A 115,343-nucleotide genomic window follows, 5' to 3' on the forward strand; every position below is an offset into this window, starting at 1 on the left:
CAGGATCAGCACCGTATTTTTCAGCCAACTTCACTGCCGATTCCATCACACCCAGTGTATGCTTCCAGCGTTTCTCCGGCATTTGTCCGGATACGGCTTGAATCAGTTCCTCACGGCTTAGTCCCATATAAACCGCTCCTTACAATATATTGGTGCACTTCATCAGGAATCATGAAGCGTACCGAATGTCCTTTGGCAAGACGTCTGCGTACGGCTGTCGATGAAATATCGACCAAGGGCATCTCGGCCAGCAGGACCCGATCCTGTAACTCGTCTGGTAAATCATCCAGATGTAACTGGAAGCCCGGCCGACCAACTCCGATAAAGGTTAAGCGTTCTGCAAGCTCTTCAATCTGCTCCCATTTGGGAAGATAGTTCACCATATCCGCCCCGATAATGAAATAGAATTCATGTTCTGGATGGCGACGCCACAGTTCCCTCATCGTATCGATGGTATAAGACACTCCGCCAAGTTCCATCTCGATGCCGAGCACCTCATATTGCTGCACACCCTTCACAGCCGCTTCCGTCATGTCGAGACGTTGCTGTCCCGAAGCTCCGGCACCCCGCTTGTGAGGTGGAACATGGGAGGGCATGAACCAGATCTCATCCAGTGCATGCGAATCCCTTGCCGCTTCAGCTGCCAGGAGGTGTCCCATGTGGATCGGATCAAACGTACCACCCATGATGCCGATCTTCACCCGCGTCACGCTCCCTTATCTAGGTAGTTCGATTTGTTTGTTATCGCGTGATTCTTTGTACAGGATGATTGTGTTACCGATGACTTGTACAAGCTCGCTTCCCGTTTCACGGGCAACTTCTTCTGCCATCTCTTTTCTGTCCTCGTCATTGTTGTTCAACACTTGCACTTTCATCAATTCGCGCTTCTCAATCGCATCTTCGATGTGACGGAACAGGTGCTCGTTTGTGCCACCTTTACCAATCTGAAATACAGGGGTCAGGTGATGTGCCTGTGACCGCAAAAAGCGCTTTTGTTTACCGTTTAACATGAATACTCCATACTCCTTATATTGAGCAGGCCCTAATTGACAGTTCAAAGACTGTCCGGACCTGACCGTTCATTTATATTTTCACACTTCAAAACTTTTTAACACTGCACGTCTCATCGTCTCCACAGGAGCCGGGATGCCGAGCCAATGTTCAAAGGCTACAGCGCCCTGATATACAAACATACCCAGACCACCGTGCACTGTGCATCCACGTAACCGTGACTCCCGAAGCAGGCGAGTTTCCAGCGGATTATAGATCAGATCACTCACAGCTGCGCCTTCACGAATTAGTGCAGGATCAACCGGCACGTCATCAACATGAGGATGCATTCCGGCAGCCGTTGTGTTAATCACAATATCAGCCGTAGCCAAGACCGTCGCAGCGTCTTCCATGCCACCGCCCGAGATTTCTCCCAAGCCATGGCCCCGTAAATCCGAAGCAAGTGCAATAGCCCTGTCCGCTGTACGATTCAGAATGTGAATCTGCTCAGGCTTCTCCAATGCAAGTGCGTATATAACGCCTCTCGCCGCTCCACCTGCTCCCAGGACAGCAATACGTTTGCCCGCAAGCTCCGGCACAGCCTCTTCCTTCAGGGATCGGACATAGCCAATACCATCCGTATTGTACCCTGTCAGTGTTCCACTTTCATTGACGATGGTATTCACCGCACCAATCAGGCGAGCACTTTCATCGATCCCATCCAGGTACTGCATCACCTGCTCTTTGTGCGGGATGGTGACATTGACACCACGATAGCCCAATGCCACAATTCCCCGAACTGCCGCTTCCAATTGATCCGGATGAACATGCAGTGGCATATACATTCCATTCACTCCTGCAGCCTGGAGGGCCGCATTGTGCATTGCCGGTGATTTGGAATGAGCAATAGGATCACCCATAACGCCAAGCAACACGGGAAGTGAAGGGTCGCATTTTTTCTCCTCAGACATAGGTCCGCCTCCGATCCGCTCTGATGTACAGGTTCTGAGATTACATTAGATTAAGGATGGACGGATCTGTACACGAATGCCTTTTGGAGCATGCACAGCAACAAGTGCTCCAATATCGCCATTCACCTTAATCCAGCCCAGACCAGAGATAAATACATCCGATTGACTGCCGCGTTTGATACGGAATTCATGTCTGGTCCATTCAGCCATCTCTGCTGCATCCTCACGGGTTGGCGGAGATAACAATTCTCCCAGGTGGTCACGGTACAGGTCATCTGCACGCTCCAGCTTCGTCCGGTGAATATCAAGCGCAGTGCTGATAAAACAAGTGAACGACTGGCGATCACCTTCAACAAAGTCGAATCGAGCCATGCCGCCGAAGAACAGCGTCTGACCAGAATTCAACTGATAAACAGCCGGTTTAAGCGGTTTTTCGGGCATGATGGCAGCGAGATCCTTACGGGAAACAATCTCGCTGAAACGCCATGGATACACGATTCCAGGCGTATCAATAATATATTTCCCATCATCCAGCGGAATGTTCACCATATCCAGCGTTGTGCCCGGATAACGGGATGTGGTCAGTTCCTGCTCCAGATCGCTGTAATCCCGGATCAGACGGTTAATCAGTGTGGATTTGCCCACATTGGTTCCGCCAACCACGTACACATCACGATCTTCGCGATAGGTTCCAACTAGCTCAAGCAGTCGGTCGAAGCCCTGATTTTGCTTTGCACTGCACAAGACTACATCCACTGTACGCAAACCTTGTTCTTTGGCTTGCTTTTGTACCCAATTGCGAACCTTGTTCCAGTTGGTTACTTTTGGAAGCAAGTCCGTTTTGTTCACAGCAAGCAATACCGGATTGTTGCCTACAAAACGTTGCAGACCTGAGATAATACTGCCATCAAAGTCAAACAAATCAACGATATGGATGACAAGTGCATCCTTATCCCCGATTTTGCTAAGCAGCGCCAGGAATTCGTCCTGATCCACCGTAACGGATGATGACTCATTGTAGTTTTTGATGCGGAAACAGCGCTGGCATATAACCGGTTCACGATCCAGTGCCTTCTCGGGGATAAACCCTGGTAATTCCGGATTTTCTGTTTGCAGATGCACGCCGCATCCGCTGCACCTTACGGCAAGGTTGCCGTTATGCGGTTCTGTCATTTCTTCTTTTCCTCCTCAAGCCATAAGCCTTTCCTGCGTAAACTCGTTAGAGCAATCCGTTCCACGCGTCGATTGAAGCGGGTCATGAAGCCTTCGTCCCCAATGGAGATTGGCAGTACCAGAACGGTATATAGACCCATTCGGTTCCCTCCATAGACGTCCGTAAGCATCTGATCGCCTACTACAATCGTTTTTTCAGGAGTTAACTCCATCATTTTCATTGCTCTACGAAACGGTACATTCGATGGTTTGCGTGCACTATGCACAAACTGGATATCCAGCGGGGTCGCAAACAGGGATACACGATTCAAATTGTTATTGGACACAATCATCAGCTTGAAACCTGCCTCTTTCACACGTGCAAACCATTCAATCAGTTCGGGCGTAGCGTCAGGGGCTTTGGCTCCAACGAGTGTGTTATCCAGATCAGTTATAATTCCACGGTAGCCTTGAGCGTACAGCTCTTCCAGATTAATGTCAAAAACCGTGTCTACACGCAGCTTGGGCATTAACATTTTAAACAAAGAAGTCACCTCAGTTTCATACGACACACTATATCACAAATCCGTCTTTCCTGAAAATGCATACAGCGCCTGATGGCATAGGAAAAAGGAAAAACGGGACGGGCAACAACTATGCCCGTTCCGCTTTCAGTTCCTTCCGCAGCTTCAAGGCTGTCTGATAGACACCCTTCCAGTCGTCGGCAGTTACGGACGCCGGACTGTAGCGAGTCTGTTCAAACTTCATGAGAAGCTCATGCAATGTAGCTTCTGCAGCTGGCTTGGCCTGGCTCCAGCGGGTTACCGATTCACGAAGTGTCTCGTCTCCGCTCCGGGTCAGACCTTTGCGTTTCACATATTGAATCCAACGCTCGGTCTCTGCCACCACCTTCTGTTCAGGGGTGAGCGGTCCACCTGTCCGCAGACGAAGCAGGAGGAATCGCAAGGAGAAGCGATTACGCCAGAACATATATGCTATCCACAATGCGATGATGGCTCCTGCAGCCCAGATGACAAAAGTCGGGATGGTGGACGAGGCCTGCTCTGGTGCAGGAGTCTGCTCTTCCTCTTGTACCGGCTCTTCTTCTGGCTGTTCTTCAGGCTCATCTACAGGCTGTACATCAGGTTGTTCCGTGAGCAAAGGCATATCAAATCCTGGGGTTGCTTCAACAGGAATCCAGCCATACTCACCAAAATAGACCTCTGCCCAGGAGTGTGCATCTGCATTCGTAACAGTGTAGGTTGTCTCAATCTCCGCGCCAGGTTGACGCGGAGCCTGCATGTCCGAATTCAGAGACAGTTGTCCAGGCGCATAACCTTTAACCCACCTTGCAGGAATGCCCTCCGAGCGCGCCATCATTACCAGCGCAGTGGAGAAATAGTCACAGTAGCCTTCCATAATGTCAAACAGGAAGCCTTCCACAAAGTCGCTGCTTACTTTTCGAGATAAATCCGGATTGTTCGTGTATTCAAAATTGGTTTGTAAATAGTTTTGCAGTAATGCTACTTTTTCATACGGGGTATTCGCAGATGCTGTTATTTCAGCTGCCAAATCTGACACCCGGTCAGGGAAACGGGATGGTAACTGCAAGTACATATCGTCTGCCGGATTACTGTTGTACAGATCTTCAAAAGACTTTGTACGCAGCTCATCCTCCACAATCACAGGAGCTTCCGACACGATGGTGTACGTCTTGGGATACTGTGGTTGCTGACGGTCTGTCACCACATGCAGTTCAGCCTGTTCAGCATTCCACAACATACGTTCTGCTCTGTCCTCGCCGTTAATCGAACTCACTTCAGCGATCGAATAAGCACCAAAGAGAATCGGATAAACATTATCATTCAGCATCGTTACATTCTGGGTTACTTGTCTGGTATTTACGTTTCCGGATTCATCATTCTCCAGAGGCTGTCCTGCTTCAACATTCTCTGTCGCACCCCGTCCCCGGTCATCCCACCCTGTACCTGTATACTCTGCACGTGTCTCACCACGCCAGTAACTACGCTCATTGGTGGTGACAGACATGACAGGAGTATAGTCGAAGTTGAACCCTCCACCAAGCTGATTGTCTTCCCTGCTGTATCCCGATTCGGTAGCCGCCGGAATATCAAGGTTTCCGTTACCAGCCTGGCTTGTGGAAGTACCGGTATAGTTACGCCACGCCGTATATGGGTCTGTCAAGGTGGGTGGAATCTCCGGCATATTGACGCTGGCCACAATAATTAAAGAAAAGATAATGGCAATATTGGCCAGGACTTTATAAGGATGACGGATGATTCGCTTCCAACCTTGTGGATACTGTAGCTGATAATTGCGGAAATGCTGACATACGAGCCATCCCATCCCTGCAAACATCACCCACGCGATTTCAATCCAGAGTGGGATCTGAGTGAAAGAATCGAGAATCCCCATCGAAATGATGTTGACACCCAGAAAAACAAGAATGCGACGTGTGGTGGTCACGAGCCGAAGGGCAGCTTCAAGCATCACCCATGCACACAGAGAGAACCAGATGTATGGCGCCATATGCAATATAAATTGCTCCGCTCGATCCGTTAAAGAGCCATAAGGGATGTACACCATATAATCAATTAGTGTTTTATGCAAAATGTAACCGACGACAACCGCCTTGATGATCGTCCGATATATCGTTTTGAAGGGCAGAATGACCTCCAGCACACAGACCGCTGCAAGTGTCCATAACACCAGAGAAGTCGTTTCCGTATACCAAGATTCCTGTGTAAATGAAATCCACTGCATTCCAATGAGGAAAATCCAGAGCAATGATGCTGCATGATACCAGGATCGTTTGCCTGTAACACTTTCAGTTCCTTTTGTACTCATACAGAACCTCCCCCCATCACCGTTGGAAGCTCCTGCAAATGAGAAACAGCGAATGACCTCGTGCCTCTTCCACGCAACATGGCATTCCACTCGGCACTCCGGCGGGATTCGCTGGTATCGATCAGAATATGACATGGAGTCATGCCCCGCGTATCAGCCCAGCGCAACAGTTCTAATATTTTCTCATCCTTCTGGGGAGAAATCACGACAAAGTAAGCTCCCTGAGGCAGTTGACGTGCGATTCTTTCCACACCAGGCAACAGCTGCGTATCCTGCCCATTATGTTGAATATCCACCAGATGATGCATCATCTTCTGCCGTTCCAACAGACTTTCACTGGGGGCCATGAAGGATGTCTCGTCTGACAATGTCAACAACCCCATTCCCATTCGTTCTCTGGCACCATACTCCAGTAGAGAGGCAGCTGTGGACACGGCAATCTCAAATGCATCCCCATGTTCATAACTTGATGCTAGCCCATCGAGAACCAGAATGGTTTTGGGTACCGACTCATGTTCGAACTCCTTGGACTTCCAGTTCCCTGTCTTCGCCGTGGCATTCCAGTGAATGCGGGAAAGTCGATCTCCGTATACGTAATCACGTACACCATTAATCTGGGTCGTCTCTCTTCGCGAGCGGGTTAGAGCCGTCTGTGGACCGGATAATCGTGATTTGCGGTCGTATAGCTGCCAATATGGAATAAATACCGTTCTTGGCAGTACTCGAAACTCACCTTTAGCCTTAAACTTCCCTCGATGTTCAATCAGTCCAAAAATGTCTTCACTGGCGCATTCTGTTTCTGAAAAAACATACTTGCCCCGCTCAAGTGGCGGTGTCTGGAAAGACAACTCGCCATTTCCTCGCATATTGGGAATCAAGCTTTCCTTGAACGACCAGGATTCTCCGTTATGCCGGTGCAGCATTTCACGTACTACAACATAAGGAAGCGGGAGGAATCCCGGAATAGTCAGACTCAGCTGTACTTGAACCTGATCGCCTGCATGCAGCAGTTCTTCGTGGTCCGGGCCAGAGGAGAGCTTACGCACTCCTTGAGCACGTCTTACTCCGCTAAATCCAGCAATGGCAAGATACACGCAGAGCAGGGTCACCATCGACAGCAACATAAGGGATGTCTTCCCGCCCTGAAACAAAACATAAGCCAGACAGCACATCCACACCATTGCGATGCTCCATACGCGTGGGTGGCGCAGCCCTCTATTCACTGTACTCAAAAGCGGCTTCATGAACTATTGCCCCATGGAGACGGGCACGCGAACCTGCTGAAGTACGGCATTCAGAACGGCCTCGGAACTCATACTGTCCAATCTCGATTCGGGACGGAGCACAATACGATGAGAGATCACATAAGGGGCCATCGTCTTCACATCATCCGGAAGCACATAATCACGTTCTTGCAAGAAAGCAAAGGCCTTCACGGCCATCATAAAGGATATGGCTGCCCGTGGGCTGGCACCCAGCAATACAGATGGGTGGGAGCGGGTTTGACGAACAACATCCAGCAGATAGTCCATGACGGGATCACCGATAAAGACTTCCTTGATCTCCTGTTGGATTGCCGAGATCTGATCCATATGGGTTACGGATTCAAGCCGATCTACAGGCTGGCCCAACTGATGTGTCTTCAACAGGGTTTTCTCAATCTCTTTATCGGGATAACCGAGACTTATTTTCAACATAAACCGGTCAAGTTGTGCTTCCGGCAATGTGTACGTACCTTCAAAATCAATCGGATTCTGAGTTGCACAGAGCATGAACGGATGTGGCAGATCATACGTATCGCCATCAACGGTTACACTGCGCTCCTCCATAACTTCGAGCAGAGCTGACTGCGTTTTCGTTGTTGCCCGGTTAATCTCATCAGCAAGCAAGATGTTGGTCATTACGGGGCCTGGACGGAAATAAAAACGCTCATCCTTCGGATGAAACACGGATACGCCCGTAATATCACTTGGTAAAATATCAGGATTACATTGAATGCGTCGGTACTCTCCGCGCATGGATTTCGATAATGCCTTGATCAACTGCGTTTTGCCAGTTCCCGGTACGTCTTCAATCAGAACGTGCCCGCCTGCAAGCAAAGCTGTAAGTAAAAGTTGAATTTCAAAGGATTTCCCCATAATGCAGGATTCCAGATTCGAACGAACTGCGGATATGATTTGGATCGACTCTTTGCGCACAGGCATGTGGTCTAACCTCCTAAAAAAGCATACAGATTTCCTTTTATTGTACATGATCCGAGGTCACGAGTACACTCGAAGGGAATCACAATTTGTTTCCAGCCCGTCAGATTCGCCGCAGTTTACGCATGAATACGACAAAAAGGCCCGGATAGAGTTATCCGAAGCCTCTGCTGAATCGCAATATGTTCAAGTAGATTTCTCATTCTACGTTAGCCTTTTGGTCTAACCACCAATGCCGCGAGAAAAGAAAAGATGATCGCTGACGAAATCCCTGCCGCAGTCAGATCGAAAATCCCTGTAATCACACCCAGCCATCCCTCTTTTTCCAGCTCCGTCAATGCCCCGTGCACCAAGGAGTTACCGAAACTTGTGATGGGGATGGTAGCACCCGCACCTGCAAATTTAACCAAGGGGTCATACAGGCCAAATGCATCCGCAAGCGCACCTGTCACAACAAGTGTACTCATGGTATGAGCTGGCGTCAGTTTAACCCCATCCATTAGAAGCTGTCCGACAACACAGATTAAACCGCCAATAATAAATGCCCACAAGAACTGCATTACCTTTATCCCTCCTTTTCTATGGCTACGGCATGAGCTATACAGGGAATACTTTCACCCTGCTGGTACGAAATTGGAGACAACAGTGCCCCGGTAGCAACGACGAGCACCCGCTTAAGATCACCCTTCTGCATTCGGTTCAAAATATGACCATAAGTTACGGTGGCAGAACATCCGCAGCCACTTCCCCCGGCAACAACATAAGGTTGTTTCTCCCGATCATAGATCATCAGGCCGCAGTCATTAAAAACCGTCTGTTCCATGGGAATGCCTTCTCTTTGCAGGAGTTCTTTCGTAATCGGCAGACCGACGGAAGCCAGATCCCCTGTCACAATGAGATCATAATAGCCGGGTTCCAATCCCGTATCCCTGAAATGAGAGATTATAGTGTCGGCTGCTGCTGGCGCCATGGCTGAACCCATGTTAAAGGGATCTTTGATGCCCAAATCCATAATGCGTCCAATAGTGGCTTTGGTAACAACGGGACCATCACCAGTACGGGAGACCACACCACACCCTGATCCTGTGACGGTATATTGCGCATAAGGCGGCTTTTGGGAGCCATACTCCGTCGGATACCGAAATTGTTTTTCCACCGTACAGTTGTGACTCACCGTTCCTGCAAGGACATAATCTCCAGCTCCCGAGTCAACAATCATGGAGGCCAAAGCTAATGTTTCCATGGATGTGGAGCAAGCACCAAAGACACCCAGATAAGGTGCTCCCAGTTTTCGTGCTGAAAAGGAACTGCTGATAATCTGATTCATCAGATCTCCACCAACAAAAAAGTGAAGCTCTTCCTTGGTGATATTTGCATTAACCAAAGCCAGCTGAGAGGCCTGTTCGAGCAGTTTGCGTTCTCCCTTTTCCCACGTCTTCTCGCCGATCTCGAGGTTGTCATAGACATAATCGAAATCAGATGACAATGGACCCTCGCCTTCTTCTGGTCCTACAACTGCGGCTTTACCGATGATCCGCGGACGATTCTCAAACTGCCACGTCTGGCGACCCAGTCGTTTCATAAGTGCCCACCTCCGAATCCCAAAAAGGCGTATACGATACCTACGACAAATGCCGCCACGACACCGAACACGATAACGGAACCAGCAAGCTTGAACATGTTGGCCCCTACACCGAGCACTAACCCTTCAGCGCGATGTTCCAGTGCAGCAGAGCACATGGAATTGGCAAATCCGGTAACCGGAACAGCGGTGCCCGCTCCTGCCCACTGAGCCATTTTATCGTATACGCCCAGACAGGTCAGAATAACCGATATAAGGATCATGACAGCAACCGTTGGATTGGATGCCTCCTTCGATGTCATGTCGAAGCCAGCCATAAAAGCCTCCTGAATGGCCTGTCCGATCAAACAGACGGTTCCACCAACCAGAAACGCCTTGAGACAGTTTTTCAGGATCGGCCGAGGCGGCTCATGTTTTTTCGCGACTTTCTTGTACTCCTTTTCATCCATGGACAGAGACGATGATTTTTTTGAGCTTCCGGATGCAGATTGAGCTGACAAAATACAAGACCTCCTTTATGTGAATGAATCAACAGCTGCGGCTGATGAATGCCTATGTGTGTAATCCTCTATTCATTGTTTGTTAATGATCGGAAGGTTATGTATCCGGCGACAGACAGCATATGTTTCCAACAGGATCAAGCCGTGGAAACAAGATTCGATTATGCCGGATCTCCAGAGTTATTTGATTACGTCCTATAAATAAAGAAGAACGATCACGAGCAAGATAAAAAGAACGATAAACAGCACTTTTTCAGTATCCTCTTCCGGAGGCTTCATCTGATATCCCGGCTCCTTCCTGTGTACTAACAAGCGAATATGAGCATGAAGAACTTCAAAAAATGATGACATCTCCTCCGTATATTCATATTCACTCGAGCGGCGTCAGGATTGCGACGACAGCGGAGAGACTGATAAAACTAAGGCACGATACAGGCCCAAATTATGCCTTAAATACGTGACATAAACATGGACAATCACTTGCGCAAGGTTCATACTGTAATGTGACCAGTGGTTAAATAACAACAGGCGGGTAGCCGTTCTACTGTGACCTGATTTACATACCAACAGAGGAGTTGTAGACACATGAATGAAAAAACGATGGAAATGTTCCGCACGTTAACGGAGTTCCCTTCCGCATCCGGATTTGAACGTGAGCTTCGCGGCTGGATGAAAGAGCAACTGTCCGCTTATACCGATGAATTCGTACAGGATCGTCTTGGGAGTCTTTTTGGTGTATTACGCGGGGAGGAATCCGGCCCTAAAGTTATGGTAGCCGGACACTTTGACGAAGTAGGTTTCATGACTACGGGCATTACGGAAACGGGTATGGTCAAATTCCGTCCACTGGGTGGATGGTGGAGTCAGGCTGTACTGTCTCAACGACTGGAAATTATCACACCTGATCGCCGAATTATCGGGGTGGTTGGTTCTACACCTACGCACTTGCTGGACGAATCCCAACGGAGCAAACCTGTGGATCTGAACACCATGTATCTCGATATTGGAGCGGACAACCGGGCGGAAGCAGAATCCTGGGGCATTCATCCGGGGATGCAGATCGTGCCGATCTGTGAATTCACACCTATGGCCAATCCGAAGAAAATCATGGCCAAAGCGTGGGATAATCGTTATGGAGTAGGACTTGCACTTGAACTGGTTGAAGCGCTGCACAAGGAAAAACTGCCTAATACGCTCTATGCTGGTGCAACGGTTCAGGAAGAACTGGGGCTTCGCGGTGCACGTACAGCGGCCAATCTGATTCAGCCGGATATCTTCTTCGCACTTGACTGTAGCGCGGCGAATGATATGACAGGGGATAAACAGTCATTTGGACATATCGGACAAGGGGCATTGCTTCGTATTTTTGACCCGGGTATGTTCACCCATCGCGGAATGGTGGAGTATGTGCAAGACACCGCTTCATCCAATCAGATCAAAATGCAATATTTCATCTCGCCAGGCGGTACCGATGCAGGTCAAGTTCACCTGAGTGGAATCGGTGTACCTTCAACGGTAATTGGTATCTGTGCCCGTTATATTCACACCTCTTCCTCCATCATTCACACAGACGACTATGATGCAGCCAAGGAGCTGATTGTGAAGCTGGTGAAAGGTCTGGATCGGACAACAATGAATACCATAATTAATAACGCGTAGCATTGACATGAGACCTCCTAACTATCGGGAGGTCTCTTTTTTAGATCCACAACGATATCAGTTGAACACAGTTACACAGAGGATTAATAGGCCGAACATTATAGGGAATTACACATAAGATACAATAACGGTAGATGATTTAAACACCAAACAGCGGGGGACCTGTTATGGCAGTGAGAAGGAATGGAAAATCGAATAAAGGTTCCAAAAAAACAAATGCTGCAAACACCCTTCTCAATGGCAACCTTAAAGGAAGAAATCTGGAACTTATCGTTGCTGCATTACTGGTAAGCGGGAAGTTAAGAGTGGATGCGGTCACGTTGTTTCGAGAAGCTACACTAGTCGTTGAACTGGTCGGACAATATAAAACGTTACAAAACATTACACCATCGAATCAAGACAAACTGGTGCAATTCCTGGATGAGATTGGTGGGGACATGACGTTGAATGATGTTATACGGGCTTTCCAACAAAGAATCAATTCTTAACGCCAAGAAATGAGGTTGAAGTGATGTCTGACTTTGACGGAAATGGGTTCGCTGAGCTATTGATTATTGTCATTCTTGTTGTTTTATTTGTATTTGGTTCTTCCGATATTGACGATCTAACCGATTCACCATCTCAATCCTGAATTGGCGTACGTGATTACGCTCCATTCATTATGAAATGCATACCTGTAAACGCCAGTCCACAATATGCGGGCTGGCGTTTTTTGGATGGCTATAGAAATAGCGGTGAGAATGCAATCCAGGCCAAAATAAGGGTAAGGACAATGCAAACATTCTCTACAACGGCCCCTCGCTTGGTTCCTGTACTCATCAGATTCACCCGTATGCGCCACTTGAGCGGTGGTAACGGACGAATACCCCGATTGGTTAGTGAATCGGCCAACAGATGCATCGCATATGCCGTACCTCCCGCTACCCAAATCTCCGGTCCCTGCTGCTGGGTCGTGCTGTAAAGTAAGCCAGCCCATATTGCGGTTCCATAAAGGGTATGTGTCAGTCCCCTGTGAGTCAGGGTGGTGCAGAGCATTAACAGACTGCCTGCAATCAGATTCCATGGCGCGAATGAGTGACCATAGAAAACGAGCCCGAGTCCAATCGCAAACATCAGCACTTTGCGTAGTGAACGCGAGGGTAGAAATGACACAAGTGCAATGAGGATCGCGAGCAACAGGTTCCACGGTTTGGCATGAACATAGAAGTACACAAATACAGCTGTCGGCAAAAGAATGGTCTGTAACAGCCTGATCAGGCTATTAGGCAATGCTCTCGATACCAACAGCGAATTCGGCTCATCGATGTCAGGCAATAAGGAACCAATCAGAGCAACCGTAACTGCCGGTGCAGTCACTGGCATACCAGCCAACTGAAGTACAGAAAGTGATACGCCTGTCCCGATCATCAGGTGGGATCTTCCCATCATGGTGCAAAAACTTCCTTTCGAAGAAATAGGGAACATACATAGCCCACTTTTGATAGTACAACGAAACCAAAACAAGAACAATAGTTCGTATTTCTTATTTGTATGAAAATAAATATCACTTTCTGTGATGGGGCTCACACTATTATATTTATGACTCTTCTATCTTTATTAGTGAATTAAATCACATAAACTGTCGTCAACTACTTGTATAATTTCAAATATAAACCACTAAAATTGTTGGTAATGTACAGCGTCTATCCAAGGAGGCATACACACATGAACGGAAAAAAAGAGAAACTCGTTATCATAGGTAACGGAATGGCAGGAATCAGTACTGTAGAACAAATTTTGAAGTTAACATCGCGATTTGATATTACTGTTTTTGGCACAGAGCCCTACCCTAACTACAACCGCATTATGTTGTCCTATGTATTGGAAGGAAGCAAAACACTGGATGACATCGTACTGAATGATCTCCACTGGTATCAGGATTATGGTATTACCCTCCATACAGGAACAACCGTGACCCGAATTGATTCGGATACCCATGAGGTCGTGACAGAGGATGGAACTCGCTTCCCTTATGACAAAATCATCATTGCGACTGGCTCTAACTCCTTTATTCTCCCCGTACCTGGACATGACAAAGAAGGTGTCGTCGGTTTCCGTGATATCGCCGATTGCAATGTCATGCTGGAAGCTGCTAAACAGTATAAACGAGCGGCCGTTATCGGGGGCGGACTGCTAGGCCTTGAAGCTGCCAAAGGGTTGGTACAACTTGGCATGGAAGTTACCGTAGTGCACTTGATGCAGGATCTGATGGAGCGTCAGCTTGATCCGCAAGCTTCAGCCATGTTGAAAGCTGAATTGGAACGTCAGGGTATCCGGTTCAAGATGGGTGCGCAGACTTCCGAACTGCTGGGCGGCGAACGCGTTGAAGGGATACGTTTTGCAGATGATACGGTTCTGAATGTTGATTTTGTTGTCATGGCTGTAGGGATTAAACCTAATACGGTTGTAGCCCGTGAAAGCGGTATGGAAGTGAATCGGGGCATTGTCGTGAATGACTATATGCAGACTTCACTTGAGAATGTGTACTCGGTCGGGGAATGTACAGAGCACCGCGGCGTATGTTATGGCCTCGTTGCCCCATTGTTCGAACAAGGCATGATTCTGGCGAAACATATCTGCGGGGTTGAAACGGCTCCTTATGAAGGTTCTGTTGTATCCACGAAATTGAAAATTTCGGGTGTGGACGTCTTTTCAACCGGTGAATTCATCGACAGTCCGGAACACACCGTCATTTCGCACAAAGATGACTGGAAACGAACCTACAAAAAGATTCTGCTTCGTGACAATAAAATGGTCGGTGCCGTGCTCTTCGGTGACATTACGGATTCTGCCGAATTGCAAAAGCTGATCAAAAATCAAACCGAAATGACCGAGGAATTGTACGGTTCACTCATGGGCACAGGCTGTGGCGGTCATAAGAAAGCAACCTCTGTTGAAACGATGCCCGAGGACGAGATCGTCTGCGGATGTAACGGAGTGACTAAAGGAACTATTGTCGATGTAATTACAAACCAGGGCCTGACCACTGTAGATGAAATCAAAGCCTGTACCGGTGCAACCCGCTCTTGCGGTGGATGTAAACCGGTTGTGGAACAGATTTTGCAATATGTACTTGGAGACAACTTCAGTACTGGAGCCAAACAGGGCATCTGCGGATGTACATCTATGGGACGGGATGAGATTGTAGCCGAGATTCGTCAAAAAGGACTGCAAACGACCAAAGAGGTCATGAATGTACTTGGATGGAGTCAGCCAGAAGGTTGTTCCAAATGTCGTCCGGCAATCAACTATTACCTTGGCATGATTGCACCGGACACGCACGAAGATGAGAAGGAATCCCGTTTTGTTAACGAACGCATGAACGCGAATATTCAAAAAGATGGAACGTATACGGTGGTACCTCGGATGTATGGCGGGGTGACTACACCAGCAGACCTCAAACGCATCGCTGACGTTTCAGTCAAATATGATGTTAAAGCAGTCAAAGTGACTGGCGGTCAGCGTCTCGACTTGATTGGTGTTAAAAAAGAAGATCTGACCAAAGTCTGGGCTGAACTGGATATGCCTTCAGGTTATGCATACGCCAAATCGCTGCGTACGGTCAAAACATGTGTCGGCTCCCAATTCTGCCGATTCGGTACACAGGATTCCATGGCTATGGGCGCCAGAATTGAACGCAAATTCGAACGTCTGGATCTGCCAGCCAAGTTTAAATATGCTGTCAATGGTTGTCCGCGGAACTGTGCAGAAGCATGTACAAAAGATATCGGTATCGTTGGTAACGACGGGGGCTGGGAAATCTTTATCGGCGGCAACGGCGGTATTAAAGCAAGACTTGCTGATTCCCTATGCAAAGTAAAAACGGATGAAGAGTTGATCGAACTGTGCGGAGCCATCATGCAGTATTACCGCGAGACAGGTAACTATCTGGAACGGACTTCGGAATGGGTGGAACGCATGGGTCTGGAACATATTCGCTCGGTTGTCGTGGATAACCTCGAAGAACGAAAAGCTTTGATGGAGCGGATTGAGTTTGCACTTGAGCATGTTGAAGAACCTTGGCAAAAAGCGATTCGCAATGAAGAAGGCCAAAGTAAAATGTTCCACGGAATCGAAGTGTCAGCTCGTCCATAAGCAAGTTGGCAAGATGAATCGGGATCCATGTTAAATAGATAAAAGGAGTGGTTCAAGATGACGACAAAACAATCAGGCACCTACTTCCCTGCCGGAGTAGTTGAAGACTTTCTGCCACGCATCGGAAGAGTAGTTGAAATTAAGGATCATCAGCTTGCTGTCTTTCTGGCATCGGATGGCACCATCTTCGCTGCGGATAATCACAACCCCCACCCTAAGGGTGGGCCGCTGGCTGAAGGTATCGTGTCCGGACATTATCTGTACGATCCACTGTATGATTGGAAAATCGACCTGACTACCGGTATTGTGCAAGCACCGGACAACGGTCAAGTACAGATGTATCCGGTGAAAGTAGAGAATGGTCAAGTCTGGATTGCAATATAGCTCCATTGAAACATTCACAGATTGATGCAAAATAATGGGGGAAACCGTGATGTATACACCAAGTGTTGAGGGAATTATTGAAGCTGCGGTTAAAAAACGCGATCAGATGAACGCAAGCCTGCCACGGTACATGGTTGCTGCCTTGATGGCTGGTGCTTATGTAGGACTCGGCATCGTTCTGATCTTCAGTATTGGTGCTCCGCTCCTTGCGGCACAGTCACCACTGCAAACCATGTTGATGGGCATGTCCTTCGGACTCGCGCTCACACTGGTCATCTTTGCCGGATCGGAACTGTTTACAGGTAACAATATGTTCTTCACCATGAGTACGCTGGCTGGCCGAACCACAGTGAACGAAACGTTGAAGAACTGGGGGCTCGTCTTTATCGGTAACCTTCTCGGTGCCATCCTGCTAAGTTTGCTTATTGTCGGTAGCGGCCTGTTCAAGACGGCTACGCCGGAACATCTGCTGTTTGTCGTCTCTGCCAAAAAAATGGCCGCTCCCGTATCGGAGCTGTTCTTCCGCGGCATTCTCTGTAACTGGCTCGTCTGTCTGGCAATCTGGATGGCCGCTCGCTCCAAAGAGGATATCGCCAAACTTGTTCTTATCTGGTGGTGTCTATATGCATTTATCGCAAGTGGCTATGAACACAGTGTTGCCAATATGACATTACTATCTTTATCCTGGCTACTGCCGAACCACCCGGATACGATCACTATGGCAGGCTGGTTCCACAACATGATTCCGGTGACACTTGGTAATATCATCGGTGGTGCCCTCTTTGTCGGCATGGCGTACTGGTACACTTCACCGGTACGAAAAAAGGCATAATAGTTGACCAGCAGCACTTATCTACGTTAGGTAGCATAACATTTGCACAGATGAAGCCACGATGGATGACGAACTCACGTTCAATCATCCATCGTGGCTTTCTGGCTTCATTTTACATTCAATGTATACATCGTTAATCCGTGGTTAATATAACTGAAGTATAGTCAGTGTATACGCCCACCTAACTTGTAAAGGATGATCTCTTCTAATGGGAATTCATACGTACTTCAGATCACTGAATGATCTTGAACGCATTATTCGGACCCCTGGCAAATTCAAGTTCGAAGAACATTGTGTATCCGCCCATTCCTGGAAAGTGGTTCAGTACGCCAAAACGTTGGCCGATATTGAAGAACAGCAAGGCGTAAGCATTGACTGGAAAAAGTTATACGAGATCACCAGCAGTCATGACTATGGCGAAATATTCATCGGTGATATCAAGACCCCGGTCAAACATTATTCACTTGAACTTCGTTCCATGCTTCAGCAGGTGGAAGAAGGTATGGTTGAACATTTTATTAACGAGAATATCCCGGAAGAGTTCAAAGAAATTTTCCGCAGACAACTGCGTGAAGGCAAAGATCAATCGGTCGAAGGACTGATTCTCGAAGTTGCAGACAAGATGGATCAAGTGTACGAAGCTTTTGCGGAACTGCAACGGGGTAACACGGAGAAAGAGTTCATCGTCATGTACCGTTACGCGCTCGTCAAGATCAAAAACATTGATCTCCACTGTGTCCGTTATTTCCTCAATCACATCCTGCCTGATATCATCGAAGAAGGTGTTCGATCCCCGTTTGATATTCGCAAAATAACCGAAGAAGCTTTACTTCAATAAATTAGCTCAGGTCATCTGGATCCCCATCATCCATGGACAGGGCTTTTTTTCGTTGCTGTAAGCTCAATCGATACTCGCTAGGATACATCCCCGTTTTGTTTTTGAAGATCCGGCTGAAATAATGGGAATCACTATACCCTACCGCTCCGCCAATCGTCTTGATATCCATATTTTCGTGTGTGACGAGCATGCGCTTCGCTTCATTGATTCGCAAGCCTGTCATATATTTTAGCGGAGTCTCCCCCGTCACCTTCTTGAAGCACTTCCCCACATAGTCCACACTAAAATGCATCTGCCCCGCCATGTCCTGGAGTGTAATCTCATGCATGTAATTCTGCTTCAGATACAGCTTAACGGCTTCTGCAATATCTTCCGGCTTCACCTGCTCATCCAGCACAACACTGACATGGGCAAGCGAATCCGTAGCGCTCCCGAGCTTCAATTCCATCGCATCCAGCAGTGTACGAAGCTGTTCTTCGGACAATGGTTTGAGCAGATAATCCTCCACCTTGTAACTGATCGCCTGCCGTGCATATTCAAATTCATGATAACCACTTAGAATCACAATCTTCACATGCGGATAGGCAAAATACAGATATTTGGCCAGTTCCAATCCGTTCATCACCGGCATTTGAATATCGGTTACGACCAAATCAGGTACGGAATGTTCGATCAATTGTAAAGCTTCCTGACCGTTCCTCGCTTCACCAATCACTTCGAACCGGCTGCCGAGCTCTCTGAATTTGCGCGAGACATTACGACGAATCAAAGCCTCGTCCTCCACAATAATCGTTCTGTATTTGTTCGTCACGGGTTCAGTCATGCTCCTTTCGAATGGAACCGCCTATTGTAATCTGGACACCGCCGGAAGACTTGTTCGTAATCTGCATCCGAGCTGCCGTGCCATACCACAATTTCAAGCGGACCCAGATGTTCTTGAGTCCCATCCCGTTAATCTCAAGCTCAGGCATACGTTCCCACTCCTGTGACTGTTCGATATAATGCAGTATTTTGGCAAGTGCCTCGGGTTCCATGCCAGGCCCATTGTCTTCCACGTGGATCTGCCAGGTCTCCTCTGCCGTATCCAACTCTCCAGTAATGACCAGTTTCCAAGGGGGCGTATCACTCAGTCCATATTTCATGACATTTTCGAGTAATGGTTGTACCATTAACATTGGCACCTGAATATGTTGCATCTCAGCCGGAATATGGAACTCGTAGTGCATGTCATCTTCAAACCGAATCTTCATACACTCCAGATACCGCTCACAATAATCCAATTCTTGAGACAGTGGAACGCCATTCTTGCCCGGAGTAGAGATATAACGGAGCATGGACGCAATATTTCCGCAGAATGCGACAATCTGCTTATTCATGCCTTCTTCCGCCATAATGCTAATATTTGTGATGTTGTTATACAGAAAATGCGGATTCATCTGGGATTGCAGCGCCAGTAATCTCGCTTCTGTCTCCTGAGATTTCATCGCCAGCCTGTCCTGAAAAGACTGTACAAGCTGTTGATTCAACCGGATAAACGTATCATTCAGCTCATCCATCTCCCGGATGGAACCAGGATGCTCCAGCTTGAATAACTGGCCGGAATCCTGACCCGATACCAGATCGTTCTCACCCGTTTTCTGAATAATGCGCTGCAAGCGATGCAGTGGCAAGGTAACCCGTTTGGAGATGAGATACGAAAGGATCAAGATCAATATCAGGGTAGCTAACGTGGCACAGATAAACATCACAGCCATCCGGTTGAGACTCGCGAAAAGGGACTGCTTGGACTGCATGACAACAACGGTCCATCCCGTCTCCTGTGAAGTCATGTAGGTCATCATTTGCTTGGAATGATTCAGAGGATCAGTCACTTCCTGCATGGTATCGGGCGGAAATGTACGATTTTGAATCAAATCCACATCATCGAAATAGCCTGCTTGGGAAGCATCGGTATCCGAAGAAAGTGGATATAACCGTGTATTTTGTTCATCCATCACATAGATGCGAAGATCGTCGTTACTCGCCTGCAAATCATTCAAATGCTGGAACAGAGTTCCGGCATCCTGCAAAATCTCAACTACACCCTGGCTGACATAATTGCCATCTTTGTATACCCGTGTAAGTGAAATGTAGGGTTGATCCGCTTTCCCCTCGCCTGTTGGCATGGGCAAAGCTCCCCCCTGTAACAGACGGATCACCCGCCAGCCACTACGCTCCCAGGTTTCCTTGTACCACGGTCGCTGAGTCAGATCCACCGATAGTTGACCGTTGAATGCCCCCGCTCCCAACATCTTGCCGTTCACGTCATAGATATTGGCCTGCTTGGCTGTATTGGAGCTGCTGATGATCGCCAGAATGACGTCAATCAGTGTGGTTGTATCTTTGTACAGTGCCGGATCACTCGTCATTGTCTGCTCGCTATCCTCCGCTGGTGCCAAATAATGACTGAAGTGTTCCTTCACTAGATTGGAGTACACGATATTCATGGAAAAGTTATTCATTTTAACCACTTCCTGATCCAGATTGCCAACAATCGATACCCCCAGTTGTCTCTGCTGTTCTTCACTTCGATGACGGATGTCACTCGCAAGAAAAACATACAGGAGTCCTGCCACGATAAGCGAAAAAATAATAAATACCGCAGAGTAATAGGCAAACAGGCTTTGTTGAAGCGTTCCAAATCGATACCTCAATCCCCACACACCTCGTCCTATGATCATATCTGTTACATCCATCGAAAATGTCCACCCAACAGAACGCTTTTGTCTATTGAGCGTATCCCTTGTTCACAGTAAAGTTATCCACATAAGAATACGCTTACATTAAGCGTTTCGGCAAGTGACAATTTTCTTTATATTCCGGGAGGTTCAATGATGAGAAAACGATTTCTATTTTCGCTTGCAAGTGTGCTCCTAATCTCCACCCTGCTACTTGCCGGGTGCAACTCAGGGAAAAGTGCGGAAGGTTCGGGCAAGGTGACACTCACGTTCGGAACGAGCCAATCGGGTATTCCGCGTACAGGCATCATGCAGACAATGGCCAAGGAATATGAGCAGGAGACGGGTGTCAAAATTGACTTTCAGGTTGTACCTGACGCACAGTGGCGTGATCTGATCAAGGTGAAGCTCGCTTCTGGCGAAGCACCTGACATTTTCAATGTCGATGTGGACCCACTTAGCATGCCGGCCAACGTAAGACCGGAGGAAAATGCCATTGATCTGACCAATGAGGAATTCACAGGTCGGATGTCCGAAGAGATTTTGCCCACTGTCAGTCACAATGACAAGGTGTACGGGGTTTCTTTTGCCCCATCGAAAATCTGGTATGTGTACTATAACAAACGTATCTTCGCAGAGCTGGGCATAGAGCCTCCTACATCCTATGCGGAATTCAAGGCAATCAGCCAGAAAATCAAGGATAAAGATATCATTCCGTTCTATCAGGCACCTGCCAGTGGATGGTATCAGGTTCTGCCTTTGTTCGAAACGGGACCTAACTATGAGCAAACGACAGCGGGAACATACGAGAAACTAAACAATAATGAGATGAAAGTAGCCGATATGACACAGCTCAAGACGGTCATTGAGCAGTTGAAGGAATTTGCGGATCTTGGTTATTTCGGCAAAGACTTCTTGTCCAATACGGTAGAAGCGGGAATTGAAGCGTTTGGTCAGGAAAAAGCGGCTATGCTGCTGCGGGTGCCAGGTACTGAAAAAGAAGTGTCCGAAGCGTATCCGGCGATGGAAGACAATATGGGATTCTTCGTGATGCCGTGGGGAGATAATCAGACGATTGGTGTGAATCCGGGCGGTTCAGCTGCGATGTTCGGTAACAAAAACAGTAAACATCCCGAAGAAGTGCTGAAATTCTTCCGTTGGATTACCGAGCATGATCATCTACAGCGTGTGTTCGATGAAGGTGAAGGTAACCTGACAATCTGCTGGCCGGAAATTGAACCGAAGCTGACACAGGATTATATCGATTATGAGAAAAATCATGAAAAAGGTACGGTTATGCAAGCCGCTGTGAAATATATTGATCCACAATGGATGGATATCGGCAAGGACCTGTCAGGCATGTTCGCCGGAGCCATGACACCGGATCAGATTCTGCAAAATATTGATAAACGCCGGGCTGAACAAGCCAAAGTGTTGAAGGATGAAGCGTGGCAATAACAGCGCAAATCTCAGATAAACATAAACGCTGAACAGCGTTACATGCAGCGGGCACTTGCCCGCTCATGTATTTTGGCAGGAAGGAAAGGTGTTACGGATTATGAATGCGAACAAAATCTATCCCTGGTATTTCTCATCCGGAGCGATTGTATTATATCTGCTGTTCATCGTCGCTCCCGCTCTGCTCGGCATCTATTATTCCTTCACCGACTGGAACAGCTATAGTTCGGAGAAGAACTTTATCGGTTTGGAGCATTTCCGCACCATTCTGGCGGGTGATCCGACCTATCTGCTTTTTATCAAAAACACAGTCCTGTTCACCCTCGTTACATCCATCGCCAAGACCGTGCTGGGCTTGTTCCTGGCTCTGCTGTTGGTCAGCGGTGTAAAGGCCGCGAATCTGCACCGGATGATCATCTTCTCCCCACAGGTGCTGTCGTTCCTCATTGTTGGACTCGTGTTCAAAAGTCTGCTCGACCCCAACAACGGGTTCGTTAACGTGACCCTGCGTTCCATGGGACTGGACGTTCTGGCCCAGAACTGGCTGGGTTCCCTGACCTGGGCCATGCCCTCCATTATGGCGGTGGATACGTGGAAAGGCATGGGGTACATCATGGTGCTGTTCATCGCCGGACTGCTCGCCATTCCCCGGGATTACTATGAGGCAGCGTCCATTGACGGCGCCGGGTTCGGACAGAAGCTGTTCCGGATCACCATTCCGATGCTGATGCCTACGATTACCATTGCCACGGTGCTCAATATTACGTATGGATTACGAGTATTCGATGCCGTATACGTGCTAACTAATGGTGGGCCTGGTAATGCCACAGATGTGATTAACACGGCCGTCTATTCCTCTTTTGCCAAAGGGTATTGGGGACTCGGTAGCGCCCTATCTACCATTCTGTTTGTCATCATGGCGATCATCTCCTTCTTCATCATTCGTTTGATGAACCGAAAGGTGGAATACTGACATGCGATTGAAAAAAAGTTTGGCTTCCATCGGGTTAAATGTACTCGCCTGGCTGCTTAGCCTGGTAGTACTGATTCCTTTTGTCGTCATTGTATTGAATTCATTCAAGTCGGACGCCGAGGCCAAAGTGTTGAAACTGACGCTGCCCGAGAAGTTTATCTTCGAAAATTACAAAATCGTCTATGAACAAGGACACTTGGGAGGTTCTTTTTTCAACAGTCTGCTGCACTCCGGGGCCTCTTCCCTACTATTGGTGTTTGTTGTGGCCTTCTCGGCCTTCACGTTATCTCGTAACCATTCGAAGCTCAGCAAGTTCCTGTACTTCTTCCTGATTCTTGGCATTACACTGCCGCTCAACTACATTCCGCTGATGGAAGTGATGAAATCGATGGGCATGATCAATTCACATCTCGGCATGATTCTACTCTATACGGCCATGGGAATTCCGATCTCGCTGTTCATTACATATGCATTCGTGTCTAACATTCCGAAGGAGCTGGATGAAGCCGCGATCATGGACGGATGTAATGGGATCAAGCTGTTCCTGCGAATCATTGTGCCTTTGTTAACCTCGGTGCTGGTGACGGTATTTGTCTTGAATTTCCTTAGTGTCTGGAATGAATTCACGGCCCCACTTTATATGCTGAATACGGTCGAGATGTGGCCGATGACCCTTGCTGTGTATAACTTCTTCGGACAATTCAGTGCCCAGTGGAATCTGGTCAGCGCAGATATTGTACTTACGTCATTGCCTGTGTTAATTGTCTTCCTCATTGGGCAAAAGTATATTGTAGGTGGCCTGACTTCTGGGGCAGTGAAGGGCTAACTGCTACGAAATCTGGCAACAAATGATATCCATAAACTTCTCTTATACAATTAAATCTGCTGACTGCACAGCACAAAAAGCCCTTGTCTGCTCATGGTGTGAATGTCTCTTCGTACAGAAGAAATATTCACAATCTGCGGACAAGGGCTTTCGCTGTAGAATTCAGATTAATCGTGCGCCAATCCCACAACATCGGAAGGAGTCGTTATATCCGTGCTCTGCTCCAGGATTTTGATCATTTCTAACCGGGATGTGATTAATGCGATCAAAATAACAAATAGACCAGCAATAATGAACAGGAAGGCAATACCTCTGCCCGGCCCAGTTCCAATCATTTGCCCCACTGAGGACGCGAGCGCTCCATCCTCCATCAACAGCGGATTAAACACATGGTCGGCCAGAAATCCGGCCAAACTGTACGCAATAATAAACCCGAGTTGTGACAGAATACCAATGATTCCCCATACCCTGCCCTGCTTTTCATTGGCAATATTGTTTCGCACCAGCACATCTGCACTCATGTTGACGAACGGCAGGGATGACAGAAACAGAAAGCCTACGAAAATAATAAAATAAATGTTCGTGGATATCCCCAGAAGCGAGAAGGACAGACCGCACATAATCAATCCCATTACGAGCACACTTGCATATTTCTTCGTCATCGTAAATATGCCTATGCACAAGCTGCTAATCAACATACCGATGGCACTAACGGACTGAAACGTACCAAGTGTCTTCGCATCCGTGAAGGACAGGAGCATGGGACCAATGAGTGTCTCCAGGAATCCCAGATAAAAGGTAACCAGCGAAATAATCACCACCAGCAACAATACTCCCTTGTTAGTTACGACTTCCCTCCAGCCCTCTTGAATATCAGCGATCCAGTTTTTGTCTTCCTTATCATCTCGCTCAACCTTCATGCTCTTCCGAATAACCAGCACAGCCAGAATGGCAACTAGGAATGTCAGAATATTAATGACCAGAATGACTTCAATGGTTGTTATACTGAGCAGAATGCCCGCAATGATCGGTGAAAACAGAAACTTCGAGGATTCGGCCATCTGTACAAGACCGCTTCCTTTGGAGAATTGATCCTTATCCAGCAAGTCGGTGGCAGAGGCCTTATATGCCGGGCTTTGCAGCGCAGAAAATACAGAACTAAAGGCCACTCCCACATAGATATGCCATAACTGAATATCACCTGTGAGCATAATCGACAGAATGAAAATTAACCCTGCCGCCGATCCCAGGTCGCCGATAATCATCATCGTTCGACGGTCGAATCGGTCGGCCAGTACACCTCCAATCGGTCTAAGCAGGATGTTTGGCAGAAACGTAAACAAGGTAATCAATGCAACACTTGTTGCCGTATTTGTTTTTTCGAAGGCATACACCCCCAGGGAGAAAGCCGTAAGTCCAATCCCAATCATGGAGATGAGCTGACCGAACCATACAACTAGAAACTTCCTAAATGATTTTTGAACCGTATGTTCCATGAATGATACTCCTTTTTTTAGCTAAGCTTGATGCGGAAAATAAAGACGAGTGACATAAGCAAAGCTTCCTTTCTCTGCTCCCAGAACACGTTCCATAATATGCGTGAATGCTTCAACCTTTTTTTGGAGTTCTTCCTCCTCCCATTGAAAGATGCCTCGATCAAGTAAAAATTGGGACGATACGAGCAGAAATTCGATGGATTCCTTTGGATTAGGCGTATGAAACACCCCTTCTCGAATCCCCTGTTCCACCACCTCAGCCAAGATGGGACTTAATCGAACCACCGTCTCCACAAGACTCTTTTGGTGCATCTCTATATTATGAACACTGTGCAATTCCTCAATGAGATCATGCTTCTTGCCGTCAGGCTGATTCTGCGCCATCATAATGCGAAAAATTTTGTCATGGGCGTTCAACTTGGGATCTGACACGATGGACTTGGCCGATGCCTCCCCGCTCAGAATAAAACGCATGACGATGGCGTTCATGACCTCTTCTTTGGACTGAAAATAATAATAAAATGTACCCTTGGCAATGTTACACACTTGAAGGATATCCATAACCGTAGCTTTGGTATATCCCTTGGTCACGAACAGAATCTCCGCAGCATCCAAAATCTCGTTCCTGCGTTCTTCTGGATTTTTAATCAATCTCATATTCTGGCCTCCGATACATCGACCGACTGTCGGTCTATTGTAGTCATGAAGTTCTTTTTTTAGAACCCCATTTCAGTTAACCATTGCGCCAGATGGCTTTCCCTTGTTTTCAGATCCTGACGTTCTCTTGCATATTTTCCGATATTTTTGTCTGCCACCAGCTTACCGTCCATCATAAACAGCACACGTTCCGATCGAGCAGCAACTTTCACATCATGGGTTACGAGCAGAATGGTTGTACCCGCTGTATTAATATCGCCAAGAATATCCATGATCTCATACGTCGATTTGGAATTCAGCGCTCCTGTAGGTTCATCTCCGAATAGAATATCCGGATTATTAATCAACGCACGGCAGATGGCGATCCGTTGCAGTTGCCCACCCGAAGCTTGGGTGATGTTATGCTCAGCCAACTCTTCAATTCCCATTTTTCTCATGAGTGACATCGCCCGTGTATTAATCGTATCTCTGTTGCTGTTCTTGGCGAGATATGCGGAAAGTACGATATTGTCCAACAGATTCAGATTCTTGAGCAGATGAATATTTTGAAAAATGAACCCCATCTTTGTCAAACGTAGACTGGCCAGATCACTCTCTTGAAATGCCGATATTTTTTTGCCATTAAAATAGACACTTCCAGCACTAATTTGATCCATGCCACTTATGTTATACAGTAAGGTAGACTTGCCTGAGCCAGATGGCCCCATGATGGAAACAAACTCTCCTTTTTTTAATTGAAGGTTAATATCTTTCAGGATGCTATGTTCTTCATTTTCGCCGAGCGCTACAGATTTATTCACATCTTTGGCTTCTAGTATAGTAGTCATCGTTAATCCTCCCTATTCCACAATCATTTTGGATATGCTCGTTTCCTTGATCGATTGGATGCTAATCCATGCCGTCAGTACGATGGTGCCTGCAAGTAGCAGTGGACACAAAATATATGCCTGTAACGGGTTAACAACAAAAACTATATTCGAAGCACCAAACGTTGACATGATACCACTGACTAACAACGGGCCCAACGTATTGGATAATATCGTCCCAGCTGCAACTCCAACGATCAATATGACAAGTGACATCACCACATACTTCAACTTGATCTTAGACAAGGCAAAGCCGAGACTTCTTAGTACAGCAATATCGTTGTTGTCCTTGGCTACTAACATCTGAAGGAACAGGGCTGTAATCAAAATGGATATGAAGACACCGATAACCAGAGCCAAGATTGTAAGCAATTTTAATTGTTGGATGGTTCCGCCTAGTGTCTGATCCAGATAACCTTGAAGATCGGTTACTTTGGCTGGAGAGAAAGACGTCTCATATTCAGCAATTTTGGCGGCCATATCCCCACGATCTTTCAGATCCAGACTGACCACGTACCACAACACGCTATCCTTGTTGTAAGGTAACAAGGCCTTTGCCGTTTTCCCACCATTCGTAACATCCTGGTATATGCCACTGACCGTCATCATCTGATCTTTGCCATTAACCAGCAAGGTTAGCTGCTCGCCTGTTTTCAAGCCCAGCTCACTGCTATTTGCATCGGATAAAGCAATTTCATTCCCGGTTGTTGGCGCATTCCCGCTAACATAGGATAATGGGAAAATACTGAAATCCCCAGTTTCTACACTCAGATTGTCGTAACTTCCTTCTGCATTCTTAATCTTGAACTGGCTCGTCACCAATGGGGAATACGTTCTGATGTCATTATCATTTTGGATCTGAGCTACCAGATTGGCATAACGCTGCTCTACATCGTCTGTATGCCTCAAGTCAATGCGAATATCGCTTTGTCCAACACCCATATAGGAAATAAAGCTTGGCGCCTGTAAAGTGTTCAGGAAGTTGACGGGCACAATCATGATAAATGAACTGACTACAAAGACGAATAATAATAATCGGAACATCTTGATTCGCTGTATGACTTCCTTCAGTCCAAGAAAGACAGGTACGGAAGACCAGCGATTGCGGGACAGACTGAGCCGGTTTCGAACAATCTGTGTATCTCCCAGGCTCCCGGTACGGAGTGCATCCACCGCGGAGATGGAACGAAAGCGCCGCAGTACCGTTCGACAGAACAGAACCACCATTGCAAATATCAAACCGACAGCTACTAACGGAATCGCGAAATGCAACAGGGTTGCAGGTGCTTTTCCCATATATAACATGATATTTGAAACAAACAGTCTGTTAACGCCAAGTGATGCAATGTAACCCAGCACGGAAGCTAATCCGGCCATAAATACATACTTCATCAGATACAGCTTCTTGATATCCTTCTCTGCGATCCCAATTGCTTTCATGACACTAATCTCACGATAATCCTCTTCAATGGTCGCAAGCATCGTGAATCGGATGCAGAGCATCGCGATCAGAATCAGCACAAGACTGACCAGAATAATGACGGCTGCAATGACTCCGTCGGTCATGGCATTCAATACCTGAAACAGACCATAGGTTACGACTGGACCCGCGTTAGAAAGCCCTGCATTTTGGTAGGCCTGGGTGAAATCTCCCGTCAGTCCGGGATCCGTCAACCGGAACTCAATAAGATACTCCATCTCTCCGACGCTCTGCTTCAGTTCCTGCAAATCCCCTGTACTTACAATAAAACGTTTGGAGTGCACAACCGATGGATTCATCTGAGCATCACGGACAAAATCAACGATGGTGTAAGAACCCACAAATTGACCATTATCTATCCGAACCTGGTCGCCCAAGCTCAATTTATTTTGCTGCATGTAATATACCGGAACCGCGATCTCGCCATCGTTAACCTGAATAATCTCACTGTCCAGATTCAATAAATAATCGAAACCCTGATTCTGTGTAACAAAGTCAATGTCCATAACGCTGTTCTTTTCGGACTCTGCTCCGAGAAACAGATTCGAGCCGTCAATGTTGACCATTTCCACAATCTGATGCTGCTGGACCATGGCATTTTCTTCAGCCCACGTGTTCACTTTGACCTGATCGATTTCTCCGGCATGCATTTGTACAAAGTGCGGTGTTTTGGATTCAGAGAACAGATATTGGATGGAACTCGTCAGTTCCATAATCATTCGTGACCCTGAAGATACCAGCAAGGCGGCCAGCAGGACAAAAATAAATAATGCAGCCGTAATCCCTTTCTTTCTCGTTATATCGTTTCTCAGCATTCGTAGCAGCATAAACGAACATGGCTCCTCTCATCTACAAGTTGTTCCTATTTATTTGGCAAAATACATGCCCAGCTCCTTTCATACAAGGTTATTCCAAACCAACGCAATTCATTTCACTACGAGACATCTAGCCAGATTATATAACTCTATTTTTAATTGTCAATTAAAACATATTTTTCTATTTTTCTATCGCTAGATTCACTTAGAGAAGCCAGCTATAAAGTATTTAAAGCATGCCCGATTTCACTTAAGAAGAAATGAAAAATAGGATTTGACAAAAGATCACTTTGTAACTATTATGGTTACAACGGTGGTGATCATCAATGAAACAAATCAGCAGTCGCTTTTCCATCGCGGTTCATACCCTGTCCCTGATCGCTGTTATGCCCAATGAATGCACCGGAGATATTATCGCTCAGAGTGTGAATACGAATCCCGTAATTATTCGGCGAATCATGTCCAAGCTGAAACAGGCTGGTCTAATCGACGTCAGACCCGGTGTGGGCGGTGCTTCCTTGTTGAAGGACCCGGCGAATATTACCCTTCTCGATGTATATCGAGCGCTTGAGGTCGTGGAGGATGGAGAACTGTTTAACTTCCACAAACACCCCAACCCGCAATGTCCGGTTGGTAATATGATTGAACACACCTTGCGTGCCGAACTCATTGAGGCTCAGAAAGCTATGGAACAGCGCTTGAATCTTGTAACGATACAACAGATGATGGATCAGGTTCATGTCTCTGAATAAAAAAAGCTCATTGCGAGCTTTTTTTAACCTTTTCGTTGTAATCACACCTGTTATAACACATTTGATTACATCCATATGCACTATACGGATACGGCTTACTAGCTTGTGTTAAGTAAGACGTAGACAACCACAACACATATTATAGGAGGAATAGAAGATGAAAATTTTGGTCACTGGAGCAACAGGTCAATTGGGTTCACTGGTCGTAGAAGCATTGTTAAAAACGGGTTCTGCCAAAGATTTGGCTGTAAGTGTACGTAATCCGGAGAAAGCGGAAGCTCTCCACGCTCAAGGTGTTGACGTTCGTCACGGTGATTTCGATCAACCAGAGACGTTGGAGAAAGCCTTTGCGGGTGTAGATCGTCTGTTGCTCATCTCCACCGATGGTGACAATGAAACGCGTATTCGCCAACATCAGGCTGCCATTGATGCTGCCAAGAACGCAGGCGTGCGCTTGATCGCTTACACAAGCGTTGTGAATGCAGAGAAAAACACCCTTTCCCTGGCTGAAGTTCACCGCGCTACAGAACAAGCTATTCGTGAGTCTGGCATCCCTTATTCCCTCTTACGCAATAACTGGTATCTGGAAAATGAAGCAGGCAGCGTGCAAGCAGCTACGCAAGGCGCACCTTGGGTTCATGCCACCAACGACAGCCAAGTAGGCTGGGCTACCCGCAGTGATTATGCTCATACTGCTGCAGCTGTACTTGCAGGTGAAGGACATGAAAATACCGTGTATGAATTGTCCGGCAAATTGCGCACTCAAGCTGAACTGGCTGCCATTGTTGGCGAAGTGCTTGGACAGGATATCAGTGTGCAAAACGTGGACGATGCCGCTTATGCTGACATCATGAAAGGCGCAGGTCTACCGGACTTTGTCGTATCCATGCTCGTTGATATGCAAGGTGCCATCCGTCAAGGCGCACTAGCAGTAGAGAGTGATACATTGGAGAAATTGCTTGGCCGTCCGGCTCAGCCACTGAGCGAAGGTATTAAAGCGATTGTAGGCAAGTAAATTTAGGATATGAGAGCTTTGCAGAAGAGAATGAAATAGAAAACCCAAAAAGGGACACACCAATGAATATTGGATGTGTCCCTTTTTGGGTATAGCTAACGATCAATAGTTCATCGCTCATTGCTTAATATAACGTGCCGGAATATGATCGGCCAGCCAGATATTTTCGTTTCCATGAAAAAAGAGGATTCCGTCTATAGCCGCTTGGGCAGCATTAATTTTCAAAATAACAGGCTGATCATCCCGTCTCCGTCCCACCTGATTGGCCGTATCGATATCTGCCGACAGATGTACATATTGCCTTTGCCGCGGCTGTAAGCCATGTTCCATAATAGAATGCACTGCGCGTGCCGGGGTCCCATGGTACAGGGTTTCGGGTGGCTCAGCAGATATCTTCGATATCTTATGGGGTGTCGAATGTCCATACAATGCCCGGATGCGGCCAGAACGGATTTCATGTCTCTTTTTCTCCGAGGCTTGAATCATCTGCTCCAGATCGGCTTCCGTAACTTCCTTCCACTGCGGACTTTCATGCAAAGCCACCAGCAATTGCGAGATTTCCACCCAACCCTCTTCGTCCAGTTCCAGCTCATACTCCCATGGTGCATGTCGCAGAGCGTATGAGAGTTCCTTGCTTAATTTCATCAGATCCAATGCAATCATCTCCCCAATCCAATAAAACTCGTCTATTGCTGCGATTGAACCGCTGTTAAAATCTCCTGAATGTTACGTGCCAATCCCTCATCGTCTTCCTGATTGAACTGGCGGTGTCCGTCAATCCCACGTTGGATAATCGTATTCATCACCGGATGAACCTCACGATCGGAAGCCACCCGAATCAGATCATCGGCAAAATCAACCGCCTGCTGCTCACTGTAATTAAACGGTTTAATCAGCATCCGAATACTTAGCGAATGCGCTTGTGGCTCCGCCAGCTGATCCCGATGAGTGATGCCATACACCGCGCCAAAACCAAAAGCAGCCATGACCTGACGCTCCAGTTCTGTGGTCTGTTCCAATGGCGTGCCAATTAGCTCACATATTTTGTCCACCATCTGCTCCAGCTCGTTTGCCGCCGCAGCCAGAATTACGTGATTAATATCGTCAGCCTTGATAAATTCAGTCATATTGGTTTTCTCCATTTCTGCACCGTATTTGATCCATTAATCTATACTCTAAGACTCTATGAGAACATTGTATCGGAGATAGGGTGTTCGTTTCAAATTTTATCGATTCACTTCGGCCTGCTGTATAGACTAGAATAAGAATAAGCCAAATCCCCCGATCACGAGTTGATTTGGCTCACCTTCACTTGATATGCATCGATAAAATAAACTTTTCTTTCTTAGAAAAATCATGCTCTCTTACGCCATCTCATGTTGCTTTTGCGGCTCCACTTCATAGACCTGCGTATGTTCATTCTCGGCGAAAGACCATTCCACTGTACCTGGTTTACGCACTTTCCACACCCAGGCTTGAACTCGCAGCGAGCTTTTGACCCAGGCCAGGGAAGCGCAACGTTTCTCGGAACGAACCGTTAGACCCCAATGAATAACACGAGCCAGCCAAGGATTCACATATTCATTATGTGAACGAACAGATGGCAGTTCATCCTGGAACAAACGCTGCTTCACGTCCATAGGCGGCTGCCCACATGTCCAATAATGGAGCAGAGCCGCAAGGCTATAAATGTCCGACATGGGTCCCTGACTGGATTTCTCTGAATAGAACTCCAGTGGAGAATAACCTGCCGATGTGAATATCGCCTGTTTCTCACCAGATTGCATGGGCCAGCGGGTAGCTGATCCGAAGTCGAGAAGCTTCGGTGTACCGTCCTCCATCACCTTAATGTTGGAAGGTTTCACATCCCGGTGAAGAATGCCTTGTTTATGTATATAATCCAGCGTATCCACCAGTGGAAGCAGTGTCTCCGTTATGAATGCAGCATCGAGCGCATGATTGTGTTCATTCAAATACTCAGTCAACGTAATCCCCGCGCAGTATTCCATAACCAGATACCCCGTATCATTCGCTTCAAAATGATCCAAATACGAAACAATATGAGGATGATTCAGTTTCGATAACAGTTCACCTTCGAGTAAAAATGCACCAAGCAACTCCTGGTATTGCCCACCGTATCCTCGCGAAGAGCAAAATACTCCCCGCTTATCTGCCTGACGTTCAGCTATTCTCTGGGGGAAAAATTCCTTAATGGCTACCTTGGCGCCCGTATTCCGATCTCGCCCTGCATATACAATAGCCAACTCACTGCTGGCTAATACCTGTCTTACCTGATATGTATCATTTATAATCACATTGCGCTGCAATGCCATTTTGCAATTGTCTTTTCTCATAACAGACCTCTTTTCAACCTTGTCGATCGGAAGACTTTCCGCGTAAATGCATCATTTGGTTCAACCAGTAAGCAATTCATCGCCAACTATACATATAAACCAAATGATGCAATTTGAAACACCTTAACGCGAAATATTTAAATATTAATTATACCACACTGGCTATGAACTGTTGCTAAGCCATATGAAATTCTTCTATAGAACAAAATATCTCTTATATACTCTATCGACAGATAAAGCGAATTACTTTATTAAACTGGAAAAAAACATTTCTCCGTCCAGCTCTTGCAGATTCTTTTTAATAATTCTTTTGTAAAAACTGCTGTATTTCCTCATTCATCTGAACCAATACGTCCTGTGAAGGAAAATGTCCTGTATCATACTTGATGGCTTGAACATTCGGAATAATCTTTTGAGCCCGTTCAATGCACTTATCCGCGGGGAAAAAGACATCCTTCTCTCCGACTAATAACAAGGTTGGTGACGTATAGTTCACCAGTTCTTCCCGATCCGTGAGCTTAGGCAGATCCTGCTCGATACTGACATACTTGAAAAGTTTGCCGATAATGTTTTTATCCATTTCTTTCATGCAGTTGCAAGACATGTTGTCCGTAATTTTTTGCAAAGAAGAGGGTGAAGAAGTCATACGGTACTTGACGAGCGGCAGTGTAATATCTTGAGCTGTTTTAATTTTGGAATTAACCGCGAGACCCGCAGGAACAACCAATACGGCGCACGAGATACGTTCCGGAATATAGGTAGCCAGTCTGAGGATGATGCCTCCTCCAAAGGACGGACCGATAAACGCACTCTTCTCGATATCATAGTGGTCCAGCAGATCCGACACCCATAATGCCAAACTATCAAACCGTGTCGAGATGCTCGCTTCATCACTATAGCCGGGATGACCAATCGTATCAGGAGCAATAATCCGATAATCTTTAAATAAGGAAGAGAACCATGACAACGTCATCGGGTTCACACAATTACCGCCCTGTAGAATAAATAAAGGTTTGCCATCTTGAGGACCTGTCAATAAAACATGCGTCTTCCCAAAACGTGTCTCCACATACTCCCGTGTAAATCCCTCACCCAACTCATTCAAATAAATCTCATACTCTTCAAGAATGCTACTCTTGCCTTCTTCACTTTTATAAATGGAACTCATGTCTGCCTCCTGCAATATATACTCAAATAACCCGTTCTAGTGAATGGACTTGCTAATCAATGGACCAAAAAGATAAAGAGGGCCTGCAGATGACAGGCTCCTCCATATGTTTAACTAATCATATTCAGATGATTATAGAGCGGAAACTGGAAATTGTAAATATCGATTATAATAGACAAGAAATAAAGGGCTCATATTATAGAAAAACACTTATTTCCGGCCGTAATCCGCCTTGATTTCGCCCCACTGTTTGGTCTGCCATTTTAACACTTTATTGCTATACGTATTGGTCTGGAGCCACTGCTCCGCCCGGTCAATCATCAGCCAGATCTCTTCCGTGGAGTTGTCCCGTGCTAACGTTGTAGCTACTTTTTTCTGTTTCAGCCATTTCATGGCATTGACCGAGTCAGTATACACCGTTTTGGTACTGCCTTCTTTCTTCAGATGTGCGAGGGCATGTACAATGGCCAAAAATTCGCCCAGATTGTTCGTGCCTTTGGAGATCGGTCCGACAGAGAAAATAATCTCACCTGTGCGGGTGTCTACCCCTTTATATTCTACAGGTCCGGGGTTACCACGCGTACCCACATCAACGGAGATGCTGTCATAATCCACTTCCTCCGACGTTTCCATGCCTGCGCTTCTTCCGCTGCTAGCCGATTTCGTCTTCGCCCCACTGCCGCTGGCACTTGAACCCCAGTTCCCTTTCCATCCGGCGCGATACGCTTCTTCAGCGGCCGCTTTGGACTCATAGGATTTATATTTTGCTCCAGTATAATGGTCCGTTTGCGCTTTGCAATCCGCCCATGTGCTGTACACGCCTGGCTTCTTGCCTTCCCAGACAACATAGTATTTCTGTTTTGCCACTGTGACCCGCTCCTTTGTTCACTTCATCAATACCCTATTGTATACGATCCGGTAGGCGGATTGAAAGCTATGGATTCAGCCAACTGCATAATTCCCCCCATCTCCAGAACAGCAGCAATTCTTCCACCAATAGCGACAACTCCTCAGATATTTTCGAAGAAGTCAGCAAAGATGCTCATGCTCAGCCCGTCGATCCGAAACTTCAACTGCTACGCCCTCACACTAATAAGAAAACAAAAGACCGCACCTGTAAGCACTTATCAACAGTGCTCTAACAAGTACGGTCTATATCTGCTGCAACCTTTACAATAATGAGTTTTCCACGTCATCCAGTAGCAACTCCCAGGCAATTGGACCACTATAGGCAATCCACAATGTAGGATTCATTGGATACACCCGTTTGTTCTTCACCGCACCAAGGTTTGTGCAGATCGATGTCTTTCGGATCTCATCCGTAAGGTCTTCGTTACTGACATCCTCAAGTCAACTTACTCCTAGTCATCGTGTGCTAAGGTATGCGATGCCCAGGCCGCCCGTAACCGGATTCGTATAGATTTCACAGTCTACATCGAATACCTCACCAATCATCTCACGAGTCAGAATGTCAGCTGGTTTGCCATGCACTACAATCTGGCCCTTTTTTACCACATAGAGATAATCGCAATATTCTGCGGCGAGTTCGAGATCATGAAGTGCTGCAAGTATACCAATGCCGAGTCTACGGACAATATTTAGAATCTGAAGTTGGTATTTGATGTCCAGATGGTTGGTTGGCTCGTCCAAGATCAGGAATTCAGGTTGTTGTGCCAGGACACGCGCCAATACCACACGCTGTTTCTCTCCACCAGACAGAGACACGTAATTGCGATCTGCATGTCCAGTCAGATGTACTTTTTCCAGAGCTTGCTCCACGATTGCGTGATCCCGTTCATTATCTGTCTCCAGCATTTTTTTGTGTGGAGTACGACCCATCATGACCATCTCGCGCACCGTAAAATCAAAACTCAATTCATTAAACTGACCGACAACGCCCATATGTCTGGAAACGACCTTCGGGCTGGATTTGAGGATATCTGTATTATCCAGAAAAACCTTGCCTTGCTGCGGTTTGATCACTTTATAGATGCTCTTGAGCAGCGTTGATTTGCCACAACCATTCGGCCCGATGAGCCCAACGAACTGTTTGCCGTTCACCTGTAAAGAAATGTCCTTGATGATGTCCGTGTTCAGCACAGAGATGGATACATTTTCTACGTTCAGCTTCATGTTTAATTTCCTCCAAAACCGTAGCCTTTTTTGACCAGCATATACATAAACATCGGCGCGCCAATCATGGCCGTAATGATACCGATCGGCAACTCCACGCTGGATATGATGGATCGTGCGATCACGTCCGTCCAGATGAGAAAAATAGCTCCAAACAGCACGGATACAGGCATCACTTTACGATGGTCCGAACCCACCAGACCTCTCACAATATGCGGAATGATCAATCCGACAAAACCAATCATGCCACAGCTTGCCACCATGACGCCTGTGACCAAAGCCGTTAACAGCATGTACAGCCTGCGATACACACTCAGATTAATGCCCAGCGTAACGGCTGCTTCATCCCCCAATAACATCGTATTGAGAACTCTCGACTGCAACAGGAAGAATAGAATCGCTACTAACACAACGATACCAACCAACGGAAGTTTGTTCCATCCGGAAGCCGCCAGGCTACCCATGGTCCAGAACGTCACCGTTTTGATGCCTTCGGCGTTGTTGGCAAAATAAATAATAAAATTGGAGAAGGCGCTGCACAGCGCGTTAATGACCATTCCGGCAAGCACCAACTTGACCGACGTCATTTTCCCCCGAATTCCCGCAAGGGTAAGTACCAACAAAGAAGCCCCCATCGCTCCGGCAAATGCCCAGAAAGCTACACCGGTCTGACCCAGCCAACCAATCGCACCGAAGCCAATGAGAATTGCAAAAGTTGCTCCAAGTGAAGCGCCTGAGGATATACCCAGTATGTAAGGATCAGCTAGCGGATTCTGCACAGCAGCCTGCATAACAGCACCGCACAAGGCCAACCCTGCACCGATAAACATCGCCATCAGCACACGTGGAAAACGAATCTGCCAGATAATATCGGTAAAGGAGCCTGCCTCAATGGGTGTTGCCCCCCACTGAAATCCCGTTAATTTGGTTAAAAGAATACGATACGACTCCGCCAGCGGAATACGGACTTGTCCAATGGAAACCGCAATCCCTACAGAAATAATCGCAATAATGATTAAAGTTGCAATCAGTAAAGCAAACCCGGATTTACTATGAACCAGAGATCCTCTTTTCCCCATACGCTGTGTCTGAACCTGAACCGTCTGTGCCATCTCTTCCCCCATCAATTCGCGTAAAATGTAATAAATTGAATTTAGCTATTTACAACGTGTTTTCTCGGATTATAATTGAGAATGATTATCTTTGTCAATTTAAAACACATAGAAAAAGGCTTCTTCGTTCAATGAAATTCACATCCAGAAGCAGCTACTCCTGCTGAGAATACAAATAAAACGACGTACCCGCTCACAATTGAGAATTTCATGTAGGTAAAGAGCTGGTTGTAGGTGCAAGTCCGGATCTGGTACTCGGACGGGGCGACCTGTTCGCTGATGCAGACTGGCGCGTGGGTACCGTCGATGGATTGAATGACATGAATATACGTACGTTCCTGCAAACGACGAATCACAAAGGCACACTCGATAGCCAGTACAGCGATATTGCACAACTTGGGCAGATCGTCACGGAACAAGGCTTGACATTAGTTTGACAACAAACTATATTACACGTATGAAAACAAGAGACGCTATTTCACTCATATCCAAAATTAAAGAGAAGGTCAACCGCTTCATCCTGGCCGAGATGGCTGAGCAGGGAATCCAGGATCTCGCTACGTCCCATGGGGATATTATCTATGCCCTGTACAACAATCACAGGATGACCATGGCTGAGATTTCCAAAAAAATTGGCAAGGATAAATCCACGGTGACTGCACTTGTGGACAAATTGGTGCGGACAGGATACGTGCTCAAGGAGCGTGATGCAACAGATTCACGAGTTGTTCATGTGGCTTTGACTGCAAAAGGCGAAGAATTAAAGCCGGTCTTTGAAGAGATATCTCAGCGCATGCTGGACGTGTTTTATGCGGACGTTACGGAAGCGGAGAAAAAAGAACTGCTGCGAATTTTAATGAAAATTCATAGCAACTTCTAATTTTTTTTGGATGAATAGTTTGATATCAAACTAATATTTTAGAGGAGGTTTTTGGCATGACGGACTACACTCAATTGTTACCGGAACATGAGGTAAAGAAGATCGGAGAACATGATTTACACTTGGAAATATTCGAAGGCCCCCCTCTTCATGACGCCAAAGCAGCGACCAAGAAACCACCTCTCCTGTTTGTTCACGGTGCATACACAGGCAGTTGGATGTGGAGCAAATACATCCCCCACTTTGCCCAGCACGGTTGGACCTGTTATGTCATGAACCTGAGAAGTCACTACAAGAGTCGGGTCATGGACATGACAAAGATTACATTTGACGATTATTTGGAGGATATTCGTGAAGTATTGGCGGAGCTCAACGAACCTCCCGTTCTTATTGGCTTTAGTATGGGTGGGATCCTCAGTCAAAAGATTGCAGAAGCCGCTACTCTGGCAGGCCTAGTTATAATTGACTCCAGTATAAGCAAGGAAGTTCATGGGGTAATGCCCTACCCGGGAAGCGATCGTATCACACCTGGGATCATCATTCCTGCGCCTGTCCGTGATGAACTGACCAGTATCGATGAGACGGCAGAAGACATTGCTTTTCAGCGTAAATATCTTCAGATGGAGTCTTCGAAGGCATTTAGCACATTTTCCGTGATGTTTGGAGCAGATGGTGGTGTATCCATTAATGGCGAGCTGATCCATTGCCCCAGCTTGGTGATCAAGGCTGTTTCCAGTGAAGACGAAGATCAGAGAGGAAAATTAACCGCCAAGCAGCTGGATGCTGCATATGCCGGACTGTGGGATACGACCCATACGGGTTTACTTGTAGGCCAACGGTACATGGAACCTGTCGATATCATCCTTGAATGGATGAACAGACAATTCCCCTTTGAATTAACGGAAAAACTCAAAAAATAAAATAAATATCATGTTAAAACCTCCATCTTACCTTTAATCCTGTATGCAAAAGTTTGAATTTTTCAGATAAGCTTATATGCATAGTTCTGGATAGGATTAAAATATAAGAAATGAGGTTTTGTACATGACCGCTCACACATCCCTCCCAAACCAAAGGGAGATTCCTTCCATATCTTCAAAACGCCTTCCGTGGGCTGGACTTCTTGCATTAGCCATGGCGGGATTTATTTGCATCCTCACTGAAAGTCTGCCTGCGGGACTGCTGCCGCAAATTGCAAAAGACTTGGGGATCACAGAAGCCCTCACCGGACAGCTGGTGACTCTTTATGCCATTGGATCACTTGTTGCTGCCATTCCCTTGACTGCTGCTACACGCGGATGGAGACGCCGACCTCTTCTGCTGGCATGCATTAGCGGCTTTCTTGTCTTTAACACCGTTACCGCCTTATCGTCAGATTACATCCTTACACTTGCTGCTCGTTTCATGGCGGGGGTCTCTGCGGGTGTGCTATGGGGAATGACAGCAGGTTATGCTCGTCGGATGGTCCCGGATTCGTTAAAAGGTAAAGCCATGGCCGTGGCTATGGTCGGCACACCGGTAGCATTAGCCCTGGGTGTCCCAATCGGTAGTTTTCTTAGTTCTTATATCGGCTGGCGCCTCATCTTTGGGATAGTATCTCTTCTGACCGTAGCTCTAATCGTATGGGTTCTCTGGAAAATGCCAGACTTTGCCGGAGAGCCCGCTGGGGAACGTCTTCCGCTGTATAAGGTGTTTTTAATTCCGGGAGTTAGGCCTATTCTGTTTGTTGTTCTGGCCTGGATGCTTGCCCATAACATTCTATACACTTATATTTCTCCCTACCTTGCCCAGACCGTATTTGCTAACAGAGTAGACTTGATTTTGCTCATTTTCGGTATTACTTCCATTGTTGGAATTTGGTTAACCGGAATGCTTATTGACCGGTTTTTGAGGAGATTGGTTATCATTAGCTTGGCATCATTCGCTCTGGCCTCTGTCGTGATGGGAATCGGTACTCATCAACCTGTCATTATTATTCTTGGCGTCATGATCTGGGGACTTACGTTTGGCGGGGCTGCCACACTGTTACAAACTGCCATCGCTCAAGCCGGAGGCAAAAGCACAGATGTCGCCCAATCGATGCTGGTTACAGCATGGAATCTGGCGATTGGCGGAGGAGGCATCATCGGGGGCATCCTTCTTGAAGTATTTGGAGCAGGATACCTTTCTGGGGCGCTGTTTATCTTGCTCATTCCTGCGTTGCTCGTAGCTATGCGTGCTTATAAATATGGATTTACCAGAGCAAATTAACAGGAAGACATTTTGCATGTGTTACACATAGGAGAAAGAGGAGTTCACTTGATGTGGACTCCTCTTCTGTTTTTCATTGTAAAGACCAGAATTTTATTCTGCCTGTGCCAGCAAATTTGGTCCTTCCACGAGATTCTTATGTGCAATTGGAGAAGACATGGTGATTAAAGTCATGTACGTACCATACGGATCACACTTATTCTCAAACTCCTCGAGTCCTTGAATGGTGTCAGTGAGGATCTTCAGCAAGTAATTGTATTCCCCGCTTATCCGATAACATTCCACAACTTCAGGTGACGCACGGCAGAAATCCAGGAAAGGATAACAATCTCGGGTACGAAAAAGAACATAGGCTGTGCTCTGCTTGCCCAATTTGGAAGGGGAGATCACGGTTCGATATTCCTCGATTATTCCCTTTTCTTCCATTCGTTTGACTCGTTCAGTAACGGCGGGCTGAGATAACCCCACCAGTTTGCCTAGTTCGGTCATGGATAATCTCGCCTGATTCTCCAAGTGAAACAGGATATGCTGATCTATTTCATCCATATAACCCACTCCTTTAATTACATAAGATATATTCATAAATTACCTTAAGTATATTCGTTAATTCATTATAATGCCTTTAACAAACCATGTAATACAAGATCCATCATTTATATAATAAACATAGTTACCCCGAGAAATCAAATACATCAGTTGGTGAGAGGAAGATACGCATGAGAAAAGAAGACATGACGACATTGCATACTTATGTGGATGAAGCTATTGATCGCGCTCTAAGCGAAAAAAGAATCGTAGGAACAGTTGTACAGGTTGCATTAGGAGGGGAACTGGTATACAGCCGGGCTGCTGGTTTCGCAGACAGGGAGCAAAAGCGAACTATGTCGGAAAACGCTCTGTTTCGACTTGCTTCCGTAACCAAACCTATTGTATCGACAGCAGCTCTGGCATTAATCTCACAAGGAAAGCTGAGTCTGCATGATCCGGTGACCCGCTGGCTTCCTGCATTCCGGCCCAAACTTGCTAATGGTCAGGACGCTTCAATATCAGTACATCAGTTGATGACGCACACCGCAGGCTTGACATACCGTTTCTTCCAAGAAGACCAGGGAACCTATGAACTTGCAGGAGTATCGGACGGAATGGATTGGTCTGAAATTAGTCTGGAGGAGAATCTACAAAGCCTGGCTTCTGCTCCTCTTCTGTATGAGCCAGGAAACATGTGGAGATATTCCATTGCGACAGATGTACTTGGTGCCGTTATCGAAAAGGTAACTGGGATGTCACTACGAGAAGCTGTTCAAACGCTGGTTACTCATCCACTCCACATGACCGACACTGACTTTGTTGCGGTGGATTCGGAACGATTGACAGCCGCATACGCTAATGGTTCTGAAGAACCGCGTCTCCTTCATAAGGAGTTGGAGCTGATTCCTTTTATTGAGGGTACTGCTGGCTTCCGACTGTCACCCAATCGTGCGAATCATACTTCTGCTTACTTATCGGGCGGAGCGGGTATGGTTGGAAGTACCGGAGATTTTCTTACTTTACTTGAAACATTGCGACAAGGAGGACAGCCTCTCCTTACAGAAGCCGTTGCGGCTGAGATGTCTACCAATCAAATCGGTGATCTTGTGATGCCATACTGGCCAGGCAGAGGGTTTGGCCTTGGTTTTACCGTACTTAAAGATCCTGTCGCAGCCGGTACACCGGAATCCCCGGGTACGTGGCGGATGGGTGGAACTTACGGCCATTCCTGGTTTGTTGATCCAAAAGAAGAACTTAGTGTTGCAGCATTCACCAACACGGCACTTGAAGGGATGTCGGGTCAGTATACCACCGATATCTGTGATGCCATCTATGCGAGCATTCGTGAAGGCAAAGAGGCTGCAAGAATTTAAATACGAATAACCGCCCAATATCATTGGGCGGCTTTATTTTGCAACGATGGTAAGACCTACTGTCTGTTATTACTCAAATTTCTCTTTTTAAAAAGGTAGATCCCCGCAACAAGAATAAACCACACCGGCGTGACAAATAGCGCCACTCGCGTGTCCTCAGCCAATGCCAATACTACTAGCACAAACGCCAGAAAAGCCAAAATTAAATAGTTTGAGAACGGATATAGTGGCAACTTAAAGCGACTGCGACTCGCCAGTCCCGGCTGAGTACGACGATATCTAAGATGACAGATCACCATGATGCCCCAGACAAAGATGAAGCATACAGTCGACACGCTCGTGATCAGTGTAAATACGCCCTCAGGCATCACATAGTTCAGTACAATCGCGATCAGAATAACGATTGTAGAGAAATACAGCGCATTGGAAGGGACTTTCCGCTTGTTCAGTCGTGCAAACGACTCAGGCGCGTTGTGATCTTTTGCCATGGAAAACACCATACGGCTTGTACTGAAAATGGCACTGTTACAAGCCGAAGCCGCTGATGTTAACACAACGAAATTCACAATCCCTGCAGCGGCCGCAATACCTACAGCGGCAAACACCTGTACAAACGGACTTTCCGTAGGCACAATGGCGTTCCACGGGTAAATGCTCATAATAATCAGCAATGCGCCAACGTAGAAGAGCAGTACCCGGATCGGAATCTGGTTAATCGCTCTCGGAATAACCTTCTCCGGGTTCTCGGTTTCCCCCGCTGTCAGCCCCACCAGTTCCATGCCTACAAAGGCGAATACCACCATCTGGAACGATATGATGAATCCATGCAGTCCATTCGGGAACCATCCCCCATGACTCCAGAGATTACTGAAGCTGGCTGGACCCTGATCCGTGGTAAAACCTTTGATGATCATATATAAACCAACAACAATAAGTGCCAGAATAGCCACGACTTTAATTAGGGCAAACCAGAATTCCATTTCACCGAACAGCTTGACCGTCGCCAAGTTCATGATTAGCAATATGACCAACGCAATTAACCCCGGCATCCACTGAGGTACATTCGGAAACCAAAACTGCGTATACAATCCAACGGCGGTAATGTCAGCCATAGCAATGGAAATCCAGCAGAACCAGTAAGTCCACCCTGTAATAAATGCCGCCATATTTCCCAGGTAATCGCGCACGAAATCGACAAAGGAATGATACTTTAAGTTGCTAAGCAGCAGTTCCCCCAATGCACGCATGATCAGGAACAATACAACACCCGTGATGATATAGGCCAGCAAGATAGATGGCCCTGTCAGTTGGATCGTTTTGCCTGCTCCGAGAAACAGACCTGTTCCGATCGCCCCTCCAATGGCCATCAGCTGCACATGCCTGTTCTTTAATCCCCTTGTTAACGTTTCTTGCTGCATGATAAACCACCACTCTCTTTCTGCACATGCTCTCTACGATGCAAAACTTGTATACCACTCATCATATAATAATCTGACCCGAATACCTATCCCTCATTTATATATTTTTTCACACAGTAAAAGGCACCCCTAAATGACGGTTGACAAGAACATGTACCGTTAAAAGACAAGAACTTGTACCTATTGCTGTTTACTTCTCTCTTTTCACTCCTTCAATTTACCCGGGTTTATGGGTTTATGGGTTTATGGGTTTATGGTTAATAAATAAGCAATCAGTCTTTTCAGTATAACGGATTCAAAAATTTGATTTTATAACAGTCTCTAGACGTTTTTTATCAGTATCTTAATGTTCAATATCACCTTACGTTAAGCATCTTTTTTATTTGATTTGGCCGTTTGGGACAAGAACATGTACCGTTAAAGGACAAGAACTTGTACCTATTGCCGTTTACAAACCCCTTTTCCTATTCATTTTAAACCGGGTTAAACACAAAAAAACCGTTAATCTTTTCAGATTAACGGTTTCAAAAACTCAATTTTTTCACATATGTCTCGACTGTTTTTTGTAAAATAATATGTTCGTCACTTGGATTATTCTTGCTCAGCATTGCAACTTTTTGTGGTGTATACGAAATCATTGATTGAATATCTCGTTTAGCGGTTCCATGTTGATTCGGGCAATTGCACTTGTTAGTCAACAACAGCTCTTTGTTTTGCAAATGATAATATTCAATGCTGCTCGATGAGCTGCTCTCATCAAAGTTATATTTAAAAGCGACATCTGGAAACGAACGATCCCTCATATTCTCAATTTCCTTCCAATTAGGAACACTAATTTCTTTACTTCTCTTCCCTGCGATCTCCATCCAAGCACAAAAGAAATTTTCACAGAACTGTAAGACTAGTTTTTCAAGAATCCAGGAAATTCCCCTATATCAATACTTCTACGGATTTTCATTTGATAATTGACGACCTGATCAGAGAAATACTCCAGAAGCTCCCTGATTAGAAGTGGCGATACATCAGAAATCAAGCTCGTTCTTAAAGAATTAAAGCCGTAGAAATTATCATTTTTGGAGTAAATCTTAAGTATGGCTTACTAGCTAACCGGCATTCTTGAAGTAAGTGTTGTTCCGACTCATTTAAACAGTTCCACTTAATTCGGACAACTTTAGGAAGCAAACCATGGCTGTCTAGCAGCTCATAAAGTTGTTCGTTTTTCATATCATACTGTATAGTGGCGATGAACTTTCCTACTACATTCTGTGCTGTCCACTCAAGTCGTTTGAGACCAAGAGAAGCTTGATAATCACTGATCAGTTGTCTCAGGAAATTTACTTTTGTGCCAGAACAATGCATTTGGTTATAACATGAAGATTCAACAAAACGGATAACGCTCTCTATACTCATTTATGTTTACCCCTTATTTTTGAGATCAGTGAATGTTATTGACCATCTTGTTTTGATTTATACTAAAGATATTGTATTTACCATTATGAAATTAAGAGTTATATTGCTACAATGTGTAGGTATAGGAAAACTACCCCAATCTTCTTAGCAGAAAGGAGTTTAAACGTCTTATGGCTTATCAGGTGACGTCTTCTGAAAGACTTCGGCCTTCAGGTTCTGAGTATGAAACCAAAGCTTTACTTTATTTAATGAATTTTAGAAATGATAGCAATGATATTTACTTTTTTGTTGTGGATTTTTTTAATGATTTAACCGGAATGGACAAAATGGGAAATAAGTTGTGGGATATACAATCGAAAGGTGCGAAAAACTCCTCACCAAAGGCAATTGGAAAAGAACTCGTTACATTATTCAAAAATTATAGAAGTGAAATAGAGTTTGGTTACTATCTTCTTTTTCTCGGGGGTGTATCAAATACAGTCAGAATTGATAATTCTCTAAATATATTTGATATCAACAATGTGAAACCTGAAGCTGTAAAAAAACTAAAAGAAGGACTATTAGAAGAGTCTCAGGAAAAAACATACATTGATCATGAATCAATAACAGATGAAGAAATCGAAATTTTTTTTAGAAAAAGTCCAGTTCATTATTGATGATAGAAAACCAAGTGATTATGTTAAATCAATACTTAAAATACATCCAGGAATTATTCCAGATGAACAAACCCTAGTGGCTATTTTTAATGAAATTAGAGATAACCAATCGAGTAAAAAAATATAGGTGTTGTCGAAATTATAACTATAGAAACAAGCGTGGAAGCACTTGATTACTATCACCATATGACAAGTAACGAAATAAAAATATTGGTTCTAGGGAGAATAATTAATAGAAACCCATTTGATAAGGGGGTACCCCTTCCTTTTTCAGATACTCTACATAAAGCTCCACCAGAAAAAAGGAAAACTATATTAGAAGATTGTCAATTGGCATTGTCAATGGCACTTTTTAACAAAAATCGCGCAGGAGAGCTTTGGGGCTTGTTCGAGAATGTCTATTCAACAATTGTTTCTAATCCTCAAGATGATATAAATAAGATCTTCAAAAAATTAAATCCTATATTAGTTAACCAAAGTGATTTTGATGCTATTTCGCTTAAATATTTCATATCTATTGTAAAGGATGGCGTGCAATAATGATAATTCAGAAGGTTGCCGTAGGAAATGCTGAAGAAGCATATGTTGAAAACAATTTTTCTAATTACTTGAATATTATTTCAAGTGATGATAATAATCGCGGTAAAACTATATTAATTCAAAGTCTATTGTTTTGTTTGGGAAACACTCCTGCCTTCCCTTCAACCTTTAATTATATGAATTACTATCATATAATTGTCTTCTCTGTAGAAGATAAACAATACTCTCTTTGTAGGAAGTCTAACTCATTTATTTTAAGAAATGACCAAAAAATAATGATGTTTGATAGAATTTCTGAATTAAAAAGGTACTGGACAAAAAATATTTTTAAGCTCCCTACAATTATAAAAAATGGATTAGAAAGAATCGTCGATCCCGAATTGTTTTATCAATTAAATTTTGTAGGACAAGACAAAAAGGATACCTCTACTATCGCCAATAAAAACTACTATAATAAAGCAGACTTTTTAAATATGTTATACTCATTTACCAATATTAGTACTAGTACTAGAAATTTTGAGGATGATGATCAAGCAAAGGAAAAAATAAAGAACTTAAAAAACGAAAGAAAAAACTTATTAAATCAACATAAGATTTTGAAGTCAAATAATACAGTTGCAAGTTACTTAAGTAGTGTTAATGACAAGTTGAATTTTAGGTCAAAAATAGAAAAAGTTGAGAAAATCAAAGATCAAATATTAGAACTAAGGAAATTGAGAAATGCAGCTTTATCAAGAAAAAGTAAATGCGAGATGACTATAAAAGAGTTACAATCCCTAAACAGAACCATACAATCCGGGGAGCTAAAGAGTATGGACTGTAATTCAACACATATTAATTTTAAGAGTGCTGATAAAGACAGCTATAGTTTTGATGTTTCTACACATGAAATACGTCAACAAATTCTTGAATCGATTTCAGAAAAAATTAAGGCATATAGCGAGGACATGGAAAATTTCACATTTGAAATAAATAAACGTCAAGATGAAATGAATAAAATACTTGAGCAGGATGAGGTTAGCCTAGAATTATTAGTGGCGTTTAAAAATGAAATGTTTTCAGCAGATGATGCAGAAGTTCGTATAAACATCATAGATGGAGAAATAAAAAAAATTGAAGCTGACTTACTTCAGAATGTTAATGTTTCAAAAGATCTTGTACAAAAACAGCAGGATTTAATTATGAATATTACAGACTTATGAATGATACTTATTCTAAAATTGATCCCTCTGGAAACCTTGAATTTGAATCTATTTTCACGAAAAGTAATCAAATATTTTCAGGTAGTGAGGCTACAATATACCATCTTGTAAAACTATATTCTTTTGCTAAAGTATTACAATATAATCTTCCAGTTATTGTAGATTCTTTCCGTGCTGAAGATTTATCAACAGAAAAAGAATTAATAGTCTTAGATATTTTTTCGAAGCTAAATGTGCAAGTAATCCTCACAACTACTCTTAAGGCTGAAGAAGTAGGTAAGTATAATAGTATGCAATTTCTAAATCATATTGACTATTCAAAACATACTGCAAGTAAAATTTTAGGGGAAGAACATTTAAATGAATTTAGGGCATTAGTAGAAAAGTTCTCTTTAAAACTTTAATTGCTAGTTGGTCTTTGATTAGTACAATTTAAAATGAGACCGACCCTCTTATTTAAAAGAGAGACGGTCTCATTTTTTATTCATGATACCTTGCCCAAAGTTTTTATTCGCATCTTTTCAAATGAAGGGCAAACTTTCTTCTTCCAGACATTAAAGTTTGAAAAATCCATTTAAGGTCATTGATAATTATCATATCTTAACGCTTCCGCTACCTTTCCGCATCGACTTGTCTACGATAGCGCTGTTGAGCCACTTCTGCGGGAGCGAGCATTGTATTTTTGTGTTGTTGATTTTGAGGGTGCATCTAGTTTGCCATATCATTGGTTGCTTGAATGATGGATCAGAGCTTTCTCTTTATTCGTGTTGCTCATGATATCCTCATCTATTCTAAGAAATGTTTTCAATCTCAGTTTATCTTCACATATGGGGTGAGAGAAAGGATTGAAGAAACGAGAGAAATCGGGTAGAATTTTTCATGGAACCGCCACCTTTCGGAGTTTGTAGGGCATTTTACCGAGGTTGCGGTTCTTTTTCTACCTTTTATTGGTTATTCAACACGTGTGGTATGATATATTACTATTTTATCATGGTTCGATCCAATTCATAAGAACCTGTTTTATAGTTAATTTATGTTAACGAAAAGAGGATTGGCTGCTCATATAAATGAGAGAGGGGGATCTGGATGTTTTACTGAGTAGCACAGGTACTGAGACAAACTTTATAATATGTCTCGGCTGCAAAATAACCACAAAAAACACACATTGTAGATTTGTACTTTCTTAAAATCAGTTCCTCCCCTCAATAAAAAATACGAGTGGGTCACCAATGTCGATTTGCATAGTATCTCGCATTTCCTTTGGCAGGACAATTCGTCCGAACCGATCTAATGATCTTTTCATCCCGGTTCTTTTCATTCAAACCTCCACCTCATAACTTCATAATTCTAAGGAAAAATATATCCAACTACAACTCTTTCCTTTCAAAATAAGGAATACAATATTAAGGAGCTCTTTTCTTTGTGCTAAATAGAAAATACCTTTGGGATTCCTTGTTTAATCGATTGAACTGTAGTCTCTACTTTTTATTTGCTTGCAGTATAAATAGTTGACTATATAATGATCTGCATTCTATTCAGCTATGTTTGCTGGCGTTGATGGCGGAGAGGCTCAAGTTTCTGACATAATGAAAGACAAAAAAGAAATCGGACACTTCTATTCTATCAGTGTCCGATTTCTTTTAAGACAAATTACTTTAGTTGGGACTTCTCCAACTAAAATATATGTTGAGTAGATGAGAATTACTCGGTGATAATATCCGATTGATCACTTTCCTCCAATAAAAAATCAAGTACTTGTTGCTTCAGTAGAGAATAGTGGTCTTTTTGATCATCTTCAAAATGAACAGTTTCAATACTATTGCTAGTAAGGCTTTGTGTACTAAGGTCGGAATCAATTTGATATTGGCCTTGGTACATTCCTACAACTCTATATGCTCCAGTTTCTGTTGCTCCCAAGAAGAGAACATAGTTATCGAAGGTGTTCATTAAATTATATCCTTCAATTGTGTAAATAGCCTCGTCGTCTTCATAAGCTGGTTCCGCTACTGTAATTACACTGTCTGGTTGATTGCCCTTGTAAATTTGCTCAATTTGAAACTCAGATTTACTTGCCCGGACAACGACTTCTCCTTGGTCATCTGTTTGAAAATATGCACTTCTGTTGCCAGTATATTTTCCAGAAACAATTAGGTCTGCATGTTCTTCAAGCTCGTTAACTGTATTAACGACAGGGTAGTCTGCATGAGCAGAATAAACTTTTTTCTCACTCTGAACTGTTTCAGAAGCCTCTGTATCCTTAGGGATAAAGAGGATGCAAGCCATTGCAGAGAAAGCGATCAATGCAAAAATGAAATATGGTTTGTTGAAAGTTTTAGTATTCATATTTTTAGTCCTCCTCTACCATCTGTATTGAATATTTGCTATATCTACTGGGGTGAACGTAGTAATGTTCTTTTTGCCTGCTTTCATTATGGAGTTAACATCATAATTTTTCTGATGCATCAAAGAGACAAGGTGCCCGACTTCATGAGTCACTGTTCCTTGTTTGTTAGTTGAATTGAATCCCCATTTTGTCATTACACCGTGATTAAGGACCATGGTAGCGTAGCTCCATGTTTTCGATTCTAATTCAGTTATAGCTTTCCCACTTGAGTCGTAGGGCTGAACTATTGCAAAATAATCCAGATCAGCATTGTTGTTTGCTGAAATCCTTACTTGGGCTGTAGTTGACGTTGAGTTAGTAAAACCAATATTTGCATTAGTTATGTTATCTAGCTGATTTAAAGCCGTTGTGACATAGGAAGAATAACCGTATGTAGAAACTGTAGGTGACTGATAAACGGAAATATTGCTTGCAGAAGTAAATGCATTAGGAAAAAATGCAGCTGAATTAACAAGTGGTGAAGATGTTCCATTAAACTCAATTTTGTCAATGAGATAACCAGTACTTGTTTGCCCATCATTATTTACAATTAGGTTTACGTATGCAGGTCCTGTTATCCAAGGGGTCCAAACATCAGTGGTATATCCTCCGCTAGCAGAGTAGTAGATAGTTCCTGCTTCTTGAGTTGCAGTACTATATGCAGATGACACTGATACCCGGTCCCCATTAGCTAAAGCAATTCTATTAAAATGAAGCCTATAGCTTGTAACGGTAGAGGATAAATTAACAAACTTATCACTACTTTTGCTATTTTCTCGATAATTACCTGGATAACCTTCAGACCTTAAGTCAATCTCTGTAACTGTGGCTGCACTTGCTGGTGCGATATAAGTGCTTTGAGAACATACAAACAAAATCACTAAAAAAGAGTAAAAGAACTTACTTCGAAACAAATGCATAAACACTTCCTCCTATTGAATATATTTTGATAACCCAATATAATATAGTTCAAAAACCAAAATTTATCAATACAGAGGTGTGAAAAAATGAAAAAAGTACTGATATTTACAATTGTTTTGTCGCTTCTAAGTGCCCCAGTTGTAGCATTTGCGGCAAAAAGTGCTTCACAGAAAATTAACATTAAGATCAATAACACAGAAATAAAAACGAAAACGGATGTAGAGCCAACTATAATCAACAACCGATTGTATGTTCCAGTAAGTGTTTTTAGAGATGCTGGTTTTTCAGTTGCCTATAAAAATTCATTACTCACCATGGTCAACAAAAATCTCTTGTACGCTCAAAACCTTGAGTTACTAAACACATTTCACTATACCTTTATCAATAATTTTGAAAAAGTAGATCAGGAAATAACCAATATACTTGGGAGCTTGTTGTTGGAGAAAGATGTAGATACGACAAAGTTAATGGAGTTAGTCAGTTATGTTGAAACAGAATCTAAAAGTTTTGAGACAGAAAAATTCACACCGATTATGGATTATTCTTCTTCGTTCGCTTTTGCTAGTGCAAATCAGAGTATAAATGCTTACAAAGAAGCAATTTCCTCACTTACGTTGTATATTAAAAATGAAAAAAAGGAACATTTAGAGAGTTTTTACGCTCAGCGTGAAATTGCTCTCAAACATTATGCTGACTTTTCTAATGACTTCGATCTCGTTTTCAAACGGAGTTACTTGAATGCTACAAAGTGAACAAGACTACCGACTGTTAAGTCGGCAAATATTTTTTAGATAACTCTGCTAGGGTCTAATAGATTATAAAATATTAAGAATGAAACCCACTGTTTAAGGTCAATGGCCTTCATGGTGGGTTTCATTCGTATGACTATTTTGGTTTTACTGTTGTGAATATACTCCTAACCTGATAAATTTGTTGCCTTTTCTCACTCTCTGTTTTCCACACGAAAAAATGTAATGTGAAGCAATTCTGACATTTTGTTGAACTACATTTATGTATATTGAAATATATATAATTAATTGATATATTACCTATGTAAAATATTTTCAAAGATGCACTTATTATCTAACTACTAGGAGGAAAAAAGAAAAATGAAAAAGGTCTTATCAAGTATTGCACTCACGTCTTTATTATTTTCAAGTCTATTTAGTGTCAGTGCTTCTGCAGCAGAGCAACTGGCAGATGGTCCGCTTTTCAGCAAAGAGGAAGTTATCAAACAGATTAAGATTGAGAAGGAAAAACAAGTTCAATATCACATCGATGAGTATCTTGGACTGGACAGCCAAGAACGTCAGTCATATCTTCAGGAATACAATAGCGATTCAGAATTAAGTGCAAGTTCTTTCAATGTTTCTCTTAACAACGTAGAAGAGAATCAACTAGAACAGGTCTTCGAAGAGAAAATTGATAATGCTTACATATACACCATGGATGATCTAGGCTATATCTATGACAAAGAAGGAGATGTTATAGAAAAGCTGGATCTAACTGTGGATTCTGTTGATACTCCTGCACTTGTCGAACAAAGTGTAATTACACCTTTTGCAGTTCCTGTTGATTCAACAATTTCTGGAGGTAACACGGGTGCATTTGTAAGACAAACAACAAATTCAGGTTATAAAGCAATTCGCACTGCTTTTATTCTCCCAACAGATCCTTATTTTGAAGTTCCTTTGGCGACTGCTACAGGCTATCTTTATAATGGTCTCGATGTATTATCTTCTGCCTATCCAGGAACGGGATTCAAAGTTGAGGCCGGCTTACAGTATAGCGAAAATTTAGACGACTACGCTGCGTCGATTCGTCCCTTAGGTTCTTCTCAAATGTTTGTTCCAGAAAATTACACTAATGCTCCTCCTCGTTATAAAGCAGGTACTTCCATTGTTAGCAATCTTCTTTATGATAATGCGTCATCTCAGGTAAAGTATTTTGTTGATGGCACTAATATTAACGGGGCAAGTCAATATATTTATTTTTACTATTCAAAATCCCTTAGTGCTTCGGAACTTGCTGCTCTCGCTGTTAAGCGTGTCACTGCGATTGCCAAAGAAGGTTGGACGGGGACAAATATCGGGTCGGTACAAGTCACCTATACAAGCACAACAGTGACTTCAAACAGTGGAACGACTTCAAACCTGACTTCCAGTATGTTGAACGCGCACAAATACAACGGTAAGACTCATGGTACTTCAGATAATCCTTCCACAGGTATTACCAAATCAGGTAATATAGACACACAAAAAATAATTATTAATACAACTGGATTCTAAAGGAAACATTTTCTCACTTTTTAACGTTTAAGTTAACGTAAACAATAACTTCAAGGAGGAATTAGTATGAAAAGATTTTTTTCATTATTGTTGATGTTAACTTTAGTTGTCGGCGTAGCGTCAGTTGCTTCCGCTAAAGACCAACCTTTAAAGGATCGACCATTTAAGGAACGTGCGGCTTACACGTACAACCCTTCACTTAAAAAGGTCGAACTAAATATCACAGCGCACGACAAATTGACTACAACCACGTATAACTCTGTGTACGTTCCGGTGAAGGATATCTTCAAAGCATCCGGAGCAACGATCAAATGGGATGGAAAGAAAAAAATTACTACAATCAAAAATCAAGATCAGGAATTGATTCTCAACTTTTCTGAAAAAAAAGTCACAGCTGGCAAGAATCAAGTTGTTCTCCCTCAAGAATGGGTAAAATTAAATAAGGGAGTCTCAAGTATTGATGCATTTGTCATAGCCTATATTTTTGAAGTAGCTGCTGACGACTCCGATCAAGAAAGATTGGATTGGGAAGAAAAACTCAGTTTCTTGGATATCAAAGAAACCACCGGTCTTCCAGGATTAGATAAGTATATGCATGTGTTTGTTGAGTTTAATAATTAATTGAAGACATTAATCCTCTTTCGGTTATCACCGGAAGAGGATTCTTTGTATCTTTTAAGTGATTCATTAACTTACAAGTAAAACATGAACGGATCTACAGAACGTTAATGAGCTCTACAAGTTTCTTCACAAGTGCAGGTTCCTCAGAAGTCTGCTTCATCGTATACGCCTCCTTGATCAAGTTTTACAGAAACCAACTGATCAAAATCAATCCATTCAAAGCCATTATCCATCTCTATTTTAATTTTCTTTTGAAAGGTACTCACCGAAGTGACGATCCCGTGTACATACCGGTTCCCCCACTCGTTAAAGACTTCAATGGCTGCTTGCAACGTATAGTTCAGCGACATCTCTAAATTCTGAGCAATGATCTCCCACTCATCTTCATGAATCAGCGGTTTCGCATGAGTATGAAATTGTGTGCGATGCTGGATAATTCGTTCTTTGTGTTGGGGCAGCATCATGCGGCTAGACTCCCATAATCCATTGGCCTCCAGTTTTTTGCTCATTTGTAGTGCCCCCCAATTTTAGATGCTCTATCGATCGCTTGACCGGCAGCCGTAATGGAGCTCGCTCGTAAAATAGCAATGTCGCCAAATCGATCCTTAATGTCGTCCATGACCTGATCAATGGCCCGTTTGTGCTCCTGGTCATCAAATAGTGACAACTGATATGTATCCGCGTTGGATAGTTGAGAAAGGGATACGCCTACACGACGCACAGGTTACCCATTCCAGTGTTGATGAAATATGCGTTTGGCGATCTTACATACATCAACGGTTATGTTTGTTGGGTCAGGTAGTTTAACTTGCCTGTGAAACCCCGTTGGGTGGTCAAAATCCGCACCAGCTACACTCACGGATATCACACTTCCACACTACCCATCAGCCCCTTTTTACGGGCAAGCGATTAATAACTTTGAACAATGTTTGGCTAGGGATAAAAAAATTAGAAGGCACTTTTAGGAATATCACTATGTTTTGCAGAAAGAGGACGTTTCTCTGAATCAGCTATCTACTGTGAACTACCCCGACTTAACTACCGTTAGAAGTCGGAGCTTCTTGGGAACAACCATACTTGACCCGGATGGCAACCATTCGAGCAGCGGTTAGGTTTATCGGCCAAGCGATCCCCGCAGTTCCTGCGGTTCGGTGTTCGTTATACGGAGGCAAACAGACTTGTCTGGCGCAGGCCATCAGCTCGAATATTCATACTCGCGTTGATGTCCCGGTCATGATGAACGCCGCAGCTGGGGCAACTCCACTCCCGGATATGTAGCTCTTTCTTTCCATCCTGATGTCCGCAAACGGAGCAGATCTGGCTGGAAGGGAACCAGCGTCCGATCGGGATCACTTGTTTCCCGTACCACGCCGCTTTGTAGGTTAGTTTGGATAAGAACCAAGAGACATCGTGGAGGGAGCGGCCCCATCCGCGACGACGTACCATGCCTTGGATATTCAGCGACTCCACAAAGATCACGTCGTGGTTGTTGACGAGATCCGTGCTCCGCTTATGATGAAGGTCGTTTCGTTGGTTCGCTATTTTTTCGTGCAACTTGGCGACGACCATGCGCTGCTTTTGGTAATTGCGGCATTCTGCGAGCAAGCGCCCCTGTTTCTGCGCGACTTGTGCTTTGCGAGAGAGTTTTAAACGCTCACCCTTTACTTCAACGTTAAATTCGCTAATGTCCTCGATCACACCACTACCAACTAGTTCAGCTCCGATAAAAATGACAATGGCCGTCCGATCTAATTTTGCAGTGTAGAGCTCAATATTGGAAGAAAGCGGCCGCATAAAACGGTTTTTAGAGCGCCTAGATGTTCATTCCTTTCCTTATAAGTACATGAATACTTGAGTAAACCACTCATTGTCCACTTGAGCAATAAAACCAATTTACCAATACACTAAATTACGTACGGTTAAGGGCATCAGAATATCTTCTTATTGTTGATCCTTTATGTAAGTTAAGTTAACTTAAAATTCAAATATTAGAGAAATGTGAATGCCCTAGATTCTTTAGATCAGTGAGCTTACTTTATAGTTTTAATTTGGTTTTGGGATCTCGTTACTAGGCCTTTTTTCAATATATTTTTGTTATGATGTATTACATTAGCTTCATCAATAAAGTGTTTTAGGATGAGGTTTATACTGATGTATACTGTTTTATACCGCATCAAAAAACCTTATTTCTGTGTTAAAATTTTTCAGATCTCTTGAAGTAATTATACAATAATTAATTCAGAATACGGTTAACAAATATACTTCTAGTATTTGTAGAACAGGTATTCTGAATAGTTGTTTTTAGTAGATTCGGCTTAATACTGTGAGTTGGGTTGTCAGCCTGATTATATCTCTTGTTTATATGAAATGAAATGTGAAAATCACACTTCATATGCTGCATATTCAAGTTTTAAGTAAATGAGCTTTTTGTTTTGACATTTATCTAATTATTAAAGAGAACAAGTTCTGTTCCCTCTTCACTTACATTTAGGTAAGCTACCCTGCCTGTTAGCTAACGAAACAAATTGCAGTATCCCACTCGACAGTTTGGAGTTCCCATTCTTATTCAGCAGTGGAACGGAGATTTTGCCTTCAGAGAACGATTTGAGCCTTATCCCACCACATTATTTATGTCATGATAATAATTAGATAACAATCTAATCCGCAATGAAACAATGTTCTTGTCCCTCGACAACTATCGTATCCCAGCTTTTGGATTTCGGGAATATCGAATTCAACGAGCAGCTGTGTCCTTGTTCAACTCGTTCTCCTTCGTCTATGTGCATTTGGAAATGTTGGCCTTTTAACTTGACGGTATCCAATCGATATGAACTAGAATTTTCGTTCCATTGTCAGAGATTATGCCAATTACATGACCCGTACGGAATGCAATCAAAATCAATTTCAGAAAAAACTAAACGACCGTTCTCCAGTAGAATACCGGGAAACGACCGCAGCTTAATCTTGTCTTTTTTGTACTGTCTACTTGACAGGGTTATGACCAAAATAGCGACTTTAATAAGAACATGTTCTTGTCCCTCGACAGGTCTCTATCATTTATGCTCTTCACCTTCATTTACCTGATTTAAAACAAATCCTTCTTCAAATGTTTGAACCTCCGTGGCCCAGCGAATGGTGACACTTCGAACCTCTTTGTAGCTACTTACTTCCTCTTTGGCAACTAAATGGACATCCTCATCTTTTTTAAAATAGTCCATCATGTCAACTGTATTGGAGGGATTAAAAGGTCCTTTATCATTCTTATTGATTACATCTACTTCGGCTTTAATCACTTTATCTGTTCCAAGATATTTAATCACTGGAGTACCGATGTACTTACTTTTCTCTCGTACATAGTTGATTGAAACTGACCAATTATTAGACTTCCCTTCAAAAATAACCCTTTCAGGTTTGTTTGAGCAGCCGGACAATATCACCAGTATTACAAATGAAGTTATAATTACAATTTTTTTCATTTTTCACCTCGAATTACAGAAATCCAAGCAGATATGATATCTACTTGGATTTTTGATATTATTATTTGTTTTTATGATACCAGTTCCACTGGTGTCCCTCATCATTAGACTGATCATAGGCCGTGGAAGCGCTGATTCCGACATCAGGAACTGCACCACCAGAAAACGATAACTCACCATTTAGTGTTAGGTACTTATGGAAGTATTGGGCTACCATTGATGAAGAATCAATTCTTCCGCTACCATCATGTGGTTTTGTTATTTTAAAACCGGACCAACCTTTATGACGATAGACCCCATAAAGATTTCCATCGCTACCTGTAAATCCGTTGATTAAATTAGCAGAGAAGCCAATACCGGCTCCAGGAGTATACTTCTTATATCCAGTTTTACTAGTTCCTTGTGTTTCGGCATATTTTCCACTTGATCCACAAAGTGGGCAGTGACCAAAAGCCTTGTATGAGTATTTTGCACTGGATGGAACTGCATCAAAATCATCGGACCATGCTAGTCCCCATTGATCTTCAAATGTATAGGTTGGGCCATAGTTCCAATCCCAATTGTAATTCACTTGAAAATCAACTTTTCCTGAAGTTGTTGCGACCTGACTAAGTGAAATGACGTGTGTGAAATTTGAAAGTGAGAGCGCACTAACATTGCCTTCCTCACTAGATTCAATGTTATTCTCACTATTCTCGTTTACTGTCGATGAAGCAACATAATGAGAGGTGTAGACTGCTTTTTGATCATAAAGGTCTTGTTTTTGTTCTTGTTCAAGTACCTCTATTAACGTAGACGGGTATCCATTCTCAACTAAATAGGCGTCTAACTGATCAGTATTAAGATTAACTGATTCTGCTCCGAAAGCAATAGATGAAGTAGAAGATAAGAAAGATACCGCAAGTAAGCATGTGAATAACTTTTTAACGAAAGATTTCAATGAAAATCCTCCCTTTATTTAAATGCAACGCTAGTAAACTAATTGAAAACCTCGCACATTATGTTAAAGTTTACCACTAAATATATAATATTTCAAATAGTTTTCTTGTAAAAAATGTAAGCATCTTCAGTCTATTGCTTGCTTTTGGAATCCTCTGGAAAATGCGAGGTCGCGTGCGTGGACCCTTCTACTGGCATTTCAGATATTAATGCTGTTTTCGCAAGATTCAAAGCAGGAAAGCAGATGAGATCGCACACCTGCACCAATCGCTGCCCGTTACGTTCGTTATCTTAACATCCTTCAGTACAAAGGACGGGACCTTCTGAGGCTACCTTGGCGGAAAGCAATCAAACAGAGCCTAAACGGCTAATGATGTGTAGAGTAGCTTCTCCCTCCTCTCCTGGATATTGGCCATCTGCCAGTTAGCTTAAAAAATTGCATGTAAATATAGTTAGATATTTATCTAATCGGTAATGGGAACATGTTCTTGTCCGATACGGTAATCGGTACAAGTTCTTGTCCTTGGCTCGGGACAAGAACTTGTACCGATAAAATAAAAAAACCGCTGAATTAGCGACTTCAATGGGAATATGTTCTTGTCCCTCGACATGTGTCATCTTACAACAAACAAGTATATCCGTACAACATTACATATCCGTACAGACATTTTTGTCTGAGGACAAGGAACTTGTACCGTTAAAGGTTGACGATTGAAGTTGTTCTTCCCTCATTTTACGCTTCTTTATTACAAATTAACGGGTTTTAAAAACTTAATCTTTTCACATATTTGTCATCTAACTTTTGTAGTTTTAAGTTCTTTTCATCAGGGTTACTCATAACGAGCATTGCGATTTTCTGAGGTGCAAAAGATTTCATATATTCCATGGTGTTTCAAAAGGATATACCAACACTCGATTCCATATCAGCGCAATTGATAGAAACAAAAAAGGGACATCCTGGATGTCCCTCACATAAATTATCTATCCGGTAGACTCAATTGGAACCCGGATTCGATCCCGGGCTACAACGACATCATTATGGACAATGTAACATTCGACAATATGCTCGCCACGGAAGTCTGAAGTTTCCGAACGCTTTTCAGCTCCTATATGGATTTGCCCACGTATCATATTACGCCTTATGGCTTCGGGCCCCCGATTTAGAACTTTCCAATACACGTAATATTGGCCATAGTTCGAATCATTTACCCGTTCCAATAAGTCAGCGAATTCATTTTCAACGATATAAAAGGTTAGCCTCCGCTTTGGTTTCAGCCTATCATATTTAGCAAGCATCCTTCGTAATGTCATGCGTTGGAAACCGGGTGCTTCCACAAAACAATCGATCTTCAACTGATACCGGATGTCTACAGCGAACTTATCCTCAATAAACTCCTCTGTATCTCGAACGCTTCCAAGTTCAATGCTTTTCTGGATTGAATACGACTCACTAACCGTTTCCGGTATAGGGAAGTTCTTACCGAATACGTCTTGCAAAGCATCATATAGCCCCTCGGAATCTTCCGTAAGATCTTTTAATTTTTCATACGCCTTTTTCGAACGAGATACGAATGCGCCACCTTTATTGTATACCTGCTGGTTGCTGCCGAGAGCCAACAAGTATTTTTGATCCTTCTTTTTGTCCTTCAAATACCCGAAAAGATCAATGAAGAGAGGTAAATAGCTTTCAAACGAACTACTCTTATATTTTTCATAGTCGCTGTCGTTTAAAAAATTATATACCAACGTATCGATCAGCAGCCCGCCAAATTTAAAACCCTTATGGTTCTTCCAAGCGCGAATCATCTGACTTATGTAAATAAAATGACCGTTACTATCATTGGTCATAATTTCACTTTCGGCGAGCTCTGGTAATGGATTCGTTTTTCGCCAGCGCCCCCCATTGTTCGAGTCAGGGTAATCAAATGCGCCATCCACACGCTCAAAAACCGGACATACCTCAATCTCACACTTCGCACTTGTCATGGTCACTACCACAACCTGGCCATCACCGCGAACAATCGTCTTAGGGTAAATCTCTTTTATTTCTTTTTTTATATCTTGGAGTAGCTGTTTTTGTTTATTTCCCTCTTTTTCGTCATATTCGGCTTTCAGATCCGAAGGAAGAACAAAAAGCATATCCATATCGCTCACGCCTTTTATTGCCGTTTTACGTCCAAGGGAACCAACAATATAGCCATGCTCCTCCTCGCTTTCTTCACCCCAATACGATTTATTTAGCTTTTTTAAAATCCGCTTATAGCGGTCGATCATATCTTCTTCATTATCGATTGCCAGCTGATCCACGAACGATTCAAACGACTCTTTCAGCATATATTCTCCTTATCCTCCGAATGGTGTGTATCTTGCCCAAATGCTATAAACGCAGTAAGCTAGTATGAAAATTACAACGATTGCCACCAGTATCCATAAGATGAGATGATACACTTTCGGCACTTTATCTTTCCAGAAAGTAAAATTCAGCTGTTCGTCCATCCAAGCAATTTGTGCTTCACCAAAAAATTTAAAATGAGCGACCGTATTAGAAAACAAAATTTGTTTTGAAATTGCCGTTCTATAGTAGGAAGCCATCAGACCTTCCAATTCAGCTTCTTGATCAGGGAAAACAGATGCATTCGAGCTCTTTACATTTAAGTAAAGGCGATGAAGCTGATTATGGATTTGGGTGAGCTCCTGCCCGACTCTATCATAGTTTTCCTTCTCTCCATCGTACTGCGTAATGGTGTACGAATATACACTTGATACAATAAGCAGAAAAGAAATTAGTTGACTGTAAGAAACGTCTGGCTTCCACAACTGCCATATCCCGATGAGCAGCCCTAACAACGCAATCGCTCGCGGCAACTTTTCGATAATATCATAAGTCGCGAAATGCTTTTTCGCCCCAAAATAGACGTTGTAGCCACTTGTAGCTATTAGTTTTAATAATTCATCCTTATTCAACCTATCGATCCCCCACCCATTTATCTTTAATTTTTCTTTCCTAAATGAAAGGCAGCAGTCCAGGAAAGTCTCAACTTCTTACATATGATCTTACGATAACTAGTAGAAATCTCCAATACATTCTCTACCATTTCTTGATTTTGACTTCAGTGATCAAGCTGGCTGCTGTGTCAAAGAGAAAATGGCTTTCTCGGTTGATCGAGTCCGTGTATGCGAAAGGCTACATCGAGCAAAAAGGAAATTAAGCGTTTGCGCAGCCCTTTAAAATTGAAGCTGACTCTCGACCTGAAACCAATTTCCCTTCCTTAGAGTGCCATCCCCTAATTGTGCTAACCTGCCCGTTAGCTTATTGAAACAGATAAAGATTCTTATCAACATTGGTACCAAGTTCTTAACCGTTTCAACAATGAACTAGTCTTTACCTTTGATCGGAAAAAACCTAATTCCTGATACAAAAAATCGTTATTCACGCGAATTCTTAAATCCATGTGCTTTTTTCTAGCCACGTGATCTCCATCTTTTGATGCTATTTAGATAACTACCTAATCCGAAATGACACAATGTTCTTGTCCATTTCGGCAATGGAACCAAGTTCTTGCCCTCAGCTTGGGACAAGAACTTGGTTCCTTAAAACAAAAAAGCCACTATAATAGCGACTTTGAATGGAACAATGTTCTTGTCCTGCGACACCTGTGCAAGGCGCCCTCCTGGTTTTGTGCTCTTGTTTGTGTACTTGTAAGCTTGTACTAGTGGAATTGATACAGCGCTTATGTACGACCTCTCGTTATTTTCATGCTATCTCATATCATGTCGATAATACATATCTATAGAAATATTTTAAAATTAAGACTAAGCATAGAGCAGCAATAACTAAAAAGGCAATCGCTAATGAACGTTCTTTTTTCCAAACTCGAATAGCATTAGCAACGTTAATCATGATTAGCGCAAGCGAGTTGATGATACCCGAGTTCGATTGAAACATGTTAAACGTGATCATAATCATCCCTACGATCCAGACCAACCAATACCAGAGTGGCATCTGCTGTAAAAGCTTCTTCATTATAATTTATACTCCTTATGTATTAAATTGTTCTATTTATAAGAAATTCTTCAATTCAGAGATAAATTCCTTTATTTAGGTTATAAATCAAAAGATTTATTGTTAGTTAGATCCAACTTAAATTATTAACAATACATCGTTGTATAGTAAAAAGGGCTCCCGATAAAGGCGCCCCCGAGTCTGTTAAGCTATATTATTTTTGCTTGTAGAACTCATGATACAGCTTCATTAACGCCCGCTTCTCAATTCGCGATACATAAGAGCGTGAAATCCCAAGTTCCTTGGCAATCTCGCGCTGGGTACGTTCTTCCCCGCCTGCTTCCAGGCCAAATCGACCAACTACGACTTCCTTCTCCCGATCATCAAGGATATCGAGATTGCGATAAATTTTGCTTTTTTCGATCTTGAGCTGCACTTTATCTACAACGTCGTCGGCTTCTGTTCCGAGGATATCGATCAGTGTGATTTCGTTGCCTTCTTTATCCGTACCGATGGGGTCATGCAGGGATACGTCTTTGCGTGTTTTCTTCAGGGAACGCAGATGCATAAGTATCTCGTTTTCAATACATCTCGCTGCAAATGTGGCAAGTTTGGTTCCTTTGCCTTGTTGAAAACTTTCGATGGCTTTGATCAAACCAATGGTTCCGATGGAAATCAGATCTTCCTGATCTTCACCCGTATTGTCGAACTTCTTGACGATATGCGCGACGAGGCGCAGATTGTGTTCAATGAGCAGATTGCGGGAGTGAGCATTGCCTTCAGCCATAAGGCGTAAATGTTTGGCTTCATCATCCTCAGCCAGGGGCTGGGGGAACGCATTATTTTTGACATACGAGACGAGTAACGTTAACTCCTTAATGAATAGAGCAATAGCGGTAAACAATCCGGGCACAGATGACACCTCCTGCAGTTTTACAACGATCTGGCCTGAGCACGTGAGGAACAGGGTCGATCTATTGTATGTAGGCAGGGGCCCAGAAGTGCACGTACACTTGAAAAAGGAAATACTCTTGTGAAGATTTCACACACTTACGGAAATAATCGAGCCCACCTTCTGAAGAAGGAGGAATTCCTTCTCTACACTTTGAATAAAATATGTTTTCTCGCCAAATATGACGACATCATTCTCGGCTAATGGAACATCACTTTTGAAATAGATGAAATTATCCGTTTCCCGAAACGCACCTTTATAATAAAACATGTCACCGACTCCCCAATAAAGATAATCTATATAAAGCTGTATTCACGAGTACATTGGCTTGTCATTTTTATTACCCTTCTGTTTCAGTAATGCCAACGCTAATTTATTCTTTTCATTTCAGCACGTCAAACGCTAACCCGATCTTCCTATGTATACAAAATTAACATACTCTCGGCAACATTAAATCCCATCTATAACAGGCTTGAAGAAACTAGCCAATGGATTATTGCTCTTGTACAAATAACCTCAGCTCTGTACGTTACAGAACTGAGGTTGACAGTCACTAATTTATGATTATTTAAAGATGCGTTGCGAGAACTGATACAACCCGCTGTTCCAAACAGATGGCTCATGCCCGCCTACATCCTGATACCAGGTGTGCGGAACGTTCATGCTGCTTAATCCGTTTTTGAAATTCTGGCTGACCCACAACAGACCGTCACTCGCTCCACAGGATATCCATAACAGTTTGAGTTTGCTTGCGGCTTGACCTGGATTGGTGATCAGTTCCGACACTGGTTTGGTATTCGGTGCTGCAGAGAAAGCGCCAACCCAGGCGAAGGTATCCAGATTCTTTAACCCGAAATTAAGGGATTGTCCACCACCCATGGATAGACCGGCTAAGGCACGACTATTGCGGTCTTTGTAAACTGGATAATTCGCTTCGATGTGAGGGATCAGATCCTTGAGCAAGTCTTGTTCAAATCTCTCAAAAGCAGCCACTTTATCCGGCGCAAAAATGTCTCCGACCGGGCGATCATCCTTCATGGCGCGACCATTTGGGAATACGACGATCATCTGTGACAGCTTGCCTTCGGAATACAGGTTGTCCAGAATGTTCTTTGGTTTCATCGCGTTAACCCACTCATACTCATCTCCGCCGATGCCATGCAGGAGATATAGGACGTTATACTTTTTATTGGGTGAATATCCAGGCGGTGTGTACACCTGTGCTTTCCGTTCATTTCCAACAGTTGTGGAATAATAGGAGATCAGATTCATATTGCCATGTGGAATATGGTTTCGATATGAGTCATAGCCAGGGGGTGCGGGTACGACCTGGCTTGCAGCCAAAGCGTTGGCAGCTTCGTTGCTGGATACATTCTGCGTTTCATATGCTGCGTTCGGAGCACCTTGGTTGGAATCCGTGGCGAAAGCCATCGTTGGTGCAACCATTGCAACAGCCATCGAAAGACTTAAAACGATAGATAGACGTTTTTTCATTTCAATTTCTCCTCTCCATTTGGTAAGACGAGTCCGGACTGTTCTGGAGGATCATTAGATCCTGCTTTATGCTGAGCACTTACTGCATGTAACATCACCTAAGCAGGTCTTCAACGAACCTTCCATTATTGAAAACGCTTACAAAATTATCTTGATCACCTCCTTTCAATTTAACAATTCATCACACATTTACGTTGGTTGACACTCTATTACAACAGAATAATTACTTATATAGTATATTATAACTTTTTTATCCATTACTGCAACTAAATTCACTCGCTTTGAGAGTTTCAAAGTGAATTCCCTATTAGAATTCCAAACCCTGTCTCAAAAAAAGCCTCAGATTCCTCGTAATATACAGGAAACTGCGGCTTTTTTATCAGGCTTTTTTATTGTACTGATACTGGCTCCACAACGTTTGGAATCTCCGGCAAACGCTGTTTACGGTCCATCATCAAACTGACGAACAACCCCAGTAACCCCAATGCGGCAATAACTGCTGCATACAAAGGTACGGATATAAGTCCCGTATGGGTAATTGCATACCCGCCCAGATAGGCTCCTCCTGCATTACCCAGATTAAACGCAGAGTGACTTGAAGTCGTTGCCAGCAGCGGTGCTTCACGGGTCATATTCATGATTCGAATCTGCAATCCTGGCATAATGCCAAAAGCCGCAACACCCCAGAAGAATATGGTAATTACCGCGAGATAAGGATTGTCCAGCGTAAGCGTAAGTGCAGCTAGAAGAACGGCCAGGATGCCGAAGTTGATGATCAAGGAAGGCATCAGCTTCCAGTCTGCCAGACGACCGCCAACCATGTTGCCAAGTGTAACGCCGAAACCGAACAGCACCAGAATCCAGGTCACATTCTGCTCGGCAAAACCACTAATGTCTACAAGCATCGGCGTAATGTACGTAAATACGGCGAACAGACTTCCACAGCCCAACGCGCCAATGAGTAGAACCAATAATACCTGTGGACGAACCAGATTTCGGAACTGCTGCCCGAGGTTCGCTGGTGCGCCTTGCGGGATAACGGGAATGAAACGAATGATGCCAATCAACGAGATAATGCCTAGAATGGTAATTGCCCCGAAGGACGACCGCCATCCAAGCTGTTGCCCGATAAATGTACCAAACGGAACGCCAATAATGTTGGCAATCGTGAGCCCTGCGAGAACAACCGATACCGCTCCTGCCCTTCTCTCGGGTGCAACGAGCCGTGTTGCCATGATCGAACCTACACCGAGGAACGTACCATGGGCAAATGCCGTCAGAATCCGTGCCGAGATCAGCAGTCCATAGGTAGGAGCAATGACAGACAAGGCGTTACCGATAATGAAAATGCACATCAGCAGCACCAGCAGTTTTTTCTGCGGAATCTTGTGCGTGAACACGGTCAAGATCGGCGCACCTACCGCTACACCAAGCGCATATCCCGTAATGAGTTGTCCCGCCTGTGGAATACTTACATTCAGGTCTGTCGCTACATTGGGCAGTAAGCCCATAATAATAAACTCAGTCATACCAATCGCAAAAGCCCCAATCGTCAGGCAAAACAGGGATAATGGAAACGCCCCTCGTTTACCAGACTGCGAAGCTTTTGATTCTGTCGTGTGTTCTGCCCTGCTCATAGATGTTCTCTTCTCCTCTGTCTCTTTATCAATGATTTCCTGTCGCTTTCAACCACAATGCATCGGTTAGTTGATCGAACGTTTCACGCATGGCCAGCTTGTCCCGCCAGTGTGCCGGAATGCCGCTGAGTCCATAATAAGCACCTGCGATTTGTCCATATACGGCTCCCGTGGTATCCGCATCATCACCCAGATTAACAGCTAACAACGCGCCTTCCTCGAAGCTTGAGGACTTATGGAAAGCCCATAATGCGGCTTCAAGCGAACGAACCACATAACCACTGCCCTTAATTTCGGGCGGCTCTTTGCTCTGATACGAGCCCCTAACAACCTCTTCAATTGCAGGTGAAAAAGTAGGCTCTTCCCTCCACTGTCGGCATGTCTCCGGCATCAGCATGACGTTCTTGTCCGCTCCACGCAGGCCAGCAACAAGTATAGCCGCCAGTACTTCACAGGCCTCTACACTTTCCGTTGCCGCATGTGTTGTTTGGGAGCTAAGTCCGGCATAATGAACTGCCTCTTGCGGACGATTGGCATAAGCCATCGCGACAGGAGCAAGCCTCATAATAGATCCATTGCCCGCCGTCATCGGATCCGTTGATCCGCTGTAGGCTTCTCCGGTTACACCAAACCTCTCCAAGGCGCTTCGTGTAGCCCCACCAATATCGAAGCAATTACCTGTGCTGCTCATGTACCCGACTTTGTACCAATTGGTATATCTGCGCATCTGATCCGCAGGATCAAAGTCTGCCTGGCGCACCAAACTTTCTGCCAGACACAGAGCCATGGATGTATCATCGGTCCACTGTCCTGCTTCCAGCCCGAATACACCGCCTCCCACGATATCGGTAACAGGTTCAAACGTTCCTGGGCTACTGAATTCTACAGTAGTTCCCAGCGCATCACCCACTGCAAGCCCGATCAAACATCCATCGAAACGATCCCTTTGAAGCATGACGATATCCCTCCTTATTTCATTGATTTTCAAGATCTTTTACTCCATTTTCCCACAGGCTCTAATCCTGCGTAAAGCTAATAAAAACAAAAGCACATGGCACGGTTTCTTCTATTATAAAAGTGTCGAAAGCTGTTGAACGGTCAAATCATCCAATTTTCATAAAAAAAGTTTTATTTTATTATGCTAAAAAAACAGTTTATTCAGTACACCGCTTACATGTAAAGGGCTTAACGGTTTGCAACGTCCATCATTTTCAGAAAATACGTCATCCATGTGAAAATTTTCAATGTAAACTATCATGACGCGCTTGACCCTTCAGTTTGTCCTATGTTACGGTTTTATTAGCTTCAAACGCATATTTTTCCCAAATTAATATTCATTTTCGTTTATTGCGTCAACTAATATCCCGCAACTTAATGAATACAGGGAATGAATTTGCAGAAAGTTTTCATTCTATTTCACCCCCAACTAATTCTGAAACAGGAGGAACAAATTTATGATTAAGGCACTGGTGTTTGATTTCGACGGAACGATTATTGATACAGAGACAGCATGGTATATTGCTTTTCGTGATGCTTACAAGGAACACGGCGTGGATTTAACCCTGGAGATGTATTCACAATGCATCGGTACCAGTCTGAAAACATTTAATCCGTATGAGTACCTCATCACAGATTTGAATCTTCCGATCGATCGGGAAGCGTTCAGGGAATCTGTTCAGTTGCAGCACGCTGCATTGATGAACAAAGAGGTGGTTCGTCCGGGCATTCAGAACTATCTTGATGAAGCGCGTAAAGCTGGACTAAAACTCGCTGTTGCCTCCAGCTCCAAACGGGAGTGGGTTGTACAGCATCTGGAACAACTGAAACTGAAAGATTATTTTGAAGTTATCCGTACGGCAGATGATGTTGCAAATGTGAAGCCTGATCCGGAACTCTACAATCAAGCGCTTGAAGCCCTTGGAGTAACTGCAGACGAAGCCGTAGCGATTGAGGATTCACCTAACGGCGCGCGTGCAGCTGCTACGGCTGGTATGCACTGCGTAGTCATCTCGAATACCATTACAGGAACATTGGAATTCGATATGCCTCACCAACGGCTGTCTTGCTTGACTGACCTTACATTTAATGATTTGATTTCGAAGCCACTCGTCACTACCGTCTAAGGTCTGCACGAATTTCGCGATTCAATCCTTAAAGGGGGAGTTCATACATGAAAGCTGTACATTTTGGTGCGGGCAATATAGGCCGCGGTTTTATCGGTCATATGTTGTCCGCTTCCGACTACAAAGTCTGCTTTGTCGCACGTAACCCGAAGAAAATCTCCTTGCTTCAAGAGAGACAGGAATATCCCATTACACTGGCCAATAGCGATCAGGATACAACGATTGTAAACAACGTGACGGCTATCAATGTGAATGAGCAGAATCTGGTTGCTGAAGAGATCGCTTCAGCCGATCTGATCACAACCGCCGTGGGTGTATCTGCACTCGGAGATATTGCCGAGCCGATCGCAAAGGGCATTCAACTTCGCATGAAAAACAATAATCAGACTCCACTGCATATTATCGCTTGCGAGAATGCCATCGGTGGCAGCACCAGGCTGAAGAAACGCATCTATCCATTCCTGGATGAACATACTCGTAAAAAAGCCGAACGTTATATTTCTTTCCCCAATGCAGCAGTGGACCGGATTGTTCCGGCTCAAAACCACAAGGACCCGCTGCAGGTCACTGTTGAACCTTTTTATGAATGGGTCGTTCATCGTCCTGCCTTTCTGGATGGTTACAAGGAAATTGATGGTGTCCATTATGTGGATTCCCTTGAGCCTTATATTGAGCGTAAAATGTTTACGGTAAATACAGGCCACTGTGTCGCCGCATACTTCGGCTATCTCGAAGGATTCAAGACCATTCGACAGGTCATGAGTAACTCCACCCTTCGGGCCAAGGTCCGCCATGTTATGGAAGAGACGGGTCAGATGCTCATCCAGAAGCACGGATTCAACGTACAGAAGCATAACAAATATATCGATTCCATACTGGAGCGCTTCGCCAATCCTAACCTGACGGATCAGGTTACCCGGGTCGGACGTTCCCCCCTTCGCAAGCTTTCGCCTCATGACCGGCTTGTTCGCCCAGCGCTGCAGGCCAGTGAATTCGGAATTGAAATTCCCCATTTAACTTCTGCCATGGCGGCCGCAATGCTGTTCAATGACGAACACGACGAGGAAGCCATGAAGATCCAACACATGATTCGCGAAGATGGCGTCTCCGCCTTTATCCGTGAACGCATGGGAATTCCCGACGAACATCCCGTTCATCAGAATGTGATCGCCCACTATCAAGAACTCAGAGGGCGCAAGGAATCGACCATACTAAACTGAGTAATGGATCAGGGTCATTGGTTCGATCCCGCAAACTGAATAAAAGTACGGCCAAGAAGCCGGGAGGAACCTATGCATCCGCATCGCTCCTTCTGGCTCTTTGTCTTTGCACGGCAAGGTACATTCATAGGATAGCCACATCAATAAAACAGCGCATCTCCTCTCTCAAGGAAACACGCTGTTTTATTGATCGTTATCATTCACTTAGCCGTTCGGTTTAACCCGCGTGGCTCATCCCTTTTCTACTCATTCATGATGGAATTGAGGGATGCGTATGCCATTGGCAGGAAACCTTCCGAAGGTTCACCAATGGGTGCTTGGATGTGGAAAATGAAACCATTACCGTCCAGTTCTTTGACAATAAAATACTCTGTTTTCTTATCATTCTGGGACATCATGTACAATCTCGCATCCTTCATCGGGCCGTTGCTGAGTTGTTCAGTCGTTAATTGCTTTACTTCTCCTGTCTCGGACAACTCTTCCTTGGCATCCATCTTCAGCATATCCAGATTGTAATCTGCCGGTAGCTTCTCAATCTCTACCTCATAATCCGGATCAATCTTCATTGTTAATTCATGGTCTTCCGCGTCAAAAGCCATTGGTTCAAACACATAAAATGAATAACCTTTCGCTTGTGCCAGTGTCACTGGGCGCTTCTCGGTCATTCCTTCTACCGTCACTTCCAGCTCTGACGTCTTCGGGCGATCGGACGTTACAGCACCGCCTGCATTAGAACCGCTCTTGTCATCGTTTGATTCAATCTTTGCAATCTCTGTAAGTACCAGCTGTTTCGTCGTTGCATCAATGGTTTTCTCTACATATTTGAAACGCACGGAATCTTCATCATCGATATCATCCAGTGACTTCTGCAGATCTTCACCGACCTGGAAAGACATCGGTTTTTCATTCACTCGAATCTCGATGGTGTGCGGATCAGCCCATCCGGTGAGAATACCTTCCGCTTCTATTGCAGCACTTTCATCCGGCTTTTGCTCCGGTGCTGGTGTGTGTTCTTCCGTATTATTCACAGGTGGCTGTGCAGCAGGACTGCTGTTCCCACAGGCCACAAGCGGGAATCCCATAAGTAAAACCAGTAGGGATGTACTAACTTTCATTGTATTTCCTTTTCGCATATGAACACCTCCGTTAGCTTATACGCAATGATGCTTGTCCATGTTGCTTCTCATCCATTGGCTTGGCTGTATACTAGTACTTACACGGGAGAAAGGCAGCTCAATCATGCAAAATGTCTGAACGATTACTGTAGTCCTCTACCTAACTGGCCTGATCCATCTGTACCAGTTTCGCATTGGCTCCGTTAAATGCTTTGGTCTGCAGGTTAAATTGCTTACGGAATTCAGCAAGCTGCGCATATTCGCTATTCCGTACTCGAATGGCTCGCTTGATCTTAACCAGATTAGGTTCTGCATTTTCTCTCATCAGTCCATATAACTGCTCATCGGCATTCAGACTCAGCTGATACGAAGCTACGAAATTGTCAAAAGCACGTGCTCTTGCTTCATATTGATCCAGCACCTTCTCAGCCTGGGCCAATGTTTCTTCGTTTTCAAATGATAGGTCTTTCAGTGAACTCCGCAGAGCTACCGTCTCCTCGCTGGTCTGTTTCATGACCCCTTCGGCCTGCTTCAACAACGTTCTTCGTTCATGAATATGATTTGCTGCCTGATCCAGCAGTGCTTCGAGATCACTGTTTTTGTTCTTGCCTTTGTCTAAAATAGACTTGTATAACTTCATATCTTCCTGCTCATGACTGGCCAGCGCCTTCAAACTCTGATCGATCTCCTGTCCGCTGAGCACCAATTGGTTTACCTGATTTGCCGCAGGCTCCTGCGGCTCTCCACAACCACTTACCAGCAGAATTAGCAATACGCTGACTGCCGCAAGTGCCACTTTTTTACTCGTTAGCACCCAAGTCCTTCCTCTCTTGCATCATCATCTTGTTGTTATATTACAAGCGGCTATCTCCACTAAAATTGGCTACCCAGTGTGCATCCGGATCGTATACTTCGAACTCGTAACCCCGATCTTCAAGCAGTTTCAGAATACGAGGCAGAGCCTGAACGGTCTGCTCGCGCTCGTGCATCAGAATCACTTCCTTATCCCGATGTACACTTTTGCTCACCCGTGCCACAATCTTATCCGGTTGACCGGGGAGATTCCAATCAAGCGAATCTGTCGTCCAGTCCCACAGTTTGAACCCGGCTGCAGCAATATCACCCCTGAATTTTTCTCCGATCTGCGGGCTGCTTCCATAGGGTGCACGAATCAGATGAGGTGTAAAACCAATCAGGTCCTGCACCATCTTCTGCTCTTTCTTGAACTCTTTCACAAAGTTTGCAGAGCTGCCGCTCTTATACAACTTTTTATAGTTATGTGTCATGCTGTGGAGTCCAGGGTAACTTCCTTCCTTCAACAGCCGTTTCACAGCTTCTGGGTGCTGATTCAACTGACGTCCGATCATGAAGAAGGTAGCCTTCGCCTCATGCTGCTTCAGAATATCCAGCAGTTGTTCCGTATATTCAGTTGGCCCATCATCAAACGTTATGTATGCCAATTTGCGAATCTGACCCTGGAACCGTGCCGGCTCCTCCTTCGCATCCGGAGTAACTTGTATCATGCCGAGCTTGGCGGGTTGTTCTATTACAGTAATCGGAGGCGGCGCCACAACGCTTTTGATCCAGTGCGTCATTCCAAGGAATACATATGTAATACCGGTAACGAACAGTACCAGGAGCATTAGAGCTATGCTCAGCCTTCCATACCGGATTTTTCTTCGTTTATGTGTTTTCGTGCGACTTGTGCTGGGCGGAATACTGCCACGTTCTCCCGCTCTCTCTTGTTGAACTCTCACTGCCAGGCCACTTCCTTACTTTCAATTTTTCCCGATTATTGGTGTATTATCTCGTTTCATGTCTCTATATAGAAGATTAATAGAAAAATGGTTCGGGAGAATGACAGAATAGTTACAAGCCCGGTTACAATCTACTTATCTCTTCGTTCTCTTTATCTTTCCTGCAGTTACCTTCTCCTGTATAATGAAGTGATTTACGCCATCAGACTTCAAGAAGGAGCTACACCCATGACAAGCTTGAACCGTGCCGGCAGATCCATTTATCTGCTCTTCTTTGTCGGCATTATCGCCATTTCTTTCTCTTCGATCTTTGTACGATGGTCTACTGCAGATGTTGCGGTCATTGCGATGTACCGTCTGTTCCTGACCAATCTGCTGATGCTCCCTTTTGTCTGGAAGTACAGACACGAGATGATGCGTCTGAGCTTACGGCAGTGGGGCTTGCTGCTTGCATCCGGTGTGATGCTGGCTCTTCACTTTCTACTCTGGATGGGTTCGCTGCGACTCACCAGTGTTGCCAGTTCCACCGTCATTCTCGCACTGGAGCCTATATTGATTCTCGCGGGTTCGGTATGGCTGTTCAAAGCCAAAATTAACCGCATGATGATCATCGGCATGGGCATCGCCCTGCTTGGATCGATCGTCATTGGTGCAGGAGATTTCCAGTTAGCAGGCACTGCACTGCAAGGTGATGTCTTGTCTTTGCTTGGCACAATCGCAGTCGCCGTTCATATGCTGCTGGGTCAATTTTTACGTGCGGGGCTTAGTGCATTTTCGTATAACTTCTGGGTATTTTTTGTCGCTGCTTGTACCCTGGCGGTATATAATCTGATCATGGGCCATCCGTTCGGGGGTTACGCTGCTTCGGAGTGGGGAATTTTCCTGCTGCTCGCCATTGTGCCAACGATCTTTGGACACTATCTCTTCAACTGGCTGCTTCAATATATGAATGCCACAACGGTATCCATGGGCGTACTTGGGGAACCCGTATTCTCTTCATTGCTGGCCTGGATGCTGCTCGGCGAGTCCCTAAGTGCATTACAGATGTCTGCCGGGGTCGTCATTATATTCGGGGTATGGATCTTCATTCGATATGGCAAAACCAAACCGCAGATGGCTTCAGCAGAAGCTTCTGTTACGGGAAAAGGGCCTATTGAACCTACAACGGTATAACCTATTTTTTCTTAATCCACAGTAATATACGACTCTACCACTCTCATAAGGCGGTGTATTTTCATGAAAAATATTGTATCCATGCGCTGGCTGCTCGCCAGAATGTATGAACCGGATGTCGTCATTGCAGATTGCCGATTCTTGCTCGGTCAGCCGGAGGCTGGAAGACAAGCCTATGAAGCCGGACATATCCCAGGGGCTGTCTATCTCGATTTGGAAAAAGATCTTTCCGCTCCTGTCTCTGCACACGGAGGACGTCATCCGCTTCCTGATCCGGTTGTGCTCGCAAGTCGTCTCTCCAAAGCTGGCATTGGCTCCAATAGTCGAATTGTTGCTTACGATGACCAAGGCGGCATGAATGCTTCTCGGTTATGGTGGTTGCTTCGCTACATCGGTCATGAGCAGGTGTATATCATGGACGAAGGTTTCTCCGCTTGGAAAAACGCCAAATTCCCGGTGACCGCGGATGTGCCAGTACAGATCCCGGCTTCTTTTGAGGTGAATGTGCAGCCAGCCATGCTGGCAAGTGTTGAGGATGTTCAGCAGGCTTCGGCAAGTGGCAGTGCCGTGCTAATTGACTCCCGTGATGCTCGCCGCTATGCGGGTCTGGAGGAACCCATTGATGCCAAGGCCGGACATATTCCGGGTGCGGTGAATTATTTTTGGAAAGATGTGTTGGATTGGGATGGACGTTGGACAGATACCGGGGTGTTAGAAGAGCGTTTTAGTAAGCTGGACAAGGATGGTGCGATTATCGTGTATTGCGGCTCCGGCGTATCAGCTTGCCCGAACGTGATTGCACTGGAAGAAGCGGGATATACGAATGTGAAGTTGTATTCTGGAAGTTGGAGCGACTGGATTAGTTATGAGGAGAATCCGGTGGCTACCGGGGAAGAGTAGAAGAATTAAACAGATATACAGTTTGTGAATTGGAGTACATCGATCAAGTAGGGATGTGCTCTTTGCGTTGAGCAAGAATATACCGGAGTCAACAGAAAGTCAACGCTTGCTCTCTGTAAAAATTTCCAGAAGATTTTTTTGTGCTTTTCACTTTTATCTTGATGAGATTACTCGCTTGCAATATGATGGGTTATGTTGGAAAGTGCCGAATGAGGAGGTTGTGTATGAAAAAGAAATTGCAAGTGTTCGTCTCATCTACATATACTGATTTAAGAGAAGAAAGACAAGCAGCCGTACAGGCGATCTTGATTGCAGGACATATTCCAGCCGGAATGGAATTGTTCTCTGCCGGGGATGAAAGTCAAAAGGAAACGATTAAAAAATGGATAGACGAATCTGATGTATACATGCTTATTTTAGGTGGACGCTATGGGGCGATCGATCCGGTAAGCGGAAAAAGTTACACTCATTGGGAATATGACTACGCAGGTGAGATCGGTAAGCCAAGATTCGCTGTTGTCATTTCTGATAAAGCTTTAGATGAAAAAGTTAAACGAGACGGTAAAAGCGTCCTTGAAATGATAAATCCTCAAAAGTATGACGAATTTAAGCAGGATGTATTAAGTAAAATCAGTAAGTTTTTTGAAGATTCACGTGACATTCAATTAGCTTTAATTCAGAAAATGAGTGAATTTGCTACCCGAGAAGACTTAGTTGGATGGATTTCAGGAAAAGATGCGCCAGATACAGCCGCAATCGTAATGGAATATACAAGAAGTATTCAAGAACTTCAATCATTGCAGAAAGAAAATGCTTCGTTAATAGAAGAGTTAGCCACCCTAAGGAGTAGTGGCATTGTGGGTGATTTTTTGGGGCTAACATATCATGAATTAAGGAAGGCAATGATAAGTATCAAAATAACCTATCCAGAAGAGTACAAAGAAGCTCGTAGGCAAGAAGGAATTGAATTGCAGGATGAAGCAAGTCTTTTTAGGCTATTCCTAAACCTCTCGCCTATCTTCGCTACAGGCATTCCTATAGAGCAAAGCGGTAATCTTTCTGTTGAATTAAATTTCATCTACTATCAATTAGTACCTAAGTTTATGCAGTTTGGGTTGATCGAAAAAATAAAAGGGGCAAACGCTAAAGATAAGTTGCAAACCACAAAGCAAGGGTTTGATTTTCTCCGCCTCCATGAACTCGATAAGATTAAAAGAGAAAAAGAGAAACAAGCTCAAGCCAAACTCCAAGCCGAAGCAGAATCTAAAACTGCATCTTCCAAAGAGCAACAAAAAGCGTGATAATGTGGCATAATATGTACAAGACTGTACCCTTGGCATTGACCAACTACACAGAATGCCACGGTTTTGACACATAGGCTCACATGGTCGGAGAGCAAAGAACGGCGCAGCCGGCACAGGGAGGGCTGATCCCCAGACTTCGTTCAGGTACAGCGTTCCCCCCGAAGCTAACTTCTTGTCATTCAAGGTTGGAACCTCCCCAGTGGGTTTGAGCAATTGCGGGCAGTGTGGTCGGTTTTGTTGGCTACATGCCCATTGCATTTTGGGTTGGTGCGCTGTATAAAAAGTCATTTGGGTCGGCTCTTGCTAGCTGACTGCTGGTCATTTTTGGTCAGTATGGGGCTGCATTTTCTATTGTCTGCCGTTCTCCTTCGCTGGTCGATGGCTTGAAGCTTCATAAACTAAGTTCATGTTGGGGCTAACCATCATGCCCGCTTACGGCTCTCGCTCTCCGTACCAATGGCGCTAGCGTGCCAATAATTTAGATTTTCGACCACTCGGCAGAATACAACAACGCTCTACCGTCATCATCAATGGCGCAATGAAACCAAAGAATCTGTACCTGCCTAAATTCTCCACACTGAACCCAATTCCAGAGTACATCCCACAACTGGGCGGATTGGATCAGTTATGATGAGAATCCGGTGGCTATCGGGGAAAAATAAATAAGTGTAGGAAAGTACAAAAAGCCCACGCTCACCGTGGGCTTTCACTAGTGTCTAAAATCTCTGTTGCAGTAGTCTATCTGTTTTTTCATGGATCAGAGCTAATTATTATTTTTTCACTTTCCCATCAAATCCAACCTTATACACGGTTTCTTTCTTATGAGACAGGAATGCAAAACCACCCTCTACTTTTCCTAAAAACCGATCATTAGTATCCAAAGAAAGCAACTTATTCTTTTTACCTGTATAGCGATTATAAACATGTATTTCACTCTTAAAATTGCCTAAGTTATCTTGGGGCTTATCAATTGTATAATAGAACTTATTATCGACATATGCCATAGGGTAAAGACTATCCTCCTTCGAGACAAATGTTTTTTTTCTAGTTCCATTCAGGTCTGCAAGGACACCAATATAACTGTCATTATAGCGTCCTTCCACCACCTCCGAAAAAAACAAAACATCGCCATAAAATTCGTATGTCGACACACCTTTTGAGGATATTACCTTAGCTCCTGTACCATCTTTCTTCATACGATACAATTTTCCATTACCATAGTCTTTATAGTATATATACCCTTTATTAATCATGATAAATTTATTAATTCCCATATCGTTAAAAGGAGGTTTATACATAACAATCTTTTCCTTTGTGCCATCTGTTCTCATTGAGCCAAAAGACAAAGGAGTTTGAAAATCCTCGCCTTTTCTCCTTTTTAAAAAGTAAATCGTATCTCCTACAACTTCAATACTCGAAAAATCTGCATCCTGGCTTATATAAGTAAACGCTGAACCATCTTTTTTTATTTTAGCGATCTGATAAAACCACTCATCTGTCCCATCCGCTACCAAGAAATATATCCACTCTCCAACCATTTTTGAATCTCGAACATGCTTAGGATAAATCGTCTTTGTTGTGCTTTGGTTATCTGTGAATGTCGTAACGTTAATTCCAAAGAATCTTCTAAACTCATTATCACTATCCCAAACTAGAGAATCTCCAGGAGCTCCCGCCCCGTATGCGGGTATTACTCCAAACAACATAATCACAATTAACAACGCTATTATATACTTTTTTTTCATCTAACTCTCCTTGAAATATGTATTTTTCTACAGTCATTATTGTAAATTGTATTTACATATAACACAATCATTCCCTCTCGATTTCACTTTCCAAATTCAATATACAATGATTGCTGGCAGAGAAAAGTTTTTTCCTTTATATGGCCAACTATGGTGCAGGCATCGGTGTTCTGATGGTGGATTCCTCTAATACCACTTCGTCTGACCACTGGGAAGGGTACATGTAACCCATGGGATTTGCGCACGGAGGACGTCACCCGCTTCCTGATCCGGCTGAACCGGCTAATCGCCTTGCCAAAGCAGGGATTGGCTCCAATAGTCGTATTGTTGCTTATGACGATCAAGGCGGGATGAATGCATCTCGGCTATGGTGGCTGCTTCGCTATATCGGTCATGAGCAGGTGTATATCATGGACGAAGGCTTCTCCGCTTGGAAAAACGCCAAATTCCCGGTGACCGTGGATGTGCCAGTTCAGATCCCGGCTTCTTTTGAGGTGAATGTGCAGCCAGCCATGCTGGCAAGTGTTGAGCATGTTCAGCAGGCTTCGGCAAGTGGCAGTGCCGTGCTAATTGACTCCCGTGATGCTCGCCGCTATGCGGGTCTGGAGGAACCCATTGATGCCAAGGCCGGACATATTCCGGGTGCGGTGAATTATTTTTGGAAAGATGTGTTGGATTGGGATGGACGTTGGACAGGTACTGGGGTGTTAGAAGAGCGTTTCAGTAAGTTGGACAAGGATGGTGCAATTATCGTGTATTGCGGCTCAGGCGTATCAGCTTGCCCAAATGTGATTGCGCTGGAAGAAGCGGGATTCTCAAATGTGAAGTTGTATTCCGGAAGCTGGAGTGACTGGATTAGTTATGAGGAGAATCCGGTGGCTACGGGTAATGCGGAAGAGCACAAAGACGTATAGCAGTGTATCGATGTTGAATACATCGCCAGGTGGCTTATCTGCCCCGGCGATGTGTTTTTTTTATGTTCGGAGTCAACATCGAGTTAACAACACCACCCTGTAAGTATTCACAAGCGCACAGAAGCAGACATCAAGTGGCAGCTTCTTTTGATTCATGATAACAAAAAAAACCGTGATGGACATCTGCCCACCACGGTTGAATAATGAAATCTATTATTGCTTTTTACTTAACGATACATTTGCTGTTAACATCTTGTCGATCGTCGTCCAGTTTACATAAGCACCTAGTATTTCATTAATAACAGAAACCGGAACTACGGTTTCGCCATTTAAAAGCTTTGGTACGTTACTATTGAACACTAGTTTATCGTTAATTGAATACACATCTGAACCAATTTGAGCACTTATATTTTTCGTACCTAATTTGATTTGCGTTGTACGCGTCTTATTATCCCACACTACTGTACCGCCCAATAGCTCGGAAATTGTTCGAATCGGTACGTAGAACTCATTGTTATGAACAACCGGTTTGATTAACGTACCACCTACGTTCATTGCAACGTCAACATATTCAAGGAAATCGGTCTTTCGAATGAGTCCATGGACCCCTTTAGTTCGGTCTACGACCTGAGAGACTTCATAATCCGTTGCGGCCGATAGGTAAGCATAAGCTACACTTCTATCCATATCAAGCTTATCGGATAAGAATTGAATCGATTCACGTACTGATTCTTTCATGGCTTCATCCAAATCAGGGTCCAGTCCAATTGGAATCCAATAATCCTCTGTTTCAGCAAAAGGTTGCGTGAAATCTCCACTGTGTGGTAGTGATGGATCACCTTTCTTTAACACCGTTAACCGAACTGTCCCCCTTAAGGAAGCTTCCAATGCAGTTAACGCTACTTCTCCATCTCCTTGAGCAAAGTGTGGATCTCCAGTATAGAATAGCCCGCCTTTAACTTGAATCGGATAATAAATAGTTGCACCAACACCCAACTCATTAATATCCATATTCCCTCCTGTTTCAATAGGTGGGATAGAACTCACAACTTCGCTGGTATTTGGTGCAACCCCCATAACACCTAGAAACGGGTTAATTGGGAAACGTACATTTTTGCCAGCTTTTGTTGGTAATACTCCATACCAATTGCCGTTGATTTCTTCAATAGGCGTAAATATAGATACATTATTATATAATTCCGGTTTTGTTGCGCTAGCTCCCTCTTGTGGGCCTGTATTTTCTGGAAATTCGTTAGGAAGGGCACCTTTACCATGGCGGTTAGAAATGACACCATACGGAACTCGAGTCTGCAACGAAAGGACCTCTACTTTAAGAACATCTCCTGGCTCCGCTCCCTCAACCGCTACTGGCCCAGTTATAATATGAGGTCCGTCTTTTACATAATCATGCTTAATCGCAGAAGCCGCAATCACCTTCGCATCATCCAGCACTCCATCGGGTGAGATACCGAATTTGCCAAAGTACTCCACTGGATTTCTCCCTTGATCCTCTATCAGTCCCTCATGCGATACCGTATCAAATGTTACAGCACTTCCTGATGGTACAGTAAGAATCGGAGAGCTGTCTCGATTAGGCAGTGATCCCCAGCGAATGTTCTCAATCGCAGACGTTACATAATAATCACCTTCTACCTTATCGATGGTTGTTGGTTGCAGCGGCATACTAAAGCCCACTGAAGGTAGAGCAAATGTAAACATACTTATAATCCCTACTGAAACCCCAAATTTCCTAATCGTTCGGTTAATAAACATTACGTTCCCCTTCTATAATATGTAATATTTTCTAACACAAATACACACTAACATATAAATACATTTACAACAATATGTTTTTTTCGTTAACAAACATAACATTATTGAGTTATATATAAAAACGAACTTTATAAAAACAAACTAAATGTCAATATACTTACCATAAATAAGTCATGTAAAACATAAATACATTTAGTAAACTTGAGGATCCTCCTTCAGAGATTTGAACAAACGAAATTAAGTTTCAGGAAAATTTTGTATGTCTTTCATGTTTCTGAACCCGCTGCAGGAATACTACTACACTCCGGTTCAGGCATAATCACCTGTCCGCACGTGATTGCACTGGAAGAAGCGGGATTCTCGAATGTGAAGTTGTATTCCGGGAGCTGGAGCGACTGGATTAGTTATAAGGTGAATCCGGTGGGGATGGGAAAAGAGTAAATGCAAAGAAGCCCACATCCAACGATGCGGGCTTTTCGTCATGCCGCTGATTAATCGAAATATTTAATCTGCAGGTTGCTAAATACTGCCGTTCCCCCTTCAGCATATAACGTGATTCCCCGGTCGTTCAAGTGGGGGAAAATGATATTGGATAACACCAATGAGCCATCGTCAACGAAGACCTCGATACTGGTCTTGTCTACCAGAATCTTGAGATGAACCTTGTTCTTCTCGGGAACAAACGCCGCACGACTCTCCAAGTCTCGACCACTGCGATCAGGGTTCCCCGTATGTGTCCGGTTCACATATACATAACCATCTTTTACATTAACACCTGCATCCACATGTCGGCTCTGGTCATCAGATTCGCGCAGCCTTAGTCCAATGTTATTGACCTGAGTCCACGATATATCGACCTCCATATAATATGAATTCCCCTTTACAATAAGCGAGCGGGCTCCGTTTACTGTAAAGGGCTTGAACTCCATCTCCGAGACTGCCGCCTGCTCCATAGCATCGATCGGTCTTGAGATCAGTCGATACTGACCCGTTTTTGATGTAATCAGTTTAATTTCACGAACAATCGAATCCATGCCGTTGTAACCTTCCTGCAGTGTCGGCGTATTGTTGGCATAACTCCAGTTATTCATCCAGGCGAATGCGTAGCGATGATCGGTTTTGTCACTGCTAGCCCCATCTTCAAATGTAACTCCTCCATACCAGTCGAAGCCATAGTCCAGCCATTGTGGTTCATGAAGATCGGGAACAAATTCTTTGCCATTAAAGCTTCCGGTCCAGTAAGCATAGGTGTTGGGTTGTCCTGATGATCTGCCGTTGGCACTTACGCCGAGCACCCATTTATAGGTTCCGTTATCTGCCCGCATCACAAATAGATCAGGACATTCCACCAATCCCACGTTTTCCGTGAAGAAGCCGCTGGTATATCGCCATTTTTTCAAATCAGCCGATTCGTAGAATCCAATCTTCGTCCCTTCAGCCAGAGCCATAACCCATTTTCGGGAATGATCATCCCAGATGATTTTAGGGTCTCTAAAATCCTTTTGTCCCGGATTCTTTATCACCGGTTGATCTCCATAAGGCTTAAACGTTTTCCCTTGATTGGTGCTGTACCATAAATATTGTTCCTGCTGTCCGCTGCTGGCAGAGGGCTGCGTCATGATCGCAACAATGGCTCCCTTGCCGAAGCCGGCTGTACCTGACTCATCCACAACCAATGAGCCAGACCATGGATCACCGTTCCGGTTCGTGTATTTGGGGATTGCCACTCCTTCATCCTTCCAATGAACCAAATCGACCGATGTTGCATGCCGCCATTCCGTACCATTGCCTTTGGGGTAATCACCGTTATACAGATAATAATAGTGGTACTTCCCGTCCAGATATATCGGCCTCTGGGGATCATTCTTCCATTTGTCTGGCGTTGTAAAATGATAGCTAGCTCGCAGGCTCGCGCCAGGAGAGGCTACTCCCGTATCCACTGTTGGCCATGGGCTGTTGGTCAGGATCGGAATGACAGTGAAGACGAGCGTGATCACACCACAAACAGCAGACCCTATGATCATTTTCTTTCTGATTTTGTTATTCATAACAGGTACCTCGTTTGTAAAAAAAAGAAAATGCCAATAGATATCGACATTTTCTTTCTTTTAGACTCTCTGTGAAATTTGTTTATTCCACTGTTAATTGTCCTTGTGCCAGAATGCTGTCCTTCACTACGGATGTTTTGGATCCTTTGATATTCACCAAGAAACTTGGTGCGAAGGTAGCATGATGATCTTCAAACATTCCCCGGTTGGTCATATAACTCGTGATCACTACGTTGTTGCCTTGCACCTGCGGAATAGCAAAATGTGCGTAAGTCCAGGTAACATCCTTAGGATCCAGATCTTGATGCAATACAAGTCCAGTACCATTCAACGGCTTGTAAGGTCCTGTCAGAGAATCAGATACATATCCCAACATGTAGATATCTTCAGCATCGATACCATCCACAACCATTTTGGCTCCTCTTGTATCCGTGAACAAATACCATTTTCCATTCAACTTAAATACATTTGCGCGTTCAATTTCATCGGTTACCGTATTGGATGCAAGCAGCGGCTTCATCACTTGTTTTAAGCTATAGTCGTCATTCAGTTCAATGATCCCCAAAGCGCCATTGGCTAAGGAAGCAACCTTTTTATTAGGGCTTTGCAGCAATTTCTCCCTCTCGGCCCGGAAGAACTTCTTGCTTTCTTCGTAGAAGGCCCTGTTATTGAATGCATCCTCACCCTGGTAGCCCATCTCTGTTCCAGTATTGGCTTCGAAAACAAGGTATTTGTGACCATTATCTTCGACGTAGTGAGGATCTCTCAATGTATGATTGTCGGAATAATCCCCACTGCTGAAAGCCTGATCCACGGTTTGATACATTTTGCCGTCACCATCAAAGATCGACTTGAAATCTTCAACACCATCCACCTTGAGCGTGTCCTCTGTAAGTTCGGAGACATTGATCTGAGCAGTCGTCAGGGTTTGCTTGCCATAAAATCCGTTGGCCGGGTCCCATCCTTGACGATTGGTGTAGAACAGACGTATATGGCCATCCGCAGTCAGCGTAGAAGAGCCGGACCATTCCTCTGCCTGTTGATTCAGAATGGGGTCATTCGGAACGTTCTTGTCGGTGTTCTTGAACACTCTGCCTGCATTTTTCCAGGCATCAATGGATGTGTCTCCTGCTTTTTTGTAGAACATATATATGAATGTGTCCCATCCCCGATCCGGGTCACCCGCCAGACCAAAGACGACTTGATAACCATGATAGTTAGCTACGGTACCATCCGCATTCTGCAGCGGCCAAGTATCCCACACATCCATGTCGATGACGTTACCATTTTCATCATATCCTTTTGCAGAAGGTAGATTTTGGATAGTAGATGCGTCAAACTGAGGAACCTTGAATCGTTCTTTGATTTGTTCCTCAGGGATTTTTAATGCGTCTGTTCGTGTAATATGCGAGATACCATAACTCTCTTTGTAGTCTGAACTTTCTTTTGCTAAAGCCGAAACTCCCCCACCTGCCAATAATGTTGTTGCAAACGTTACTGCTGTCACTCTTCTCATCATCTTCTGGAAATTCATTGGATTAATCCCTCTCTCTTGTCATTTTTTCCCGGAGAACAGAAAAAGACCTAAAAATCGCTAGGGTATGGTGGATACACCGATCCCAACGGACTTTTAGGTCTTGCCTGCTTACCAGTAACAATCCCGACATATTCAACTGTCGATAACTATTCTATATGGTCGGATCAAAACTTGGCTATAGATCGAAACTCCCGATTCGGATCAAGGACCAGAGACTCAGTTTACCAAGCATAAGAATCAATCCGAGGATGGATGAAGTCGATGATCTATCCGGTTGATCTCCATGGCGATCACAACCAGTTGACTTTCGGTAAAGGCATATCCATAATCCTCTTCAACCATTTCACCGATCTCGCGTGCCTGTGTATATGCTTCGGTAAAATTCATTTTTGCAATCGCTACAAGCTCCGGATTCAGTTCATTGCGGAGTTTGCCTGATTCATCCGTTTGCAGCATATTCTCAAGCTGGGTCAAAAGTCGCTCATAGTTCGCAGACCCACGATCCAGCACACCGGCAACTTGTCCCACACCTTCTGCGATATCCCTGATCATGGCCGTCTTTTCTGGAGCCTTATGGCGCATGCCCGCATTCTTCCAGGCAGTATGGATATGCATGGCGATATAACCAACCTCATCTTCCGGGATGACCACCTGCAATTTCTCGTAGATCAAACGCTTGGCATGAAGCCCAAGCTGGAACTCTCTTGGATAGAGAATACGAATCTCCTCAAGAAGCGTATTCCGAATTTCGATTCCCTTGCCAATCCGCTCCAAGGCAAACGAGAGATGGTCTGTAAGCGCGATATGGATATGTTCATGAAACGTGACACCCAATGCTTTCTCGGCGAAAGTGATGATCTGCTGGGTGACCGCAATTTCTTCTTCGGGTAGTGTCCCAAGCATTTCCTGAAGGTGGTTGTACTGTTTCGGATCAGTCATTACAAACACTTTTTCAACAAGGCTCGGGTCTACAATATCATTTTTTCCTTTTTGGAAAACAACCCCCGGCCCCATGACAATTTTCTCTTCTCCATGATCGTTAACCACAGCGGCGTTATTGTTGAGTATTTTTTTGATCTTCATGTTAGTCTCCTATGCCTGTTCGTTAAGTTTATCAGCTTCTGGTCGAACAACGCGATCCACACCGAGCAGCAAGGTAACGCTAAAAGCCGTAGCCAGAGCAAGCACAAAACCGATCAGATAATGAACAAGATTCATCAACCCGGGCTGTACGATAAAAGCGATCATCGGGATTCCGGTTAGCCCAAATGAATTGGCCACAACCTGATGAAAAGCGACATATGCCCCTCCGGCGGCTCCTCCTGCAGCAGCACCCAGAAAGGGCCGCCCAAGTTTAAGATTAACACCATAGGTGACTGGCTCGGTGATACCGAACAGCGCCGTGATCGAGGCAGGCAAAGCTATTTTCTTCAATGCTTCGTCCCGGGTTCTGGCATATACTGCAAGCCCGGCACCTGCTTGCGCGATATTCGCCATGGACCAGATCGGAAGCAAGAAATTGAAGCCGATATCCGGATTGGAAATCAGTCCAACTTCGACAGCCTGAATCCCGTGATGAAGACCGGTGATCACTATGGAGCTGTACATCCCGCCAAGCAGAAGGCCAAATAGCAAGCTCCCGTAGTTGAAGACGTATTCCAGAATACTTCCCAGCGAGCTGCCCAGACCCAGAGCAAGGGGTTCAATCACCAGTACCGCAAGGCTGCCCGCGATGCTAAAGCTTAAAAAGGGAACGAGAAGAACAGCTCCGGATGACGGTATCCATCGCCGTAGTCCTTTCTCAATTATCGTAAGCATAAACGCCGCAAGAACGGTTGGGATTATGGCTCCCTGATACCCGAATTGCGGTGATACAGGCAAAACTTGAGCAAAGGCTGGATCTCCACCGATGTCGGTGAACGGAAGAATCCCCGGATGAGTCATAACAATCCCAACAGCGGCACCAAGCGCCGGGGTTCCCCCAAACCGCTTGGCCGTGTTGTATCCGAAAAGAACCGCCATCAGCTGGAACGCTGAGCCCGTCAACAGGGACAGAATCCGGAACCACATTTGGCCTGGATCATCCCAACCGAATGCCCCTGCAAGTCCCATGAGACCCAACAGCAGTCCAGCACCGACGAAGAGCGGAATAATGGGCACAACGATATCAGAAAAAAATTGGAATGCGTCCACCAACCTGTATAACAGCCCTCGTGAATGAAGCCCTTTATCATTGGCTGACCTGCTAGCCGTAGACACGGACGGCAGCGGATAGGAATCAGTATGATCTTCTTCGTGTAACCGTGGTGTGACAGGTCCTTTCGGGCCGTCTTCTTTTGGTACGGACGAAGCAGCTGACTGAAGCATGCCATTCACCTGGCGATTAACCTTCGACACAAGAGCGGGACCAAGGATAATCTGAAGTTGTCCAGCACGAACGTACACCCCTTGAATTTCCTGCATACCGTCAAGACGTTCTTGTTCCACCAGATCACTGTTCTGCAATCGGAGTCGGAGTCGTGTCGTGCAATGGGTGCTTTCGATAATATTGTCCGTTCCTCCAGACCATTCAATAAGTTGCGTGGCCAATGCCCTTGCGGAACTACGTCCCTTTGTGACACTCCGGTCATCCTGCTGCATGGATGCTCCTCCCTGTTCCTTAGCATTAAACGGACATCGAAGGATCGACGATCTATTATTGAATGTTGATCTTCTTAAAAATTTACAATTCCGTCATTTATGGCAATATTACTATTGTGACCACTTCACTTTCCAAAATCAATGGTCAGTAAATACCACTAATCTGAGGACAATGGCTCATCTTGGCTGTTCATTCAGATCTAGCGGGAGCTGGAGCGACTGGATCAGTTATGAGGAGAATCCGGTGGCTACCGGGGAAGTGTAGAAGACTCCAACAAATATCCACAACGAAAAGTACATCTCCACTTGAGCGATGTACTTTTCGTTGTGGAGTGATCCTAAAACCGGGAGAGGCGACAAGGGTCTAATTCATTTCTTGATTCGCCATCAATAATTTCACTTGTAGCCAGATGCGCAATCAGCGGCGCCAGCGTAATTGCAGAATGCATTACCGTCAGATAAAGTCCATTCATGTGATCATGGAAGCCCACAATCGGATAACCGTCTTCAGGCATGGGTCTCCATCCAACCTTTATGCTTTCCAGTTCCAATTGATTCCCGTGCTTGAGACTGCGACGCAATGTTTCGTAAGCTCGCTTACCGACCGCCTGAGGTCCGTTTTCCTCCGACTCGTCGATATAATCTTCCGCAGCCAGCAGTGTATAGTCCGTCAGTTGACGCGCTTCAAATTGCGCATTGGAGATTAATGTGTGAATTAGTTTATTTGCAGTTTTCATCCGAATCAGAATCGAAGGTGACGACGTTACCGGCATGTGACAACCTAACGGGTTACAAAGTTCGGGTGTACCTGTTCCTGCGGCCAATACCACGACATCCGACTCCACAAAACCCTTGGACGTATGAACACCAACCAGACGGGAACCCTCTTGCTTCAGCTGTGTAACGTTGGTGTCGAACTGAATCTTTGCTCCGTACTCTTGCGCTTTGCTCAACAACAGCTCCGTTACCGCTATAGGGTCCACCGCACCTTCTTCGCTGACAAACATGGCTTCATCCGGATATTCTTTCAGATTGGGCTCCAATGCCTCAAGCTGCTCCCGGTTTAATTTTTGAGCGTGGTGTTGCTCCCTTAGAGGCGGAGTGTCCCAAGTTAGCGCTCCATGCCAATGAATTTTCAGTTCGGACAACTCTTGCTGAAGTGTGTGATATTCTTCCACAGCTGCATCGTACAAATGCCAGTATTCAGGAGCCACTCTATGCGTCGTATGTATCCAGGCAAATGATTTTTCCGTGACTTCACGCGCCGCGGCTGAGTGCCGTTCGATAACGGTTACATCTTGATTTCGTTTGGCTAGATGATAGGCCATACACGCCCCAACAATCCCTGCACCAATAATCACAATTTTTTGTTTATTCAAAACTAACTCTCCCTTGTCACCCTATCACCCCAAGGAATCGATTTTCCGAAGTTCGGATGGGTTTGCTCCTATTTCGTCTTCTTCGCTGTACAGCTTCTCCATATGCTGCACATGCCCGGCTCCCCACTCGCTCATAGTCTGGAGCACAGGTTTCATGAGCTGTCCATACGCTGTAATCGAGTATTCAACCTTTGGCGGAATTTCCGCATACACTTCGCGATGCACAATATCGTGATACTCCAATTCTTTTAACTGCTGGGCCAGCATTTTTTTTGAAATATCCGGAATCGCTTTTTGTAATTCACTGAATCGCATTGTACCTTTGCTCAGCAAGCGTAGGAGAATCAATGATTTCCATTTGCCCGTGAGGATATCCAGGGCCGTTCCGAATTTGCAATATACCGTCATTCTTATTCCTCACTTTCTGACCATACCCAGGTATACTTTTGGTTACCTGGTTAGGGTTAAGTGCCTACTTCCAGCTTGGTCCTTCTCACTTTAGTATAGAGGCAGACATCGAAATTGAACAAGTGAGGGGAAAAGAAAAGATGAATGTAACGTTATGGATCGTACAAATCATATTGGCGCTAGGTTTCGTATATTCGGGATGGATGAAAGCCGTTCGTATCGAGTCATCAAAAAAGACCTGGGCCTGGATCAATGAAGTGCCGAAAAGTCTAGTTGTTTTGATCGGAATCGCGGAGCTACTAGGAGCACTTGGCCTAGTTTTGCCGTGGGCACTGAACATAGCTCCGGTGCTTACGCCCATCGCCGCAATCGCTTTGGCAGTTGTCACACTACTTGGAATGTTGTTTCATATTCGGCGCAAAGAGTACCGGGAGCTCGGCGTAAATATCTTTTTCATAGTTCTTGCGTTGATCGTGGCAATTGGAAGACTATAAACATGGCGCTAAGTAAACCTTCGCGGTCCACTATGGCTCAGACGCCTCGGCTTGCCCTAACGGATGTGATCACACTGGAAGAAGCGGGTCACACAAATATGAAGTTGTATTCCAAAATTTAGAGCGACTAGATCAATATAAGGAGAATCCGGTGCTACCGGAGAAACGTATTGGAAAGTGACAGAAAGCCCGCCAAGAAGGCGGGCGAATATAACCAGATTTATTATTCACTTTACATCAAGTCCAATTTTATACACATCTCCTTTTGGAAAGGTTAGGAATGCAAGACTGTTTCCAACTTGTCCTAAGAAGCGGTCATAATAATCTATAGAAGCAAATTTATTCTTCTTACCTGTATAGCGATTATAAACATAAATAATACTTTTAGTGTTGCCTACTTTGTCTATCGTATTTTTTCGGTAATAGAACTTATTATTTAAGTATGTTAAAGGATGAATATAACCATCTGATGCAAATGTCTTTTTTCTGGCTCCATCCAACTCTGCAAAGACACCTCTGGAACTGTAGCCTCCATCTATCATCTCAGAAAAAAACAACACATTACCATAAAATTTGTATACTGACACACCTTTTGAGGATAATGCTTTAGTTGCGGTACCATCTTTTTTCATACGATAAAACAAATCTGTATGCCGCTCCGTATAGTATACATACTCTTTATTAATCTCAAAATTATAAAAAGGAGATACAGGCAAAATAATCTGTTTCTTCGTACCATCTGTCTTCATTGAGCCATAAGACAAATCATCGTACAAATTACCGTTGTATTCACTTTTCACAAAGTAAATTGTATCTCCAGCAACATCAAAACTTACAAAATTATCATCTTGGGATACGTAAGCGAATGCCGAACCATCTGTTCTAATCTTAGCGATAGAATAATGATCTTCTTCGTCCTCTACTAAAAAATAAATCCAATTCCCAATAATTTTTTGCTGTGAAGCTTGCTTATTATAAATAGATTTCGTTGTGCTTTTTTTGCCTGTAAACGTAGTAAAATTAATACCCACCATTCTTCCGTTGTCGTTATAACCCTCCCATATCAAAGAATTTCCAGAAGTTCCAGCACCATACGCGGGTACCACTCCAAATAACATGATCATACTTAATAGTGCTACTAACAATCTTTTTCCCATCTTGACTCTCCCTAAAATATGTATTTTTATACATCTGTTATTATAGATCGTTTTTTACCTGCAACACAATTCATTTAGACTTCGGAATATGTATATCGCATTGCAGGCGCTGTATTTCAGTTTTTTTGCAAGAAGCCACTATTATTATTATTATATAATAACCTCACCACATAAAAGGCTGGCTTCAACAGCTCATGGAAGGAAGACAACTCTCTATTGAAAGCAACCTTGAATGTACAAGAGCACATACTCATCTGGAATTGTGCATCGCTCAAAATCATGGATGTACGACATATTGTCATACAGGCCCACGAGTGCGTACGTCCTTACCTGTTCCCTGCCAGCGCCTTTCTTTACGTAACGCTTGGCAGTGCAACCGTGATTTTAGACGGAAATGAGCATGCTACAAAACCATTCTATATGCTTCATGGGGGCAAAAACACCCGTCTGGACATCATCCCAACGGACGAATCCTTTCATTATTACCTAATTTTCTATAAAGCCTCCTTACCGCTACCTGGCAAGCAGTATACACTTCAACAACCGGATCAACAATTGCCATTCCACCTCCAGTACGGTTTTATTCCATACCATCCTGCCATCCTCTACGAAATCGCTGAGCGTATGCTGGGCGAATGGAATAGACCGGGACGCTTGGAGCGGCTCCATACCAAAACACTATTCTATCAATTTGTATATGAATTGCTCAGACAAATGGATCAACAGCAGGTCAGCATTGTTAGTGCTAACCTTGCTTCTCAGCTTATTCGCTATATGCAGGAGCACTACGCCCAGCCGCTGACGAGGGAAACACTCGCGCGTACATTCCATTACAGCGTCCCTTATCTGTCCAAGTACTTCCGACGTGAAACTGGCGCAAGTATAATCGATTACTTAATCGGTATTAGGATGAAAAAAGCTGCAACGCTGCTTCAAAAGACTGAGTTATCTCTGCATGAGGTCGCTGCAAGCGTCGGATATGCTGATGTATCCTATTTTATAAGAATGTTCAAAAAGCATACGGGAGTGACACCAAAGCAATTCAAGAATGAGTCCGGACAAGTGACGAGAGGTTCTTATCGTCCTATCCTTAGGCTTCGATCATCCATTGCTCCGCATAAACTCCGTCGTTATATTGATATCAGAGATGATAATCATTATCAACATAGCGAAAAAGGAGATTTACGGATGTATAGAAGCAAACTACCTGTAGGAATTACCCTCCTGTTGTGCCTAACTCTATTGGTTAGCGCATGTTCCAGGCCAGCAAACACGAATGGAAGCACTGGCAGTACGCAGAGTCCAACTGTAGGTGCAGAGAGTAATATCAGTAACACACCAACCGGCAGCTCGGAGATGGTAACCTATTCCGCGGTTAACGGTGAAGTACAAATCCCCAAAAAGCCTCAAAGAGTCGTAATGGTTGCAGGAGCCTTTACCGGTCATTTGCTAGCGCTGGGCCTTAAGCCTGTTGGAACTGGTGATGAGTCCTTTAACAGTTATACAGAAGGAAAGCTGGATGACGTTGTCAACATCGGTAACGATGTACCCTACGAGAAAATCATGGAGTTGCAGCCGGATTTAATTGTCGTTTGGAATGACCCTGAAACGATTGGAAAGCTGTCCAAAATTGCGCCGACCGTCGCTGTTGAATATGGAGTACCTCTGCGGGAGCAATTGATGGATTTCGGCAAGATGACTGGTAGAGAAGAGCAAGCGAAGGCCTGGATCGCAGAGTGGGACGCTAAGATTGCTGAATACAAACCACTCGTGGAGCAAACGGTAGGCGATCGCACTGTTTCGATTTTTGATACGGGAAGTGCCAAAGAATTTTATGCCTACGGGAACTTTGGTAGAGGTGGAGATATTATTTATGGCGAGTTCGGCCTGAAGGCACCGCCGATGATTCAGAAGGAAGCCATCGACAGCGGCAAGGGATGGGCCAAGTTATCACTTGAATTGTTACCACAATACGCAGGAGATTATATCTTTATTAGTGGATGGACAGGTGATGAGAGTGGGGATTCCGCTTTTGAAGGTCCTATCTGGGATAACCTTCCTGCTGTCCAGAATAATCACGTTTATCGTGAGAACAGCCGTGGCTTCGTGTTTAGTGACCCGATTTCGTTGGAAGCCCAACTTAAATTTGTCGTAGACAGCCTAACCAAAACGGAGTGAAATTCATGAGACTCACGGTTTGTACGAGGCGAGGAGCGATCCTCGCCTTTTTATGTTTTTGTATAGTCCTTATCTTTCATCTGAAGGCGTAGCGAATTCTTCTCTGGAAGCATTGGTGAATGCCGATATCTGATCCAATAACGTGATGCACTACTAGTTGTGCTCACAAATAAACAGGGACCTCTCACCATGATCGCAAGGGGTCCCTGTCTATGAACTTGATATTAAGCATAATTTCGTTAAGTGATCGTAAGACCGCCGCTTGCATATCCGGCCAAGGTAGTAGCCACATCAATTCCAGCTGTTACTGATGCTGAGAAGACCATAAGCAGGCGGTCTCCGGCAGCTACCGGAATACTCAGTCCTGTAGTCAATCCGCTGGATATTGTGCCCAGTGCCAAAACGCCGGTCAGTGGAGGAGCCAAGGTTACCAATGCACCCGGTACAGCCGTAAAGGAGTTATTAGGTGTAGTGGAACGGAATAATTGTGCAGTTATGGTTACTGTAGATCCAACCAGGCTAAGTCCAGCTGTCGTGCTGAAATAAGCGGCCAGTGAAGTAATTGTTCCTGTACGCGATGCCGAGAAAGCAAAGTTAAGCAATGTGCCTGCAGCGCCGGTGAGATCGATAATTCCTCCGTTAACACTTACTCCTGTAGCATTGTTGCCAAAACCAACTAAACTGGAAGTATTCAAAAGTCCGCCTAATACCGTAGTCAACGCAACTGGAAGTCCAGATGCATAAGGAATAATTGCTCCCGAACCAGCCGCACCCGTTGCACCCGTTGCTCCGGTTGCACCTGCTGTACCTGTTGCTCCCGTCACTCCCGTTGTACCCGGTGTGCCCGTTGCTCCCGTTACTCCTGTTGTACCCGGTGCACCTGTCGCTCCCGTTACTCCGGTTGTTCCTGCTGAACCTGTCGCTCCTGTTACTCCGGTTGTACCCGGCGCACCTGTCGCTCCTGTTACTCCTGTTACTCCGGTTATACCTGGTGTGCCTGTTGCTCCTGTCATTCCCGTTGTACCCGGGGCACCTGTCGCTCCTGTTACTCCGGTTGTACCCGGTGTGCCCGTTGCTCCCGTAGCGCCTGTTGCTCCTGTTGCGCCTGTGGCTCCGGTGATGCTTGGGGTTTCACCCAGCAACTCGGAAGAAACCAAACGATGGGCTGTTACCAAAGAGCCTGTGCTGCTTTTACCCCATACGGATACTTGAATAGGATCATTAACCATCGTTGTTGTTGTAAACGTAAACTCGAAGGCATCCAGATTGGCATAATAGTTGTTGGTTATAACTTGATTTGGTGAGATGTCAAAAGACTCACTGACATACAAAACCCTCATTCCACCGCTCATGTAATACCCTTGTATCTGCACGGTTGAGGCTGTCACATCGCTACGGTTATCCATTCTGACTGTAACAGACTGAGTAGGTCTCACACCGCTAACAGCATTATTTTCTATCGGCCCTGTTGATAAAAAGCTCATCGCTACATCTCCTTTTTTGAGTAAATTTTATCTGTTAGATGTTCTTGACTGTTGTTTCGTGCGTCACAACACGATGTGCATCAACCAATTGTCCAGACGCTTGTTTACCCCACACGGAGATCCCTACTTCTTCTACACCTTCCGCACTTGTTTCAAAAACAAACTCAAAAGCATCTAAATCTGCAAAATAATCTCGGGTCACTGCTTCGTTAGCTGCAATACTGATCACTTCACTCACATACAGCGTTCTTATTGTGCTTAGCACATACCCCTGAATGTATACTGATATAGAGTCCACAGCAGCCCGATTTACCAATCTAATTGTTACCTGTTGTGTCGGTCTAACCCCGGAAACGGGATTGTTTTCTATCGGTCCAGTCGATAAAATAGCCATCTTTCCCATCCCACCTTTTTATGAACCTCTGACTCTAGCAGTATTTGGCATTAAGCTCACTTGATAGTAATATTCAGACCCTAAACCAACGGTGTGGACAAAACACAGGGGTCAATTCACCATTATTAATAAACAACAGATGTCTACGCCAGCGAGACCATTTTGTTTTATAATCAGGATCGATTCCAGAAAAAAGTAAACAACCGTTCCCCCATTAGATACAGGGAAACGGCCGCAGCTTAAGATTTCTTTTTTCGTGTCATAACGTCGATCTGAAATTGTACTATTGTGGCACAGAGCAGTGCTTGCCTGCTTTGCTTTATTCAGCAATCATCTTAGGAAACTCATCTAGCAACATATGGCTCGTTATCGACTTCATTCTGATACTTACGGATATAGCGAAGATACTCTTGAGCACTTTGGTTGATTTCTCCATCGGTTGCTTGAAATGAGGCACCGAAAACTGCAAAATACGGTAAAGCTACTGCCCCAACGTGATTGATACTCGCTTTGAAAGGTGCGATCACTTCATCTACAGTAAAGGAAACTGAACCATCCCGCGTGTAATTTACCTTTTTATCCCCAATGGACATGGCCAAGCCCAGCTTCTTCCCATGCAATTTATTACCTTTTGATCCATAAGCCCACCCATAGGCAAAAACATCATCAAACCACTTTTTCAACAAAGGAGGATAACTGTACCAATATAATGGAAACTGTAAGATGACATGGTCGTATGCCTCCAACAGCTTCTGTTCTCTGGAAACATTGATATGCCAATCAGGATATTCTCTATATATTTCATGGATTGTAATTTCGCTCGCATGCTGCCCTAGTTCCTGTTTCCATCGCTGATTCACTCTCGAATCGTCAATATTCGGATGTGCCAGAATGACAAGTGTTTTCATTGATTCCCTTCCTTTCTTCGGTCAAGAACGATATCTTTTTTTTTTGAATATCGCCATTATCATATAAGCCCGAGCAAAAGAAAATACACACAATAAAGTAAGATGGTTACTTCAAAGTGTGTATGGACTTCTTCCTCATCATCGTGAGAAAATATATATTTATACCCTATGAACAAGTAGCAGTATATACGAGGTGAGACGTAATGAAGCACTATAACCTTGGCATTGAAGCCACACTCGAGATCATCGGGGGCAAGTGGAAAGCGTTAATTATTTGTTTACTAATGCCCGGTGTGAAAAGAACAAGTGAACTGCAACGCAGCATACAAGGTATTTCGCAAAAAGTACTGATTCAGCAGCTGCGTGAGCTTGAACGGGACGGGATTGTCAGAAGGCATGTGTATCAACAGATGCCGCCCAAAGTTGAATATGGCCTGACCGAATATGGAATAACCGCCAACTCCATCGTCGATGTCATGTGCGCGTGGGGACGAGACAACATAGCACTTAGGCAACACCAAGGAGAAGATATCGTATTGTTGGAAGACGAAAATCCGACTTCGTAGAAATATCGACATTCCACATATCTTCATTCAAGCTTCATTCTTTCCCTTAACTTCTATAGTATGATGATGTGGACTTGCCAATAAATTATAGATACTGCGATTCCACAAGGAGGATGTCCATATGAAAAGTTATCTTGTGTTCGGTGCAAGCAAAGGATTAGGGGATGCCTTCGTCAGAGGTGTGCCCGAACAGGGCGATAAAGTCTGGGTCGTGTCTCGAAGCAGACCGGAAAGCCTGGATTTGAGTGATGGTGTACAGCGGATATGGATACAAGCTGATCTCTCTGAGCTAAGCGCCGCGACCATTGTCAAGGAACAGTTAAAGAATGAACCTTTGGATGTACTCATATACAATGTAGGCATTTGGGAGAAAGAAGGCTTCGAGGATCACTACACGTTCGACAAAGACGAGCCCGCGGATATCAGTCAGCTGATCCATGTGAATATCACTTCAACCATAGTATGTATTCAGGCATTACTGCCTCATCTACGACAATCTGCAGCGGGCAAAATCATTCTTATTGGTTCAACAGCGGGTCTGAATAACGCCAATAGTACACAAGTTTCTTTTGTCGCTTCCAAGTTTGCCATTCGAGGAATCACAGAAGCTTTGAGAGAACATACAAGACATGACGGCATTGCCGTTACATGTATTAACCCCGGAGAACTGGCAGCGGAGATCCCTTATGAGGAAGGCATGGACCGGGCTCTTGCTGAGTATGACGGGACACGTATTCCGCTTCAAGATATGGTTTCTATCGTTCGTTGTATCGTCAATTTGTCCAAAGCAGCCTGTGTAAAAGAAATTAATATTCCGGCAATAACAGATTTAAACGCATAATTGCAGTTCCGCTCCAATTATGAAGAACCTCATATACTCAAGGAAAAACAGATTGCTTTGATATCAGTAAAAGCCCGCGATCATCGCGGGCTTTTACCTTTATGCTATGGAATATAGTTCTAAATTGCTTCCAACGGATGAAGGTCGGCAAGTCTATACGACATTTAATCTCTTAGCTGCGTTTCACCGCCCCTGTATACAGTCCGACTCCGGTGCTGACATGTCACTTCGAAGCTGTTATTCGTTCCACCAGCGCCCGTAGTGAATAATCAGAGGTCGAACACAGCAGTATGCTTCCGGCTATCTGTGGCAGTGCTTTGTCATCATAGGGATTGCGCAGCACCAGATTCAACAATGGCTTAACCGCAGTCAGTGCTTCAGCCAGAGCCAGTTGACCTGTGAACAGATGGGCATTGAGGGTGCCCTGGATCACGACATCCGCAGTAGCAGCCTGCTGCACCAATGATGCAATCTCCTCCGCATCAGGCTTCATTGCGCAGCAGTGCGTCTCCACAGCCAAGCCTGCATCCTTCAACAAGGATGCCAGCTTGATCTCGGCTGCACCGCTGTTATCGGCCCGGGTCAGCTGCTCCTGCTGCGGCAGAATGAGCAAATATTTCAGCGAAGGGTTAAGCGGAAGCAGGCCTTGCGGGTCCCGACTAACTTTCACGGTCATACGAGCCAACTTCAGTGCCTGCTCCTCCCACTGTTCCCTGAGAATGGGCTTTGCAGCCGCTTGATACTGTTGGAATTTACCGTAGAGCTGCTGGATACGAAGAACTGACTCGTCGATTTGCGCCTCGTTGATTCGTCCATCCCGTACAGCGGCCAAAATACCCGCGATCACCCTACTTTGATACTCTGGCGTATGACACATCAGGATCATATCGTTCCCCGCATGAACAGCCAGTACGCCTACTTCATCCGGATTGAAATGATTGCGGATTGCTCCCATTTCAATATCATCAGTGCAGATTACGCCTTCAAAACCCAGCTTGTTCCGCAGCAGCTCCGAGGCAAAATAAGGACTGAGCGAAGCCGGAAGTCTGCCGGATTCCGGGATGTTCGGAAACACCAGATGCCCCATCATGATTGAGTCCACTCCAGCTTCTATCGCCTCCACAAAGGGGAGCAGCGGACCTTCCATTAACTGCTCAAGCGTTAGATCACATTCTGGCAGAACGATATGAGAATCTCCGCTCACTTGCCCATGACCTGGAAAGTGCTTTGCCGTCACGGCCACACCTGCTTCATGCATCCCCTGGATGAAGGAGCGGCCGAATCGTCCCACTAGCTGCGGGTCCTCTCCGAAGGAGCGAACACCCACGACCGGATTATCTATATTCGTGTTCACATCCAATACAGGTGCCCAGTTCATCGGAATACCGAGAGAATGCAGCTGACTGCCGATGAATTTACCGAGTAAATAGGCGGTTTCCGGGTCTTCGCTTAATCCAACTGCCCGGTTTCCCGGGATATAGGGAAAGAAGGTTTTGAACTTGGACAGGGTGCCTCCCTCTTCATCTACTGAAATATAATAAGGCAGCGGGCTTCCATGATCTCCGGCTATGTTCTGTACCTCTGTGAGTAGCGCAAGCGTCTGCTGCTCACTCTCGACATTATGGGGAAAGATGCCTATTCCGCCAAACCGCTGCTGCGCCATTCTTCCCCGAAATTCTGGCTCGGCGCGGGTAGATGGTGTGCCTATTACGCACATCATGGCTATTTTGTCTTCCAGACTCATCGTCTTCGGTTCAGATTCCGCATAGGTCGCATCCAGCCTCAACTCATGATATAGCGTGCGCTCCAAATAATCATGCAGATAGAACCTGGATTTTACAAAATGTTCCGCCATATCAGACGGCTGGTAACGCTCCAGCGCAGCTTTCATGCGTGGAAAAACCTCCTCGCGTCCACGGTGGTTTCTCGTGTAATTGTTTTGGAGTGAGCGCCACTCCGCCTCATCGCCGGGATACAGTTCCCAGCGGTAGGCGTATTTGTGAATTGCCCGCGAACGATCTGTCGCCACCTCAAAATCATGCATAATCGCAATCAGTTCCGCTTCTTCCTTATGCTCGCGCACCTCGTCCAGGAGCTTCCAGATCACCTCGTAATAATCCTCCAGTCGATAATTGCCGAGCCGATTATGTCCGGTAACCGGATCAATGCCATGGAAGCGTTCCAGGAATCGGTCGATGAAGGTTGAGGCATCCGCCTTGCGGTTCCAAGCCAGATCCGCATGCAGCAGCATGGGGTACCAAGTGGTTTCGAAAATACCATAAGGCACTCCGAGGCTGAAAGGCCCCGTCCAGTTGGTGGCAACAATGCAGTCAAGATCCAGCTTGCCTGCCGTCTCTGCCCACTGAATCAAGTTGTCCGTCCGGTTGGGCAGCACCGGATAATTCTGATGCTCCGCCCAGTCAAAGCTGCGGACGGCTGGAGCTCCCATGACATCAATGCCCAGCGACCTAAATTTATCCGCATGGGAAGTAACCTCCACTTCGATATTACGCCCGTTGTAGATCCAGATCATGGCCGCACTCCGCTGATCCAGTTTGGCCAGTTCCTCTGGCGGACATTTATCCAGCATGTCATGCCAGAAAATCGGCTGTTTCCCCCGCTCTGCCGTAAATGCGATCAAACGGTTCAAAAAGGCGATAAAGGCTCGTTCCCGCACACCTCCAAACTCGATTTTGCAGCGTTCGCATTCGCATAAGCTGTAGACCTCGTCACAGCCGAGATGGATATAGCGCGAGTCCGGATGCGCATCGATCATCTCTCCGAGCAGCGTGGTAATCAGTCCGAAGGATTCCGGGTGGGACGGGCAGATTTCCCCGGTGGACTGTTCTGTCTCGCGGAGATGCCTCCAAGCTTCGTGGCGCAGTACATATTCCAGATGTCCGAAGCTCTGCTGAAGCGGAATAATCTCCATAAAATGCTCATGGGCGTTACGCTTCAGTTCTTCCAGCTGCGAACGACTTAACGCATGCTTCGAATGCGCGAACTCGGGGTACGCCTGGAACGGAAATTTATCCTCATATTCAATCAGAACCGCGTTTGTCTTATAACGGGCAAATTCCGCCAAATATGCTGTCAGCAGTTCCGGCTTCGAGAACGTCTGGCGCAAATCCAAATTCATTGCCCGCACAGCCGTATCCGGCCAATCTGTTATGGACACCGCCGGGATGTCACCATCCGATCCACGCAGTTGTACCAAAGTCTGAAATCCGTAAAACAAACCCTCCGCATCTTGGGCGCAGACCTCAGCTCTTATGGCTGATACCTTCAACCTGTACCCTTGTGGGCGTCCTGCTAGGCCCAGGTCTGTCTCGCCTTCTTCGGTAAATGAACTGAAATCAGAGATGACCAAGCTCTTCTTTTGTGCTCCCAAGACTTCATGTACTGCATGGGCGCCATGGACCTCATGGTCTCCCTGCTGAATTTCCTGCCCTGAAAGACGTTCTACAATAAGCAAATAACCTTTATCTATCCTTGAGCATGTATATTTCATCCCCGGAAATGCCCGGCGGCAGTGGATTTCCAATCTGGGATCATCCTGCTCCATGTAAAGACTCAGTCTTGTCTCGCCATCCAGGCGCAAGGGGCCTCCCTCAATCGCTGCAATCTGCTTTGGTTGTGGTATCAAGCTCTGCATCGCTCTCCTCCTATTCGTTGCTCCGTGGACTCAACCGACCATTCTTCCAGCACTGTAAAACACTCAATTTTCCACCGTCCATGTTGAAGCTAACCAGATCCGCAGGTGCCCCGGTCTCAAGCCCTACAGCCTGTTCAAGCCCAAGCAGCCCGGCAGGATTCACTGAAGCGCAATCCCAGGCATCGGCAAGCCCGATCACCCCTGCTTCCACGAGATAGCCCACCTGTTCCGGCAGCATCATCGCCGAGCCAGCCAGCAGCTGCGGCTGTCCGGCAAGGTGCAGCCGACCTTCCGCGGTTAGCACTACATCTCCGCCAATGTGCAGTCGATACGACCCTGGTGGCATACCGCTCAGTGAGACAGCATCGCTGACCAGAACAGCATGGTTCCTCTTCATTCGGAGAATCACCGCCAGCACGGACGGCGGGAGATGATGGCCGTCCGCGATCATACAGCCATATAGTTCATCTGCCGCGAGCTGTTCCCACAGGTAGTTGGGATGCCGCGGAAGTGTCAGGTGAGTGCCATTGCCCAGATGCGTGGACATGACGGCTCCTGCAGCGACCGCTTCCCTGATCTGCTCGGGCGTTGCTGCCGTATGACCAATCGAGACAAGGATGCCGGATTCGCAGCACCGGGCGATAAATGTAGTCGCATTCGGCCACTCCGGGGAGAGAGTAATGATGCGAATCAATCCTTCTGCCGCTTCCTGCCAGCGGCTGAAGGTCTCCCAATTCGGGGGAACAATGTATTGCCGCGGATGCGCGCCGCGCGGGCCATCCTCCGGTGAGAGAAATGGGCCTTCCAGATGAATACCTGCAATCCCCCCGCTCGCATCCGGGTTCAGCCGAACAGCTTCCGCAATAGCGGAAGCTGCCTCAGCCAGCCGGTCGGAACTGTTTGTAATCAACGTGGGACAATAGCTTGTAACTCCCTGTTTTTGCAGCATCCGCGTCAGCTTCAATACCGTATCGGGATTCAACGGAGCTGTATTCAGATCCAGCCCCCAGCCGCCGTTCACCTGCAAATCGACCAGACCAGGGGCAAGCCAGGGAAGATGTTCCGCGGAAGGCGTCACGTCAAGCTCGGTAACGGCAGCAATGCGCTCTTCTCTGAATCTCACCTCAATGGGCAGCCCTGTCCGGTAGTGTCTCCCAACAATCGGCGCGCTCACAGGCCGAAGGCTTCCCGGTCCGTAAACATCGTAATTTTGGGATGTGTACGCAGGATGGTAGCTGGACATGCTGTACTGACCGGATCATATAATGCTGCTGCAAGCGCACTCCGCTTAGACATCCCTGGCACGATCCCGAACAGTTTGCTGCCTGCCATCAACGCCGGTACAGTCAGGGTCAACGCCTCCGCAGGCACGTCATCCAGCCGAGCAAAGCAGCCATCGTTTACCTGCTGACGGCGGCAGGCATCATCCAGCTTCACCGCTTTCACAAGCAGCGGATCTTCGAAATCGGCTACAGGCGGATCATTGAAGGCAATGTGACCATTTTCTCCGATCCCGAGACAGACAATATCTATGGGATCCACGCGTAACAGCTCTCCGTATCTCTGACATTCCTGCTCCACATCGCCCAATCCGTCGATCAGCTCCACCCGCCCAGGCTGGACCCGGCTGAACAGCCGTTCTGTCAAATATCGTCCGAACCGCTGGGGGGCCGTATCCGGCAGACCAATGTATTCATCCATATGAAAGGCACACACCCGCGACCAGTCGATGCCTTGCTCCATCACAAGCCCCTCATACAATTCATTCTGCGAAGGTGCTGCAGCGAATACCATGCGGACCCGGCGCCCTGAATCCTGAAGCAGCTGTCTTAACTCAGCTCCAACCGCAGCAGCTGCAGCTGCCCCCATCTGATCCCGGTCGGCATAAACCTGTACAGACATGCGCTCTACGACTCGCGACTCCAACGGTTTTATCATGCCATTTACGTTAATGCTCCTCATCCTCCTCCAAACAGCTTCTGGCCCGATGCTTCAATTTCCGGCATTTTGCATCAGCAGTGTTGTATGCGGAAAATCATGCTCTCCCGCATGGTAATAACCGTTATAACGGATTCTTCGTGGTTCAAAACCAACCTGCCTTTCCGGTATCACCGTCTCCGAAGCTAGCGTTACACTTCCGTCCGCTCCGGTGATTCCGCTGGTGTACCGTCCCGCAGCATAAGTGAATCTTCCCTCCACTTTCGCCCCTTCCAGAACCTCGCCCGTAGCGTAATCTCTAACCTTCATGTTGACGGATACTCCGGAACCGCTGTAAGCCAGATTCATGTCCGAGACAATCATGGGTTTCAGTATAGTACTTCCAGTGGTCGCCGACACTTCATCGGTAAGTGGTCCGATGTTGCCCTGCAAATCGCGGGCCGCAATCCGATAATAGTACGTTGTATCCGGCAGCAGTCCCTTGTCTTGGTAATTCAGGCCGCGAGCGAGTCCGACCATTTCCGAAGCGACAGGTGTGAAACCCTGAACAGTACTCCGATAAATCACATAGCGCTCCACTTCCATGTTATCTGAAGCTATTCCATATTTCAGTTGTACAGTCTGATAATCAATCGCCTCAACGAATGGCACTCCTGCAAGGGCAGAAGGAGCCTCCTGATCATCCGGAGCTGTCCAAAATACACAGCCCGGTCCCCAGTAAGAAGGCAGGGCCCGATAGGAATCATAGTGATGGACGGCAATGCCGCCGAAAGCGCTGCTCTGCTCGTATGCTGTGTATACCTTATCCAGCTCGGATTCCATATGACTGCGGCCTTCCTCCCAAAAAGTGATCGTCTCCGGATCGCCGCTATTCGCGATATCCAGCGTTTCCACACCAATCACTACGGAATTCGGCTTGCCGATCTGGTCTGCATAAGCGAGTTCTCCAGCGGCCCCGGCAATAATCCCTGCAGAGCCATCCGCGGTATCCCGGTAATCCATGATGGAGATATAGTCGGAGATATCTTGAACATGCTCGGACAGCCACTTGGTGGTGCCGTTCCACACAATATTCGCCCCTTGCTCCGAAGTGTCATACCACTTGGGCACAGCTGGGCCGAATGGCAGCCGGATCCCCGCAACATCGCGGCGATCAATCATCTTTTGCAGAACATCCAGGTATTCCTTCTGCAGGAATCGGCTTGGGTCTCTAAAGTCGGGGGAAATATACGGCTCAATATCCACATTGATGCCGTCGAATTTCTCCGTATCCGCCGCAGCAAGATTGTAATTAATAACCTTCTCCATTTCCTGCACCGCATGGCTGTGATATTTCTCGTATGCACCCATATAGGCCGGAGAAGTGCCGCCAGCAATTAATGCATGTACCTGCAGATTTTTGCTGTGAGCCCAGCTTATGAACGAGCGCAGCTCCACCTCTTGCTCTTCCAGCGCATTGTATCCGGCATAACTGCCCACTGCGAGATAAAGCGTCCGGACCGGCTCTTGGCCGAATGTCTGTGTGTCCGTGATGAAAGACTCCAGCACCTGGCGTGAGCCGGGGTTAAGAAGCAGCTTGTAGCTTTCCGGTTCCCAGATCCACATGGCCCGGTCCTGGCCGGGCAAAGACACTGCTGGTTCATGCGTCCCGTTTCCAACCTGTGCATACACCGTTGAACTATAACCATACCGTTCCGGTGCATTGGTCGCTCTGGCCTCCAAGCTGACCGTCCGATCGCCAAGTCCCGCCGTGTCCCAGGTGTATACATACGCAGAACCTTGCTGAACAGCCTCCTCCCAAGGTCCCCGGTTCACCCGTATCTCGACCAGCGTGATTGGGATTGGGGAGCTGGCCTGGACTGAAACCTCCACCTGACCGCTAAGCGACACACCTTCGGATGGACTTATAATCGTTACATCAGGGACAGCACCTGCCGGGTTATTCACTGTAAGGAGGGCGGGCACACCCCATACCCCGTAGCGAGAGGTCGTATCCAGCCCACGAACCACCAGTTCGACAGCCCCGTTATATCCCGAGGTATCCAGCATATAAGACCAAGTGCCGCTGTCATCCCCGTCCGGATCATCCATCAGCACTTCGTACTGAGCCGTTCCGTTCACATACAGCCGAATGTCGTACAGGTCGGTGTAACTGCCTCCGATCTCTACCACCCCTCCGTCCGACACATATCCACCCCCAGGTGCGTCCAGCGAGATTGAACCGGCTGCTCCCGCCTTACCAGGAAAGGGTATTCCAATCGATACCATACATATCAACAGAACCATGGCTAGCCTGAATCCGGAGTACACACGCAGATGCTGCTTTTTCATAAGCGAAGCCTCCTTTTGCCATTCTATACTAATGGTCTAGGATTGCTGTGCCGTACATTCGCTCTATTTTGCGCTCAACTGAATATTCAGAACACGGTCATACGCTTCCTTATAGGTGCTCAGCAGCTGATCTACGCCAAGATTGTTCATCTCCTCTACATACTTCTCCCAATCGGCCAGACTTCGGGAGCCGGTCACGAATTTGGCAAAGCTCTCATCGCGGTGCTTTTTGATCGCCTGCCCGGTAATGGATATGATTTCATTTTCCGCCTCTGTAAACGCAGGTCTTGGCTGCATGGAGGAAGGATCATACTTCACTGCTTCTTCATAAGCATGCTTCAGGGCATCCGAGAACAGCGACAAATGGGCATTAAAATCAATCCAGGTATAGGTGCCGCTGGTCTGAAGTCCCGTCTGCTTGCGCATTTCAATGACATCGTTATACTCCGGCTTGAACTTGATCGCATCTCCTTCCTTTACGTAGGTCTCGCCCTCTATGCCCCAACTGCTTAGCGTGCGCCCTTCCTCGGAATAGAAAAAGTCCATGTACTTCACGACATCGTCAATGTTCTTGGAGGTGGAAGCCACCGTCAACCCGCCTTCCATATAATGAAAATACGGATTTAGCTGTTTGCCGCCGGAAATGCCGGCCGGAGGTGCCATGAACTGCATGTCGTACTCAGGGTTCTCCTGCTGCATGGCATTGTTAAAGAAATCAATCCGGCTGATATAATCGATGGTCACGAATGATTTGCCTGTAGAGACCATATCCTGCCACTGCTTGGTTTGCAGCGATAAGAAGTCGGGCGGAACCAATCCTTCGTCATAGAAACTTTTCCACATCCCCACCATCGTTTTATAGTTGTCTTCGGTCGGTCCATAACGCCATTCTTTCTGGTCAAAATCATAGTAGGCACCCTCACCGGTTCCGTAGTTCACCGTCATATTCGCATTCATCTCATCCGGGATCTGCCCGTATCGGATGGAGAGAGGGTAGCTGTCCGGGTATTTCTCTTTCAGCGTCTTCAGGGCCGCATGCAGCTCTTCGTAGGTCGTAGGAACCTGAATGCCTTCCTTGTCGAACACATCCTTGCGGTACATCCAGATCATGCGGTTCGTCTCGCCGAACCCCTGATTGGGGAACATATACATCTTGCCATCGGCGGAGAGGGCGGCCTTCGCTTCCTCTGGATATTGTTTCATCCATGCTTGAAGATTCGGCATGTTGTCCATGTGCTCCATTAAATCCACCAGCGCACCCTGCTGTCCAAACTTGTTGGATTCCTTGCGATTGGGCATATACATCAGATCGGGCAGCGTTTTGGAGGCAATCGCCAGATTCAAGCTCTCTTCCAGCTTGCCGGAAGGCGTCTGTACTTCAAGCGTGACGCCGGTCTTTTCCTTCAGCCAGTTCCAAATGGGCCAGCTCTTGGAATAAGGGAACGTGGCATTGTTATCCAGCAGCGCCGTAAAGGTCTTTCCCGTTCCCTTGGAGTTATCCGTTACGCCGCCCTCCCCCTGCGCATCCGTCTGCGAGCCGGAACCGTTGCCGCCTCCACTGCACCCCGCTATCATCGTTACTGCAACCAGCAGGGGAAGTATTACCGATTTCCATTTGCGCATAAGCTTCTCTCCCTTAATCCGAATTTGCGTTGAATTGCTTTGTTTTCCAAATCTATCCTTTGACCGCTCCGACCATGGCTCCCTTAACGAAATACTTCTGTACAAACGGATAGATGACCAGAATCGGCAGGGTGGAGACCATGATGGTTGCATATTTGAGCGATTCCTCCACCACCAGGTTATCTCCCCCAATGGACGTTACGTCGCCTGAGCTTGCCGTGCCGGCAAGCACCAGATTACGCAGCAGTACCTGCAGCGGGAACAAATCGGGAGACCTTAGATAGAGCAGCGGGAAAATAAAGTTATTCCACATGCCCACGGCATAGAACAAGGCTATGGTGGCGAAGGACGCCTTGGACAGCGGAACGACAATCCGAATGAAGATGCCGATATCATTCAGGCCGTCCATACGGCCTGATTCCTCCAGCTCTTTGGGGATGCCCGAGAAAAACGTGCGCATCAGAATCAGGTTCCAGGTGCTGACTGCTCCTGGAAGAACCATTCCCCAGATGGTGTCCACCAGATTCAGGGAACGAACCACCAGGAAGGTTGGAATCATCCCCCCGCTGAAGAACATCGTAATGACAATCAGTACGGTGAAGCTATTGCGCAGCGCCATGTCTTTTCTGGACAATGCGTAGGCTCCCGTCGAGGTGACCACCAGCGAGATCAGTGTCCCAAGCACGGTGTAAAGGATCGTATTTCGGTAAGCCGTCCAGATCTGCGGATCTCCCAGCACCAGTTTATACATGCTCAGATTGAAGCCCTTGGGCCAGAAGGAAATATTGTTTTGAATGACGTTCACGTTGCTGCTGAGGGAGACGGCCAGCATATGAAGAAACGGATAGAGTGTGACCACCACAACCAGCAGCAGGATCAGGGATGCTACAACGTTAAACCAGGAAAATTGGAATGATTTCACACCACACCTCTTTCTACCATAGACTGGTCTCACTTAATCGGCGGCTGAGCCAGTTGGCCGTATAGATGAAAATCAGACTGATGACTCCCATGAACAAATCAATGGACGCACCATAGCTGAAGTTCCCCTGTACCATGCCCACTCTGTAGACATATGTGCTAATAATATCCGCCGTATCGTAGATTGCCGGATTCTGCATCAGGAACACCTTCTCGAAACCAATCTCCAGCACTTTGCCAATATTCAGAATCAGCGTAATGACGATGGCGGGAGATATACCGGGCAGTGTGACATGCCAGATTTTGCGTAATCGGCTTGCTCCGTCCATATCAGCGGCCTCATACAGCTGCGGGTCGATGGTCGTCAGTGCGGCGAGATAAATAATGGTCTCCCAGCCGATATGCTGCCAGATTTCCGACAGAACATAGATGCCACGAAACAATCCTGGCTCATTCATAAAATTGATGGGTCCAATGCCGATCCCTGCCAGCAGATTGTTAATCAGTCCTCCGGTCGGAGACAGGAACATAATTACCATACTTACCACAATCACATTCGAGATGAAATGCGGCAGATAACTAACCGTTTGCACAAAACGCTTGAATGCAGCCCTGCGCACCTCATTCAGCAGAATCGCGAGCAGGATCGGGGCCGGGAAGCCAAACACCAGCTTATATAGTCCCAGCAGAAACGTATTCTTCATCAGGGGCCAAAAATCGGGATTCTCCAGAAACATCCGATAATATTTGAACCCCACCCAGTCACTGGCCCAAATTCCTTTGAACAGATTGTAATCCTTGAAGGTGATGACCAGCCCGAACATCGGTGCATAGCGGAAGATTAGATAATACAGGAGGCATGGCAGGAATAGCAGCCATAGCGCCTTGTTCTTGTTCCAGATTCGGACCATCCGCGCCTTCCGCCGAGGTGGATGGTTCACTATCTTTCGCAGTTTGTCTTGCATTAAGCCAGCATCAGCCATCAGCATGCCCCCTCTTTATTAGTGATGATTGAAAATCGACTTGAATGTTAGATAACTTCCCCTGAAATTCCCGGGTTTGTCTCCGAATTATAACGATTAATCCTAGGAAAGCGCTATCTACATGTTATATAACTTTTCGCCTATACACCTATTTTCCAGATATCCGCGTATAAATCAGTAAAAGTGCATATTGTTTGTGTCAGCTTTATGCCGCTATGATAGGATTAGACCAAACGATTCTCGGCTGTATCCAAGGGGGAATGTCATGATGAAGGGACTGCTTACAAGCAAATTCGCGCTGAATGGCCTGTTTGCCAAGCTAATGCTGAGCTTCCTCAGTGTCATCCTGATTTTGGCTTCATTTAATTTGTTCTCCCATCTGTACTTGAGCAACAAAGTTTACCATGAGATGGTCAGACAAAATGAACTGGGCCTTGCACAGACCGTCGAAGGGTATGAGAATCACTTTCGGCTGACCCAGAACATGATTCTGGCCCTCACTCAATCGGACACCTGGACAGCCAATCTGGGCATTTTGAGCCACATTAAGGAGAATCGCCGTTACGATGTTCCCGCTGAGGTCAAATCGGACCTCTCCACCCTGTATGCCAATCCTTTTTTGCATATCGACAATTTCATCCTCTATTTCAAACAAGAAAACTATGTACTGGAGAAGGAAGGTCTCAGCAGTGCCAGCGATATGTTCGGCAAATATTATTACAGTAAGGAATATCCACCGGACTACTGGAAAACTCAAACCATGAACAATCAGTTCCTCAAAGTAATGCCTGCGGTAGCTTTTACGGAAAACACCGTTCATTCTTCCCGCTCCCTCGGGCAACTGATGCCGGTCATGATGAAAGCTATTCCTTACGAGGACGTGTACGGCATTGTTATGCTGAATCCCCAGCGTATGCAGGACACTTATGGCGATGCAGATAATAATCCGTTCTACATTCTGGACAACGAGGGGCGCCTTCTGTTCACCACGGTAGAAGGGAACGCGCAAAATCCACGGCTTCCTGCAGACGGAGGCAGATATGAACGCATTGGAGATCAGTATTACTTCTATGAGAAAGGCAAGCAAACCGGGTTTACCTATGTCCAGGTAACCCAGGCCGCGGTAATTGGCGCGGAAATACGCGGCATGCAGCTGCTGCTGGCGCTCCTGCTCGGAGCCGCTGTACTGATCAGCGTGCTCTCGTCCCTGTTTTTCAGCCTGCGATTAAATCAGCCGCTTCAGCGCCTCATTGCCGCTCTTGACCGAGATTCCGGCAGCGGGCCAGACAAGTTGAGCAGTGTAAAGGAATTCGCCATGATCGGCGACCGTTTGAGCTCTATTCTGGAGAATAACCGCTACATTCAAAGCGATCTTGCGCAGAAGAACTCTCTTGTACGCCAGTATGCTTATACCCATAAAGTGAAAAATATCCCGCTCAGCTCCTACCTGGCAGAGCTTGAGGATGTTCGGCAACCCGAGCAGCCCTATGTCTCCATTTTGTTTAAGGTTGGCTTCAAATCCCTGCCAGATGAATTCGGGCAGCATACCCTGTTATTATGGAAGCTGATTCAGAGTCTGTTCAGCAGCAGCCAAAACAACAGTGTTGCCCTTCAGCCCGAGCAGGATCAGCTGTTACTGCTGATGTTTGATCCCGGTCCGCAGAGCGGTATACTACAGGCGCTGGATACACTGAAGGAATTGCTCGCTACCGAAGAATCCCTCTACCTGACCATCGCAGTGAGTCCAGTAAATTCCGGAGAAATCCCGTTTACCGATGCGTACAGCAATCTGTCCACCCTGTTGAAAGAGCGGAGACTGAATGGGGAAACGCAGATTATTGTAGAGCCGCGCGCTTCCTCCTCCAATGCCTTCCATGTGAAGGTAACCTATGGGGAGGAGCTGCACAATCTTCTGCAATCAGGTAATGAGGAGGCCGTTTTCGCTTGGGTGGATCGCCAGCTGGAACAACTGCAGCACAAGGATGCGGCCGCAGAGGACTTCCGCACCTTTGCTCTTGGCGCAGTGGAACAAATCGGCAAAACCGTGATGAAGCTGAATTTGAGTCCCATCGGGTCTGACCTTCATCCTTCTCCACTGGGTGAGCCATTTGCGGGTTTTCATTCCGTGCAGCAGTACAGGCAATGGCTTCGGGAGCTCGTTCAACCAGTACTTGCGGCAGTCCGCAGTCAGTCGGAAACGCGCGATCCGGTCATCAGCTTTGTGCTGGACTATTTGGATCATCACTATGGGGAAGATATTAATTTGAATATCGTCGCCGACAAGTTGAATTTAACCCCAGGGTACCTCTCCAGTATTTTCAAGGAAAAGACCAACATCAACTTCAGCGAGTATCTGAATAATCTGCGGGTTGAACGGGCCAAGGAGCTGCTTGTAAATGTGGATCTGCGGATTCAGGACATCGCCATGCAGGTCGGTTATCAAAATGCGAACTCGTTCATCCGCATGTTCAAGCGTCGATACGGGCTGACTCCCGGAGAATACCGCAAGCGTCATGCGGGTGATGACCCGTTCCTCTCCTCCGGTCATGGCTAATCAAGCGCTAGAAGGAGAGGCTGGGTCGTTCTAAATACACAAAAGCCCGCTCTGACAGCGGGCTTGTTCATTATTTTTCTACATCAGAAATTTGGAAAGATGCACATGAGCCATGGAGGGGATCCGTTGTTCCTCAGGAATATTTTCGTAGAGAAGGTGCTCTTTCCCCGCATCAGTCATTTGTCTGCGCATGGCAGCAATACGGCCTTTGCTGTGATCGATAAAGCGGAAATCAAACTGCATTAGAGAATCCATTTTTAATTAACCGGAAAAGTCTTCCGTGTAATGCCCCTTTTCTTCTACATTCGATATTTTCAGAATCAAGTCAGGTCGTTTGGAAAACACCCGCTCGTCCAAGTCCACTACATTTTCCATTCCATCTGCTCCGACTACAAAAGAAACGGTAGCGCGATTCCGCAGCTGCTTCACCGCATTGTCCATTTTCTCTGCGTTCCAAGGAACGCCGCTCATCGATGCAGCCCAAGGTTCACTCATTTCAGATCCCCTCCATCTGCTTTTCCTGTAATTGTAAATGAAGAAGACTGACTTGAGAAGTGCGATTTAACCTGCATAAACAGAGTTCGTCAGCGCCTCTTCTCATTTGCAGCTCGCCCATCTATTATAGACATAAGCGTTTGAACAGACTGGAGGATACGCAGCATGCAATTTGCCAAACGAATGAACCATTTTAATGAAGGCATATTTACTCGATTATCTGAAATTAAGAGACAACGTCTGGAACAGGGATTGGGCGTCATCGATCTTAGCGTAGGCGCACCCAACACCCCGCCAGCGCAACATATTATTCAGGCTCTATGTGAGGCAGCAGCAGATGTACAGAATTATACGTATGCCATCACTGACCAGAGTGAGCTGCTGAAGGCTGTCAGTGAGTGGTACCAGCGCAGGTACGAGGTCGATCTGAACCCCAAAACCGAAGTATGCTCCCTGCTTGGCTCACAAGAGGGTCTGGCACATATCTCATTATCCATCGTGGATGAAGGCGATCTTGTTCTTGTTCCGGATCCCTGTTATCCGGTTTTCGCGGATGGGCCGCTTCTGGCGGGAGCAGAGCTGTATTACATGCCTCAAAAGGAAGAACATCATTATGTCATTCAGCTGGAAGAGATACCCAAGGATATAGCGCAGAGAGCCAAATTCATGCTGGTCTCCTATCCCAACAACCCAACAACAGCAATGGCACCGGAGCAGTTCTACCTGGACCTGATCGCATTTGCCAAAAAACATGATATCATCGTCCTCCATGACAATGCGTACAGCGAGCTCGTGTTCGACGGGAAATCATGCGGAAGTTTTCTTGCCTTTCCTGGTGCCATGGACGTCGGTGTAGAATTCAACTCTCTGTCCAAAACCTATGGGCTCGCTGGTGCTCGAATCGGATTTTGTATGGGCAATGCAGCTGTAGTATCCATGTTGAAAAAGCTGAAATCCAACATGGATTACGGCATGTTCCTCCCGATTCAGAAGGCAGCCATTGCCGCCATTACCGGGGATCAGAGTGACGTAGATCGGGTACGGGCAATCTATGAGGAACGTCGGGACATTCTGTGCGAAGGATTCAGCAGACTCGGATGGGATATAACGAAGCCTGATGCCACCATGTTTATCTGGACGCGGATTCCTGCTCATTATGACAGTTCGGAGCAATTCGCCATGGATCTGGTCAGCCGGGCGGGCGTCATCGTGACGCCTGGAAGTGCATTTGGCCCTTCGGGTGAAGGATATGTCCGGCTCGCGCTGGTCCAGGATCGGGACCAATTGGAACAGGCACTTCAATCCGTGGAAGACAGCGGCATACTGGTACCGAATTAATCGACAGCAAAAAGCACCATTTCCTTATTCGGGAAGTGGTGCTCTTTCTGCTCTCATGCGAAAACCGGATCATTATCCTCAACCAGATATTCATCCACCAATATATATATAAATGAGAATATACGCTAAAAATCCCGCTGCATAAGCGGGATTTTTTATTCTAAATCATTTGTGGTATTTTTGAAGTTCACTTTTACTTTATACAGACTTGCGCCAGTTGGAACGATACATCAGATACAGGAAGTACGGCGTTCCGATAATCGCAATGAGTATGCCTGATGGAATCTCTGTTGGCGCCATGACGGTTCTGCCGATCGTATCGGCCAGCACCAACATGACTGCACCGGCTAATGCGGATAAAAACATCGAACGTCTTAACTTATTCCCCGTCAGTAACCGAACCATATGTGGTGCAATCAGACCGATAAAACCGACGGTTCCTACACAAGCAACAGCACCTGCTGCAAGTAATACACCAACTGTCATGGCCAGTAATCGTGTACGGCGTACACCCAGTCCAAGTCCAGATGCACTATTGTCGTCGAATACCAACAGTTCGAATCTACGCGCCAGCCACCAAGCCACAGGTACCAGAATAACTAAAAATAATCCGATAACCTTCACCTGTTCCCAGGTACGAGCATAGGTGCTTCCCGTCAGCCAGATATACCCGCTGCTACCGTAGACGGCACCACGTACAATCAGAATCTGAATACCTGCTCCAGCAATGGCAGACATCGCGATCCCTAACAACACAACCGCCGAAGGGTTCAGTCCTTTCTTCCAGGCGAGGGAGAACACAACTACTGCAGCAATGGCTGCACCGATGATTGCCGCAATTGGCAGCAAGTATATCGGAAGACCCGGCCATAAGATGATAACCATCATCGCTCCAAGCCCTGCACCTGAGGATACACCGACAATTGAAGCATCTGCCAGAGGGTTACGTACCGCCATCTGAATGAGTACACCACTGATTGCCAGTGCAGCTCCTGCACCTGCGGCAACAAGTGTACGCGGAATTCGAAGCTGAATCAGCGCGGAGAACAGTCCATCCGATTGGAATAGACTCGGTAACCAATCGGCCAGAGGAATTCGCATACCGCCAAACATCGTACTGAGCAAGATAAGCACGACTGTTATGACTGAAAATAATACAGCCATCGGGCCAAATGCAAAGCGACGCGCGGCTCCTCCTGTGCTCATTGAAGTAGACATGCCTGATCCGTTCGAAGCCTTCATGCGTGTAAGAACAAGCCAGATGAGCCACGGTGCACCAATGATCGCCATAACGGCACCCGTTGGCAGCTCCATGCTGGAGTTATGCACCATCTTGGCGAGGACGTCTGCCCCAACCAGGAGTGCTGCTCCCCATATGAACACACCAGGTAAAAGTAATCGATTGGAACGTACTCCGCTCAATCGAACCAGATGAGGTGCAACCAGACCCACGAAGCCTATCGGCCCGATTACACTGACAATCACAGCAGCTAGCAATACTGCGAGAATTAAACCACCGGCACGAGCCAATCCAACCTTTTGTCCCAAGGAAGAAGCCGTTGATTCATCCAACTCCAGCATATCCCACTGTCTGGACAGGATTAACGCGAGAAGGGTAATTCCAATCACCCAAGGCAAAGCATAGGACACACCGCTCCAGTCATTCTGAACGAGTGTTCCGGAGCCCCACAGGAACAACCCCTGCGTCTCCATGGAGAAAAAAATATGTAATGCACTTGTAAATGAACCAAGCACCATCGATACAATCATACCGGACAATGCAAGTCGAACCGGGCTTGATGTTCGTCCGCCGCCCATGAAATAAGCCGCAAATGCTGCCAGCAAACCACCTAGAGCTGCGAAGAGAAAAGGCGACTGGCTTATCAGGCCTGGAAAAGCGATAGCTCCTAGTACCACTACAAAGTATGCTCCTGCATTAATGCCCAGCGTATCTGAAGCAGCCAGTGGATTACGAGTAATGGTCTGCAGCAAAGCGCCCGCAATAGCCAGTGCGCCACCAGCAAGAATACCGATGACTGTACGCGGCATGCGCAAGTCCCAGACCATATTGTGCTCTAGTGTATCCTGTTTGCCCGTAAGAGCGTCCCAAACGACATGCAAAGGAATGGATGCCTCTCCATAAATTAGACTTACAAAAAAAAGCACGATGAGAGCGGTTAGACCGCCCCCATATATGCTTATTGTGCGCCAATTCATAGCTGGCTTAGATCCTTGAACCGAACTCATTTGGTAATCGCCTCGACTACTCCATCAACCAATACTTTGGAGGAGATCGGTCCGCCAAATGTCCATGTTGTGCTATCGAGTTGATATATGCGTTTTTCCTTCACAAAGTTCAATCCGTTCCATACCGAGTTATCTTTCATGGCTGCGCCAAAAACATCATCGTCTGGCTGTGTAATATAAATGAAGTTACTGTCCTGTACATCGGATAAAGATTCAATGCCTACTGTAGAGAAGCCATAACTCTCCATCTTGTCCGGCTGCCAATCATTAACCAAGCCAATCTTGTCGAGCGTACC

Annotated in this window: 105 protein-coding genes and 2 pseudogenes (2 of these 107 only partly in view); 35 read left to right on the forward strand and 72 right to left on the reverse strand. The window is 45.5% G+C overall.

The genetic code is table 11. The features are described from left to right. The 12 genes from yqeK to spoVAC all read right to left on the reverse strand — a co-directional run. Positions 1–127: the 5' portion of a bis(5'-nucleosyl)-tetraphosphatase (symmetrical) YqeK gene (gene yqeK / locus FS628_RS15920; RefSeq protein ID WP_145323351.1), read on the reverse strand. Its footprint begins 440 nt before the window's first position; the window shows 127 of its 567 coding nt (coding positions 1–127); its start codon is at positions 125–127; the stop codon falls past the left edge of the window. Then, on the reverse strand, positions 111–701 hold the full coding sequence (locus FS628_RS15925; RefSeq protein WP_145323353.1) for a nicotinate-nucleotide adenylyltransferase: 591 nt from the start codon (positions 699–701) through the stop codon (positions 111–113). The genes yqeK and FS628_RS15925 overlap by 17 nt, the downstream gene beginning before the upstream one ends. A 15-nt stretch (positions 702–716) precedes the next feature. Further along, positions 717–1,010 (reverse strand): ribosome assembly RNA-binding protein YhbY, encoded by a 294-nt coding sequence (gene yhbY / locus FS628_RS15930; protein ID WP_063567269.1) that lies wholly within the window; start codon positions 1,008–1,010, stop codon positions 717–719. Between the two features lie 81 nt (positions 1,011–1,091). Further along, positions 1,092–1,961: a shikimate dehydrogenase gene (aroE, locus tag FS628_RS15935; protein ID WP_145323356.1), complete on the reverse strand. Its 870-nt coding sequence runs from the start codon at positions 1,959–1,961 to the stop codon at positions 1,092–1,094. A gap of 45 nt (positions 1,962–2,006) precedes the next feature. Next, the gene (gene yqeH, locus FS628_RS15940) at positions 2,007–3,134 is read right to left on the reverse strand and encodes a ribosome biogenesis GTPase YqeH (RefSeq protein WP_145323357.1); all 1,128 of its coding nucleotides are present in this window, start codon (positions 3,132–3,134) and stop codon (positions 2,007–2,009) included. Continuing rightward, positions 3,131–3,658, reverse strand: coding sequence for a YqeG family HAD IIIA-type phosphatase (locus FS628_RS15945; RefSeq protein WP_145323359.1), 528 nt, complete (start codon positions 3,656–3,658; stop codon positions 3,131–3,133). Before FS628_RS15945 ends, yqeH begins: the two co-directional genes overlap by 4 nt. A gap of 109 nt (positions 3,659–3,767) precedes the next feature. After that, a complete protein-coding gene (locus tag FS628_RS15950; RefSeq protein ID WP_145323361.1) occupies positions 3,768–5,981 on the reverse strand; it encodes a DUF4129 domain-containing transglutaminase family protein in 2,214 nt (737 codons plus the stop codon). Beyond that, positions 5,978–7,225: a DUF58 domain-containing protein gene (locus FS628_RS15955; RefSeq protein WP_145323363.1), complete on the reverse strand. Its 1,248-nt coding sequence runs from the start codon at positions 7,223–7,225 to the stop codon at positions 5,978–5,980. Before FS628_RS15955 ends, FS628_RS15950 begins: the two co-directional genes overlap by 4 nt. 3 nt (positions 7,226–7,228) lie before the next feature. Beyond that, the gene (locus tag FS628_RS15960) at positions 7,229–8,185 is read right to left on the reverse strand and encodes an AAA family ATPase (protein ID WP_062835567.1); all 957 of its coding nucleotides are present in this window, start codon (positions 8,183–8,185) and stop codon (positions 7,229–7,231) included. 206 nt (positions 8,186–8,391) lie between these two features. Beyond that, entirely contained in the window at positions 8,392–8,742 is a 351-nt protein-coding gene (gene spoVAE, locus FS628_RS15965; RefSeq protein WP_145323365.1) for a stage V sporulation protein AE, read from the reverse strand. Positions 8,743–8,747: 5 nt separating this feature from the next. Next, entirely contained in the window at positions 8,748–9,764 is a 1,017-nt protein-coding gene (gene spoVAD / locus FS628_RS15970) for a stage V sporulation protein AD (protein ID WP_145323367.1), read from the reverse strand. After that, positions 9,761–10,213 carry a stage V sporulation protein AC gene (gene spoVAC, locus FS628_RS15975; RefSeq protein WP_145324195.1) on the reverse strand — a complete coding sequence of 151 codons (453 nt, stop codon included), beginning with the start codon at positions 10,211–10,213 and terminating at the stop codon, positions 9,761–9,763. The genes spoVAD and spoVAC overlap by 4 nt, the downstream gene beginning before the upstream one ends. Before the next feature lie 636 nt (positions 10,214–10,849). On the opposite strand from spoVAC, the gene FS628_RS15980 reads away from it, so the two are divergent. Together FS628_RS15980 and FS628_RS15985 are read left to right on the forward strand one after the other, a co-directional pair. Next, positions 10,850–11,923, forward strand: coding sequence for a M42 family metallopeptidase (locus FS628_RS15980; RefSeq protein ID WP_145323369.1), 1,074 nt, complete (start codon positions 10,850–10,852; stop codon positions 11,921–11,923). Between the two features lie 167 nt (positions 11,924–12,090). Beyond that, positions 12,091–12,411: a hypothetical protein gene (locus tag FS628_RS15985; protein WP_076214284.1), complete on the forward strand. Its 321-nt coding sequence runs from the start codon at positions 12,091–12,093 to the stop codon at positions 12,409–12,411. A gap of 232 nt (positions 12,412–12,643) precedes the next feature. On the opposite strand, the gene FS628_RS15990 is transcribed toward FS628_RS15985, so the two are convergent. Next, on the reverse strand, positions 12,644–13,351 hold the full coding sequence (locus FS628_RS15990; protein ID WP_145323371.1) for a metal-dependent hydrolase: 708 nt from the start codon (positions 13,349–13,351) through the stop codon (positions 12,644–12,646). Between the two features lie 276 nt (positions 13,352–13,627). On the opposite strand from FS628_RS15990, the gene nirB reads away from it, so the two are divergent. The 4 genes from nirB (at position 13,628) to FS628_RS16010 (ending at position 18,111) form a co-directional block, all read left to right on the forward strand. Beyond that, positions 13,628–16,057, forward strand: a complete 2,430-nt coding sequence (gene nirB, locus FS628_RS15995) for a nitrite reductase large subunit NirB (RefSeq protein ID WP_145323373.1) — start codon at positions 13,628–13,630, stop codon at positions 16,055–16,057. A gap of 57 nt (positions 16,058–16,114) precedes the next feature. After that, on the forward strand, positions 16,115–16,441 hold the full coding sequence (nirD, locus tag FS628_RS16000) for a nitrite reductase small subunit NirD (RefSeq protein WP_145323375.1): 327 nt from the start codon (positions 16,115–16,117) through the stop codon (positions 16,439–16,441). A 49-nt stretch (positions 16,442–16,490) separates the two neighbouring features. Continuing rightward, positions 16,491–17,273, forward strand: coding sequence for a formate/nitrite transporter family protein (locus FS628_RS16005; RefSeq protein WP_145323377.1), 783 nt, complete (start codon positions 16,491–16,493; stop codon positions 17,271–17,273). Positions 17,274–17,481: 208 nt separating this feature from the next. Further along, complete coding sequence (locus tag FS628_RS16010) at positions 17,482–18,111, forward strand: YfbR-like 5'-deoxynucleotidase (protein ID WP_145323379.1); 630 nt, start codon at positions 17,482–17,484, stop codon at positions 18,109–18,111. 1 nt (position 18,112) lies between these two features. On the opposite strand, the gene FS628_RS16015 is transcribed toward FS628_RS16010, so the two are convergent. Then, positions 18,113–18,934 (reverse strand): response regulator transcription factor, encoded by an 822-nt coding sequence (locus FS628_RS16015; protein WP_260871049.1) that lies wholly within the window; start codon positions 18,932–18,934, stop codon positions 18,113–18,115. Further along, on the reverse strand, positions 18,927–20,846 hold the full coding sequence (locus FS628_RS16020; protein WP_260871050.1) for a sensor histidine kinase: 1,920 nt from the start codon (positions 20,844–20,846) through the stop codon (positions 18,927–18,929). Before FS628_RS16020 ends, FS628_RS16015 begins: the two co-directional genes overlap by 8 nt. 138 nt (positions 20,847–20,984) lie before the next feature. On the opposite strand from FS628_RS16020, the gene FS628_RS16025 reads away from it, so the two are divergent. The 3 genes from FS628_RS16025 (at position 20,985) to FS628_RS16035 (ending at position 24,085) form a co-directional block, all read left to right on the forward strand. Next, positions 20,985–22,286 (forward strand): ABC transporter substrate-binding protein, encoded by a 1,302-nt coding sequence (locus tag FS628_RS16025; RefSeq protein WP_145323382.1) that lies wholly within the window; start codon positions 20,985–20,987, stop codon positions 22,284–22,286. A 100-nt stretch (positions 22,287–22,386) separates the two neighbouring features. Beyond that, complete coding sequence (locus tag FS628_RS16030; RefSeq protein ID WP_017687164.1) at positions 22,387–23,259, forward strand: carbohydrate ABC transporter permease; 873 nt, start codon at positions 22,387–22,389, stop codon at positions 23,257–23,259. A gap of 1 nt (position 23,260) precedes the next feature. Beyond that, positions 23,261–24,085, forward strand: coding sequence for a carbohydrate ABC transporter permease (locus FS628_RS16035; protein ID WP_145323384.1), 825 nt, complete (start codon positions 23,261–23,263; stop codon positions 24,083–24,085). A gap of 167 nt (positions 24,086–24,252) precedes the next feature. On the opposite strand, the gene FS628_RS16040 is transcribed toward FS628_RS16035, so the two are convergent. Genes FS628_RS16040 through FS628_RS16055 form a run of 4 tightly spaced genes read right to left on the reverse strand, consistent with a single transcriptional unit; the run spans position 24,253 to position 29,411 of the window. Then, positions 24,253–25,581, reverse strand: a complete 1,329-nt coding sequence (locus tag FS628_RS16040) for an MFS transporter (RefSeq protein ID WP_145323386.1) — start codon at positions 25,579–25,581, stop codon at positions 24,253–24,255. A gap of 21 nt (positions 25,582–25,602) precedes the next feature. Further along, positions 25,603–26,238, reverse strand: a complete 636-nt coding sequence (locus tag FS628_RS16045) for a TetR/AcrR family transcriptional regulator (protein WP_145323388.1) — start codon at positions 26,236–26,238, stop codon at positions 25,603–25,605. A gap of 59 nt (positions 26,239–26,297) precedes the next feature. Then, positions 26,298–27,065, reverse strand: coding sequence for an ABC transporter ATP-binding protein (locus FS628_RS16050; protein ID WP_145323390.1), 768 nt, complete (start codon positions 27,063–27,065; stop codon positions 26,298–26,300). Positions 27,066–27,077: 12 nt separating this feature from the next. Then, positions 27,078–29,411 (reverse strand): ABC transporter permease, encoded by a 2,334-nt coding sequence (locus tag FS628_RS16055; RefSeq protein ID WP_145323392.1) that lies wholly within the window; start codon positions 29,409–29,411, stop codon positions 27,078–27,080. Positions 29,412–29,725: 314 nt separating this feature from the next. On the opposite strand from FS628_RS16055, the gene FS628_RS16060 reads away from it, so the two are divergent. Together FS628_RS16060 and FS628_RS16065 are read left to right on the forward strand one after the other, a co-directional pair. Further along, positions 29,726–30,151, forward strand: a complete 426-nt coding sequence (locus FS628_RS16060; RefSeq protein ID WP_145323394.1) for an Rrf2 family transcriptional regulator — start codon at positions 29,726–29,728, stop codon at positions 30,149–30,151. A 157-nt stretch (positions 30,152–30,308) separates the two neighbouring features. After that, the gene (locus tag FS628_RS16065) at positions 30,309–31,166 is read left to right on the forward strand and encodes an SDR family oxidoreductase (RefSeq protein WP_145323396.1); all 858 of its coding nucleotides are present in this window, start codon (positions 30,309–30,311) and stop codon (positions 31,164–31,166) included. A 117-nt stretch (positions 31,167–31,283) separates the two neighbouring features. On the opposite strand, the gene FS628_RS16070 is transcribed toward FS628_RS16065, so the two are convergent. The 7 genes from FS628_RS16070 to FS628_RS16100 all read right to left on the reverse strand — a co-directional run bounded on the left by FS628_RS16070 (position 31,284) and on the right by FS628_RS16100 (position 37,900). Further along, positions 31,284–31,820 (reverse strand): RNA 2'-phosphotransferase, encoded by a 537-nt coding sequence (locus FS628_RS16070; protein WP_145323398.1) that lies wholly within the window; start codon positions 31,818–31,820, stop codon positions 31,284–31,286. Between the two features lie 32 nt (positions 31,821–31,852). Next, on the reverse strand, positions 31,853–32,293 hold the full coding sequence (gene imm48 / locus FS628_RS16075; RefSeq protein ID WP_145323400.1) for an Imm48 family immunity protein: 441 nt from the start codon (positions 32,291–32,293) through the stop codon (positions 31,853–31,855). Positions 32,294–32,530: 237 nt separating this feature from the next. After that, positions 32,531–33,520, reverse strand: a complete 990-nt coding sequence (locus FS628_RS16080; protein ID WP_145323402.1) for a serine/threonine protein kinase — start codon at positions 33,518–33,520, stop codon at positions 32,531–32,533. Positions 33,521–33,818: 298 nt separating this feature from the next. Next, a complete protein-coding gene (locus FS628_RS16085; protein ID WP_145323403.1) occupies positions 33,819–34,688 on the reverse strand; it encodes an alpha/beta fold hydrolase in 870 nt (289 codons plus the stop codon). A gap of 210 nt (positions 34,689–34,898) precedes the next feature. After that, positions 34,899–35,555 carry a ribonuclease H gene (rnhA, locus tag FS628_RS16090; RefSeq protein ID WP_145323405.1) on the reverse strand — a complete coding sequence of 219 codons (657 nt, stop codon included), beginning with the start codon at positions 35,553–35,555 and terminating at the stop codon, positions 34,899–34,901. Between the two features lie 498 nt (positions 35,556–36,053). Further along, positions 36,054–36,821 (reverse strand): ABC transporter ATP-binding protein, encoded by a 768-nt coding sequence (locus FS628_RS16095; RefSeq protein ID WP_145323407.1) that lies wholly within the window; start codon positions 36,819–36,821, stop codon positions 36,054–36,056. A 2-nt stretch (positions 36,822–36,823) separates the two neighbouring features. After that, the gene (locus tag FS628_RS16100) at positions 36,824–37,900 is read right to left on the reverse strand and encodes a FecCD family ABC transporter permease (RefSeq protein ID WP_222125254.1); all 1,077 of its coding nucleotides are present in this window, start codon (positions 37,898–37,900) and stop codon (positions 36,824–36,826) included. A gap of 490 nt (positions 37,901–38,390) precedes the next feature. Here FS628_RS16100 and FS628_RS16110 point away from each other — a divergent pair, with 490 nt between their 5' ends. The 3 genes from FS628_RS16110 to FS628_RS16120 all read left to right on the forward strand — a co-directional run bounded on the left by FS628_RS16110 (position 38,391) and on the right by FS628_RS16120 (position 41,063). Further along, positions 38,391–38,813, forward strand: coding sequence for a MarR family winged helix-turn-helix transcriptional regulator (locus FS628_RS16110; protein ID WP_145324202.1), 423 nt, complete (start codon positions 38,391–38,393; stop codon positions 38,811–38,813). Positions 38,814–38,869: 56 nt separating this feature from the next. After that, positions 38,870–39,733, forward strand: coding sequence for an alpha/beta hydrolase (locus FS628_RS16115; RefSeq protein WP_145323412.1), 864 nt, complete (start codon positions 38,870–38,872; stop codon positions 39,731–39,733). A 124-nt stretch (positions 39,734–39,857) separates the two neighbouring features. Further along, complete coding sequence (locus tag FS628_RS16120) at positions 39,858–41,063, forward strand: MFS transporter (RefSeq protein ID WP_145323414.1); 1,206 nt, start codon at positions 39,858–39,860, stop codon at positions 41,061–41,063. Positions 41,064–41,156: 93 nt separating this feature from the next. Here the strand turns inward: FS628_RS16120 and FS628_RS16125 are convergent, their stop codons facing one another. Next, positions 41,157–41,609: an Lrp/AsnC family transcriptional regulator gene (locus tag FS628_RS16125; protein WP_145323415.1), complete on the reverse strand. Its 453-nt coding sequence runs from the start codon at positions 41,607–41,609 to the stop codon at positions 41,157–41,159. A 170-nt stretch (positions 41,610–41,779) separates the two neighbouring features. On the opposite strand from FS628_RS16125, the gene FS628_RS16130 reads away from it, so the two are divergent. Further along, the gene (locus FS628_RS16130) at positions 41,780–42,964 is read left to right on the forward strand and encodes a serine hydrolase domain-containing protein (protein ID WP_145323417.1); all 1,185 of its coding nucleotides are present in this window, start codon (positions 41,780–41,782) and stop codon (positions 42,962–42,964) included. Between the two features lie 56 nt (positions 42,965–43,020). Here the strand turns inward: FS628_RS16130 and FS628_RS16135 are convergent, their stop codons facing one another. From FS628_RS16135 to FS628_RS16145, 3 genes are all read right to left on the reverse strand, one after another. Beyond that, positions 43,021–44,382 (reverse strand): amino acid permease, encoded by a 1,362-nt coding sequence (locus tag FS628_RS16135; protein WP_145323418.1) that lies wholly within the window; start codon positions 44,380–44,382, stop codon positions 43,021–43,023. A 524-nt stretch (positions 44,383–44,906) separates the two neighbouring features. After that, complete coding sequence (locus FS628_RS16140) at positions 44,907–45,248, reverse strand: hypothetical protein (RefSeq protein WP_222125241.1); 342 nt, start codon at positions 45,246–45,248, stop codon at positions 44,907–44,909. A 175-nt stretch (positions 45,249–45,423) separates the two neighbouring features. Next, positions 45,424–45,792: a hypothetical protein gene (locus tag FS628_RS16145; RefSeq protein ID WP_145323421.1), complete on the reverse strand. Its 369-nt coding sequence runs from the start codon at positions 45,790–45,792 to the stop codon at positions 45,424–45,426. 170 nt (positions 45,793–45,962) lie between these two features. Here FS628_RS16145 and FS628_RS32675 point away from each other — a divergent pair, with 170 nt between their 5' ends. From FS628_RS32675 to FS628_RS32685, 4 genes are all read left to right on the forward strand, one after another. Continuing rightward, positions 45,963–46,448 carry a hypothetical protein gene (locus tag FS628_RS32675; protein WP_260871051.1) on the forward strand — a complete coding sequence of 162 codons (486 nt, stop codon included), beginning with the start codon at positions 45,963–45,965 and terminating at the stop codon, positions 46,446–46,448. Between the two features lie 159 nt (positions 46,449–46,607). Continuing rightward, positions 46,608–46,988 carry a hypothetical protein gene (locus FS628_RS32680; protein ID WP_260871052.1) on the forward strand — a complete coding sequence of 127 codons (381 nt, stop codon included), beginning with the start codon at positions 46,608–46,610 and terminating at the stop codon, positions 46,986–46,988. Further along, positions 46,988–48,190 (forward strand): hypothetical protein, encoded by a 1,203-nt coding sequence (locus tag FS628_RS16155; protein WP_260871053.1) that lies wholly within the window; start codon positions 46,988–46,990, stop codon positions 48,188–48,190. Before FS628_RS32680 ends, FS628_RS16155 begins: the two co-directional genes overlap by 1 nt. Beyond that, positions 48,187–48,594: a hypothetical protein gene (locus FS628_RS32685; RefSeq protein WP_260871054.1), complete on the forward strand. Its 408-nt coding sequence runs from the start codon at positions 48,187–48,189 to the stop codon at positions 48,592–48,594. The genes FS628_RS16155 and FS628_RS32685 overlap by 4 nt, the downstream gene beginning before the upstream one ends. A 785-nt stretch (positions 48,595–49,379) precedes the next feature. Here the strand turns inward: FS628_RS32685 and FS628_RS16160 are convergent. The 3 genes from FS628_RS16160 to FS628_RS16170 all read right to left on the reverse strand — a co-directional run bounded on the left by FS628_RS16160 (position 49,380) and on the right by FS628_RS16170 (position 51,493). Next, on the reverse strand, positions 49,380–49,508 hold the full coding sequence (locus FS628_RS16160) for an AbrB/MazE/SpoVT family DNA-binding domain-containing protein (RefSeq protein WP_440131284.1): 129 nt from the start codon (positions 49,506–49,508) through the stop codon (positions 49,380–49,382). Positions 49,509–49,891: 383 nt separating this feature from the next. Further along, entirely contained in the window at positions 49,892–50,533 is a 642-nt protein-coding gene (locus FS628_RS16165; RefSeq protein WP_145323423.1) for a hypothetical protein, read from the reverse strand. Positions 50,534–50,548: 15 nt separating this feature from the next. Next, positions 50,549–51,493 carry a hypothetical protein gene (locus FS628_RS16170; RefSeq protein WP_145323425.1) on the reverse strand — a complete coding sequence of 315 codons (945 nt, stop codon included), beginning with the start codon at positions 51,491–51,493 and terminating at the stop codon, positions 50,549–50,551. An 87-nt stretch (positions 51,494–51,580) separates the two neighbouring features. Between FS628_RS16170 and FS628_RS16175 the strand changes: the two genes are divergently transcribed. The 3 genes from FS628_RS16175 to FS628_RS16185 all read left to right on the forward strand — a co-directional run bounded on the left by FS628_RS16175 (position 51,581) and on the right by FS628_RS16185 (position 54,403). Then, positions 51,581–52,246: a hypothetical protein gene (locus FS628_RS16175; protein WP_145323427.1), complete on the forward strand. Its 666-nt coding sequence runs from the start codon at positions 51,581–51,583 to the stop codon at positions 52,244–52,246. Between the two features lie 357 nt (positions 52,247–52,603). Continuing rightward, complete coding sequence (locus tag FS628_RS16180; RefSeq protein WP_145323429.1) at positions 52,604–53,782, forward strand: hypothetical protein; 1,179 nt, start codon at positions 52,604–52,606, stop codon at positions 53,780–53,782. 66 nt (positions 53,783–53,848) lie between these two features. Further along, complete coding sequence (locus FS628_RS16185; protein WP_145323431.1) at positions 53,849–54,403, forward strand: stalk domain-containing protein; 555 nt, start codon at positions 53,849–53,851, stop codon at positions 54,401–54,403. A 143-nt stretch (positions 54,404–54,546) separates the two neighbouring features. Here the strand turns inward: FS628_RS16185 and FS628_RS16190 are convergent, their stop codons facing one another. From FS628_RS16190 to FS628_RS16255, 13 genes and pseudogenes are all read right to left on the reverse strand, one after another. Further along, positions 54,547–54,912 carry a YolD-like family protein gene (locus FS628_RS16190; RefSeq protein ID WP_145323433.1) on the reverse strand — a complete coding sequence of 122 codons (366 nt, stop codon included), beginning with the start codon at positions 54,910–54,912 and terminating at the stop codon, positions 54,547–54,549. Beyond that, positions 54,909–55,277 (reverse strand): annotated as a pseudogene (locus FS628_RS16195) (DinB/UmuC family translesion DNA polymerase); the annotation flags it as partial. The gene FS628_RS16190 and the pseudogene FS628_RS16195, both read right to left, overlap by 4 nt. Positions 55,278–55,561: 284 nt before the next feature. Next, positions 55,562–56,197 carry an RNA-guided endonuclease TnpB family protein gene (locus tag FS628_RS16200; protein WP_145323435.1) on the reverse strand — a complete coding sequence of 212 codons (636 nt, stop codon included), beginning with the start codon at positions 56,195–56,197 and terminating at the stop codon, positions 55,562–55,564. 1,259 nt (positions 56,198–57,456) lie between these two features. Continuing rightward, positions 57,457–57,879 carry a hypothetical protein gene (locus FS628_RS16210; RefSeq protein ID WP_145323437.1) on the reverse strand — a complete coding sequence of 141 codons (423 nt, stop codon included), beginning with the start codon at positions 57,877–57,879 and terminating at the stop codon, positions 57,457–57,459. A 61-nt stretch (positions 57,880–57,940) separates the two neighbouring features. Then, positions 57,941–58,819: a hypothetical protein gene (locus tag FS628_RS16215; protein WP_145323439.1), complete on the reverse strand. Its 879-nt coding sequence runs from the start codon at positions 58,817–58,819 to the stop codon at positions 57,941–57,943. A gap of 980 nt (positions 58,820–59,799) precedes the next feature. Next, positions 59,800–61,152 (reverse strand): nucleotide-binding domain-containing protein, encoded by a 1,353-nt coding sequence (locus tag FS628_RS16220; protein WP_145323441.1) that lies wholly within the window; start codon positions 61,150–61,152, stop codon positions 59,800–59,802. Positions 61,153–61,161: 9 nt separating this feature from the next. Continuing rightward, the gene (locus tag FS628_RS16225; RefSeq protein ID WP_145323443.1) at positions 61,162–61,782 is read right to left on the reverse strand and encodes an SLATT domain-containing protein; all 621 of its coding nucleotides are present in this window, start codon (positions 61,780–61,782) and stop codon (positions 61,162–61,164) included. Positions 61,783–62,587: 805 nt separating this feature from the next. Continuing rightward, a complete protein-coding gene (locus FS628_RS16230) occupies positions 62,588–62,842 on the reverse strand; it encodes a hypothetical protein (protein WP_145323445.1) in 255 nt (84 codons plus the stop codon). 193 nt (positions 62,843–63,035) lie between these two features. After that, positions 63,036–63,734 carry an RNA polymerase sporulation sigma factor SigK gene (gene sigK, locus FS628_RS16235; protein WP_145323447.1) on the reverse strand — a complete coding sequence of 233 codons (699 nt, stop codon included), beginning with the start codon at positions 63,732–63,734 and terminating at the stop codon, positions 63,036–63,038. Between the two features lie 129 nt (positions 63,735–63,863). Continuing rightward, the gene (locus FS628_RS16240) at positions 63,864–64,043 is read right to left on the reverse strand and encodes a hypothetical protein (RefSeq protein WP_145323449.1); all 180 of its coding nucleotides are present in this window, start codon (positions 64,041–64,043) and stop codon (positions 63,864–63,866) included. Between the two features lie 294 nt (positions 64,044–64,337). Then, the gene (locus FS628_RS16245; protein ID WP_145323451.1) at positions 64,338–65,267 is read right to left on the reverse strand and encodes an alpha/beta hydrolase; all 930 of its coding nucleotides are present in this window, start codon (positions 65,265–65,267) and stop codon (positions 64,338–64,340) included. Between the two features lie 389 nt (positions 65,268–65,656). After that, the gene (locus FS628_RS16250; protein ID WP_145323453.1) at positions 65,657–66,904 is read right to left on the reverse strand and encodes an MFS transporter; all 1,248 of its coding nucleotides are present in this window, start codon (positions 66,902–66,904) and stop codon (positions 65,657–65,659) included. A 28-nt stretch (positions 66,905–66,932) separates the two neighbouring features. Next, a complete protein-coding gene (locus FS628_RS16255) occupies positions 66,933–67,859 on the reverse strand; it encodes an ADP-ribosylglycohydrolase family protein (RefSeq protein WP_145323454.1) in 927 nt (308 codons plus the stop codon). Positions 67,860–68,358: 499 nt separating this feature from the next. Here FS628_RS16255 and FS628_RS16260 point away from each other — a divergent pair, with 499 nt between their 5' ends. Beyond that, entirely contained in the window at positions 68,359–69,027 is a 669-nt protein-coding gene (locus FS628_RS16260; RefSeq protein ID WP_145323456.1) for an HAD family hydrolase, read from the forward strand. 47 nt (positions 69,028–69,074) lie between these two features. Beyond that, positions 69,075–70,247 carry a mannitol-1-phosphate 5-dehydrogenase gene (locus FS628_RS16265; protein WP_145323458.1) on the forward strand — a complete coding sequence of 391 codons (1,173 nt, stop codon included), beginning with the start codon at positions 69,075–69,077 and terminating at the stop codon, positions 70,245–70,247. A gap of 242 nt (positions 70,248–70,489) precedes the next feature. Here FS628_RS16265 and FS628_RS16270 read toward each other — a convergent pair whose 3' ends face one another. From FS628_RS16270 to FS628_RS16280, 3 genes are all read right to left on the reverse strand, one after another. Beyond that, positions 70,490–71,380 carry a hypothetical protein gene (locus FS628_RS16270; protein WP_145323460.1) on the reverse strand — a complete coding sequence of 297 codons (891 nt, stop codon included), beginning with the start codon at positions 71,378–71,380 and terminating at the stop codon, positions 70,490–70,492. 142 nt (positions 71,381–71,522) lie between these two features. After that, positions 71,523–72,176: a YkyA family protein gene (locus FS628_RS16275; protein WP_145323462.1), complete on the reverse strand. Its 654-nt coding sequence runs from the start codon at positions 72,174–72,176 to the stop codon at positions 71,523–71,525. 40 nt (positions 72,177–72,216) lie between these two features. Further along, complete coding sequence (locus FS628_RS16280) at positions 72,217–73,119, reverse strand: polysaccharide deacetylase family protein (RefSeq protein ID WP_260871055.1); 903 nt, start codon at positions 73,117–73,119, stop codon at positions 72,217–72,219. Between the two features lie 228 nt (positions 73,120–73,347). On the opposite strand from FS628_RS16280, the gene FS628_RS16285 reads away from it, so the two are divergent. The 3 genes from FS628_RS16285 (at position 73,348) to FS628_RS16295 (ending at position 76,493) form a co-directional block, all read left to right on the forward strand. After that, positions 73,348–74,292 (forward strand): DMT family transporter, encoded by a 945-nt coding sequence (locus tag FS628_RS16285; protein ID WP_145323464.1) that lies wholly within the window; start codon positions 73,348–73,350, stop codon positions 74,290–74,292. Positions 74,293–74,355: 63 nt separating this feature from the next. Further along, positions 74,356–75,192, forward strand: coding sequence for a sulfurtransferase (locus FS628_RS16290; protein ID WP_145323466.1), 837 nt, complete (start codon positions 74,356–74,358; stop codon positions 75,190–75,192). A 224-nt stretch (positions 75,193–75,416) separates the two neighbouring features. After that, on the forward strand, positions 75,417–76,493 hold the full coding sequence (locus FS628_RS16295; RefSeq protein ID WP_145323468.1) for a DUF4062 domain-containing protein: 1,077 nt from the start codon (positions 75,417–75,419) through the stop codon (positions 76,491–76,493). Positions 76,494–77,266: 773 nt separating this feature from the next. On the opposite strand, the gene FS628_RS16300 is transcribed toward FS628_RS16295, so the two are convergent. Next, entirely contained in the window at positions 77,267–78,241 is a 975-nt protein-coding gene (locus FS628_RS16300; protein WP_145323470.1) for a DUF5050 domain-containing protein, read from the reverse strand. A gap of 230 nt (positions 78,242–78,471) precedes the next feature. On the opposite strand from FS628_RS16300, the gene FS628_RS16305 reads away from it, so the two are divergent. Further along, the gene (locus FS628_RS16305) at positions 78,472–79,155 is read left to right on the forward strand and encodes a sulfurtransferase (RefSeq protein ID WP_440131285.1); all 684 of its coding nucleotides are present in this window, start codon (positions 78,472–78,474) and stop codon (positions 79,153–79,155) included. A 213-nt stretch (positions 79,156–79,368) separates the two neighbouring features. Here the strand turns inward: FS628_RS16305 and FS628_RS16310 are convergent, their stop codons facing one another. Further along, positions 79,369–80,928 carry an acetamidase/formamidase family protein gene (locus FS628_RS16310; RefSeq protein ID WP_145323472.1) on the reverse strand — a complete coding sequence of 520 codons (1,560 nt, stop codon included), beginning with the start codon at positions 80,926–80,928 and terminating at the stop codon, positions 79,369–79,371. Between the two features lie 291 nt (positions 80,929–81,219). Between FS628_RS16310 and FS628_RS32690 the strand changes: the two are divergent. Beyond that, positions 81,220–81,369 (forward strand): annotated as a pseudogene (locus tag FS628_RS32690) (sulfurtransferase); the annotation flags it as partial. A 50-nt stretch (positions 81,370–81,419) separates the two neighbouring features. On the opposite strand, the gene FS628_RS16320 reads toward FS628_RS32690, so the two are convergent. The 6 genes from FS628_RS16320 to FS628_RS16345 all read right to left on the reverse strand — a co-directional run bounded on the left by FS628_RS16320 (position 81,420) and on the right by FS628_RS16345 (position 88,940). After that, complete coding sequence (locus FS628_RS16320) at positions 81,420–82,952, reverse strand: glycoside hydrolase family 32 protein (protein WP_145324205.1); 1,533 nt, start codon at positions 82,950–82,952, stop codon at positions 81,420–81,422. Between the two features lie 106 nt (positions 82,953–83,058). Continuing rightward, positions 83,059–84,510, reverse strand: coding sequence for a glycoside hydrolase family 68 protein (locus FS628_RS16325; protein ID WP_145323474.1), 1,452 nt, complete (start codon positions 84,508–84,510; stop codon positions 83,059–83,061). Between the two features lie 240 nt (positions 84,511–84,750). After that, positions 84,751–85,596 (reverse strand): PRD domain-containing protein, encoded by an 846-nt coding sequence (locus FS628_RS16330; protein ID WP_145323476.1) that lies wholly within the window; start codon positions 85,594–85,596, stop codon positions 84,751–84,753. Between the two features lie 9 nt (positions 85,597–85,605). Then, on the reverse strand, positions 85,606–87,153 hold the full coding sequence (locus tag FS628_RS16335; protein WP_145323479.1) for a PTS transporter subunit EIIC: 1,548 nt from the start codon (positions 87,151–87,153) through the stop codon (positions 85,606–85,608). 338 nt (positions 87,154–87,491) lie between these two features. After that, a complete protein-coding gene (locus FS628_RS16340; RefSeq protein WP_145323481.1) occupies positions 87,492–88,532 on the reverse strand; it encodes an NAD(P)/FAD-dependent oxidoreductase in 1,041 nt (346 codons plus the stop codon). Between the two features lie 24 nt (positions 88,533–88,556). Then, positions 88,557–88,940 (reverse strand): winged helix-turn-helix transcriptional regulator, encoded by a 384-nt coding sequence (locus tag FS628_RS16345; RefSeq protein WP_145323483.1) that lies wholly within the window; start codon positions 88,938–88,940, stop codon positions 88,557–88,559. 140 nt (positions 88,941–89,080) lie between these two features. Here FS628_RS16345 and FS628_RS16350 point away from each other — a divergent pair, with 140 nt between their 5' ends. Further along, on the forward strand, positions 89,081–89,434 hold the full coding sequence (locus tag FS628_RS16350) for a DoxX family protein (RefSeq protein WP_145323485.1): 354 nt from the start codon (positions 89,081–89,083) through the stop codon (positions 89,432–89,434). A gap of 227 nt (positions 89,435–89,661) precedes the next feature. Here the strand turns inward: FS628_RS16350 and FS628_RS16355 are convergent, their stop codons facing one another. Continuing rightward, on the reverse strand, positions 89,662–90,591 hold the full coding sequence (locus FS628_RS16355; RefSeq protein ID WP_145323486.1) for a DUF5050 domain-containing protein: 930 nt from the start codon (positions 90,589–90,591) through the stop codon (positions 89,662–89,664). A 216-nt stretch (positions 90,592–90,807) separates the two neighbouring features. Between FS628_RS16355 and FS628_RS16360 the strand changes: the two genes are divergently transcribed. Continuing rightward, positions 90,808–92,769 carry an AraC family transcriptional regulator gene (locus FS628_RS16360; RefSeq protein ID WP_145323488.1) on the forward strand — a complete coding sequence of 654 codons (1,962 nt, stop codon included), beginning with the start codon at positions 90,808–90,810 and terminating at the stop codon, positions 92,767–92,769. 239 nt (positions 92,770–93,008) lie between these two features. Here FS628_RS16360 and FS628_RS16365 read toward each other — a convergent pair whose 3' ends face one another. The 3 genes from FS628_RS16365 to FS628_RS16375 all read right to left on the reverse strand — a co-directional run bounded on the left by FS628_RS16365 (position 93,009) and on the right by FS628_RS16375 (position 95,555). Beyond that, positions 93,009–94,253 carry an exosporium glycoprotein BclB-related protein gene (locus tag FS628_RS16365; RefSeq protein WP_145323490.1) on the reverse strand — a complete coding sequence of 415 codons (1,245 nt, stop codon included), beginning with the start codon at positions 94,251–94,253 and terminating at the stop codon, positions 93,009–93,011. A gap of 34 nt (positions 94,254–94,287) precedes the next feature. Continuing rightward, positions 94,288–94,647 carry a hypothetical protein gene (locus FS628_RS16370; protein ID WP_145323492.1) on the reverse strand — a complete coding sequence of 120 codons (360 nt, stop codon included), beginning with the start codon at positions 94,645–94,647 and terminating at the stop codon, positions 94,288–94,290. A gap of 344 nt (positions 94,648–94,991) precedes the next feature. Next, positions 94,992–95,555, reverse strand: coding sequence for an NAD(P)H-dependent oxidoreductase (locus FS628_RS16375; protein ID WP_145323494.1), 564 nt, complete (start codon positions 95,553–95,555; stop codon positions 94,992–94,994). Between the two features lie 203 nt (positions 95,556–95,758). Here FS628_RS16375 and FS628_RS16380 point away from each other — a divergent pair, with 203 nt between their 5' ends. Together FS628_RS16380 and FS628_RS16385 are read left to right on the forward strand one after the other, a co-directional pair. After that, positions 95,759–96,121 (forward strand): winged helix-turn-helix transcriptional regulator, encoded by a 363-nt coding sequence (locus tag FS628_RS16380; protein ID WP_145323496.1) that lies wholly within the window; start codon positions 95,759–95,761, stop codon positions 96,119–96,121. A 121-nt stretch (positions 96,122–96,242) separates the two neighbouring features. Beyond that, positions 96,243–96,962 carry an SDR family NAD(P)-dependent oxidoreductase gene (locus tag FS628_RS16385; RefSeq protein ID WP_145323498.1) on the forward strand — a complete coding sequence of 240 codons (720 nt, stop codon included), beginning with the start codon at positions 96,243–96,245 and terminating at the stop codon, positions 96,960–96,962. 223 nt (positions 96,963–97,185) lie between these two features. Here the strand turns inward: FS628_RS16385 and FS628_RS32695 are convergent, their stop codons facing one another. The 7 genes from FS628_RS32695 to FS628_RS16425 all read right to left on the reverse strand — a co-directional run bounded on the left by FS628_RS32695 (position 97,186) and on the right by FS628_RS16425 (position 108,341). Continuing rightward, a complete protein-coding gene (locus FS628_RS32695) occupies positions 97,186–100,617 on the reverse strand; it encodes a glycoside hydrolase family 3 N-terminal domain-containing protein (RefSeq protein ID WP_260871057.1) in 3,432 nt (1,143 codons plus the stop codon). A gap of 10 nt (positions 100,618–100,627) precedes the next feature. Beyond that, positions 100,628–101,791 (reverse strand): N-acetylglucosamine-6-phosphate deacetylase, encoded by a 1,164-nt coding sequence (locus FS628_RS16400; protein WP_260871058.1) that lies wholly within the window; start codon positions 101,789–101,791, stop codon positions 100,628–100,630. Then, a complete protein-coding gene (locus tag FS628_RS16405; protein ID WP_145324207.1) occupies positions 101,788–102,555 on the reverse strand; it encodes a glucosamine-6-phosphate deaminase in 768 nt (255 codons plus the stop codon). The genes FS628_RS16400 and FS628_RS16405 overlap by 4 nt, the downstream gene beginning before the upstream one ends. Before the next feature lie 54 nt (positions 102,556–102,609). Then, positions 102,610–104,886, reverse strand: coding sequence for an Ig-like domain-containing protein (locus FS628_RS16410; RefSeq protein ID WP_145323502.1), 2,277 nt, complete (start codon positions 104,884–104,886; stop codon positions 102,610–102,612). A gap of 63 nt (positions 104,887–104,949) precedes the next feature. Then, on the reverse strand, positions 104,950–106,509 hold the full coding sequence (locus tag FS628_RS16415) for an extracellular solute-binding protein (protein WP_145323504.1): 1,560 nt from the start codon (positions 106,507–106,509) through the stop codon (positions 104,950–104,952). A gap of 52 nt (positions 106,510–106,561) precedes the next feature. Next, positions 106,562–107,431, reverse strand: coding sequence for a carbohydrate ABC transporter permease (locus FS628_RS16420; protein WP_260871059.1), 870 nt, complete (start codon positions 107,429–107,431; stop codon positions 106,562–106,564). A gap of 13 nt (positions 107,432–107,444) precedes the next feature. Then, positions 107,445–108,341 (reverse strand): ABC transporter permease, encoded by an 897-nt coding sequence (locus FS628_RS16425; protein ID WP_260871097.1) that lies wholly within the window; start codon positions 108,339–108,341, stop codon positions 107,445–107,447. A gap of 340 nt (positions 108,342–108,681) precedes the next feature. Between FS628_RS16425 and FS628_RS16430 the strand changes: the two genes are divergently transcribed. Then, positions 108,682–110,967: a helix-turn-helix domain-containing protein gene (locus FS628_RS16430; RefSeq protein ID WP_222125242.1), complete on the forward strand. Its 2,286-nt coding sequence runs from the start codon at positions 108,682–108,684 to the stop codon at positions 110,965–110,967. A gap of 78 nt (positions 110,968–111,045) precedes the next feature. Here FS628_RS16430 and FS628_RS32700 read toward each other — a convergent pair whose 3' ends face one another. Then, a complete protein-coding gene (locus FS628_RS32700) occupies positions 111,046–111,222 on the reverse strand; it encodes a hypothetical protein (protein WP_260871060.1) in 177 nt (58 codons plus the stop codon). Positions 111,223–111,228: 6 nt separating this feature from the next. After that, positions 111,229–111,462 (reverse strand): hypothetical protein, encoded by a 234-nt coding sequence (locus tag FS628_RS32705; protein WP_260871061.1) that lies wholly within the window; start codon positions 111,460–111,462, stop codon positions 111,229–111,231. Between the two features lie 165 nt (positions 111,463–111,627). Here FS628_RS32705 and FS628_RS16440 point away from each other — a divergent pair, with 165 nt between their 5' ends. Continuing rightward, on the forward strand, positions 111,628–112,800 hold the full coding sequence (locus FS628_RS16440; RefSeq protein ID WP_145323508.1) for an aminotransferase class I/II-fold pyridoxal phosphate-dependent enzyme: 1,173 nt from the start codon (positions 111,628–111,630) through the stop codon (positions 112,798–112,800). Between the two features lie 198 nt (positions 112,801–112,998). On the opposite strand, the gene FS628_RS16445 is transcribed toward FS628_RS16440, so the two are convergent. Then, complete coding sequence (locus tag FS628_RS16445; protein ID WP_145323510.1) at positions 112,999–115,047, reverse strand: iron ABC transporter permease; 2,049 nt, start codon at positions 115,045–115,047, stop codon at positions 112,999–113,001. Continuing rightward, positions 115,044–115,343 carry the end of an ABC transporter substrate-binding protein gene (locus tag FS628_RS16450; protein ID WP_145323513.1) on the reverse strand. 702 nt of this gene lie beyond the right edge of the window, so the window shows 300 of its 1,002 coding nt (coding positions 703–1,002); the start codon falls outside the window, past its right edge; the stop codon is at positions 115,044–115,046. The genes FS628_RS16445 and FS628_RS16450 overlap by 4 nt, the downstream gene beginning before the upstream one ends.

The organism is Paenibacillus xylanexedens (assembly GCF_007676705.1).
Taxonomy (GTDB): domain Bacteria; phylum Bacillota; class Bacilli; order Paenibacillales; family Paenibacillaceae; genus Paenibacillus; species Paenibacillus xylanexedens_C.

Bases quoted from the DNA above. Each gene is read 5' to 3' on its own strand.
- yhbY (WP_063567269.1), bottom strand. From the start codon at position 1,010: ATGTTAAACGGTAAACAAAAGCGCTTTTTGCGGTCACAGGCACATCAC.
- aroE (WP_145323356.1), bottom strand. From the start codon at position 1,961: ATGTCTGAGGAGAAAAAATGCGACCCTTCACTTCCCGTGTTGCTTGGC.
- yqeH (WP_145323357.1), bottom strand. From the start codon at position 3,134: ATGACAGAACCGCATAACGGCAACCTTGCCGTAAGGTGCAGCGGATGC.
- FS628_RS15950 (WP_145323361.1), bottom strand. From the start codon at position 5,981: ATGAGTACAAAAGGAACTGAAAGTGTTACAGGCAAACGATCCTGGTAT.
- FS628_RS15955 (WP_145323363.1), bottom strand. From the start codon at position 7,225: ATGAAGCCGCTTTTGAGTACAGTGAATAGAGGGCTGCGCCACCCACGC.
- FS628_RS15960 (WP_062835567.1), bottom strand. From the start codon at position 8,185: ATGCCTGTGCGCAAAGAGTCGATCCAAATCATATCCGCAGTTCGTTCG.
- spoVAE (WP_145323365.1), bottom strand. From the start codon at position 8,742: ATGCAGTTCTTGTGGGCATTTATTATTGGCGGTTTAATCTGTGTTGTC.
- spoVAD (WP_145323367.1), bottom strand. From the start codon at position 9,764: ATGAAACGACTGGGTCGCCAGACGTGGCAGTTTGAGAATCGTCCGCGG.
- spoVAC (WP_145324195.1), bottom strand. From the start codon at position 10,213: ATGGATGAAAAGGAGTACAAGAAAGTCGCGAAAAAACATGAGCCGCCT.
- FS628_RS15980 (WP_145323369.1), top strand. From the start codon at position 10,850: ATGAATGAAAAAACGATGGAAATGTTCCGCACGTTAACGGAGTTCCCT.
- FS628_RS15985 (WP_076214284.1), top strand. From the start codon at position 12,091: ATGGCAGTGAGAAGGAATGGAAAATCGAATAAAGGTTCCAAAAAAACA.
- FS628_RS15990 (WP_145323371.1), bottom strand. From the start codon at position 13,351: ATGATGGGAAGATCCCACCTGATGATCGGGACAGGCGTATCACTTTCT.
- nirB (WP_145323373.1), top strand. From the start codon at position 13,628: ATGAACGGAAAAAAAGAGAAACTCGTTATCATAGGTAACGGAATGGCA.
- nirD (WP_145323375.1), top strand. From the start codon at position 16,115: ATGACGACAAAACAATCAGGCACCTACTTCCCTGCCGGAGTAGTTGAA.
- FS628_RS16005 (WP_145323377.1), top strand. From the start codon at position 16,491: ATGTATACACCAAGTGTTGAGGGAATTATTGAAGCTGCGGTTAAAAAA.
- FS628_RS16010 (WP_145323379.1), top strand. From the start codon at position 17,482: ATGGGAATTCATACGTACTTCAGATCACTGAATGATCTTGAACGCATT.
- FS628_RS16015 (WP_260871049.1), bottom strand. From the start codon at position 18,934: ATGACTGAACCCGTGACGAACAAATACAGAACGATTATTGTGGAGGAC.
- FS628_RS16020 (WP_260871050.1), bottom strand. From the start codon at position 20,846: ATGGATGTAACAGATATGATCATAGGACGAGGTGTGTGGGGATTGAGG.
- FS628_RS16025 (WP_145323382.1), top strand. From the start codon at position 20,985: ATGAGAAAACGATTTCTATTTTCGCTTGCAAGTGTGCTCCTAATCTCC.
- FS628_RS16030 (WP_017687164.1), top strand. From the start codon at position 22,387: ATGAATGCGAACAAAATCTATCCCTGGTATTTCTCATCCGGAGCGATT.
- FS628_RS16035 (WP_145323384.1), top strand. From the start codon at position 23,261: ATGCGATTGAAAAAAAGTTTGGCTTCCATCGGGTTAAATGTACTCGCC.
- FS628_RS16040 (WP_145323386.1), bottom strand. From the start codon at position 25,581: ATGGAACATACGGTTCAAAAATCATTTAGGAAGTTTCTAGTTGTATGG.
- FS628_RS16045 (WP_145323388.1), bottom strand. From the start codon at position 26,238: ATGAGATTGATTAAAAATCCAGAAGAACGCAGGAACGAGATTTTGGAT.
- FS628_RS16050 (WP_145323390.1), bottom strand. From the start codon at position 27,065: ATGACTACTATACTAGAAGCCAAAGATGTGAATAAATCTGTAGCGCTC.
- FS628_RS16055 (WP_145323392.1), bottom strand. From the start codon at position 29,411: ATGCTGCTACGAATGCTGAGAAACGATATAACGAGAAAGAAAGGGATT.
- FS628_RS16060 (WP_145323394.1), top strand. From the start codon at position 29,726: ATGAAACAAATCAGCAGTCGCTTTTCCATCGCGGTTCATACCCTGTCC.
- FS628_RS16065 (WP_145323396.1), top strand. From the start codon at position 30,309: ATGAAAATTTTGGTCACTGGAGCAACAGGTCAATTGGGTTCACTGGTC.
- imm48 (WP_145323400.1), bottom strand. From the start codon at position 32,293: ATGACTGAATTTATCAAGGCTGACGATATTAATCACGTAATTCTGGCT.
- FS628_RS16080 (WP_145323402.1), bottom strand. From the start codon at position 33,520: ATGAGAAAAGACAATTGCAAAATGGCATTGCAGCGCAATGTGATTATA.
- FS628_RS16085 (WP_145323403.1), bottom strand. From the start codon at position 34,688: ATGAGTTCCATTTATAAAAGTGAAGAAGGCAAGAGTAGCATTCTTGAA.
- FS628_RS16095 (WP_145323407.1), bottom strand. From the start codon at position 36,821: ATGAAGCTGAACGTAGAAAATGTATCCATCTCTGTGCTGAACACGGAC.
- FS628_RS16100 (WP_222125254.1), bottom strand. From the start codon at position 37,900: ATGGGGAAAAGAGGATCTCTGGTTCATAGTAAATCCGGGTTTGCTTTA.
- FS628_RS16110 (WP_145324202.1), top strand. From the start codon at position 38,391: ATGAAAACAAGAGACGCTATTTCACTCATATCCAAAATTAAAGAGAAG.
- FS628_RS16115 (WP_145323412.1), top strand. From the start codon at position 38,870: ATGACGGACTACACTCAATTGTTACCGGAACATGAGGTAAAGAAGATC.
- FS628_RS16120 (WP_145323414.1), top strand. From the start codon at position 39,858: ATGACCGCTCACACATCCCTCCCAAACCAAAGGGAGATTCCTTCCATA.
- FS628_RS16125 (WP_145323415.1), bottom strand. From the start codon at position 41,609: ATGGATGAAATAGATCAGCATATCCTGTTTCACTTGGAGAATCAGGCG.
- FS628_RS16130 (WP_145323417.1), top strand. From the start codon at position 41,780: ATGAGAAAAGAAGACATGACGACATTGCATACTTATGTGGATGAAGCT.
- FS628_RS16135 (WP_145323418.1), bottom strand. From the start codon at position 44,382: ATGCAGCAAGAAACGTTAACAAGGGGATTAAAGAACAGGCATGTGCAG.
- FS628_RS16140 (WP_222125241.1), bottom strand. From the start codon at position 45,248: ATGGAGATCGCAGGGAAGAGAAGTAAAGAAATTAGTGTTCCTAATTGG.
- FS628_RS16145 (WP_145323421.1), bottom strand. From the start codon at position 45,792: ATGAGTATAGAGAGCGTTATCCGTTTTGTTGAATCTTCATGTTATAAC.
- FS628_RS32675 (WP_260871051.1), top strand. From the start codon at position 45,963: ATGGCTTATCAGGTGACGTCTTCTGAAAGACTTCGGCCTTCAGGTTCT.
- FS628_RS16155 (WP_260871053.1), top strand. From the start codon at position 46,988: ATGATAATTCAGAAGGTTGCCGTAGGAAATGCTGAAGAAGCATATGTT.
- FS628_RS32685 (WP_260871054.1), top strand. From the start codon at position 48,187: ATGAATGATACTTATTCTAAAATTGATCCCTCTGGAAACCTTGAATTT.
- FS628_RS16160 (WP_440131284.1), bottom strand. From the start codon at position 49,508: ATGAAAAGAACCGGGATGAAAAGATCATTAGATCGGTTCGGACGAATT.
- FS628_RS16165 (WP_145323423.1), bottom strand. From the start codon at position 50,533: ATGAATACTAAAACTTTCAACAAACCATATTTCATTTTTGCATTGATC.
- FS628_RS16170 (WP_145323425.1), bottom strand. From the start codon at position 51,493: ATGCATTTGTTTCGAAGTAAGTTCTTTTACTCTTTTTTAGTGATTTTG.
- FS628_RS16175 (WP_145323427.1), top strand. From the start codon at position 51,581: ATGAAAAAAGTACTGATATTTACAATTGTTTTGTCGCTTCTAAGTGCC.
- FS628_RS16180 (WP_145323429.1), top strand. From the start codon at position 52,604: ATGAAAAAGGTCTTATCAAGTATTGCACTCACGTCTTTATTATTTTCA.
- FS628_RS16185 (WP_145323431.1), top strand. From the start codon at position 53,849: ATGAAAAGATTTTTTTCATTATTGTTGATGTTAACTTTAGTTGTCGGC.
- FS628_RS16190 (WP_145323433.1), bottom strand. From the start codon at position 54,912: ATGAGCAAAAAACTGGAGGCCAATGGATTATGGGAGTCTAGCCGCATG.
- FS628_RS16200 (WP_145323435.1), bottom strand. From the start codon at position 56,197: ATGCGGCCGCTTTCTTCCAATATTGAGCTCTACACTGCAAAATTAGAT.
- FS628_RS16210 (WP_145323437.1), bottom strand. From the start codon at position 57,879: ATGAAAAAAATTGTAATTATAACTTCATTTGTAATACTGGTGATATTG.
- FS628_RS16220 (WP_145323441.1), bottom strand. From the start codon at position 61,152: ATGCTGAAAGAGTCGTTTGAATCGTTCGTGGATCAGCTGGCAATCGAT.
- FS628_RS16230 (WP_145323445.1), bottom strand. From the start codon at position 62,842: ATGAAGAAGCTTTTACAGCAGATGCCACTCTGGTATTGGTTGGTCTGG.
- FS628_RS16240 (WP_145323449.1), bottom strand. From the start codon at position 64,043: ATGTTTTATTATAAAGGTGCGTTTCGGGAAACGGATAATTTCATCTAT.
- FS628_RS16245 (WP_145323451.1), bottom strand. From the start codon at position 65,267: ATGAAAAAACGTCTATCTATCGTTTTAAGTCTTTCGATGGCTGTTGCA.
- FS628_RS16250 (WP_145323453.1), bottom strand. From the start codon at position 66,904: ATGAGCAGGGCAGAACACACGACAGAATCAAAAGCTTCGCAGTCTGGT.
- FS628_RS16255 (WP_145323454.1), bottom strand. From the start codon at position 67,859: ATGCTTCAAAGGGATCGTTTCGATGGATGTTTGATCGGGCTTGCAGTG.
- FS628_RS16260 (WP_145323456.1), top strand. From the start codon at position 68,359: ATGATTAAGGCACTGGTGTTTGATTTCGACGGAACGATTATTGATACA.
- FS628_RS16265 (WP_145323458.1), top strand. From the start codon at position 69,075: ATGAAAGCTGTACATTTTGGTGCGGGCAATATAGGCCGCGGTTTTATC.
- FS628_RS16270 (WP_145323460.1), bottom strand. From the start codon at position 71,380: ATGCGAAAAGGAAATACAATGAAAGTTAGTACATCCCTACTGGTTTTA.
- FS628_RS16285 (WP_145323464.1), top strand. From the start codon at position 73,348: ATGACAAGCTTGAACCGTGCCGGCAGATCCATTTATCTGCTCTTCTTT.
- FS628_RS16290 (WP_145323466.1), top strand. From the start codon at position 74,356: ATGAAAAATATTGTATCCATGCGCTGGCTGCTCGCCAGAATGTATGAA.
- FS628_RS16295 (WP_145323468.1), top strand. From the start codon at position 75,417: ATGAAAAAGAAATTGCAAGTGTTCGTCTCATCTACATATACTGATTTA.
- FS628_RS16300 (WP_145323470.1), bottom strand. From the start codon at position 78,241: ATGAAAAAAAAGTATATAATAGCGTTGTTAATTGTGATTATGTTGTTT.
- FS628_RS16305 (WP_440131285.1), top strand. From the start codon at position 78,472: ATGGGATTTGCGCACGGAGGACGTCACCCGCTTCCTGATCCGGCTGAA.
- FS628_RS16310 (WP_145323472.1), bottom strand. From the start codon at position 80,928: ATGTTTATTAACCGAACGATTAGGAAATTTGGGGTTTCAGTAGGGATT.
- FS628_RS16320 (WP_145324205.1), bottom strand. From the start codon at position 82,952: ATGATCATAGGGTCTGCTGTTTGTGGTGTGATCACGCTCGTCTTCACT.
- FS628_RS16325 (WP_145323474.1), bottom strand. From the start codon at position 84,510: ATGAATTTCCAGAAGATGATGAGAAGAGTGACAGCAGTAACGTTTGCA.
- FS628_RS16330 (WP_145323476.1), bottom strand. From the start codon at position 85,596: ATGAAGATCAAAAAAATACTCAACAATAACGCCGCTGTGGTTAACGAT.
- FS628_RS16335 (WP_145323479.1), bottom strand. From the start codon at position 87,153: ATGCAGCAGGATGACCGGAGTGTCACAAAGGGACGTAGTTCCGCAAGG.
- FS628_RS16345 (WP_145323483.1), bottom strand. From the start codon at position 88,940: ATGACGGTATATTGCAAATTCGGAACGGCCCTGGATATCCTCACGGGC.
- FS628_RS16350 (WP_145323485.1), top strand. From the start codon at position 89,081: ATGAATGTAACGTTATGGATCGTACAAATCATATTGGCGCTAGGTTTC.
- FS628_RS16355 (WP_145323486.1), bottom strand. From the start codon at position 90,591: ATGGGAAAAAGATTGTTAGTAGCACTATTAAGTATGATCATGTTATTT.
- FS628_RS16365 (WP_145323490.1), bottom strand. From the start codon at position 94,253: ATGAGCTTTTTATCAACAGGGCCGATAGAAAATAATGCTGTTAGCGGT.
- FS628_RS16370 (WP_145323492.1), bottom strand. From the start codon at position 94,647: ATGGCTATTTTATCGACTGGACCGATAGAAAACAATCCCGTTTCCGGG.
- FS628_RS16375 (WP_145323494.1), bottom strand. From the start codon at position 95,555: ATGAAAACACTTGTCATTCTGGCACATCCGAATATTGACGATTCGAGA.
- FS628_RS16380 (WP_145323496.1), top strand. From the start codon at position 95,759: ATGAAGCACTATAACCTTGGCATTGAAGCCACACTCGAGATCATCGGG.
- FS628_RS16385 (WP_145323498.1), top strand. From the start codon at position 96,243: ATGAAAAGTTATCTTGTGTTCGGTGCAAGCAAAGGATTAGGGGATGCC.
- FS628_RS32695 (WP_260871057.1), bottom strand. From the start codon at position 100,617: ATGCAGAGCTTGATACCACAACCAAAGCAGATTGCAGCGATTGAGGGA.
- FS628_RS16405 (WP_145324207.1), bottom strand. From the start codon at position 102,555: ATGATAAAACCGTTGGAGTCGCGAGTCGTAGAGCGCATGTCTGTACAG.
- FS628_RS16410 (WP_145323502.1), bottom strand. From the start codon at position 104,886: ATGAAAAAGCAGCATCTGCGTGTGTACTCCGGATTCAGGCTAGCCATG.
- FS628_RS16415 (WP_145323504.1), bottom strand. From the start codon at position 106,509: ATGCGCAAATGGAAATCGGTAATACTTCCCCTGCTGGTTGCAGTAACG.
- FS628_RS16425 (WP_260871097.1), bottom strand. From the start codon at position 108,341: ATGGTCCGAATCTGGAACAAGAACAAGGCGCTATGGCTGCTATTCCTG.
- FS628_RS16430 (WP_222125242.1), top strand. From the start codon at position 108,682: ATGAAGGGACTGCTTACAAGCAAATTCGCGCTGAATGGCCTGTTTGCC.
- FS628_RS32700 (WP_260871060.1), bottom strand. From the start codon at position 111,222: ATGGATTCTCTAATGCAGTTTGATTTCCGCTTTATCGATCACAGCAAA.
- FS628_RS32705 (WP_260871061.1), bottom strand. From the start codon at position 111,462: ATGAGTGAACCTTGGGCTGCATCGATGAGCGGCGTTCCTTGGAACGCA.
- FS628_RS16440 (WP_145323508.1), top strand. From the start codon at position 111,628: ATGCAATTTGCCAAACGAATGAACCATTTTAATGAAGGCATATTTACT.
- FS628_RS16445 (WP_145323510.1), bottom strand. From the start codon at position 115,047: ATGAGTTCGGTTCAAGGATCTAAGCCAGCTATGAATTGGCGCACAATA.